This is a genomic window from Mycobacterium sp., assembly GCF_032159765.1.
Taxonomy (GTDB): domain Bacteria; phylum Actinomycetota; class Actinomycetes; order Mycobacteriales; family Mycobacteriaceae; genus Mycobacterium.
Genome location: NZ_JAVHWM010000152.1, coordinates 1 through 86,000, shown reverse-complemented (window position 1 = coordinate 86,000; position 86,000 = coordinate 1). Strand labels below are relative to the sequence as shown.

Annotated in this window: 77 protein-coding genes and 7 pseudogenes; 39 read left to right on the top strand and 45 right to left on the bottom strand. The window is 65.6% G+C overall.

The window, feature by feature from the left end; all coding sequences use genetic code 11:
- The 10 genes from QOH60_RS18660 to QOH60_RS18615 form a co-directional block, all read right to left on the bottom strand.
- Positions 1-685: MCE family protein (locus tag QOH60_RS18660; protein WP_526423069.1), on the bottom strand; the 685-nt coding region annotated here is incomplete at its 3' end.
- 3 nt (positions 686-688) lie between these two features.
- Positions 689-1,852 (bottom strand): virulence factor Mce family protein, encoded by a 1,164-nt coding sequence (locus tag QOH60_RS18655; RefSeq protein ID WP_526423067.1) that lies wholly within the window; start codon positions 1,850-1,852, stop codon positions 689-691.
- Positions 1,852-3,579 (bottom strand): virulence factor Mce family protein, encoded by a 1,728-nt coding sequence (locus QOH60_RS18650; protein ID WP_526423065.1) that lies wholly within the window; start codon positions 3,577-3,579, stop codon positions 1,852-1,854. The genes QOH60_RS18655 and QOH60_RS18650 overlap by 1 nt, the downstream gene beginning before the upstream one ends.
- A gap of 3 nt (positions 3,580-3,582) precedes the next feature.
- Entirely contained in the window at positions 3,583-5,139 is a 1,557-nt protein-coding gene (locus tag QOH60_RS18645; RefSeq protein ID WP_526423063.1) for a virulence factor Mce family protein, read from the bottom strand.
- Complete coding sequence (locus tag QOH60_RS18640; protein ID WP_526423061.1) at positions 5,136-6,167, bottom strand: virulence factor Mce family protein; 1,032 nt, start codon at positions 6,165-6,167, stop codon at positions 5,136-5,138. The genes QOH60_RS18645 and QOH60_RS18640 overlap by 4 nt, the downstream gene beginning before the upstream one ends.
- Positions 6,164-7,378 carry an MCE family protein gene (locus tag QOH60_RS18635; RefSeq protein WP_526423059.1) on the bottom strand — a complete coding sequence of 405 codons (1,215 nt, stop codon included), beginning with the start codon at positions 7,376-7,378 and terminating at the stop codon, positions 6,164-6,166. The genes QOH60_RS18640 and QOH60_RS18635 overlap by 4 nt, the downstream gene beginning before the upstream one ends.
- A 4-nt stretch (positions 7,379-7,382) precedes the next feature.
- Positions 7,383-8,252 (bottom strand): MlaE family ABC transporter permease, encoded by an 870-nt coding sequence (locus tag QOH60_RS18630; RefSeq protein ID WP_526423057.1) that lies wholly within the window; start codon positions 8,250-8,252, stop codon positions 7,383-7,385.
- Positions 8,249-9,043 (bottom strand): MlaE family ABC transporter permease, encoded by a 795-nt coding sequence (locus QOH60_RS18625; protein WP_526423055.1) that lies wholly within the window; start codon positions 9,041-9,043, stop codon positions 8,249-8,251. The genes QOH60_RS18630 and QOH60_RS18625 overlap by 4 nt, the downstream gene beginning before the upstream one ends.
- Before the next feature lie 211 nt (positions 9,044-9,254).
- A complete protein-coding gene (gene fadD5, locus QOH60_RS18620) occupies positions 9,255-10,904 on the bottom strand; it encodes a fatty-acid--CoA ligase FadD5 (RefSeq protein WP_526423053.1) in 1,650 nt (549 codons plus the stop codon).
- The gene (locus tag QOH60_RS18615) at positions 10,901-11,338 is read right to left on the bottom strand and encodes an SRPBCC family protein (protein WP_526423051.1); all 438 of its coding nucleotides are present in this window, start codon (positions 11,336-11,338) and stop codon (positions 10,901-10,903) included. The genes fadD5 and QOH60_RS18615 overlap by 4 nt, the downstream gene beginning before the upstream one ends.
- A gap of 42 nt (positions 11,339-11,380) precedes the next feature.
- Here QOH60_RS18615 and QOH60_RS18610 point away from each other — a divergent pair, with 42 nt between their 5' ends.
- Positions 11,381-12,469: a methyltransferase gene (locus QOH60_RS18610; RefSeq protein ID WP_526423049.1), complete on the top strand. Its 1,089-nt coding sequence runs from the start codon at positions 11,381-11,383 to the stop codon at positions 12,467-12,469.
- Positions 12,470-12,472: 3 nt separating this feature from the next.
- Here the strand turns inward: QOH60_RS18610 and QOH60_RS18605 are convergent, their stop codons facing one another.
- Complete coding sequence (locus tag QOH60_RS18605; protein WP_526423047.1) at positions 12,473-13,138, bottom strand: TetR/AcrR family transcriptional regulator; 666 nt, start codon at positions 13,136-13,138, stop codon at positions 12,473-12,475.
- Between the two features lie 148 nt (positions 13,139-13,286).
- Here QOH60_RS18605 and QOH60_RS18600 point away from each other — a divergent pair, with 148 nt between their 5' ends.
- Positions 13,287-13,415 (top strand): hypothetical protein, encoded by a 129-nt coding sequence (locus QOH60_RS18600; RefSeq protein WP_526423045.1) that lies wholly within the window; start codon positions 13,287-13,289, stop codon positions 13,413-13,415.
- 2 nt (positions 13,416-13,417) lie between these two features.
- Here QOH60_RS18600 and QOH60_RS18595 read toward each other — a convergent pair whose 3' ends face one another.
- Positions 13,418-14,194, bottom strand: coding sequence for an SDR family oxidoreductase (locus tag QOH60_RS18595; protein WP_526423043.1), 777 nt, complete (start codon positions 14,192-14,194; stop codon positions 13,418-13,420).
- 47 nt (positions 14,195-14,241) lie between these two features.
- On the opposite strand from QOH60_RS18595, the gene QOH60_RS18590 reads away from it, so the two are divergent.
- Positions 14,242-15,015 carry an HAD-IIA family hydrolase gene (locus QOH60_RS18590; protein ID WP_526423041.1) on the top strand — a complete coding sequence of 258 codons (774 nt, stop codon included), beginning with the start codon at positions 14,242-14,244 and terminating at the stop codon, positions 15,013-15,015.
- Positions 15,016-15,118: 103 nt separating this feature from the next.
- On the top strand, positions 15,119-15,688 hold the full coding sequence (locus tag QOH60_RS18585) for a hypothetical protein (RefSeq protein ID WP_526423039.1): 570 nt from the start codon (positions 15,119-15,121) through the stop codon (positions 15,686-15,688).
- A gap of 6 nt (positions 15,689-15,694) precedes the next feature.
- Here the strand turns inward: QOH60_RS18585 and QOH60_RS18580 are convergent, their stop codons facing one another.
- Genes QOH60_RS18580 through QOH60_RS18570 form a run of 3 tightly spaced genes read right to left on the bottom strand, consistent with a single transcriptional unit; the run spans position 15,695 to position 18,594 of the window.
- Positions 15,695-17,122: an NAD(P)(+) transhydrogenase (Re/Si-specific) subunit beta gene (locus QOH60_RS18580; protein ID WP_526423037.1), complete on the bottom strand. Its 1,428-nt coding sequence runs from the start codon at positions 17,120-17,122 to the stop codon at positions 15,695-15,697.
- Positions 17,119-17,475 carry a proton-translocating transhydrogenase family protein gene (locus tag QOH60_RS18575; protein WP_526423035.1) on the bottom strand — a complete coding sequence of 119 codons (357 nt, stop codon included), beginning with the start codon at positions 17,473-17,475 and terminating at the stop codon, positions 17,119-17,121. Before QOH60_RS18575 ends, QOH60_RS18580 begins: the two co-directional genes overlap by 4 nt.
- Positions 17,476-18,594, bottom strand: a complete 1,119-nt coding sequence (locus QOH60_RS18570; protein WP_526423033.1) for a Re/Si-specific NAD(P)(+) transhydrogenase subunit alpha — start codon at positions 18,592-18,594, stop codon at positions 17,476-17,478.
- Positions 18,595-18,639: 45 nt separating this feature from the next.
- Here QOH60_RS18570 and QOH60_RS18565 point away from each other — a divergent pair, with 45 nt between their 5' ends.
- The 3 genes from QOH60_RS18565 to QOH60_RS18555 are packed head-to-tail and all read left to right on the top strand — an operon-like array spanning position 18,640 to position 21,855.
- The gene (locus tag QOH60_RS18565) at positions 18,640-19,833 is read left to right on the top strand and encodes an acyl-CoA dehydrogenase family protein (protein WP_526423031.1); all 1,194 of its coding nucleotides are present in this window, start codon (positions 18,640-18,642) and stop codon (positions 19,831-19,833) included.
- Positions 19,834-19,855: 22 nt separating this feature from the next.
- A complete protein-coding gene (locus tag QOH60_RS18560; RefSeq protein WP_526423083.1) occupies positions 19,856-21,070 on the top strand; it encodes an acyl-CoA dehydrogenase family protein in 1,215 nt (404 codons plus the stop codon).
- Positions 21,070-21,855, top strand: coding sequence for a tyrosine-protein phosphatase (locus tag QOH60_RS18555; protein ID WP_526423029.1), 786 nt, complete (start codon positions 21,070-21,072; stop codon positions 21,853-21,855). Before QOH60_RS18560 ends, QOH60_RS18555 begins: the two co-directional genes overlap by 1 nt.
- Positions 21,856-21,865: 10 nt before the next feature.
- Here QOH60_RS18555 and QOH60_RS18550 read toward each other — a convergent pair whose 3' ends face one another.
- The 8 genes and pseudogenes from QOH60_RS18550 to QOH60_RS18515 all read right to left on the bottom strand — a co-directional run bounded on the left by QOH60_RS18550 (position 21,866) and on the right by QOH60_RS18515 (position 29,596).
- Positions 21,866-22,348, bottom strand: a complete 483-nt coding sequence (locus QOH60_RS18550; protein WP_526423027.1) for a DUF456 family protein — start codon at positions 22,346-22,348, stop codon at positions 21,866-21,868.
- Between the two features lie 21 nt (positions 22,349-22,369).
- A complete protein-coding gene (locus QOH60_RS18545) occupies positions 22,370-23,503 on the bottom strand; it encodes a hypothetical protein (RefSeq protein WP_526423025.1) in 1,134 nt (377 codons plus the stop codon).
- Between the two features lie 78 nt (positions 23,504-23,581).
- Positions 23,582-24,551, bottom strand: a pseudogene (locus QOH60_RS18540) (NADPH:quinone oxidoreductase family protein).
- Positions 24,552-24,596: 45 nt separating this feature from the next.
- Positions 24,597-25,460, bottom strand: coding sequence for an SDR family oxidoreductase (locus tag QOH60_RS18535; protein WP_526423023.1), 864 nt, complete (start codon positions 25,458-25,460; stop codon positions 24,597-24,599).
- 32 nt (positions 25,461-25,492) lie between these two features.
- A complete protein-coding gene (locus QOH60_RS18530; protein ID WP_526423021.1) occupies positions 25,493-26,902 on the bottom strand; it encodes an aldehyde dehydrogenase family protein in 1,410 nt (469 codons plus the stop codon).
- Positions 26,903-26,933: 31 nt separating this feature from the next.
- Positions 26,934-27,818, bottom strand: coding sequence for an SAM-dependent methyltransferase (locus tag QOH60_RS18525; RefSeq protein WP_526423081.1), 885 nt, complete (start codon positions 27,816-27,818; stop codon positions 26,934-26,936).
- 74 nt (positions 27,819-27,892) lie between these two features.
- Complete coding sequence (locus tag QOH60_RS18520) at positions 27,893-28,822, bottom strand: class I SAM-dependent methyltransferase (protein WP_526423019.1); 930 nt, start codon at positions 28,820-28,822, stop codon at positions 27,893-27,895.
- A gap of 141 nt (positions 28,823-28,963) precedes the next feature.
- Positions 28,964-29,596, bottom strand: coding sequence for a TetR/AcrR family transcriptional regulator (locus QOH60_RS18515; protein WP_526423017.1), 633 nt, complete (start codon positions 29,594-29,596; stop codon positions 28,964-28,966).
- A 145-nt stretch (positions 29,597-29,741) separates the two neighbouring features.
- On the opposite strand from QOH60_RS18515, the gene QOH60_RS18510 reads away from it, so the two are divergent.
- Both QOH60_RS18510 and QOH60_RS18505 read left to right on the top strand, forming a co-directional pair.
- The gene (locus tag QOH60_RS18510) at positions 29,742-30,308 is read left to right on the top strand and encodes a TetR/AcrR family transcriptional regulator (RefSeq protein WP_526423015.1); all 567 of its coding nucleotides are present in this window, start codon (positions 29,742-29,744) and stop codon (positions 30,306-30,308) included.
- 20 nt (positions 30,309-30,328) lie between these two features.
- Positions 30,329-32,479 (top strand): FUSC family protein, encoded by a 2,151-nt coding sequence (locus QOH60_RS18505; RefSeq protein WP_526423013.1) that lies wholly within the window; start codon positions 30,329-30,331, stop codon positions 32,477-32,479.
- On the opposite strand, the gene QOH60_RS18500 is transcribed toward QOH60_RS18505, so the two are convergent.
- The gene (locus tag QOH60_RS18500) at positions 32,469-33,443 is read right to left on the bottom strand and encodes a pirin family protein (RefSeq protein ID WP_526423011.1); all 975 of its coding nucleotides are present in this window, start codon (positions 33,441-33,443) and stop codon (positions 32,469-32,471) included. The genes QOH60_RS18505 and QOH60_RS18500 overlap by 11 nt on opposite strands.
- 35 nt (positions 33,444-33,478) lie before the next feature.
- On the bottom strand, positions 33,479-35,173 hold the full coding sequence (locus tag QOH60_RS18495) for a putative PEP-binding protein (protein WP_526423009.1): 1,695 nt from the start codon (positions 35,171-35,173) through the stop codon (positions 33,479-33,481).
- Positions 35,174-35,273: 100 nt separating this feature from the next.
- On the opposite strand from QOH60_RS18495, the gene QOH60_RS18490 reads away from it, so the two are divergent.
- From QOH60_RS18490 to QOH60_RS18475, 4 genes are read left to right on the top strand one after another with little or no spacing between them, the layout of a single operon-like run.
- Positions 35,274-36,041, top strand: coding sequence for a DeoR/GlpR family DNA-binding transcription regulator (locus QOH60_RS18490; protein ID WP_526423007.1), 768 nt, complete (start codon positions 35,274-35,276; stop codon positions 36,039-36,041).
- Positions 36,038-37,045, top strand: a complete 1,008-nt coding sequence (locus QOH60_RS18485) for a 1-phosphofructokinase family hexose kinase (protein WP_526423005.1) — start codon at positions 36,038-36,040, stop codon at positions 37,043-37,045. Before QOH60_RS18490 ends, QOH60_RS18485 begins: the two co-directional genes overlap by 4 nt.
- Complete coding sequence (locus tag QOH60_RS18480; RefSeq protein ID WP_526423003.1) at positions 37,042-39,051, top strand: PTS fructose transporter subunit IIABC; 2,010 nt, start codon at positions 37,042-37,044, stop codon at positions 39,049-39,051. The genes QOH60_RS18485 and QOH60_RS18480 overlap by 4 nt, the downstream gene beginning before the upstream one ends.
- A 36-nt stretch (positions 39,052-39,087) precedes the next feature.
- Complete coding sequence (locus QOH60_RS18475; protein WP_526423001.1) at positions 39,088-39,345, top strand: HPr family phosphocarrier protein; 258 nt, start codon at positions 39,088-39,090, stop codon at positions 39,343-39,345.
- 22 nt (positions 39,346-39,367) lie between these two features.
- Here the strand turns inward: QOH60_RS18475 and QOH60_RS18470 are convergent, their stop codons facing one another.
- On the bottom strand, positions 39,368-41,488 hold the full coding sequence (locus QOH60_RS18470) for a heavy metal translocating P-type ATPase (RefSeq protein WP_526422999.1): 2,121 nt from the start codon (positions 41,486-41,488) through the stop codon (positions 39,368-39,370).
- Positions 41,489-41,561: 73 nt separating this feature from the next.
- Between QOH60_RS18470 and QOH60_RS18465 the strand changes: the two genes are divergently transcribed.
- Positions 41,562-42,995: a chloride channel protein gene (locus QOH60_RS18465; protein WP_526422997.1), complete on the top strand. Its 1,434-nt coding sequence runs from the start codon at positions 41,562-41,564 to the stop codon at positions 42,993-42,995.
- Here QOH60_RS18465 and QOH60_RS18460 read toward each other — a convergent pair whose 3' ends face one another.
- Together QOH60_RS18460 and QOH60_RS18455 are read right to left on the bottom strand one after the other, a co-directional pair.
- The gene (locus tag QOH60_RS18460; protein WP_526422995.1) at positions 42,996-43,544 is read right to left on the bottom strand and encodes a Dps family protein; all 549 of its coding nucleotides are present in this window, start codon (positions 43,542-43,544) and stop codon (positions 42,996-42,998) included.
- A gap of 68 nt (positions 43,545-43,612) precedes the next feature.
- Positions 43,613-44,524, bottom strand: a complete 912-nt coding sequence (locus tag QOH60_RS18455; RefSeq protein WP_526423079.1) for a DNA-3-methyladenine glycosylase family protein — start codon at positions 44,522-44,524, stop codon at positions 43,613-43,615.
- Between the two features lie 110 nt (positions 44,525-44,634).
- Between QOH60_RS18455 and QOH60_RS18450 the strand changes: the two genes are divergently transcribed.
- The 8 genes from QOH60_RS18450 to QOH60_RS18415 are packed head-to-tail and all read left to right on the top strand — an operon-like array spanning position 44,635 to position 52,222.
- Positions 44,635-45,795, top strand: a complete 1,161-nt coding sequence (locus tag QOH60_RS18450) for a polyprenyl synthetase family protein (RefSeq protein WP_526422993.1) — start codon at positions 44,635-44,637, stop codon at positions 45,793-45,795.
- 28 nt (positions 45,796-45,823) lie between these two features.
- Positions 45,824-47,347, top strand: a complete 1,524-nt coding sequence (crtI, locus tag QOH60_RS18445) for a phytoene desaturase family protein (RefSeq protein WP_526423077.1) — start codon at positions 45,824-45,826, stop codon at positions 47,345-47,347.
- Positions 47,344-48,315 carry a phytoene/squalene synthase family protein gene (locus tag QOH60_RS18440; protein WP_526422991.1) on the top strand — a complete coding sequence of 324 codons (972 nt, stop codon included), beginning with the start codon at positions 47,344-47,346 and terminating at the stop codon, positions 48,313-48,315. Before crtI ends, QOH60_RS18440 begins: the two co-directional genes overlap by 4 nt.
- 1 nt (position 48,316) lies before the next feature.
- Positions 48,317-48,637, top strand: a complete 321-nt coding sequence (locus QOH60_RS18435) for a lycopene cyclase domain-containing protein (protein ID WP_526422989.1) — start codon at positions 48,317-48,319, stop codon at positions 48,635-48,637.
- A 25-nt stretch (positions 48,638-48,662) separates the two neighbouring features.
- A complete protein-coding gene (locus QOH60_RS18430) occupies positions 48,663-48,968 on the top strand; it encodes a lycopene cyclase domain-containing protein (protein WP_526422987.1) in 306 nt (101 codons plus the stop codon).
- A gap of 1 nt (position 48,969) precedes the next feature.
- On the top strand, positions 48,970-49,692 hold the full coding sequence (locus QOH60_RS18425) for a class I SAM-dependent methyltransferase (protein WP_526423075.1): 723 nt from the start codon (positions 48,970-48,972) through the stop codon (positions 49,690-49,692).
- Entirely contained in the window at positions 49,689-51,239 is a 1,551-nt protein-coding gene (locus QOH60_RS18420; protein ID WP_526422985.1) for an FAD-dependent oxidoreductase, read from the top strand. The genes QOH60_RS18425 and QOH60_RS18420 overlap by 4 nt, the downstream gene beginning before the upstream one ends.
- Positions 51,236-52,222: a DUF5914 domain-containing protein gene (locus QOH60_RS18415; RefSeq protein WP_526422983.1), complete on the top strand. Its 987-nt coding sequence runs from the start codon at positions 51,236-51,238 to the stop codon at positions 52,220-52,222. Before QOH60_RS18420 ends, QOH60_RS18415 begins: the two co-directional genes overlap by 4 nt.
- On the opposite strand, the gene QOH60_RS18410 is transcribed toward QOH60_RS18415, so the two are convergent.
- Complete coding sequence (locus tag QOH60_RS18410; RefSeq protein ID WP_526422981.1) at positions 52,209-52,580, bottom strand: DUF427 domain-containing protein; 372 nt, start codon at positions 52,578-52,580, stop codon at positions 52,209-52,211. The genes QOH60_RS18415 and QOH60_RS18410 overlap by 14 nt on opposite strands.
- Positions 52,581-52,640: 60 nt before the next feature.
- Here QOH60_RS18410 and QOH60_RS18405 point away from each other — a divergent pair.
- Together QOH60_RS18405 and QOH60_RS18400 are read left to right on the top strand one after the other, a co-directional pair.
- Positions 52,641-53,074, top strand: a pseudogene (locus QOH60_RS18405) (SRPBCC family protein).
- Positions 53,075-53,212: 138 nt separating this feature from the next.
- Positions 53,213-53,974, top strand: a complete 762-nt coding sequence (locus QOH60_RS18400) for a hypothetical protein (RefSeq protein WP_526422979.1) — start codon at positions 53,213-53,215, stop codon at positions 53,972-53,974.
- A 7-nt stretch (positions 53,975-53,981) separates the two neighbouring features.
- On the opposite strand, the pseudogene QOH60_RS18395 reads toward QOH60_RS18400, so the two are convergent.
- From QOH60_RS18395 to QOH60_RS18380, 4 genes and pseudogenes are all read right to left on the bottom strand, one after another.
- Positions 53,982-55,359 (bottom strand): annotated as a pseudogene (locus QOH60_RS18395) (NAD(P)/FAD-dependent oxidoreductase).
- Positions 55,349-56,030, bottom strand: a pseudogene (locus QOH60_RS18390) (class I SAM-dependent methyltransferase). The pseudogenes QOH60_RS18395 and QOH60_RS18390 overlap by 11 nt, the downstream one beginning before the upstream one ends.
- A 70-nt stretch (positions 56,031-56,100) precedes the next feature.
- On the bottom strand, positions 56,101-57,120 hold the full coding sequence (locus QOH60_RS18385) for an NAD-dependent epimerase/dehydratase family protein (RefSeq protein ID WP_526422977.1): 1,020 nt from the start codon (positions 57,118-57,120) through the stop codon (positions 56,101-56,103).
- Entirely contained in the window at positions 57,117-57,608 is a 492-nt protein-coding gene (locus tag QOH60_RS18380) for a nuclear transport factor 2 family protein (RefSeq protein ID WP_526422975.1), read from the bottom strand. The genes QOH60_RS18385 and QOH60_RS18380 overlap by 4 nt, the downstream gene beginning before the upstream one ends.
- 58 nt (positions 57,609-57,666) lie before the next feature.
- Between QOH60_RS18380 and QOH60_RS18375 the strand changes: the two genes are divergently transcribed.
- From QOH60_RS18375 to msrA, 3 genes are all read left to right on the top strand, one after another.
- Entirely contained in the window at positions 57,667-61,266 is a 3,600-nt protein-coding gene (locus QOH60_RS18375; RefSeq protein ID WP_526422973.1) for a tetratricopeptide repeat protein, read from the top strand.
- A 68-nt stretch (positions 61,267-61,334) separates the two neighbouring features.
- Positions 61,335-61,799, top strand: coding sequence for a peptide-methionine (R)-S-oxide reductase MsrB (gene msrB, locus QOH60_RS18370; protein ID WP_526422971.1), 465 nt, complete (start codon positions 61,335-61,337; stop codon positions 61,797-61,799).
- 41 nt (positions 61,800-61,840) lie between these two features.
- Positions 61,841-62,305 carry a peptide-methionine (S)-S-oxide reductase MsrA gene (gene msrA, locus QOH60_RS18365; RefSeq protein ID WP_526423073.1) on the top strand — a complete coding sequence of 155 codons (465 nt, stop codon included), beginning with the start codon at positions 61,841-61,843 and terminating at the stop codon, positions 62,303-62,305.
- On the opposite strand, the gene QOH60_RS18360 is transcribed toward msrA, so the two are convergent.
- Complete coding sequence (locus tag QOH60_RS18360) at positions 62,306-63,634, bottom strand: cytochrome P450 (RefSeq protein WP_526422969.1); 1,329 nt, start codon at positions 63,632-63,634, stop codon at positions 62,306-62,308.
- Positions 63,635-63,736: 102 nt separating this feature from the next.
- Between QOH60_RS18360 and QOH60_RS18355 the strand changes: the two genes are divergently transcribed.
- Positions 63,737-64,354 (top strand): TetR/AcrR family transcriptional regulator, encoded by a 618-nt coding sequence (locus QOH60_RS18355; protein WP_526422967.1) that lies wholly within the window; start codon positions 63,737-63,739, stop codon positions 64,352-64,354.
- A gap of 5 nt (positions 64,355-64,359) precedes the next feature.
- Here QOH60_RS18355 and QOH60_RS18350 read toward each other — a convergent pair whose 3' ends face one another.
- Together QOH60_RS18350 and QOH60_RS18345 are read right to left on the bottom strand one after the other, a co-directional pair.
- Positions 64,360-65,013, bottom strand: a complete 654-nt coding sequence (locus QOH60_RS18350) for a TetR/AcrR family transcriptional regulator (RefSeq protein WP_526422965.1) — start codon at positions 65,011-65,013, stop codon at positions 64,360-64,362.
- Positions 65,010-65,189, bottom strand: coding sequence for a hypothetical protein (locus QOH60_RS18345; RefSeq protein ID WP_526422963.1), 180 nt, complete (start codon positions 65,187-65,189; stop codon positions 65,010-65,012). The genes QOH60_RS18350 and QOH60_RS18345 overlap by 4 nt, the downstream gene beginning before the upstream one ends.
- 206 nt (positions 65,190-65,395) lie before the next feature.
- On the opposite strand from QOH60_RS18345, the gene QOH60_RS18340 reads away from it, so the two are divergent.
- Entirely contained in the window at positions 65,396-66,208 is an 813-nt protein-coding gene (locus QOH60_RS18340) for a DUF1206 domain-containing protein (RefSeq protein WP_526422961.1), read from the top strand.
- A gap of 29 nt (positions 66,209-66,237) precedes the next feature.
- On the top strand, positions 66,238-68,388 hold the full coding sequence (gene glgX, locus QOH60_RS18335; protein ID WP_526422959.1) for a glycogen debranching protein GlgX: 2,151 nt from the start codon (positions 66,238-66,240) through the stop codon (positions 68,386-68,388).
- 233 nt (positions 68,389-68,621) lie between these two features.
- Here glgX and QOH60_RS18330 read toward each other — a convergent pair.
- Positions 68,622-69,776, bottom strand: a pseudogene (locus QOH60_RS18330) (HNH endonuclease signature motif containing protein); the annotation flags it as partial.
- Positions 69,777-69,965: 189 nt separating this feature from the next.
- Here QOH60_RS18330 and QOH60_RS18325 point away from each other — a divergent pair.
- Complete coding sequence (locus QOH60_RS18325; protein ID WP_526422957.1) at positions 69,966-70,514, top strand: nicotinamidase; 549 nt, start codon at positions 69,966-69,968, stop codon at positions 70,512-70,514.
- Positions 70,511-71,137, top strand: coding sequence for a hypothetical protein (locus QOH60_RS18320; RefSeq protein ID WP_526422955.1), 627 nt, complete (start codon positions 70,511-70,513; stop codon positions 71,135-71,137). The genes QOH60_RS18325 and QOH60_RS18320 overlap by 4 nt, the downstream gene beginning before the upstream one ends.
- Here QOH60_RS18320 and QOH60_RS18315 read toward each other — a convergent pair.
- Both QOH60_RS18315 and QOH60_RS18310 read right to left on the bottom strand, forming a co-directional pair.
- On the bottom strand, positions 71,134-71,466 hold the full coding sequence (locus QOH60_RS18315) for a hypothetical protein (protein WP_526422953.1): 333 nt from the start codon (positions 71,464-71,466) through the stop codon (positions 71,134-71,136). The genes QOH60_RS18320 and QOH60_RS18315 overlap by 4 nt on opposite strands.
- Before the next feature lie 45 nt (positions 71,467-71,511).
- A complete protein-coding gene (locus tag QOH60_RS18310; RefSeq protein WP_526422951.1) occupies positions 71,512-72,900 on the bottom strand; it encodes an amidase in 1,389 nt (462 codons plus the stop codon).
- 229 nt (positions 72,901-73,129) lie between these two features.
- On the opposite strand from QOH60_RS18310, the gene QOH60_RS18305 reads away from it, so the two are divergent.
- Entirely contained in the window at positions 73,130-74,089 is a 960-nt protein-coding gene (locus QOH60_RS18305) for an alpha/beta hydrolase (RefSeq protein ID WP_526422949.1), read from the top strand.
- Positions 74,090-74,148: 59 nt separating this feature from the next.
- Here QOH60_RS18305 and QOH60_RS18300 read toward each other — a convergent pair whose 3' ends face one another.
- Positions 74,149-75,117 carry an NADPH:quinone oxidoreductase family protein gene (locus tag QOH60_RS18300; RefSeq protein WP_526422947.1) on the bottom strand — a complete coding sequence of 323 codons (969 nt, stop codon included), beginning with the start codon at positions 75,115-75,117 and terminating at the stop codon, positions 74,149-74,151.
- A gap of 103 nt (positions 75,118-75,220) precedes the next feature.
- Here QOH60_RS18300 and QOH60_RS18295 point away from each other — a divergent pair, with 103 nt between their 5' ends.
- Genes QOH60_RS18295 through QOH60_RS18285 form a run of 3 tightly spaced genes read left to right on the top strand, consistent with a single transcriptional unit; the run spans position 75,221 to position 77,885 of the window.
- The gene (locus QOH60_RS18295) at positions 75,221-76,381 is read left to right on the top strand and encodes an acyl-CoA dehydrogenase family protein (protein WP_526422945.1); all 1,161 of its coding nucleotides are present in this window, start codon (positions 75,221-75,223) and stop codon (positions 76,379-76,381) included.
- 8 nt (positions 76,382-76,389) lie between these two features.
- Positions 76,390-77,466: an acyl-CoA dehydrogenase family protein gene (locus QOH60_RS18290; protein WP_526422943.1), complete on the top strand. Its 1,077-nt coding sequence runs from the start codon at positions 76,390-76,392 to the stop codon at positions 77,464-77,466.
- Positions 77,463-77,885, top strand: coding sequence for a PPOX class F420-dependent oxidoreductase (locus QOH60_RS18285; RefSeq protein WP_526422941.1), 423 nt, complete (start codon positions 77,463-77,465; stop codon positions 77,883-77,885). The genes QOH60_RS18290 and QOH60_RS18285 overlap by 4 nt, the downstream gene beginning before the upstream one ends.
- Before the next feature lie 4 nt (positions 77,886-77,889).
- On the opposite strand, the gene QOH60_RS18280 is transcribed toward QOH60_RS18285, so the two are convergent.
- Both QOH60_RS18280 and treS read right to left on the bottom strand, forming a co-directional pair.
- On the bottom strand, positions 77,890-79,209 hold the full coding sequence (locus QOH60_RS18280; RefSeq protein WP_526422939.1) for a maltokinase N-terminal cap-like domain-containing protein: 1,320 nt from the start codon (positions 79,207-79,209) through the stop codon (positions 77,890-77,892).
- Positions 79,210-79,237: 28 nt separating this feature from the next.
- The gene (treS, locus tag QOH60_RS18275; protein WP_526422937.1) at positions 79,238-81,070 is read right to left on the bottom strand and encodes a maltose alpha-D-glucosyltransferase; all 1,833 of its coding nucleotides are present in this window, start codon (positions 81,068-81,070) and stop codon (positions 79,238-79,240) included.
- A gap of 231 nt (positions 81,071-81,301) precedes the next feature.
- On the opposite strand from treS, the gene QOH60_RS18270 reads away from it, so the two are divergent.
- Positions 81,302-81,691 carry a hypothetical protein gene (locus tag QOH60_RS18270; RefSeq protein ID WP_526423071.1) on the top strand — a complete coding sequence of 130 codons (390 nt, stop codon included), beginning with the start codon at positions 81,302-81,304 and terminating at the stop codon, positions 81,689-81,691.
- Positions 81,691-83,486: pseudogene (locus tag QOH60_RS18265) on the top strand (acyl-CoA dehydrogenase C-terminal domain-containing protein). The gene QOH60_RS18270 and the pseudogene QOH60_RS18265 overlap by 1 nt, the downstream one beginning before the upstream one ends.
- Here QOH60_RS18265 and QOH60_RS18260 read toward each other — a convergent pair.
- Together QOH60_RS18260 and QOH60_RS18255 are read right to left on the bottom strand one after the other, a co-directional pair.
- Positions 83,483-83,917: a type II toxin-antitoxin system Rv0910 family toxin gene (locus tag QOH60_RS18260; protein WP_526422935.1), complete on the bottom strand. Its 435-nt coding sequence runs from the start codon at positions 83,915-83,917 to the stop codon at positions 83,483-83,485. The pseudogene QOH60_RS18265 and the gene QOH60_RS18260 overlap by 4 nt on opposite strands.
- Before the next feature lie 29 nt (positions 83,918-83,946).
- On the bottom strand, positions 83,947-84,309 hold the full coding sequence (locus QOH60_RS18255; RefSeq protein ID WP_526422933.1) for a DUF732 domain-containing protein: 363 nt from the start codon (positions 84,307-84,309) through the stop codon (positions 83,947-83,949).
- 110 nt (positions 84,310-84,419) lie between these two features.
- Here QOH60_RS18255 and QOH60_RS18250 point away from each other — a divergent pair, with 110 nt between their 5' ends.
- Positions 84,420-85,667, top strand: coding sequence for a DUF732 domain-containing protein (locus QOH60_RS18250; protein WP_526422931.1), 1,248 nt, complete (start codon positions 84,420-84,422; stop codon positions 85,665-85,667).
- Here QOH60_RS18250 and QOH60_RS18245 read toward each other — a convergent pair.
- Positions 85,602-86,000, bottom strand: a pseudogene (locus tag QOH60_RS18245) (hypothetical protein); the annotation flags it as partial. The gene QOH60_RS18250 and the pseudogene QOH60_RS18245 overlap by 66 nt on opposite strands.

The window sequence follows — 86,000 nt, the reverse complement described above, 5'->3', positions numbered from 1 at the left end:
CGGCGGCCTGGGTGCCGATCGAATTCAGGTTCGCCGACCACTGTTCGATGGCGCTGCGGGAGTTGGCCTGGGAATCCAGGATCGGCGTCGAGTTTGCGATGATGTCGTTGATCTGCGGCAGGTTGTCCCGAAAGTCGCTGGCGATGGCGGAAGTCGAATCCACCAACCGCTGCAGCGCCGGACCCAGCCCGCCGACGGCCGCCGACGCCTCGGTCAACAGCTTGTCGATCTTCTCCTTGGGCAATACCGTCAGCCCCTTGTTGGCCGCATCCAGCGCCGGGCCGACCTCTTCGGGCACCGAGCCCTTCTTAATCACCCCGCCGTCGGCGAAATACTGCCTGCCGTCACCGGCGACCAGATCCACATACTGCTCACCGATCGCCGACACCGAATGCACATTGGCCATCGCATCCAACGGAATGTGGTACCGCTTGTCGATGCTCATCGTCGCCTTGGCGCCGTTGGGGGTCGGCTCCACCGCGGTGACCTTGCCGATCTGAATACCCCGGTAGGTCACATTCGCCGTCTTGTACAACCCACCCGAAGCCGGCAGATCCGCATACAACGTGTACTGCCCGACCCCGGCCAACTGCGGCAATCGCAGGTAGTACCACCCTAAGATCAACAGCGCAGCCACCGTGAGAACCATGAAGATGGCGAGCTGAATCCTGATGAACCGCGTCATGCGTCACCCACCCCGTTCCACCAACGGCCCGTTCGGCGCGTCGTGGGGGTTCGGCGTAAACCGCACGTCAGGAATCATCGTGGCGGGATCGCGGCCCCACGACTGTTCGAGCGCACGCAACATGCCCGACAGCCCGGTACCTGACAACTCCCCGTTGTCGATCGCACTGAGGGTGAGATCGGCAAGGACCGACACGTTGATGTAGTCGCCGCGGACCACTTTCGGAACATTCTCGATATTGAAGGGTGCGGTCAGCATCAGCTTCAACGCACCGATCAGATACGGAGAGGCCTTGGCGAGTTCGCCCAGCGGCCGTTGCAGCAGTTGGAAGTTCGTGTGCAGGTTCTCGTTCGCCGGCGACAGCGCGTTGTCCGCTGCGGAACCGAGCCGGCCCACCGCCTGCACCGCGTCCACGAACAGATCGCGCGTATCAGCGAAATGCTTTGCCAGCGGTGGCAATTCGACCAACAACCGATCGAGCGTGTCGTTGTGCGCAGCCACGACAGCGAGCAGGCGGTTCGACGAGTCGATGGCATGGGTGATGTCGTTGCTCTGCTTGGCCAGCTCGCCGGTGAACGTGTCCAGCTTGCCGAGGAAATCGCGAATCTCGCCTGCGCGGCCCGTCACGATGTTGTTGATCTCGTTCTGGATCGTCTCGAGGTTCGAAATCCCGCCGCCCCGCAGGATCATGGAGATCGCGGCCAGCACGCGTTCAGTGGTGGGGAACGCCGACGAGTTCTTCAACGAAATGGTGTCGCCGTTGTGCAGTTCGCCCACCGGCTTGTCCGGCGACGCCAGCTCGACATGCTGTGAGCCGAGGAGGCTGGTCTGACCGATCCGTGCGGTGGCGTTTTGCGGCAGCTTCACTTTGGAGTCGATCTCGAGCGTGAGCCTCGCGACCCAATCCTTCGCCAGGTCGATTGCCGTCACCGTGCCGACCTCGACGTCGGCCACCCGGACCCGGCTGTTGACGTTGAGGGCCAACGTGTCGGGCATCTCGACGTAAATGGTGTTGTGCGGGCCGGTGGTGCCTTTTTGGAAAGGGATCGGCACGTTCGCGATGCCGCGCCACCCGCCGCACGAACTCAGCATCAACGCGGTGGCCGCCAGCGCGACGCCGCGCATACCCGCTTTTGGTAGCCGTTTCCTCAGCTGCAGCAGTTTCATCAGCCCCCGCCCTCTGCTGGATAGCCACCGGCCGGCGGTGGGCCGGCCACTGGCGCCGGAGCGACCATCGGGCCCGGAACCACACCCGGAGCGGGCGGTGGCGGCGCGGGTGCCCCCGGGTACCACGGTGGCGGCAACGGAGTGTTCTCGCTGTACGCGTCCGGCGGGCCCGGCAGGTTACCGCCAGGCGGAACACCGAACGCCGGCGGCGCCGGAGGCGCGACGATGTCCGGTCCGCCCATGAGTTCGGCCAGCGACTCAGGCGTCAGCATGTTCGCGGTGAACGGCTGAACGTCGACGCCCTGCATACCCGGCGCGACCACCCAGCCCTGCTCGTGGTTGCCGTGCGACCACAACGTGTCGCGCGACCAGATACCTGGCACGGTGGTGTCCTTGTATCCCGGCGGCGGCCGCAGCCGGTCCTCGGAGTAGGCGACCATCTTCGGCAGTGTCTCGGCGGTGTACGCGGAGTTCACCCCGAACGGCAGGTAGTTGAATTTGATCGCGTCAAGCACCGGAGCCAGGTATTGCGCGCACAACTCGGCAGACTCCTGATATCCGAGCCTGCTGCCGGCCTGGATCGCGCTGCAGATGAACTGCATGGGGTTCGCGAAGTTGGCAAGAACCGGCTGGCCGACGATGCCGCCCGAGATCGGGGACGAGATGTTGACGATGTTCGCCGCGAGGTTCGGGAAGACGTGCAGGCCGGTCTCCAGACCGTCGCGTGGCTCCGGTTGCAGAATCGCGGTCGTCGTGTCGGAGAGGTTGTCGATGTCGTGGGTGAGGACGTCGGCGTTCTTGTCCAAGAACTGGCGGGTGGTGGTGAGCAGCTGGTTGAGGTCGCGCACCGCGTTGCTGACTTCGGAACTGGTGTTGTTGAACTTCTGGGTGAAGCTCGCAAGGTTGTCGTTCAACGAGACGAACTGCTGATCGCTCTTGTAGAGCGCATTGACGAAAAGCGCCAGGCTGCGCACCACGCCGAAGAAGTCCGGGCGCCCCTTGTTCAGTGTGGTCAGCGCCTCGGACAGGCTGTTGAGCGTCTTGTTGATCTGCTCACCCTTGCCTGCGAGTCCGCTCGCGGCCGCATCGATGATGCGAGGGAATGGACCGTTCTCCGGCTTGCCGTCAGGACCGATTTTGACGTCGCCCTTTTCGTCGAGCTGGGGCCCAAGTCCCTTCAGGATGCGGTAGATCGAGTTGCGCAGCTGGTCCCACTCGACCGGCACCTGGATGCGATTGGAAGTGCAGACGACACCGCCTTCGCTCGCATCTGCGCCCGGAGCGGGGACCGGATCGCAGGGGATCGTCGCGCCGTCCTTCATCACCGCGCCGCTGCCCTTCGACCAGTCCCAGTTCTCGTTTTTCGGAGGGGACAGCTGAATCGTGCGCGACGCGACCAGGCTCGGGTTGAGAACGGAGGCGATGGCGTCCGCTGGGACTTTGTAGCTGTTGTCGTAGTGGAAGGTCACCTTCATCTGGTCGCCCTGGGGCTCAATGGAGTCGATCTTGCCGACCTCCACGCCCATGATCTGCACCTTGTCGCCCGGGTAGAGAGCCAGCACCTCCGGGAAGTACGCGACGACCTTGTTGGTGGTGAGCTTCTTGTAGGCCTGCCAGCCGAAGTATCCAGCGACGATGGCGGCCACGACGACGAGGATGGCCACGACCACCGCAGCGCCGGAAATGTTCCCGCGCTTGAGATTTCGGATGTTGAAGACCTGAGACATGGGTCAGTGTCCTCCAACGTCCGCGGGCAAAGGCATTCCTGGAGGCGGGGCGTCGGGCACCTGGGGACCGGGTCCCGGTGGTGGCGGTGGCCCCGGAAGGTCAGCAGGCGGGACGCCGTACGGCGGGAACGGATTCGACGGGCCTTGGATGGGTTCCGTCCGCGCACCCGGCGGCGCGGGCGGCAACGGAACCGGGACGCCCTGGAGATCGGGCGGGGTTTGGCCAGGCACGCCGGCACTCGTGATACCCGGCGTGTACCAGGGACCGTTCGGGTTGGGCTGCGACGGCACGACGCCTGGCGCCGTGTTGGGGCCCGCGTAGGGCCCGTACGGCCCCACGTTTTGGTCGAGGTGCGAGCACGGCAGCGGGTTGGCCGCGGTGGGGATCGTGTCGGCGGCAGGGGTGTAGCTGCACGGGGTCCCCGCCGGGACCGCTGGACCGGGGAATTCCGGTGTTCCTTCCAACACGGCCGGGGAGGGCGGTGGGGCGCCGTTGGGGAAGCGGGCGCCATTGGGGTCCGGCCAGCGGAACGCCGGAAGGCCCGCGCCGCGCCAGAAGTTCTCGGGGTCGATGCCGCGCTTCTTGAACGCGGCGTCCACGAACGGTTGGAGGATCTGGTAGGGCAGCAGGTTGACCAGCATCACCTTGAAGTACGGACCGGACGCGATGGCCTCGCCAAGCGAAGCGGTGAACTTGCTCAACGTGGTCAGCGAGTCGGCCAGGTCCAGTTTGCGGTCGCGCAGGATGTCACTGATGGTGCGCAACTGCTCGAGCACGTGATTGAGATTCGGGTTCTCGTCGATGAAGCCCTTCACCTGCTCGGAGAACGCCGACACCCGTTCCAGCAGATAAGTAATCGCCTGCCCGCGCTCGTTCACCGCAGCCAGCAAGGTCTTTGAATTCACCAGCAGAGAATTGATCTGCTCGCCGCGGTTGCCCAGCACGCCGGCGATCTTGTTGGCATTGGCCAGGAGTTGGTTGATCTGGTCGTCGCGCTTTCCGATCGTGTCGGAGAACCTCTCGACCCCTTTGAGCGCCCTGTCCAAATTCGGGTACGTCTGGTCGATGGTGTCCGCCAGCGTGTTCAGCGATTTCTTGACGTCGTCGATGTTCCACCCGGAAGCGGCCTTCGTGACGTCGAAGAATGCGTCGTAGATCTGGTACGGCGTGGTGGTCTGGCCCAACGGGAGAACAGCGTTGGCCTTCAGCGGTTTTGAGCCGCGCGGCTCGATCTCGAGGTTCTTGCGGCCGAGGATCGTGTCGGTGCGGATGTACACGCGGCTGTCGGTGCCCACCTGCATGCCCGGCATCTCCAGGCCGACGACGATGTGGTCGCCCTCGATCGCCGTCGAGCGCACCGTGCCGACATCTACACCTGCCACCCGGACGTGGTCGCCGGGATGAATGCCGGCCGTGTCCTTGAACCGCGCGTAGTAGGTGGGCGACGCGAAAATCATTGGTATCTCCGCGAAGCTCTGCCCCACGCCGATAACCAGTATCAGGACGACAATGCCCATCAGCCCGTTGCGAACGCGGTTGCTGCCCTCGAGTGTCCTCATTGCGGCGTGCACCTGCCCGTGGGCTGTGTGGTGACCCGGACAGTACGAACCGGGCCGCCGGGCTGCAAGCCGGGCAGCTTCACCGAGATGTCACAGGCGTAGAAGTTGAAGAAGTCACCGTAGACGCCGCCCGCGCGTCCGATGATCTTCAACGACGTTGGCAGCCTCACCAGGATGTCGTTGAGCTGATCCTTCTGGTCGATCAGTGGCGCTTGAATGGTCTCCAGGTGCCCGAGAGTGTCGTGCAGCAACGGCCGGTTCTCGGACAGGATATCGGCGATCGTGCCTGCGGCATTGCTGATCTCGGCGGTCGAGTCGGCGATCGGATCGGCGCGGTTCTTCAGTCCGGTGACCAGCTTCTCGAAGTTGACCAGCGTGTCGTCGAGCTGCTGCTGGTGTTTAACCGTGGTGTCAAGCACGGTGTTGAGGTTCTTGATCACCTCACCGATCGCCTGGTCGCGCTCGGCCAGGGCAGAGGTGAAATCCGCTGTCTGGTTGAGGATCGAACTGATCGTGCCGCCCTGGCCCTGGAAGATGGTGATGATCGCCTGCGCGATGTTGTTCACCTTGGCCGGGTCCAGCGCCTTGAACAACGGCTTGAAGCTGCCCACGAGCGCGTCGAGGTCCAGCGCTGGCTGTGTGCGCTCGAGAGGGATCGTGCCGCCTGCCGGGATCTGGTTGTTGCTCGGCCCCTTCTTTAGTTCGAGGTAGCGGTCACCGATCAAGTTCAGGTAGCGGATCGACGCGGTCGTGCCATCGTAGAGCGGCAGCGACTTCTCCACGTCGAAGTCCACGCGGACGCGCTGGCCGTTGTCGATGACCGCGACCTTGGAGACCTTCCCGATCTCGACGCCCGACGCGCGAACGAACTGGCCGGAGCGCAGGCCGCTCGCATTACTGAATATCGCCGAGTATCCCGTCGTACGGTCGAACCGAATCTGACCGAACACCACGATGATGATCGCGGTGAACAGCAGGAGCACGAACGAGAAGGCTCCCAGCTTGATAGCGGTACCGGTGATTTTCATGGGTTGATCGTGTTCTCCCCGATCTGGCGGCCCCACACATACTCGATCGCCAGCGGCTGGCCGAGCTCGAAGTGGTTGTACGGCGCGAGCGACGCACCGGTGTCCATGACCAAATACGGTGCGGGCCACAGATCACGCGTGACCTCCTGCCAGCACCCCGGTTTGCCCTCGGGTCCCCCGCGCGCATTCACACGGGGCAGGTTGTCCGGGTACACGTACGGGTTGCTCGCGCCGACGACTTCGGAGTGCGTGCGCAGCGAATACCCGTTGCCGCCAAGTGAATCGGCGATCCTCGGGGCGACATCGTGGAAGTTGCGGATCGTGCAGAGGAGTTCGGGACTGTATTCGTTCAGCAGCTGTGAGGTGGGGACGAGGTCCTCGGCGCCGCGGGTCAGGTACGGGCCGCCGCGCTCGAACACGTCGGCGCCGGTGTTTCCGAACCCGACCGCAGCCATCAGCGCGGCGTCGATGTTGGACTGCTCGTCGTTGAGCGTGTGGGCGGTGGTGACGAGGTTGTCGAGGAACTGCCACAGATCTTCTGACGAGTCGGCATAGACATCGGCCAGCTGGGCCAGCTTCTGCACGTCTTCGCGGATCTGCGGCATCTTCGGGTTGATGTCGTCGAGGATCTCGTTGCCATGGACGATCGACCGGCCGAACCGCTCGCCCAGCCCGTCGAGCGCCTGCGCGGTAGCGGTCAGCGTCTGGTTGAGCTTGACCGGGTCCACCTTCTCCGAGATCTGCACCACGGTCTCGAAGAGCGTGTTGAACTCGGTGGTCACCTTCGCTTTGGTTTGGATGGTTTTCTGGGGGGTGATCCGCTGAGTGTCAGGGTGTTCTGGCGAGGTGAGCGCGACATACTTGTTGCCGAACACCGTCGTGGCTTTGATCGCCCCATCCACGTTGTACGGGATCAGATTGAGGTACTTGTTTTCCACGTCGAGTGACAGCTCGGCCTCGGGCTTGTCTCCGTCAGTTTTCTCGTTGATCGCGGTGACGCGACCGATCTCGACGCCGTTGTAGGTCACCTTGCCGCCCGTGTTCATCGACAAGCCGGACCGGTCGGCCTTCATCGTCAACTTCGTCGTCTCGAGGAACGAACCGCGGAACAGCAGGTACACGAGAACCAGAATGGCGACGAAGAGAAGCGACAGCACTATGCCCGCCACTTTGTAAGGCGGGGTGCGGGAGCTGTTCAGCGGGGCGGACATCGCGTTACACCGTCAGGTTGAAGTTCGGGTCGACGCCGTAAAGCGCCAACGCGACGAGCAGGACCACCATTGCCACCGCTACGAGGGACGCACGCATGGCCTTGCCGACCGCCTCTCCTACGCCCACCGGACCTCCGCTTGCGTAGTAGCCGTAATAGCAATGGTTGAGCATCACGATCACCGAGATGATGATCGCATCGACGAACGACCACATCACGTCTTCCGGCCGCAGGAACGTCCGGAAGTAGTGGTCGTAGGTGCCGGTCGACTGACCGTAGATCAGCGTGGTGGTGAGCTCTCCGGAGAGGAACGACAAGATCATCGCCATCGCGTACAGCGGGATGATCACCACGAAGCCCGCCATGATCCGCGTCGATACGAGATACGAGATCGACTTGATGCCCATCACCTCGAGCGCGTCGATCTCCTCGGCGATCCGCATGGCGCCGAGTTCAGCTGTCGCGCCTGCGCCCACGACCGCGGCAAGCGCGACACCCGACACCAGCGGCGCGGCGGACCGCACGTTGATCATGGCCGCGAAGAACCCGGTGAACGCCTCGACACCGATATTGCCCAACGACGCAAAACCCTGGATCGCGACCAGCGACGACCCGGACAGGCTGACGAAGCCGACGATCGCGGCCGTGCCGCCGATCACCGCCATCGCACCTGTGCCCATACCGATCTCGGCGATCAGCCGCAGCGTCTCCTTGCGGTAATAACGCAGCGCATGCCCGATCTGGCCCACCGCGACCACGACGAACCATGCGACCTGGCCGATGCCGTCGATCAACCGCCCGGGGTAACCGGCGACTCTGGACGTGCGGTCGTATGCCCGCGGGAAGCGCGAGCGAAGGACGGCGGAACTCGTCATCGCCCCGTACCAAACTTGACGCCGATCGTGGTGAGCACCACGTTGACCGCGAATAGGGCAATGACACACAGCACCAACGTCTCGTTCACCGCGGTGCCCACGCCCTTCGCGCCACCCGAGACCGTCAGCCCGCGGTAACAGCCGACCAGCCCGGCGATCAAGCCGAAGATAGTGGCCTTGACGACCGAGATCAGCACCTCGGGTAGCCCGGTGATCAGTGTGAGCGTGGACAGATAAGCGCCTGCGGACACGTTCTGCAGACCCACGCCGAAGAGGAATCCGCCGACCAGGCCGATGGTGATCACCGCGCCGTTGAGTAGCAGGGCAACGAACGTCGAGGCGACGACGCGCGGCACCACGAGCCGGTGGATCGGATCGATGCCGAGCACCTCGAGCGCGTCGATCTCCTCACGGATGGTGCGCGCCCCCAGGTCGGCGCAGATGGCCGTCGAGCCGGCGCCAGCGACAACCAGCACGGTGACGAGCGGGCCGAGCTGGGTGACGGCGCCGATCGCCGCACCGGCGCCGGACACATCCGACGCACCGAACTCGGCAAGAAGAATATTGAGCAGGAAGATCAACAGCACGGTCAGCGGTGCCGACACCGCGAGCGTGGGTAAGAAGGACACCCGAAACAAAAACCAGCTCTGAACGATGAACTCGCGCCACTGGAAGGGCCTCAGCAACGCTTTGCCGGTGAGTACGCACATCCGCGTGAAGCCGCCGACGGCCTCCAACGCTGGCCGGGTGGTATCCCGCACGTAGCCGGCGAACCCGGTCGACGACGTCATCGGACCGCCCGCGCGTCGTTGCCGCGATCACCGCGGCGCAACGGCAGAAGGTGTCGCACGCCCCCTCCTACTCCCAGCTCCGACCACGTGACGCCCGTCTCATTACTGCCAAGTAAGTAAGTCGGACCACAGGACTGTACCCGATAGGGCACGCGGCCGTACACCGCATCTGCGTGATTGGACCCTGTTCGGTTGGCAAACACGTAACCTCCTATCCACCATCAGACGCGACTGCTGAAGTCGTTGCTGCAGAATCAGATTCGCCCGAGCGCACCGAACCAGGTGTCCCGAACCGCGCCCTCAACTCGGTTTTGAGGACTTTGCCAGCAGGGTTGCGCGGCAGCGCATCGACGATCTCCAGCCCTTTCGGGTGCTTGTAGCGGGCCAGCCGCTCGTTGAGAAACGAATGAAGATCGGCCAAGGCGAGACCATCGCCAGCAACGGCCGCGACGGCAACCGGAACTTCGCCCCATCGGTCATCCGGGCGGGCGATGACGGCTACCTCGACGATTGCCGGATGCGCTGCCAGGACGTTTTCGACCTCGGCGCAATAGATGTTCTCCCCACCGGAGATGATCATGTCCTTCTTTCGGTCGACGACCCAGATGTAACCCTCGTCGTCCTGCCTGACTAGATCGCCCGAATGGAACCAGCCCCCGCTGAACGCCTCGGCGGTGGCTTCCGGGTTGTTCCAATATCCGGCCATCAGCGTCGGGGCACGGTAGACGATCTCGCCGACCTGTCCCACGCTGACGTCGTTCATGTCGTCGTCGACGATCCGCGCGGCGACCGTGGGAATGACCTTGCCGACGGAGCCGAGTTTGCGAATTGCGTCCTCGCCCAACAACATACATGTGACAGGCGACATCTCGGTCTGCCCGAATGCCGCCAGGATCTGGGTCCCCGGAAAGGTGTTCGCCATCTGGCGCAGGAGCGTATCCGAGGCAGGCGCGGCACCCCACGTCAACACGCGCAAGCCGAGTTCGCGCGGCTTGCTCTGCTGGGCCGCGCAGACGGCCTGCCATTGGGCAGGGACCAGGAAGAGCCCCGTGACCTTCTCCGCCTCCACGACGTCCAGCAGCTCACCGGGGTCGAACGCGCCCAGCGGATAGATGACCGTCGGCAGCCCGAGCAGCAGCCCGACGATCATTCCGCCGATCCCGGCGATGTGGAACAGCGGAACGCCGATGAATCCCACGTCGCGGTTGATGTCGGCACCGCTGGTGAACAGCAACGTGGTCGCCTGGCCATGGAGGTTGGCGTGAGTGAGGACCGCACCCTTCGGCCTTCCGGTGGTGCCGGAGGTGTACATGATCAGCGCCGGCGAATCGTCGGGAATGTCCACGGGCGCTGCCGTCGCGTCCTCGGCAACGAGCTCGTCGTATCCGAGCACCTCGTCAGACCCAGCGGTGTCGGCGCCCGGGCCGGCCACGATCACCGTGCTCAGCGTCGGGTCTAGCCCCCGCACCGCTGTCGCGAGCTGCGCGAGCACCGACTCGGTGATCACCACCCTCGCCTCGCAGTTGCCGACCAGATACGCGATCTCGGGTGCGGTCATCCGGAAATTGACCGGCACCGCGATGGCACCGAGCTTGTTGATGGCCAGAAACGATTCGACGAATTCCGTACGGTTCAGCATCAGGATCAGCACCCGGTCGCCGAAGGCGACTCCGCGGCGGCTCAGCGCGCCGGCCAGTGCGCTGACCCTGCGGTGCAACTGCGTCCACGTTGTGGTCTGCCCCGAGTGGCGCAGCGCCACCCCGCCGGGCTGCATCATCGCGTGCCGCGCCAACTGGTTCGCCCAGTTCTGGCGCCGGGCGAGGTACGGCTGGTCGGTGTTCATGTCGTGGCCCGAGGTCATGCGCCGAGCTGCTCGGCGCGGCGCTTCAGGTTGTCGGCCAGGTAGTCAAGCGCGCTGTTGACGACCTTTTTCACCATCATCTTCGGGACAGCCATCTTGGTCTCGACGTCGAGGTCCACCGTCAACAGCGACGTCGCGCCCATTCCCACCACCGAAAAGTTCTGCTGCTGTTTGGAAAACAGATCGCCCTGCTGCAGGACTGTGTAGATCTCCGCTCCACTCGGGTAATACACCGCGCAGATATATGTGCCGTCCATGCCCTGCACCGAAATGTCCACCCGCACCTGACTCGGCCTGCCGTCGTCGTAGCGCGCCAGAACCCAACAGCCCCTCACCTCGTCGTTCCATTGGGGATACGCCTCGAAGTCGGCGACGATGGACATGATCGTCTCGGGTCTCGCGGCGACCTCTACGGTCTTGCTGACGATCGGCATGGGCAGAGCATACGAAAACGATGAGAAAGGAAGTGTCTCGCTATGGCTTCGGAAAAGGTGCCACCCGTTCGCCTAGCACAGGCGGTGGAACGTGTGCGACATCACCTCTTTCGACTCCGCCAGAGGATGGCTCCGCCACCGGCCGTGATGATGGAGATGGTCGTCGGTGCGTGGGTCGCGCAGGCTGTCACAGTGGCGGCGGAGCTGGGCGTCGCCGACGCGCTGGCGCGTGGGCCGTTGTCGGCCGCTGACCTTGCCGCGCGCGTGAACGCAGACCAGGACGCGCTCGTCCGATTGCTGAGGGCACTGATCGGCGTCGGGGTGTTCCGACGTCGTCGCGACGGGCGCTACGAGCTGACGCCGCTCGCGGACACGCTCCGGACCGACGCTCCGGTGTCGCTGAACGGTTGGACACGATGGGTCGGAGCACCTCAACACCGGGAACATTGGAGCCACATCGCGGGCGCGTTCCGGACCGGGAAAGCCGTGATACCGCAGATGCGCGGCAAGCCCGCGTTCGACTGGCTCGCCGGTGATCCCGAACTCTCGGAGATCTTCAACCAGGCGATGACAGGCGTGTCGGAGTTGTCGATCGCCCCGGTGGTCGCTGCCTACGACTTCAGTCCGTACTCAACGATTATCGATGTCGGCGGTGGCCACGGTCGGCTGCTGGCGGCGATCCTCGAGGCGACGCCGGGCGCGACGGGCGTGCTGTTCGACCTGCCGCAAGTGGTGGCCGGCGCTCCCGAGCTACTGGCCAAACACGGTGTGGCGCAACGTGTGCGAATCGTCGAGGGCTCGTTCTTCGAATCCGTGCCCGACGGCGGCGACGCGTACCTGATGAAAAGCGTGATCCACGACTGGGCCGACGACGAGGCGGTCCAGATTCTGCGAAATGTCCGCGCAGCCGCCGACCCCGGCGCGCGTCTGCTGCTGGTCGAGACGGTCATTCCCGGCCACAGCCGCGACTTTGCCGGCAACTGGCTCGACCTGGAAATGCTTGTCGCTGTTGGTGCCCGGGAACGGACCGCCGAGGAATACCGTCGGCTCTACGACAAGGCCGGGTTCCGGCTGGACAGGATCGTCCCGACAGTGTCGCCGTTCAGCATCGTCGAGGGCACGGCGGTATAGGGGTCACGAAGACGACGTCGGCGCCCCCAGCGGGGGATCCTCCCGCGCTTCGGGATCGCGGATCAGCCCGCGGAGCAATGCCGTGCTGAACTCGATGGCGATCTCCTCCGCGGAGCGCCGTCCAGTCGGCCGCAGCCAGCGGTACGCGCCTAGGGTCATGCCGATGTAGCCCAGTGCCAGGACGTGCGAGTCGCATTCGTAGAACTCACCGCTGCCGATCCCGCGGTCGATCACATCCCGCACATGCTCGTAGACCGTCGTCTCGGCGCGGCGAATGTATGCGACCTGCTCCTCGGTGAACCACTCGGTGATGTACGGGCTCTCCTGGAAGTACACGGCGGCGCCGTCGATGTTGTTGGCGATGTTCTCCAGCAGCCGCTTGGTGAAGTGGAAGATCGCCTCGCTCGCCGACCACGACGGCTCGTCATGCACCGCCGCAACCGTGCGGTCGGCCGCCTCACGATAGATGTCGAACAGGATCAACGACTTGCTGGCGTAATAGTGGTACACCGTCGCCTTATTGAGCCCGACCACGTCGGCGACGTCGTTGATCCGGGTGCCGTGATAGCCGCGCGCCGCGAAGAGCCTGGTTGCGACCGCCAGCAGTTCCTCGCGCCGGGACAGCTCGATTGTTCCGCCGTTGGGTTCTGAGCTGCTAGATGGGCGCATGGCGAGTCACTATATTTCGCGCCTCTGCACTTCACCCAATCAACCGGTTGATAGTTCGGCAGCCGCCGAGCCCTCCGCTCTCCCAGGCGATGGGGTTAGACTCCCGGCAGGCGACAGTCGAGGGCCAAACAGTCGAGGAGGTGCCGACGTGGATCCGAATCCGGACTACGACATCAGCGACGAAGCAGAATACTTCTTCAACTACATCGCATTCGGGTTGCGGGGCATCGTTGGTCCCGGTGGCGGGTATCCACCGCCCGCTTATCCGCCGGTATAGACCTAACGCAGCGCGCTGACTCCGCCGTCCACGGGGATGACGGCGCCGGTGATGAATGTGCTTGCCCGGCTTGCCAAGAACACCGCAATCCCGGCCATGTCATCGGGACGGCCGATGCGGCCCAGCGGCATCACCGATCCCACCGCGTCCGCTCCCGGTCTCAGTAACTCCTTCGTCATCCGGGATTCAAACAGCCCGGGCGCGATCGCGTTGACGAGAATGTCGGGGGCGAGCTCGCCCGCCAGGTGCCGCGTCAGCATGTGAACGGCCGCCTTGCTGGCGCTGTAGCTGAAGTTGTCTCTACCCCGCTCGGGCGGCTTGATGCCGTCGATGCTGCCGGTGTTGATCACCCGCGCCGGGTCCTCGCGCGTCGATCCCGCCTTCAGCATCGGCACCAGCGCGCGCGTCAACATGAAGACGCCCTTGACGTTGACGGCGAAGATCCGATCGAACCCCGCCTCCGGGAATTCGTCGAATGACGCACCCCACGCCACACCGGCGTTGTTGAACAGTGCGTTGATCGCGTGCTCACGCTCGGCGAGCGTGGACGCCAGCTGTTGGACGCCGTCCGCGGTGCCCAGATCCGCGGGGATCGCCGCCACCGGCCCGAACGCCGACAACTCGTCCACAACGGCTGCCAGCTCATCCTCTTTGCGGGCACACAGATACACCTTGGCGCCGGCCTGCGCGAGACCCCGCGCCATCATCACGCCGATGCCCCGGCCGCCGCCTGTGACGACGGCGACCTTGCCGTCGAGGGAAAACATGTCGTCGCTCATGACCACCAGTCTGGGGCCGCCGGCTTTTCCATTGACAGACTGGTCCCATGCGCGGAGAAGCGAAGTGCTGGCTCACCGACATGGACGGCGTTCTCGTTCGCGAGGAACACGCGTTGCCCGGCGCTGCGGAATTCCTCAAGCGGCTTGTCGAACGCAAGCGCCGGTTCCTGGTGCTGACCAACAACTCGATCTTCACGCCACGGGACCTGGCCGCGCGGCTCGCGCGTTCGGGCTTGGAGGTTCCCGAGGCGGCGATCTGGACGTCCGCGCTGGCGACCGCGACGTTCCTCGATGGTCAGAAGGAGGGGGGCTCGGCGTACGTGATCGGCGAGGCGGGCTTGACGACCGCGCTGCACGCGGTGGGCTACACCCTCACCGACGTCGAGCCCGATTTCGTCGTGCTCGGCGAAACCCGCACCTACTCGTTCGAGGCGATCACCAAGGCGATCCGGCTGATCCTGGCAGGCGCGCGGTTCATCGCGACCAATCCCGACGTCACTGGCCCGTCGGCCGAAGGCCCTTTGCCCGCAACGGGTTCCGTCGCCGCGCTGATTACCAAGGCCACCGGGCGCGAGCCGTATTTCGTCGGCAAGCCGAACCCGATGATGTTCCGCAGCGCGCTGAACCGCATCGAGGCGCATTCAGAGAACACCATGATGGTCGGCGACCGGATGGACACCGACGTCGTCGCCGGCATCGAAGCCGGCCTGGACACGATCCTGGTTCTCACCGGATCGACGTCGCGCGAGGACGTGCAGCGCTACCCGTTTCGGCCTGGCAGGATCCTGCCGTCGATCGCCGACGCGATCGAGCTGGTGTGATCCCGAATCTTTCAATTTCGCGCATCTCGGCTAATTACGGCCTGAAGACCGGCACTATGTACGCGTCGACGGTCTTTCCGCCTAGCTGAAGGAGAAAATCGTCATGACTGAACCCGGTCCGCAGTCGTCCGAACCCGGCGGCACCAATCGCCCCACGCCGCCACCCCCGCCACCAGCGGCCTCGAATCCGGGAGCGTCCCATGCGTGGACGCCGCCGCCTGCCGGGCAAGTGAACCCCCCGGCGTACGGCGGCGGCCAAGCGTACGCGGGCGGCCCGGCGACGCGGCCGGGTCAGATCACCGCAGTCGCCGTCATCGCGTTCGTCATGGGTGCATTTCAGTTGTATGCAGCCTTCAGTAACTTCACCGTGGCCACATCGATCGGCCTGTACTTGGGGTTTGCACCGGGTGTGCTCTACGTCCTGGCTTTCGTGAACCTGATCCTCGCCGGCCTACTCATCTGGGGCGGGCTCACCACGTTGCAGGGCAGGACCAACAAGATCCTGTTCTGGACCGCGGTTGCTGTCCTGGTCTGCGGCGTGATCTTCAACATCATGGTGCGGAACTACGGGTTGCTGTTCCTGCCGATCATCCTGCCCGGAATCATCCTCGGCCTGTTGTGGCAGCAGCCGAATAAGGACTGGTTCGTCGCACAGGGCGGTACGACCGTCTGACCCGGGCTACAGAGCTTTGAGCTCCTCGGTGACTTCGCTGACCGACTTCTTCGCGTCGCCGAACAGCATCGTGGTGCCTTCGCCGTAGAACAGCGGGTTGTCGATGCCGGCGAAACCGGAGTTCATTGATCGCTTCAGCACGATCACCGACCTCGCCTTGTCGACGTTGAGGATCGGCATGCCGTAGATCGGTGAACTCGCGTCGTTGCGCGCCGCGGGGTTGGTCACGTCGTTGGCGCCGATGACGATCGCGACGTCGGTGCGCGCGAACTCGTCGTTGATGTCGTCCATTTCCTTCATCGCGTCATATTCGACGTCGGCTTCCGCGAGCAGCACGTTCATGTGCCCGGGCATCCGTCCGGCGACGGGATGGATCGCATACTTCACCGGCACGCCCTTGTCCTCGAGCATTGCGGCCATGTCCTTGACCGCGTGCTGCGCCTGTGCGACGGCCAGTCCATAGCCGGGGACGACGATCACCTGGTTCGCGTACGCCATCTGGATCGCCGCATCGGCGGCCGAGGTCGACTTGACTGTGCGCTCCACTCCGTCGTCACCCGATGCCGCGACTCCACCGCCACCGAATCCGCCGGCCACGATCGCGGGGATTGACCGGTTCATCGCCTTGGCCATCAGGTTGGTCAGGATCGAGCCGGATGCGCCGACGATCATGCCCGCCACGATCATCGCGGTGTTGTTCAGCGCCAAACCTGCTGCGGCAGCTGACAATCCGGTCAGCGCGTTCAGTAGCGAGATCACCACCGGCATGTCGGCGCCGCCGATCGGCAGCACCACCATCAAGCCCAGCACGCCGGCCGCGACGAGTAGCCCGATCATCCACCACAGTGACGCCCCGCCACTGCCGGGATGCGCGTCGAGCCCGATGACGACGGCGGCTGCAATCGCAGCCAGCAGCAGCAGGATGTTCAGCGCCTGCTGCGCCTTGCCGCCAAGGCCGATGGGACGGCCCGGCAAGATCTCCTGGAGCTTGCCGAATGCGATGATCGAGCCCCAGAACGAGATCGACCCGATGATCGCGGCGAACACGGATGCCACCACGATGTGCGCGGTCGGTTTCTCACCGTGGGTGAAGGCTGAAAAGCCGGACGTCTCCATGAATTCCGCTAGCGCGATCAAAGCCACGGTGCCACCGCCCACGCCGTTGAACAGCGCAACCAGTTGCGGCATCGCCGTCATCTTCGTCAGCCGCGCGGGCGGCACGCCCAGCACGACGCCCAGTAGCAACGCGGCGATGATCCACGGCCAGTTCGTGGTGTGCCGGATCGCGATCAGAGTCGCGATCACCGCAACCGCCATGCCGGCGGCGGCGATCCAGTTGCCGCGCACCGCAGTCTTGGGCCCGGTGAGACCCATCAGGCCGTAGATGAACATCGAGAACGCGACGATGTAGAGCGCGGAGACGAGGTAGTTCATCGGCTCTGCCCGTTCGTCGCCGCGGCGTCAGCCGCGAGTTCAGCCGAAGCCTTTGCGTCCGCCTTTTTCTTGCCCTTGAACATCCCGAGCATGCGATCTGTGACGACGAACCCGCCAACGACGTTGAGCGTGCCGAACACGACCGCGACGAACAGGATGATCTGCAACGCCAGCGACGGGTGTTCGACCTCGCCGAACACCACGAGCGCGCCGACGAGCACGATGCCGTGAATGGCGTTGGTGCCCGACATCAGCGGCGTGTGCAAAGTGTTGGGAACCTTTGAGATGACAGAGAATCCGACAAACCCGGACAGCAACAGGATCGCCAGGTTCGCCAGGAGTTGGTCGTACATTTAGTTCTCTTTCCGTGTGACGCAAGCCCCAGCGACCACTTGGTCGTCGAAATCGGGGGCGAGCTTGCCGTCCTTGACGAGTAGCTCCAGCAATGCGGTGATGTTCTTCGAGTAGAGCTCGCTGGCGTGCTCGGGCATCGTGGCCGGCAGGTTGAGCGGCGACGCGATCGTCACGTCGTGCTTGACCACCGTGCGGCCGGGCTCGGTGAGCTCACAGTTGCCGCCGCTTTCGCCGGCGAGGTCAACAATCACGCTGCCCGGCGCCATCCCCTGCACGGCGTCAGCGGTCACCAGCCGCGGCGCTGCGCGGCCAGGCACCAGGGCGGTGGTGATGACGACGTCAAAGCCGGTGATGGCGTCCTCGAGTTTCTTCTGCTGATGCGCGCGTTCCTCGTCAGTCAGCTCGCGCGCGTAGCCCCCCTCGCCGGCGGCGTCGATTCCCAGGTCCAACCACTGCGCACCAACCGAGCGAACCTGCTCGGCGACCTCGGGACGCACGTCGTAGCCGGTGGTGCGGGCACCGAGCCGCTTGGCGGTCGCCAGCGCCTGCAGACCAGCCACCCCGACCCCGAGCACCAGCACGGTGGCCGGCTTCACCGTGCCAGCGGCGGTAGTCAGCATCGGGAAGAATCGCGTCGACTCGGTGGCCGCCACCAGCGCCGCCTTGTAGCCCGAGACGTTGGCCTGCGAGGACAGTGCGTCCATCGCCTGCGCCCGGGAGATCCGCGGGATCGACTCGAGCGCGAATCCGGTCACGCCGGCGTCGCGCAGCGCGGGCACCGGGCTGTCGGAGTCCAGCGGCGCCAGGAACCCGATCAACGTCTGCCCGTCGCGCAGCTTCTTGACCTCCTCGGGCGTCGGCGGCGCAACCTTCACCACGATGTCGGCGCTCCAGGCGTCGCCGATGGTCGCGCCCGCCTCCGTGTACAGGTGGTCGGGAAGCAACGCACCCTCGCCGGCCCCCGACTCCACCACGACAGCGAGCCCGCGCCCCGTCAGCCCGGCGGCAGCCTTCGGCACCAGCGCAACGCGGCGCTCGCCGTCCGACGATTCCCTGACCACCCCGATCGTCGGAGCCGCAGCGGCGGCGACATCAACTGTCGTCTGCTCTTCAGTCATCTTCTACTTCCCCCGAGGGACTGCCCCTGCGGTATGCATATCTGCATGCCTGTCGACCGCCTGCTGCCAACTGACGAGGCGGCTGACCTCATTTCTCTTGCTCGTGATATCGCCGACAAAGTCCTGACGCCGATCGTCGACGCCCATGAGAAAGCGGAATCATATCCCGAGGGCGTGTTCGGCCAACTCGGCGCTGCCGGACTGCTGAGCCTCCCCCAGCCCCTCGAGTGGGGTGGCGGCGGCCAGCCGTACGAGGTCTACCTGCAGGTTCTCGAGGAAATCTCCGCGCGCTGGGCGGCCGTGGCTGTCGCAGTCAGCGTGCACAGCCTGTCGTGCCATCCTCTGCTGACGTTCGGCTCGCAGGCACAGCAGCAGCGGTGGCTGCCCGGCATGCTCTCGGGCGAACAGATCGGGGCGTACAGCCTCTCGGAACCCCAGGCCGGGTCCGACGCCGCGGCGCTTCGGTGTGCGGCCGCGGCTACCGACGACGGCTCGTATGACATCAACGGGTCCAAGTCGTGGATCACGCATGGCGGACGGGCCGACTTCTACACGCTGTTCGCGCGCACCAGCGGAGGGCCGCGTCCCGGAGGGCAGGAGCGCAGCGACCGGGGAGGAAGTGGAAGCCTCTCCTGCTTCCTCGTGCCGGCCGACCTGGCGGGGCTGTCCTTCGGCAAGCCGGAGGAGAAGATGGGCCTGCACGCGGTGCCGACGACGTCGGCGTTCTACGACCACGCACGGATCGACGGTGACCGGCTGATCGGCGCCGAGGGCCAGGGCCTGCAGATCGCGTTCTCCGCGCTGGACTCGGGCCGATTGGGCATCGCGGCCGTGGCCGTCGGGTTGGCGCAGGCGGCGCTGGACGAGGCAGTGCGCTATGCGAACGAGCGAACGGCGTTCGGCCGCAAGATCATCGATCACCAAGGGTTGGGGTTCTTGCTGGCCGACATGGCCGCCGCAGTCACCGCCGCTCGGGCGACGTACCTCGACGCGGCCCGCCGCTGCGATGCCGGACGGCCCTATTCGATCCAGGCCAGCGTGGCGAAACTGACCGCGACCGATGCCGCGATGAAGGTGACGACGGACGCGGTGCAGGTGTTGGGCGGCGTCGGGTACACCCGCGATTATCGCGTGGAGCGCTACATGCGCGAGGCGAAGATCATGCAGATCTTCGAGGGCACCAACCAGATTCAGAGGCTGGTCATAGCGCGTTCTCTGGCGGTCACGCCGCAGAAGTAAGGTGACGGTCATGGACTTCGCGATGTCGGCCAAGGCTCAGGACTATCACAAACGGCTATCGGCTTTCATGACCGAGTTCGTGTTTCCCGCCGAGGTCGAATACGAGCGCTACCGCCACGAGAAGGGCCCCGACGACCACACGGTGCCGCCGATCATCGAGGAGCTCAAGACACTCGCGCGGGAACGCGGATTGTGGAACTTGTTCTTGCCCGGGGTATCCGGGCTCACCAACGCCGACTACGCCCCCCTGGCCGAACTGACCGGCTGGAGCATGGAGCTCGCCCCGGAAGCCACCAACTGCGCGGCGCCGGACACCGGCAACATGGAGACCCTGCACCTGTTCGCCACCGAGGCGCAGAGCAAGCAGTGGCTAGAGCCGTTGCTGGCCGGTGAGATCCGCAGCGCGTTCTCGATGACCGAGCCCGCGGTGGCCTCAAGCGACGCCCGCAACATCGAAACATCGATCGTCCGCGACGGCGGCGACTACGTGATCAACGGGCGCAAGTGGTGGACATCCGGCGCATCCGACCCGCGCTGCAAGGTGCTCATCGTGATGGGCCGCACCAACCCCGAGGCGGCGAGCCATCAGCAGCAGTCGATGGTGCTGGTACCGATCGACACCCCCGGCGTCACGATCGTGCGAGATCTTCCTGTGTTCGGCTGGCACGACCAGCACGGTCACGCCGAGGTCATCTACGACAACGTGCGGGTGCCCGCTACCAACCTTCTCGGTGAAGAGGGATCCGGCTTCGCTATTGCGCAGGCACGGCTCGGGCCTGGGCGCATCCATCACTGCATGCGGGCGCTGGGCGCGTCCGAGCGGGCGCTGGCGTTGATGGTCGACCGTGTGCAGAAACGGGTGGCATTCGGCCGTCCGCTCGCCGACCAGGGCGTGGTGCGAGAGTCGATTGCCAAGTCCCGCAACGAAATCGACCAAGCACGACTGCTGTGCGAGAAGGCAGCATGGACCATCGACCAGCACGGCAACAAAGCCGCCCATCTTCTGGTCAGCCAGATCAAGGCAGTCGCGCCGCAGGTGGCGTGCAACGTCATCGACCGCGCCATTCAGGTGCACGGCGGCGCGGGTGTCAGCGACGACTTTCCGTTGGCGAGACTGTATTCCTGGCATCGTGCGATGCGGCTTTTCGACGGACCCGACGAGGTGCACATGCGCACCGTCGCCCGCGCCGAAATCGGCGGCGAGAAGAGCGCTTTCGCCGCAGCGGTGACGCGATAGTGCCACCGCTGCCTGGCGCCTGGAATTTCCGGGACGTCGCCGTTGAGACCGGCATCCGGCCGGGATTGTTCTACCGGTCAGGGGAATTGAGCAATCTCGACGACGACGGCCGGGCCGAGCTCACCCGCTTGGAGATCACCGATGTGGCGGATCTGCGGTCCGGCCCAGAACTGCAGCGTCATGGTCCAGGCCTGGTGCCGGACGGCGTCGAAATCCACCATCTGCCGTTCGTGGAAACCATTGTGTCCAATGGCGATGCGCCGCACGAGCACGCGTGGCAGCAATTGATGACCGAGAAGCCAGAAGGTGAGTCGGTCGCCGACGCTGCCGCCCGCTTTATGTCCGAGGAATACGGTCGGTTCGCGCGTTCGCGACTGGCGCAGCGGGCCGTGCACCGGGTGGTGACTCTGCTGGGCACCGACCACCGGGTGCTCGCTCACTGCTTCGCTGGCAAGGACCGGACCGGCTTCACGATCGCCGTCGTTCTCGAGACCGCCGGGGTAGATCGTGACGCGATCATGCGCGATTACCTGGCCAGCAACACGGCAGTCCCGGAACTGCGGGCGGTCATCTTGGACAACATCCGCCACCGCGGAGGCGACTCTCCCGAGGTGGTCGAATCTGCGCAGTTACGACTCACTGACGAAGTGCTCGGTGTGCGCCCGCTCTACCTCGACATGGCAAGGCAAGCGATCGACGAGGAGTTCGGATCGCTGGACGAGTACTTGAGCGGCGCGGGCGTCACGGCCGCAGACATCGAGGCGCTGCGCGCGGCGCTGACGTAGCGCTGAGGGACTACCCCGCGAAGACACCGACAACCCAGATAACCGCTGCCACAAGGCCGCCCGCGAGCTCGACGCCGATTGACAACGCGACGCCCTTAACGGCGTGCACGGTCGACGCCCACGCGCGTCGCTGATCGCGGCATCGCAGGAATTCCGCGAGATACACGCCGCCGACGAAACCGATCACCAGACCGAACACGGGGATGACGAAGAACCCGACGACGCCGAGCACCGCGCCGATCACGAGGACCGACGTTGGTACCTCGGCACGGCGCATCCGTCGCACGGGCCACAGATACTTGATCGCGGTCGTCGCACCCACCACCACCGTGACGGCGGCCAGGGTCACCCACGACGTCGTGGTGCTCACGACGATGGCCCACACCAGGATCGCGCCGTATACCAACAGCAGTCCGGGTATCAGCGGCACCACGATGCCGGCCAGGCCGACCGCGATAGCGAACGCGACCAGCAGGAGGCCGACCGTGTTCACACAGACAAACCTACCGCTGTGCTACTTGGGATCGATCCGGTACAGCCGGTTGCCGGTCGTGTCGAGGAAGTGCAGATGTCCGCTTTCTGACATGGTCAGGCTCGTGACGTGGCCGGCGCCCAGTCCCGTGTCGAGCTGATTGACAACCTCGCCCTCGGGTGTGAACGCGTAGATGATCCCCGTGGCGTAATCCGCAACGTACAGATGGCCTTTGTAAAACTCGAGCCCCGACGGCTGCTTCAGCTGGCCGGGCGGAATCACTTCGGCGAGGTCTACGCCGTCGACACGGTAGAGCGGCACTTCGTCCCAGATGCCTTGAATCCGCGGCCCTTTTTGCGGCGGTGTCGTGTCGATCTTCACGACTCGGCCGTTGCCGGTGTCGGCCACGTAGAGGGTGTGTGTTGCGGCGTCGTGGCTCATCCCGCTCGGCACTCCGGGCGAGCGCTTCAGCTCACCATCGGCGTAGCGGTAGATGTTGCCGTCGTGGTGATTGTGACCGCCGAGGCCGTCGCCGTTGGGCGCGTCGGGGTGCCAGCCATTGAAGTTGTTGCGGTCGAGCGAGCCACGGTCGCCGTTGAAGGCCCACCACACGTGATCTGCGGTCCACGCGATGCCCATGCAATAGCCCGATTCGTGCAGCATGTCGAAGTGCGACATGTGCCCGCCGCTGAAACGAGAATCGGTGGTCCAGGCGGTGGGGCCCATCCACCGACTGCCGCCCTGGATGTCGTCGTGCGACTCCTGGCACGTCCCGACCACCTTCTCGTCGCCGTGGAATGACAACGAGGACGGCTGATGCAGGAAGTGTGGCGAATCGTCGACGTAACGCTTGACGGAGGGGGCCACGCCTTCGACGTCCTCGATGATCGTCCAGCTGCCGTGCTTTTGCACTCCCTCCTGATTCACGATCCACAGCCGTGGAGACTGCGGATCGAATTTGAGGTCGGTAGGCCGGTGCAGATCGTCGCCTTCCAGTTCCACGACGAGGTCGACCGAGCCTGCAGTCTGATTGCCGCGGCCCAGCTCGCCTGCAACAGGCGGGGGTGGCGGAGGCGACGGGCTGGCGGGTGTGTCGGGCCGGCCGCCGCCGGCGCACCCCGACGCGAACACAAGGGTCGACGCGAGAAGGCAGGCGCCCAGGGCTTTTCCGCGCATCAGGCCTCCTAGCACGGCTGTATCTGCGTGAGGATACGACCGCGCACGAGGCGCCGCGGCGCTTTGCACCGAAACCCGCTACGGCTCCAGGACAAGCTTTCCCAGCACGCCGCCGTCGGCCAGCAACTGCAGGGCCTCAGCGGCCTTCGACAGCGGGAATCTCACCGGCGCCGGAGGCCGCAAGCCCGCCTGTACCAACTGGCCGACGCCCCAGCCGTATAGCTGTTCGGCACCGGGATGGGTCAGGAAGTATTCGCCCCAGCCCACGCCAATCACCGCGACGTTGCGCATCAACAGCCGGTTCACTTTGACCGTCGGAATGCCGCCCGCAGCGAAACCGAGTACCAGCAACCGCCCTTCGGCGGCCATCGCCCGAATCGCGTCGTCGAAGGTGTCACCACCGACCGGGTCGACGACGACGTCGACGCCCGCGCCGTCGGTGGCCTCACGCACGGCCTGTAACCAACCGTCAGCCAACGGCACCACCACATCAGCACCCAAGGACGACACATAGTCGACGGCCTCGGGCCGGTGCACTGCCGCGATCACATTGGCGCCCAATGCCTTTGCGATCTGAACTGCGGCGGTGCCGACTCCGCCCGCCGACCCGAGCACCAGCACCCGTCTCCCCCGAACGCAGCGCACCGCGGCGCGCAAGCGCGAAGTACATCGTGTGGTAGTTGCGCAGCAGGGCGGCCGCTTGTGCGTCATCGAGCTCCGGCACCAACGGGAACACATTTTCCGGCGGCACCGCAAGGCGTTCCGCGTATCCGCCGTTCATCGTCGCTGCGGCGACGCGGTCGCCCCGTGAAATGCCCGACCCCTCCGGTGCCGACACCACCACGCCAGCCACCTCGGCGCCGGGAATGAACCCCTGCGGCGCCTTCATCTGATAATCGCCGCGGATCACCAGCAAATCGGGAAACAGCACCCCGGCGGCGCGCACGTCGATGACGACCCGGCCCTCAACCTCGTCGGGAATGTCGTCGACGTCACGGTAAACCAGCCCCGAAGGGCCACAAAGCCTCTCGGCGACAACAGCTTTCACTGGATCAATCCCCCGGTCGCTCCGCTCCTGCCCGCCGGAATAGCGCTAGCCCAGCGAGAACGTGGCGTGCTTGGCAGCGGTCAGATCGTCGATCTCGTTCCACTTCTCGGCGATGTCGTCGACCGACGGCACCGTGGGGAACGTGACGCCGTCGTTCTGGAACAGCGCCGCGCGCTGCACCTTGCCGCCACCGACGATGAAGATCGATCCGGTATCGGGCACCTCTTCAGTGCACAGGTAGGCCACCACGGGCGCCACGTACTCCGGCGTCAGCTTCTCGAACACCTCCGCAGGCAGGATGTCCTGCGTCATCCGGGTCGCGGCGATCGGCGCGAGAGCGTTGGCCTTGATGTTGTACTTGGCGCCCTCCTGCGCGAGCGTGTTGATCAGCCCGACGAGGCCCAGTTTGGCTGCGCTGTAATTGGCTTGCCCGAAATTGCCGAACAGCCCGCTCGTCGACGTCGCGACCACGACTCGCCCGTAGCTCTGCTCGCGGAAATGCGGCCACGCGGCGCGAATCACGTTGTAGCCCCCGTACAGATGCACTTTGAGCACCGCATCCCAGTTCTCGAACGGCATCTTGTGGAAGGTGCCGTCGCGCAGAATGCCCGCGTTGCTCACCACGCCATGGATGGCGCCGAACTCGTCGAGCGCGGTTTTCACGATGTTCTCGGCGGCGTCGGGCTCGGCGACGCTGTCGTAGTTGGCCACCGCGCGCCCGCCCGCTTCCTTGATCTCGGCCACCACCTGATCAGCCATTGAATGACCGGCCCCGGTGCCGTCACGCGCCCCGCCCAGATCGTTGACCACGACGCTGGCGCCTTCCTTCGCGAGCGTCAGCGCGTACTCGCGGCCGAGGCCGCCTCCCGCTCCGCTGACGACGATGACGCGATCCTGCACTCCTGGCATGAGTTTCCTTTCGTGATACGTATTTTCGTCAGTCAGAAAATCCGGCGCGCCATCTTCCACGCCCGTGCGGTGTACGGCGGGTAGAGCATCGCGGAGAGGTCCGGACGAGTCGGTTTGGTCAGCACCGACTTGCGGTGGCTGAACTCCTCGAACCCGAATTTGCCGTGGTAGGCGCCCATGCCGGACGCACCGACGCCGCCGAACGGCAGCCGCGCCGTCGTCACCTGGAAGGCCAGGTGATTGACCAGCATGCCGCCCGCAGGCACGTCCTTGATCACCCGCTCGCGGATGCTCTTGGCCTTCGTGAACAGGTAAACCGCCAACGGTTTCGGACGCGAGTTCACGAAACCGATTGCGTCGTCCAGGGTTTGGGCCGTCACCACCGGCAGGATCGGGCCGAAGATCTCGTTCTCCATCATCGGTTCGTCAGGATCGGGGTCGACGACGACGGTCGGCTGGATCCGCAGCTGCGACGCGTCCGAGTCGCCGCCGAGTGCGATGGTGCCCTTGGTGGCGGCGAGGTAGCCCGCAAGCCGGTCGAACTGACGCTGGTTGACGATCCGCTTCCCTGTCTCACCGGCGGACTGGGCGGTCAGCGCCTCGCCGATCTTTGTCACGAGCTCGTCGCGGATCTTCGCGTCGGCAATCACGTAATCCGGTGCGACACACGTCTGTCCGGAGTTCATCAGCTTGATCCATGCGATCCTCTTGGCCGCGACGTCGATGTCGGCGTCCTCGGCGACGATCACTGGGCTCTTGCCGCCTAACTCCAGCGTGACCGGCGTCAGGTGCGTCGCGGCGCCTTCGTAGACCTTGCGGCCGATCTCCGTGCCGCCCGTGAACATCACCCGGTCGAAGCCCTGCGCGATCAGGTCCTGGCTGACCGCGCCGTCGCCCTCGACCACGGCGATGGCATCGGAGTCCAGATACTTCGGCACCAGCTCGGCCATCAGCCGCGACGACGCTGACGCGATCTCGGATGGCTTGAGCACCACGGTGTTTCCCGCCGCGATCGCCCCGACAAGCGGACCCAGCGTCAGGTAGATCGGGTAGTTCCAGGCGCCGATGATCAACACGGTTCCGTAGGGCTCGTACTCGATCCACCCGCGGCCGGGCAGCTGCGGAACCTCGAGGCGGCGGTACTTGCGCCGCGCCCAGCGCTTGACATGTTTGGCCGCGTAGCGGGCCTCGGCCGCGGTACTCGCCGAGTCTGCGAGCCACGCCTCGAACGGCGAGCGATCGAGATCAGAGGCGAGTGCGTCGGCGATCGCCGATTCCTCCTCGACCATCATCTTTTCCAGCTTCAGCAGCTGATCCTTGCGCCAGTCGATACTGCGGGTGCGGCCGGTGGCGAAACTCTTCCGCAGCCGAGCGACTGTCTCGGGAATCGACGACGCCGACGTAGGTGTCTGCTGGGGTCGCGTAACGGATTCGGTGGTCATGCCCGGTCCTCCTTGACGGCTGACCGCGATCCTAACCAACCGGTTGGGGAGCCAACTCGGCGGTAACGAACGCGTTGATCATCGGCCGGGCCTCACCAGGCTCGTCCCGCGGTGGACGGCCGAGCCGGATGTGCTCATCGCGGGAGGCCACCGTCTCGGTCCGCCAACCGTGCGCAGCGAACCACTCGGCACACTCGGGCGGCTCGTCGTCGTGGTACCAGAGGTCGAGCACGTCGAACGAGGTGTCCTCGCCGCGGGACTCACGCTCGGCCCGCATCTGCTGCCAGCGCTCGTGAACCTCGGCGCGCGCGGCGGGATCGACGCCGAACACCTCCAACGCGATCCGGCTTCCCGGCGCGCTGAGTTCGGTGATCGCGGCGAACATCGCCTCCTGTGCGTCCCCCCGCAGGAATGGCAGCAACCCCTCGGCCAGCCACGCCGTCGGCGCCGTGGGGTCAAAGCCCGCGTCGCGCAACGCCGACGGCCAGTCATCGCGGAGGTCGACAGCGACCTCACGAAGCGTTGTCGAGGGGGACGCTCCCACGGCGGTCAGCGTCGCCGATTTGTAGTCGAGTACCGCTGGAAGGTCGATCTCGTATACGACGGTTCCGACCGGCCACACGAGGCGGTGCCCGCGTGAGTCCAGGCCCGAGGCCAGGATCACGTGCTGACGGATGCCTTCTGCCATCGCCGCGGCGAAGAAGTCGTCGAAAAAATGCGTGCGGACAGCCTGATAGTCGGTCATCTGCTGGAAGTCCATCGCACGCTCGTCGGACTCCTCGGCGCGCGCCCACATGGCGTCGAGGCGCGCACGCAGGTCGGCCAGCTCGGGCGTCGACACCAGCACTTCGGCGTACTCATCGCGTATTAGTGGATTCGGGCTCCGGGTTTCCGCGGCCCGCGCAAGAGCGACCATCACCGCAGTCGCGCCGACGCTCGTCGCGATATCCCAGCTGTCGTTCTCACTGCGAGGCACGGCAACAGTCTGCGCTACGGCCTCTTGACCGCCGTGACGAACGTCGAGAACGCGTCGCCGTCGTTCAACGGCAGCTCGATGTGACGACCCAGCCGGCGCTGCACGTCGTGCGACGCGTCGGCGACCGCCTGCCACCCGTGGGAGTTGAGCCACTCCGCAACGTCGGCGCGGTCGGGGTCCTCGTAGGTGAGCTCCGAGATGTCGATGGTCTGCGGGATGCCGACCTGCTCGGCGATCCGCTCGAAGCGTTCCCGCATCTCCTCACGCCGCTCGGGCGCGTGCTGCCCGGCGGTCTCGACCGAGATCCGGCTGCCGGGTGCGCTCAGCGAGGTGACCAGCTCGAACAGCCGATCCTGTGCGTCAGCGGGCAGGTACATCAGAAGTCCTTCGGCCAGCCAGGCGGTTGGCTGCGCGGGATCAAAGCCTGCCTCGCGCAGCGCGGACGGCCAGTCCTGCCGGAGGTCGATCGGGACCTCGTGACGCTCAGCCGAGGGCTGCGCGCCATGAGCGTCAAGCGTTGCTGCCTTGTACTCCAACACCTTTGGCTGATCGATCTCGAAGATCACCGTGCCGGCAGGCCAGTCGATCCGGTACGCCCGCGCGTCGAGGCCGGAGGCCAGGATCACGACCTGACGAACACCGGCCTTAGTTGCCTCGGCGAAGAACGCGTCGAAGAAATGCGTCCGCACGCCCTGGTAGGTCTGCATGTACTCGAACATCACGGCCGCTTCGGGATCGGCCTCGGCCAGCTTGGCCGGGATGGTGTCGTCGAGCATGTACTCCCAGATGCCGATACCGCCCACGCCCTCGACGAGGATGTGCGCGAACGGGTCGTTGATCAGCGGATCCGGTTTCGCCGTCTCGGCGGCGCGGGCGGCGGCCACCATCACGGCGGTACTGCCGACGCTGGTGGCTATGTCCCAGGTGTCGTTATCGGTTCGCATGGCTATCGCCTGTCTTCGAGGGGACGGAGCCAGTGGATATCTGCAGCTCAGTCAGTTCGTGAGCCAGTCTACACAAAAAGTTAGGCTAGCTATGCGCTACTGTGCCGCAGATCACCGGCGCGAGCCGAAGAGAAATCTTTGCTAGGGCTGCCATTCCCAGAGCTTGCCCACCAGCAGCCGCTTGAACTCGTCGGTGATGTTCTTCAGGTCGTCATGGCCGCCGACGAAGCCCGCATAGAACCCCACTCCCCACAGCATCGCGGTCAGCAACTCCACGAGCGGTTCGACGGGCGTGTTGGTGGTGAGCTCGCCGCGCTCAATCGCGCCGGAGATCGCCCAGGTGAGGAACTGACGCGTAGCGAGCAACGCGTCGTGTTCGTCCTGCCGCAGCTCGGGATGGCGTTGCGACTCCATCACTGAGGTGACGAGAAACGCCGCAGCCGACCGTTCGTCAAGGTCGGCACCGACAGCGGCATCGATGAAGGTATCCAGCTGGGCCAGCAACGTTTTGGCCTCGAACGCCTTTTGCACGCTCTGCGCAACGATCAATTCATTGGTTCGCTCGACAACTACCTGATAGAGCACCCGCTTGCTCTTGAAATAGTGGTTGATTGCGGGCCGCGTGAGATCGGCGCGAACGGCGATTTCCTGAAACGTGGCAGCGTCGTAGCCGAGTTCGCTGAAAACCTGGCGGGCTGCCCGCACAATGCGCTCACGCGTCTCGGCTGCCTTCGCTGCGGGCGGCCGACCTGGGCCTCGGGATGCCGTTGGCACTCGCGCATTGTGTCATACCTTCTTTTACATTTACCTCTAAATTGCCGTGCGATTTACACAGGGGCAATCGGAGCGCGGGTTCGTAGTTGGCCGCCAGCAATCGGTCATGGATTGGATTGCCCGTTTTTTGGTTAATCTGGCGGCTATGACGACCACGCTGTCTCCGGAGGCGTACTTTGCCACGGGCCTGGAGGTGCTCTCAGACCTCGGTTACGGCGGGTTGAAGCTCGCCGAGGTCTGTAACCGTCTGGGGGTCACCAGCGGATCGTTCTATCACTACTTCAGCAACTGGTCGACCTACACCTACGAGCTCGTCGACCACTGGAAGAACGCCAGCACGACGGAGCTGGTCGCGTACAGCCGGCAGGAGCCAGACCCCCGCACACGAATCGAACAGCTCTACCACAACGCTCTTGACCTGCCGCACGGGGCGGAGGCGGCGATCCGGACATGGAGCAGCCTCGATCCAGTGGTGCACGCGGTGCAGACCGACGTCGACCGCCAGCGCCACGACATCATCCGCGAGTCAGCGCTGGCGATCCTGCACCACGACCGGCAGGCCCAGGTGTTCGCCGACTGGTCGCTGTACATCTTGGTCGGGTACGAGCAATGCACGCTGCCGAAGGACAAACCGGCGCTGGAGTGGATTGCCGACCAGCTGCTCGAGGCACTGGACGCCGGCCGACTCTCCACGATCCCGCCACACGCATGATCCCGGACTAACATCCGCTCATGACGGCGCCGCGGACATTGACGCGGCGCGCGTTACACCGGCTGCAGGTCCGCGATCCCGAGCGTGACGGCCTGCGCCGGGCCGTGCGGGCGGCGATCGTGGTGCCGACCGCAGCGGCGGTGAGCTTCCAGACGGGGGCATCCCAAACGCCGTTGTTCGCGATCTTCGGCTCGTTCGCGTTAATGGTGCTTGCCGACTTCCCGGGAAACCGGTCGACCCGGGCCATAGCCTTTGCCGGGATCGGCATCAACGGCGCTGTGCTGATCGCATTGGGGACGTTGGTCGCGCCGATCCCGTGGCTGGCGGTGGCCATCATGTTCGTCGTGGGCGTGGTTGTGACGTTCACCGGGGTACTCAGCGAGACGTTCGCCGCCGGTCAGCGCGCGACGCTGCTGACGTTCGTGCTGCCGGCGTGTACTCCGCCGGGGCCGATCGGCGAACGGCTGGCCGGTTGGGGCATCGCGCTCGCTATTTGCATACCGGCATCGCTGTTCCTGCTGCCGCCGCGTCACCACGACGAGCTCCGCCGTCATGCCGCGCAGGTGTGCTCCGCCTTGGCCGATCGGCTCGAGGGCACAGCCTCCGGCGCCGAGGTGACGGCCGCGATGAACGCGCTTCGGGCGAATTTCCTCGGCGCCGCGTTCCGGCCGGTCGGGCTGTCGGCGGGCAGTCGGGCGCTGGTCCGTGTGGTCGACGACCTCGAATGGGTGACCGACCGCGTGAACGAAGACGCAGGCGACGTACTGGGCGACGTGAAGGAGCCGGCCGTACGCGTGCTGCGCGATTCCGCTCGTGTGCTGAGCATTTCGCGACCGGCTGACCGTGCGGCCAGTCGCGACGAGCTCGCCGTGGCGCTCGCCGAGTTGCGCTCGGTGGCACACCGACGCTTCCGTGACAACATCGTCGCCATCCTCGGTGAACCCGACGACGAAGCGGCCAAGGAAGTGGGCCGGGAGCTTCTGACGCGCCGCACGATCGCGGCGGTGATCGCCGCCACCGGTCGCGTGATCGCCGCGGCCGCAGCGGCCGACGCGCGTCCGGTGTGGGCACGCGCCCTCGGCCTCAAGCTGCCTGAGACTGGGGCCTCGGACTACATCCTCTCGGAAACCGCTGCGGCAGCGGCGATCACGTCGAGCTTTCTGGCGCTGCGGTCGGTGGCCCTGCGCAACAGCCTGCGCACCGGCTTCGGGCTCGCCCTCGCTGTGGCCGTCACGCATGTGTTTCCGGTGCAGAACGGGTTCTGGGTGGTGCTCGGCGCGATGTCGGTACTGCGCAGCAGCGCACTTACCACCGGTACGTCGACGCTGCGCGCTGTGGTCGGCACGACCATCGGCTTCGTGATCGGCGCGTTGCTGATCTCGTTCGTCGGCGTGGATCCGGCGGTGCTGTGGCCGCTGCTGCCCGTGCTCGTGTTCGCTTCGGCGTATGTGCAAGTGGTCGCATCATTCACCGCCGCACAGGCCGCGTTCACCATGATGGTCCTCGTCATCTTCAACCTCATCGTCCCGACGGGATGGCGCGTCGGGCTGATACGTATCGAGGACGTCGTCGTCGGCGCTCTCGTGGGTCTGGTGGTGTCGCTGCTGCTGTGGCCCCGAGGGGCGACCGCGGCGGTGAACATCCAGATCGACGCGGCGCGCGAGCTGTTCTCGCGGTATCTGCGCGCCGCGGTGCTGCGCGTCACCCGCGGGGCTTCGGAGGCAGTCGACGACGAGGTCACCGCGCTCGGTCATTCCTCGTTGGGGGCGTGGCGAAAACTCGATGACGCAGTGCGCCAATACCTTTCCGAGAGCGGGGGTGCGACGGACTCTCGTGCGCCCGTGGTGCGCGCCTCGAACCGGGTGACACGGCTGAGGACAGCTGCCGACCTTGTTGCCGACATACCCTGGCCTCCGCCGCTGAGCGCCTACCCACGTGCGAAGAAGATCCTCGAAGCACACACCGAGGCCGTATGTACCCGGCTGGCGGGTCACGACATGCGGATGTGGCACCCGGTCAGCGATGAGCTGGTTCCCGCGCTGCGAGCGGAAGCCACAGACTGTACACAAGCAGTAGCCGCCGCTTTGCCACTGGTCACAGTCGGGTCGATCCTGGGAGAACTGGAGCTGCTCTATCCCCGCCCGCTGGCCGCTGAACGGGTCAGTTCGTAATCCGGTGCGGCATCAGCGCGTTCGCAGGAATGCGGCCAAACCGGCCGGACTCGTAGTCTTCGAGCGCGTGGATGATTTCGGACTTCGAGTTCATCACAAATGGACCGTAGGCAACCACCGGTTCGCGAATCGGCCTGCCGCCCAACACCAGTACCTCCATCGCGGGCCGATTGCTGTCCTGAGAGGCGGCGGCAGCGACGCTGATCCTGTCGCCCTTGCCGAGCACAGCCAACTGCCCCTGGTGAATCGGATGCGCGTCCGGTCCAACGGTCCCGGACCCCGAGAGCACGTAGACCAACGCGTTGAACTGCGGGTCCCACGGCAGGCTCAGCCTGGCGCCCGGTTCGATCGTGCTGTGCGCCAAGGTGATTGGAGTATACGTTGCCCCGGGACCACCAACGTTGCCGATCTGGCCTGCGATGATGCGGACCAACGCCCCTCCATCCTGCGAGGAGACCAGGCGAACCTGAGACGCCTCGATCGCCTGGTACTTGGGCGCCGAGAACTTCTCCGACCGTGGCAGGTTGACCCATAGCTGGATGCCGTGGAAGACACCGCCGCTCTCGACGAGCTCGGCAGGGGGCGTCTCGATGTGCAGGATCCCCGAGCCTGCGGTCATCCACTGCGTGGCACCGTCGGTGATCAGGCCACCGCCTCCATGCGAATCCTGATGGGCGAAACGCCCGTCGATCATGTAGGTGACGGTTTCAAAGCCCCGATGCGGGTGCCACGACGTGCCCCTGGGTTCTCCCGGCTCGTATTCGACCTCACCCATTTGGTCCATATGGATGAACGGGTCGAGCAGCGCCGCGGGGACGCCGGCGAATGCGCGGACGACGGGAAACCCCTCGCCCTCGTGCCCGCGGGGTCCGGTCGTCAGGGACCGCACCGGGCGCTGTGTGTCGGTGGGTAAAGGTGCCGCGATACGCGGCAATGTCAAGGTGTCTGCTGTTACTGCTGGCATGCCGATTATAACCGGACCGCAGTCCGATTATTCCCTCAGAGGATCGCCAACGCCGCCGCTCTGGCCGCCACCGGGCTCGAGGACGCCAGCACGGCTTCGGCCGCGTCCCGGCACTGCTGCATGGTGACCGACGCGAGTTTCGCCCCGACTCCGGGCACTGCCGCCGCCGCGGCTGACAAGGACGTCACACCGAACCCGACGAGCACACACGCGAGCACCGGATCGGCCGCGGCCTCACCGCACACCCCGACCGGCTTCGCGGCCCGCTCGCCGGCGCGCGCGGTCGCGGCCACCAGCGCGAGCACCGCGGGCTGCCAGGGGTCGGTCAGCGTCGCAAGCTCCGCCGACATCCGGTCGGCGGCCATCGTGTACTGCGCGAGGTCGTTGGTGCCAATCGACAGGAAGTCGACGTGCTCGAGGATCTTGTCTGCCAGCAGGGCCGCGGCGGGCACCTCGATCATCACACCCGGAGTCAGTCCGTGCACTCGTGCCAGGCCCGCGAATTCCTTTGCCTCGTCGGGCGTCGCGATCATCGGCGCCATCACCCACGGCGACGTCCCGGCGGCCACCCCGGCGGCAGCGATCGCTTCCACCTGACGCTCCAACAAGCCGGGGTTCGCGTCGCCTACCCGGAAACCGCGGACCCCGAGAGCCGGGTTGGCCTCGTCGGGATGGCGGACGAACTTCAGCGGCTTGTCCGAGCCGGCGTCGAGCGTGCGGATTACCACCTTCATCCCGGAAAACGCCTGCAGGACTTCGGCATAGATCTGGGTCTGCTCATCCACCGACGGTTCGGCGTCGCGGTTGAGGAAACACAGCTCGGTGCGGAACAAGCCGACACCTTCGGCTGGCGTCTGTCGTGCCGCGCGAGCCGCTGCGCCGTCCTGGACGTTGGCCAAAATCGCGACGGCATGCCCGTCGGCCGTCGCGCCGGGCCCTGACCACCCGCTCACGAGCTCGGCGTCGCGCTTCGCCCTGTCGACCGCCGCGAGGGCGGTGGATTCATCCGGCGACACAGTGACGGTGCCCAGCGTGCCGTCGACGAGCACCATGGCGCCGGACGCGATGTCGTCCAGCCCCCCGACAGCCACGACGCACGGAATTCCGAGCTGGCGCGCGATGATCGCGGTGTGGCTGGTCGGCCCGCCGAACGTGGTGGCAAGGGCGACCACGAGTGCGGGGTCGAGGCCCGCGGTGTCTGCGGGTGCCAGGTCCTCGGCACATAGCACCGACGGCCGTTCGGGCTGGGGAACCCCGGGCTCTGGCAGGCCGCAGAGTTCCGCCACGACGCGATCGCGGATGTCCTTCAAGTCGGTCACCCGCTCTGCCATCAGGCCGCCGATCTGGGTGAAGAGATCGATGAACTGCGCTACGGCCAGCACCGTCGCGCGGGTTGCCGGGGAGCCTTCCGCGATCCGCTTTTCGGCAGCGGCGAGCCAGGCCCGGTCCTGGGCAAGGCCCGCCGTCGCCGCGAGTACCTCCGAGGCCGCGCCGGTGGCATGTTGTGCGCGCTTGCGCAGCCGCTCGGCCACCGCCGACGCGGCCGCCTTGAACCGTGCGGCCTCTGCCGGGCGCTGCGACTCGTCGACGCCGGGTAGCGCGTCGACGCCGTCGAACAGGGGCGGCCTGCCGGGACGGATCACCGGTGCGTACGCGACGCCGGCGACGACGGGCACCCCCCGCAGGACGGTGACGGGCAGCTGTGACGCAGGGGCAGATGAGGCGGTCATGTGAACCAGGTTACGAATACATGATTGACAAGTCAACACAAACAAGCGTAAAACAACAGATATCCATATTTATCGGACACAAAACCACAGGGAGTGTGGCGTGTACGCGGAAGAACGGCAGCAGGCGATCGCCTCCCTGGTCATCAGCAGGGGCCGCGCCGCGGTGACCGATCTGGCCCAGACGTACGACGTGACCACAGAGACGGTGCGCCGTGATCTCGCCGCCCTGGAGCGGGCAGGGATCGTTCGCCGGGTCCACGGCGGAGCCGTGCCCGTCCGTGCGCTGCACGTCGTCGAACCCGGCGTCCTCGAACGCGAGACCACCCACACCGATCACAAGGACGCCATCGCCCGCGCGGCCCTCGGGTTCCTACCGATAACCGGCGGCAGCGTGTTGTTCGACGCCGGCACCACCACCGGCCGTGTCGCGGCGCTGCTTCCCACGGACCGGGATCTGGTCGTCGTCACCAACTCGGTGCCCATCGCCGCGCGGCTGGCGCCCATGCCGTCGGTATCGCTTCAACTGCTGGGCGGGCGCGTCCGTGGCCTGACCCAGGCCGCGGTCGGTGAGTCCGCGCTGCGACTTCTCGACACGCTGCGCGTGGACGTCGCGTTCATTGGCACCAACGCGATCAGCGTCGGACACGGCCTGTCGACACCCGACAGCGAAGAGGCCGCGGTCAAGCGCGCGATGGTGCACGCCGCCAACTATGTCGTGGTGGTGGCCGACTCGTCGAAGGTGGGCCGTGAGGACCTCATCAGCTTCGCCCCGATCGAGCGCGTCGACGTGCTGATCACCGACTCCGAAGTCACCGCGGCCGGCCGTGCCGAGCTCACCGAGCGGGGAGTCGAGGTCGTCGTCGCATGATCGTCACGGTCACCCCGAACCCGAGCATCGATCGCACGGTCACCCTCGACGGACCGCTGATCCGCGGTGGAGTGCATCGGGTTTCGTCGGTCACCATCGAGCCCGGCGGCAAGGGCGTCAACGTCGCGCGGGCGCTGAACCTGGCCGGTCTCGACGCACTCGCGGTGCTTCCGTCGCCTGTGGAGGATCCGCTGTTGACCGCTCTGGATTGTCGCGGTGTCGCCTATCGCGCTGTCGCAGGTCCGGGTGCACCGGTCCGAACCAACGTCGCGGTCACCGAAATCGACGGCACCACCACCAAACTCAATGAACCCGGGACGCGGCTGAACACGGCTGCCGTTGACGCGCTGACACGTGCGGTCCTTGACTCGGCGGCAACAGCATCATGGGTCGTCTTGTCCGGGTCGCTTCCGCCGGGCGTGCCCGACGATTGGTATGCGCAGGTTGTCGCGTTGTTGGCGCCCCTGCGGTGCCGCGTAGCGGTCGACACGTCCGACAAGCCACTGGAAGCTCTATCGGGCGTACTGGACCGCGCGGCGCCGCATCTGATGAAGCCCAACGCCGAGGAGCTCGCCAGCATCACCGGTCTCACCGCAGTCGATCTGGAATCTGCGATGGCACAAGGTAATCCGGAGCCCGTGGTTGCCGCGGCCACCCAACTCGTCGCTCGCGGGGCGCGCAACGTGCTCGCCACACTCGGTGCTGCGGGCGCCGTGCTCGTCGGCGAGGGCGGGAGCTGGCTCGCCATTCCGCCGCCGATCGTCCCGCGAAGCACGGTCGGCGCCGGCGACTCATCGCTCGCCGGCTACCTACGCGCCGACGTGCTGGGTGCCGAACCGCCCGAAAAGCTGCGGGCGGCAGTCGCTTACGGCAGTGCGGCCGCGGCACTGCCCGGCTCCGCGCTCCCCTCACCGGAGCAAGTCGACAGCGGCGCCGTCGTCGTGCGCGCTCTCTCCGGGCAACCCGAGCCCTATCAACACCCCGACACGAAGGTATCCCCATGACCGATTCATCGATCATCAGCGCCGACCTCGTCCTGCTCGACGTCGACGCCGGCACCGACAAGGACTCGGTCATCGGCCGACTCGCCGGCCAGCTCGCGGAGTCCGGTCGCGCGACCGACAGCGACGGTCTGGTCACCGCGATCATGGCACGCGAGGCGCAATCGGCCACCGGGCTGCCCGGCGGAATTGCTATCCCGCACTGCCGATCCCCTCACGTGAGCACCGCTTCGATCGCGTTCGCCAGGCTGTCGCCCAAGGTCGATTTCGGCGCACCCGACGGGCCAGCCGATCTGGTGTTCATGATCGCCGCACCGGAATCCGGTGGCGCAGAGCACATGAAGCTGCTGTCCAGCCTCGCCCGGGCGCTCGTGCGCCCGGAGTTCGTCGAGTCGTTGCGCGCCGCAAAGACCGCGCAGGACGTGGTCGCCCTTGTGGAGGGCGTCGTCAACCCCGCACCGGCATCTCCTGTCGCCGCACCGGAACCTGCCGCCCAGAAGGCCAAGTCCCTCGTGGCGATCACCGCCTGCCCCACCGGAATCGCGCACACGTACATGGCTGCCGATGCGCTAGCGGCGGCCGCCAAACGGGCAGGAGTCGCCCTCACCGTGGAGACGCAGGGCTCGTCGGGCAGCACGCCGTTGCCGGCGCAGACCATCAGCGAGGCCAACGCGGTCATCTTCGCCACCGATGTCGGTGTCAAAGACCGGCAACGCTTTTCGGGCAAGCCGGTGATCGCTTCTGGCGTCAAGCGTGCGATCAACGAGCCCGACAAGATGATCGCCGAAGCCGTCGCGGCCGCCGATAATCCGAACGCACCCCGCGTCGAGGGCGACACCAGCGCAGCCGCACCGAGTTCCGCGCCGGCCGGTGGCGTGGGCTGGGGCACCCGGATCCGGCAGATCCTGCTGACCGGTGTGAGCTACATGATCCCGTTCGTCGCCGCGGGAGGTCTGCTGATCGCGCTCGGTTTTCTGTTCGGCGGATACGAGATCGCGAACACGCCGGCCGGTGCGACCGACCCACTCGGCTTCATCGTCGCGAAGACCAACTCACTGACCAATCTTCCCGACGGTGGTCTGCTCACCTATCTCGGCGCAATCCTGTTCACCCTGGGCAAGCTCTCGTTCAGTTTCCTGGTACCGGTACTCGCCGGCTACATCGCGTTTGCGATCGCCGACCGGCCCGGCCTCGCCCCCGGATTCACAGCGGGAGCCGTCGCGGTCTTCGTCAACGCCGGGTTCATCGGCGGCATCGTCGGCGGTTTGATCGGCGGTTTCGTCGCGCTGTGGATCAGTGGATTCACAACGCCTCGGTGGTTCCGCGGCCTGATGCCCGTGGTGGTGATCCCGTTGTTCGCGACGCTGATCGTCGGCCTGGTGATGTTCCTTCTGCTCGGCCGTCCGCTGGCCTGGGTGACCACCAGCCTCCAGCATTGGCTGAGCGGCATGTCGGGATCGTCGGTGATCGTCCTTGGCATCATCCTGGGCCTGATGATGTGCTTCGACCTCGGAGGCCCGGTGAACAAGGCCGCTTACGCCTTCGCCACCGTGGGACTCAACGTGGCCGACCCGGCGTCACTGCGGATCATGGCAGCCGTGATGGCTGCGGGGATGGTGCCGCCGCTGGCGATGGCGCTGGCAGCCACCGTCCGGCCAGCACTGTTCACCGAGCCTGAACGCGAAAATAGCCGCGCTGCTTGGCTTCTCGGGTTGACCTTCATTTCGGAGGGCGCCATCCCGTTCGCGGCGGCCGACCCGCTGCGGGTGATCCCCTCCATGATGGCCGGCGGCGCAGTGACCGGTGCACTGATCATGGCATTCGACGTGACGTCAAAGGCTCCGCACGGTGGCATCTTCGTGTTCTTCGCCATCGGAAACCTTGCATGGTTCATCGTCGCGCTGGCGGCCGGCACCGTCGTCGGGGCGATCGCCGTTATCACCGCCAAGCAGTTCATCGGCACCAAACCCGCACAGCCGGCGCCCGAACCTGCGCTCGCGGCCGCCTGATTCTCGTCAAAACCAGTATCAGCTAAGGAGATTCACATGCACACCAAGACGGTCATCGTCGGGTCCGCCATCGGGCTGCACGCGCGTCCTGCCGCGATCATCGCCGAGGCAGTCGTCACGGCGGGTGTCCCGGTGACACTGTCGCTCGACGGCGGCGAGCCGGTCGACGCGGGTTCGGCACTGATGATCATGACGCTCGGCGCCGGCAACGGCGCGCAGGTGACGGTGGCGTCCGAGGACGCGGGCGCGATGACGACCGTCGCCGAGCTCGTCCAGCAGGACCTCGACGCTTAGGACTTGTGCTGCGAGACAGAACCTACGGTCGTGATTTCGCGAGATCAGCAACCGAGGTTTCTGTTTCGCCGCTATGGGAGGCCGAATCCCCGAGCACAGCACGCACACTGCTCTCCGGCCGCAGGTCCAGCCGGCGCAACAGTTGAGCATTGACCGCGACCACGACCGTCGACAGCGACATCAGCAGCGCGCCCACCGACATCGGCAACACGAACCCGACGGGTGCGAGCACACCTGCGGCAAGCGGCACCGAGATGAGGTTGTATCCAGCCGCCCACCAAAGGTTTTGCTTCATCTTGCGGTACGTCGCCTTCGACAGCTGGATCACCGAGAGCACCGACCGCGGGTCGGAGCTGGCGAGGATCACGCCTGCGGACGCGATCGCCACATCGGTGCCCGCGCCGATCGCGATCCCCACGTCGGCCTGTGCGAGCGCCGGCGCGTCGTTGACGCCGTCACCCACCATCGCGACTTTGAGCCCCTCAGACTGCAATTCGGCAACCTTGGCCGACTTGTCCTGCGGCCTCACTGACGCGAACACCCGGTCGATGCCGAGGTCCGCGGCCACCGACTCCGCAACGGCGGGCGCGTCGCCGGTGATCATCACCACACGTATGCCGAGCTTGTGCAGCGCATCGACGGCCTGCCGTGACTCCGGCCTGACCTCGTCGGCAAGCTTAAGTGCACCGATCACCGCACCGTCGGCAACGACATGAAGCACAATCGCACCTTCGTCGCGCCACGCCGCGGACTCGGGAAGCTCGATCAGCCCGGCATCCTCCAGCATCCGTGGACCGCCGACCCGGATCGTCCGGCCCTCTACGGTCGCGGTCACGCCCACCGCCGGCGATGACGAGAAGTCGCTCGAACGCGGAATCTGAAGTCCCCGCTCCTGGGCGGTGCTGACGATCGCCCGCGCCAACGGGTGCTCGCTGTCGGACTCCGCGGCCGCCGCCAGCTTGAGCAGATCCGCGTCATCACCCTGCGCGGAAACAACTTCGGCAACCGTCGGCTCACCCTTGGTCAGGGTGCCGGTCTTGTCGAACAGCACCGCATTGACGGTGCGCATGCTCTCCAGCGCCAGCCGGTCCTTCACCAGCACGCCCCCGCGCGCCGCGCGTTCGGTGGCGATCGACACCACCAGAGGTATAGCCAGGCCCAGCGCGTGCGGGCAGGCGATCACCAGGACGGTGATGGTGCGGATCACCGCCTCGTCGGGATGGCCGAGTATGCCCCACACGATCGCGGTGATGATCGCCGAGCCCAGCGCGAACCAGAACAGCCAGCCCGCCGCGGTGTCCGCGAGCCGCTGCGCCCGCGACGACGAGTTCTGCGCCTCGGTGACGAGTCGCTGAATGCCCGCGAGCGCGGTGTCGTCGCCGACAGCGGTGACGCGGACGCGAATGGCAGAGTCGGTGGCGACGGTGCCTGCGACGACCTTGTCGCCGGGGACCCTCGTCACCGGGCGCGACTCGCCCGTCACCATCGACTCGTTGATCGCGGCTGTGCCATCGACGATTTCGCCGTCGGCGGGGACGCTTCCGCCGGGCCGGACGAGAACGATGTCGCCGACCTGCAACTGCGAAGGCGGCACCTTGACCACCTGATCCCCATCGACACGTTCGGCCTCATCGGGCAACAGCGCGGCAAGAGAATCCAGCGCCGAACTGGTCTGCGCGAGCGAGCGCATCTCGATCCAGTGGCCGAGCAGCATGATCACGATCAGCAGCGCCAGCTCCCACCAGAAGTCGAGTTCGTGGCCCAGCACGCCGAGGCTTGACCCCCACGACGACACGAACGCCACTGAGATCGCCAGCCCGATCAGCAGCATCATTCCTGGTGCGCGCGAACGGATTTCACTGACCGCACCGGTCAGAAACGGACGACCGCCCCAGACGAACATCACCGTGCCGAGCAGCGGCGACACCCAGCCGATGCCGGGAATGTCCGGCAGCGTGTACCCGAGGATCATCGCGAACATCCCCGACGCGGCGACCGTCGGGATCGCCAGCACCAGCATGATCCAGAACAACCGTCGGTACTGCGCGACGTGATCGGCATGGCCGCCATGGCCGCCGCAGTGTCCGGCGTCATGCGCGTGATGCGAGGCGGCCGGCGTGTCGGTGATCGAGGGCTCGCTCATGCACTCACTATATACCCCTAGGGGGTATATACAATGTGGTGCTCATCTCAGACTGCCCGCTAGCATCCGGTGCATGCCGCCAACGTTGAGGTCGTCGGCGAGCAGAATCCGGCAGTGGGCCAGCGCGTCGATCAACCGCGCGGGTTACCTACGCAAGTGGCTGATCCTGGGCATCGCGATCGGCATCATCGCCGGGCTCGGCGCCGTCGTGTTCTACCTCGCATTGGATTACGCGGGCCGATTCCTGCTCGGCTATCTCGCGGATTACCAGGTTCCGCAGCCGGCCGGCGACGGCGGCGGCTCCGGCTCGGGCAGCCATTACTCGAGGCCCTGGGCCATCCCGCTCGTCGCGTTCGGCGGGGCTTTGGTGTCGGCGATCTTGGTCGCGATGTTCGCGCCGGAGGCTGAAGGGCACGGCACCGACAGTGCGATCGAGGCAGTGCACACCGACCCGCGCGCGATCCGTGTTCGCGCGATCATCGTCAAGACGATCTCGAGCGCGCTGACCATCGGCTCGGGCGGATCAGCGGGACGGGAAGGGCCGGCCGCGCAGATTTCGGCGGGATTCGGCTCGCTGCTCACCCGTCAGCTGAACCTGTCCGACGACGACGGCCGCATCGCGGTGTCGCTGGGTATCGGATCCGGCATCGGTGCGATCTTCGGGGCGCCGCTGGGCGGCGCGGTGCTGGCGGCGTCGATCGTGTACCGGGAGGACTTCGACTACCGCGCGCTGATCCCGGGATTCGTCACCTCGGCGACCGCGTACGCCGTCTTCGGGTCGATCATCAACTTCGACCCGATGTTCGGCTCCGTCGCAACAGATTTCGATTTTCACCAGCCCTTGCAGCTGATCTGGTTCGCATTGATCGGCGTCATCGCCGCCGGGGTGGGTCTGCTGTACGCGAAGACGTTCTACGGCACGGTCGCTGTGACGAAGAAGCTGCCCGGCGGGCTGCGGACGGGAGGAGCAATTCTGGGTCCGGTACTCAAGCCCGCGCTCGGTGGCCTGGCCGTCGGACTGCTCGCACTGGCGCTGCCGCAGATCCTATCCAGCGGTTACGGGTGGGCGCAGCTGGCATCGGCGCGAGACACCCTGATGGGCATCCCGCTCTGGGTGGTGTTGTTGCTGCCGTTGGCCAAGATCGTCGCCACGTCGCTGTCCATCGGCACCGGCGGATCCGGCGGCATCTTCGGACCCGGCATTGTGATCGGCGCGTTCACCGGCGCCGCGATCTGGCGGCTCGGCGAATTGATCGACGCGCCCGGGCTTCCGGACAATCCCGGCGTGTTCGTCGTCGTCGCGATGATGGCGTGTTTCGGCAGCGTCGCGCACGCGCCGTTGGCCGTCATGATCATGGTCGCCGAGATGACGAACTCGTTCTCGGTCATCCCGTGCGCCATGGTCACCGTCGGTATCGCCTATCTGCTGGTGTCGCGCACCGACGTGTCGATCTACCGTGCGCAGCGCCTCAACCGTGAGACCGCCGGCGAGGCCCCCGCTGCGTGATTACGCCTTGCTCTTGGCCTTCTGCGCGGCGCTCTTCTCCGTCTTCGCTCCCTTGTTGGACAGCGCTCCACCCGCACTCTCCAGATGCGCACGGACGAACCACTGGAACTTCTCGAGCTCGCCTGCGTGATCGATCAGAATGTCCTGGGTGACTGGGTCGAGATCCTCGAGTCGATCGATGCCTTTGCGGGTGTCTTCGATCACCCCGGTGTAGACGAGGTCCAGTGCGCCGAGGTGCGCCTGTACAACATCGCGGTCAACGGAGTAGTCGTCCCACGTGCGGTCGGCGATGATCGCGCCCGGCGTCCCTTTGGGCGAAAAGCCCAATGTCGCAACACGTTCAGCCACTTCGTCGGCGTATCCGCGAACAAGCTCGACCTGCGGGTCGATCATTTCGTGAACACCGATGAAGTTGGGCCCCACCACATTCCAGTGAACGTGCTTGAGCGTGAGATGGAGATCGTTATACCGACTGAGCTGCTTCTGCAGTAGTTCGGCGACCTCCGTGCCTTCTTTGTCCGTCATGCCCGGGACCGTGAAATCGCCCATCGACCTGCTCCTCTTTGCGTGTATTTTCTGGAATCGATCCAGGCATACCCGCGGGGCAACCGGTCTAATCAGATCGACGCGAGATCACGCACAGCCTGGCGCGCCCCGAACCGCGGATTGCGCGCAAGCCCGCTGACCTCGAGTAACCGCACCGCGCGGTACCGGTGCGGGCGCACCGGCTCGAGCAGTTCGACCATCTGCGCGTCGTCAATCGGATGGCCCAGCAGCGTCCAGCCGATCACGTTGGCCAGGTGGTAGTCGCCGATCGACAACGCGTCGGCATCCCCGAGCGCGCGTTGCGTGGTTTCGGCTGCCGTCCACACTCCGACGCCCGGCAGCGACGTCAGCGCCTCCCGAGCTGAAGCCGCCTGCCGCCGCACGAGCCGCTCGAGGGACGACGCCCGCTGCGCGCAACCGACGATCGTGCGGGCACGGCCCGGATCGACGTTGGCGCGGTGGAACTCCCACGACGGAATGCGTCGCCACACGTCAGCCGCCGGCGGCACCCGCATCCTCGGCGGAGCGGGTCCCGGTGCGGGCGCGCCGAACTTCGTCACCAGCACCCGCCAGGACCTAAACGACTCTGCCCCGGACACCCGCTGCTCGAGCACCGCAGGCACCAGCGCCTCCAGCACCCGGCCGGTCGAGCCCAGCCGCAGGTGCGGGACCTTTCGCAGCGCCGCCGCGATCGTCGGCTCCTGCGGGGCGAAACCCTTCGCATCGTCGTCGGCTCCGAGAAGCGCAGGCAACGAGTCCGCAAACTCCGCCGCGCCGTTGCCCCACACCTCGCAGTCGACGGTTTGCGGCGCCGATTTCGTGATCCTGGCGCTCACCGGGCCACTGGACATCATGCTGGTCCGCCAGATCGCGCCGTCCTGGGTGAGGAGAAAGCACGGATCACCACTGCCGCGCCGCAGTGGGGCCAGCGTCGCGAGGACATTCGCCGGACCGGAGAACGTGATGTTGAGTTCGATCGTGATGACCCAATGTATCCGCCCGCTAGGCGAGCGGGATTCAGTGTGCTCGGATGTAATGACAACCAACGGCCGCTCGGCCCCGAATACGAAATGACTGCCGATTGTCCGCAAACATGAAGGGGTACCAGGAGGCGATGGGTTTCAGACGTCCGAGCGCGCGCCGAGTAGAGCTCCTCGACGCGCCAGGTGGCGGCGGACCTTTGCCGCCGGTGCCGCAGGCATTCGACCTGTGGCGGGCGGGCGTGCGACGGGGTGTGTCGACACAGATCCGTGACTTCGTCGAGTCGAACTGCGCCGCCGACCTGGATGAAACCGGCGTCGACATCGCGTACGAGGTGCTGTCTCAGTTCGTCAGCGGCGGCAAGTATTTGAGGTCCACGTTCGCCTACCTCGGCTGGCTGTGCGGAGCATCAGCAAACGACGCTGCGCTGCGGGCGGCGGCAAGCTTCGAGTTGCTGCACGCATTCGCGCTGCTGCAGGACGACGTGATGGACGGTTCGGGATTGCGGCGCGGCCGTCCGGCGGCGCACATCCAATTCCGTGACTGGCACGCCGAGCGAGGGCTGTCAGGGTGCGCACATCGGTTCGGGGAGTCGGCGGCCGTCCTGCTCGGCGACCTCTGTCTCGTATGGTCAGCGCAGATGTTTCGGCAAAGCGGGGTGCCGCAGTCGGGCTTGCTGCGCGCATGGCCACACTACGAGGCGATGCGCACCGAGCTGGCAGTCGGCCAGTTCGCGGACCTGGTGAACGATGCACGCGGGCTGCCCAGCCTTGAGGCGGTTCTGGACGTGGCGCGCCGCAAATCGGGCAACTACACAGTTCGCCGCCCACTCGAGATCGGCGCAGTCCTCGCCGGATGCGCCAACCACGCTCTGGCGCAGCTCGGGAGCTACGGCTCGGCGGTCGGTGAGGCGTTCCAGCTGCGCGACGACCTCCTCGGTGTGTTCGGCTCGGCCGCGGTGACGGGAAAGCCGAGCGGCGGTGACCTCTCCGAACACAAGGCCACCAGCGTCGTCGTCGCGGCACACCAGATGGCAGACACCACCACCAAGAGCGAGCTCACCGAGCTGATGAGTTGCGAGCACATCGACGACGCGGCCATTGCACGCTGGCGGACGTTGATCGTGGCCACGGGCGCCGTCCAACTGATCGAGGACATGATCACCAATCGGGTCGGGTGTGCGCGTCAGCACGTCCATGAGGCGGGTGTGGATCACTCGGTGCGGGAAGCCTTGGACAGCATGGCCTTGGTATGCACGATGCGGACCGCATGATCGCCGGAAGTTCAGGAGCGCAAAGGTGATTCGCACTGTCGGAAGGCACGCCGATCACATCGTGGTCGTCGGCGCAGGCTTGGCGGGGCTGGCCGCTGCGTTGCACCTTGCGGGCCGCGGACGGCGGGTCACCGTCGTGGAGCGCGGGGCGGTTCCCGGCGGCCGCGTCGGTCGCGCGGATCTTCGCGGCTACCGCCTTGACACGGGTCCGACAGTCCTCACGATGCCCGACATCATCGATGACACATTCGCGGCTGTCGGCGAGGAGCGCGCCAGTCGACTCGACCTCGTTCCCATCGACCCCGCCTACCGCGCCTCGTTCGCCGACGGCAGCGGCCTGGACGTGTTCAGCGATCCCGGCCGGATGGCTGCCGCGGTCGAAAGCTTCGCCGGACCTGACCAGGCTGCGGGTTATCTACGGCTGCGGGACTGGCTGACTCGGCTCTATCGCACCGAGTTCGACGGGTTCATCGCCGCGAACTTCGATTCGCCGCTGTCGCTCCTGACGCCGCAGCTCGCCCAGCTGGCCTTTCTTGGCGGTTTTCGTCGCTGGGAGCGAGTGGTCGACCGGTACATCACGGACGATCGGCTGCGGCGCGTTTTCACCTTCCAGTCCCTGTACGCGGGCGTCCCACCACAGCGCGCCCTTGCCGTGTATGCGGTGATCGCCTACATGGATACCGTTGCGGGAGTTTACTTTCCGCGCGGGGGGATGCGAGCCTTGCCTGACGCTCTCGCCGCCGCAGCCACCGACGCCGGAGTGCAGTTCGAGTATTCGTCGACTGTCGTCGCGCTGGACAGGTCCGCCGACGCGGTGACGGCCGTGCGCACCGAGAGCGGAAACCGTATCCCCTGCGACGCAGTGGTTTTGACCACTGAGCTGCCTGAGACGTATCGGCTACTTTCCCGTACGCCACGACGACTCCTGCGTGTCCGGCCGGCACCATCTGCGGTGGTGGCTCATGTGGGGTGCCGAGTCGTGAAACCCGTTGGGGCTCATCACACCATCCTCTTCGGCAGGGAATGGCAGCGGACCTTCGACGACATCATCCGCGCCGGGCGGCCGATGGCCGACCCGTCGCTGTTGGTGACCCGTCCCACGGCCACCGACCCCACTCTTGCACCCGCGGGTCGCGACCTCCTCTACATACTCGCGCCCGCGCCCAATCTCCTTCGCGGGAACATCGACTGGGATGCCACCGCCGACGCCTACGCAGGCCAGATGCTTGACGTCGTGTCGGCCAGGCTCGGCGACCTCGGCGAGGATCTCGAGTTGCTGAACGTCGTCACACCGGCGGACTGGTCGCGGCAAGGCATGGTGGCGGGCAGTCCCTTCGCACTGGCCCACACGTTCGCCCAGACCGGACCGTTCCGCCCCGCGAACATGGTGCGCGGCATCGCAAATGCTGTGCTCGCCGGTTCGTCCACCGTTCCAGGGGTGGGGGTCCCCACGGCCCTGCTGTCGGGCCGGTTGGCGGCCGATCGGATCACGGGCCCGCTCGGCCGTAGCCCCGTGCGCCACGTTGCAGGTGCCGGAGGCAAGCAAGCATGATCCGATCCGAACTCGATGCCGCCGGCGTCTCGCAGCCTCGGTTGCGCGACGCGTACCGCACGTGCCGGGAACTCAACGCCCAGCATGGCCGGACGTTCTTTCTCGCCACGCGGCTCCTCAAGCCCGCACAGCGCCCCGCGGTGCACGCGCTCTACGGGTTCGCCCGGCTGGCCGACGACATCCTCGACGACCTCGACTCGCCCCTGGATGTGAGTGAGAAAACCGCTCGTCTGCAACATCTTTCCGACCGGTTCTTCGACGACCGCGGCGGCGCGGACGCGCAGACCGAGATGGTTCTGAACGCGGTCCGGCACACCGCGGCGCTCTACGGGATAGACCGCGAACTGTTCGCGGATTTCCTGGCGTCGATGCGGATGGACCTGACGATCACTGACTATCCGGACCGGGCGGCGCTGAACCGCTACGTACGCGGCTCCGCGGAGGTCATCGGGCTCGAACTGCTGCCCGTGTTGGGCACTGTCGGCTCCCGGGAGGAGGCGGCGCCGTACGCCGCCGCTCTGGGAAAGGCGTTCCAGCTGACCAACTTTCTGCGGGATGTCGACGAAGACCTTGTCCGCCAACGGGTGTACCTGCCTGCCGACGAACTCGCCGCATTCGACGTCGACCGTGAGCTGTTGGTGTGGTGCCACGAGCACCGCCAGACCGATCCGCGGGTACGCGACGCGCTGGCGGCGCAGCACCACATCACCCGCGGCATTTACCGATTCGCTTCCGAAGGGATCCCGATGCTGGCCCCGTGGTCACGCCCGTGCGTGGCCACCGCGCTCACGCTGTACTCGGAGATCCTCGACCGCATCGAGGCGAGTGACTTCGCAGTGTTCAACCATCGGGCGCGGGTGGGCAACGCACGCCGGCTGCAGGTCGCGGGCGTCGCCCTGTTCAGGGCCTGGCGCGCGCGCCGCGGGAAGGCGTCACCGCCGGCGGAACCGACGATCGGCGCTGCCTGACATGGATCGATTGCAGTATCTGATCGTGCTCGGCGCCTGCCTCGTCATTACGGCGCCGCTGGAGTTCTTCGGCGAGGGCGTCTACCGCCAGCCGTGGCGCACCGCCCGTGCCGTGTTGCCGGTCACGCTGGTCTTCCTGATCTGGGACGCGATCGCGATCGCCGCTGACGTCTGGAGCTACAACCCGCGCTACATCAGCGGAATCCACATCGGGTTCGGCATTCCTCTCGAGGAGTTGGCGTTCTTCATCGTCATTCCGTTGTGCGGCTTGCTTACTCTCAACGCCGTGACCGCAATGCTGAGCAGGCAAAGGCGCCGATGAGCGCTCGCGCGAAGAGAAAAAGACGATGATCGGGTACACGCTGCCTGCCGTGCTCGCCGTGATCGTCGTCGTGGTGCTCGAACTCGCCGTGTGGCATACCGGGCTGTTTCGCCGTCCGGCCTATTGGCTTTCGATGGCGATCGTGTTCGGCTTTCAGATCCCGGTCGATGGCTGGCTGACGAAGCTCTCCTCGCCGATCGTTATTTACGACGACGCGCAGACGAGCGGCTTGCGCTTTCCGTTCGACATACCGGTGGAGGATTTCCTGTTCGGGTTCGCCCTGGTCACGGCCGTCCTGCTGCTCTGGGAGCGCCAGCATGAGCGTGGGTGACATGCACATGGGAAACAGCGGCCTGCCACGAGGCACCGTTCCGGCCGCGTTCGACGTCGGTGCAAGCGCCTACGACCGGATGGTCGGCGCAAACCCCGGCTATCACGATCATCTGCGAATGTCCACGCGCCGCATGCGATTACCCGACGGCGGCCGCGGGATGCGGCTTCTTGACGCAGGTTGCGGCACGGGTGCGTCGACCGCCGCACTGCTCGCCGCCGCCCCCGAAGCCGAGATCGTGGGCGTGGACGCGTCAGCCGGAATGCTGCAAGAAGCGACCAACAAGAGTTGGCCGTCGTCGGTGCGGTTCGTCCACGGCCGCATCGAGGACCTCGCCGACCTGGGTGTCGAGGGACCGTTCGACGGCATCCTGGCCGCCTACCTCGTGCGCAATCTGCCCGATCCGGACGCGCAGTTGAAGCGATTCCTCGACCTGCTGCGCCCAGGCGGCACGCTGGCACTGCACGAGTACTCGGTGGCGGACTCGCGCGCGGCGAGCTCGCTGTGGACCGCGGTGTGCTGGGGGATCATCATCCCGTCGGGCTGGCTGCACACCCGCGACACGACGCTCTATCGGCACCTGTGGCGCAGTGTCCTCACCTTCGACGGCGCCGCGCGGTTCCGTCAGCGGCTCACGGACGCGGGTTTTGTTGCGGTGCATAGCGAAACCATGCCCGGGTGGCAACGCAACATCGTCCATACATTCCTGGCTTCTCGGTCATGAGCACCAACGGCCACCGCGATCCGCGCCGCGTCACGCACCCGGCCAACCGGGGGCTGCCGGATGCGGGCCTGCTGCCGAGAGCGCCGCACGCAGTGGTGATCGGCGCCGGGATCGCCGGCCTTGCCGCCGCGACCGGCTTGGCGGAGCGGGGCGTGCACGTCGACGTGATCGAACGCGAGGACTATCTCGGCGGCAGGGTGGGCGGATGGTCCGAACGGCTCCCAGACGGCAGCACCGTCGCCATGAATCGCGGCTTCCACGCATTCTTCCGGCAGTACTACAACTTGCGAGAGCTTCTGCGCCGCACAGACTCCAGCCTCGCGCGTCTCACCCCGGTCGAGGACTATCCGCTGGTGGACGCCGCAGGCCGGACGGACACGTTCCGCGGACTCCCCCGTACGCCGCCCTGGAACGCCGTCATGTTCGCATTACGCAGCCCGACCTTCCGGCTGCGCGATCTTGCGGGGCTGAAAGCCCGAGCCGCCGCGCCACTCGCGGCAGTGTCAGTGCCGGAGATCTACCATCGGCTCGACGACGTCGACGCCGAGACGTTCCTGCGTGACATCAACTTCCCTGATGCGGCAAGGCATCTGGCGTTCGAAGTGTTCTCCCGCAGTTTCTTCGCCGAGCCCGCGCGCCTGTCGGCGGCCGAGCTGGCCGCGATGTTCCACATCTACTTTCTCGGCTCGAGCGAAGGCCTCGTATTCGATGTCGCATCATCCAATTTCAACGTGGCCTTGTGGGAGCCGTTGCGCGAGTATCTGATTGGCCACGGTGTCCAGTTTCACACCGGCGTCTCGGTGACCGAGCTCCACGCGAGCGAGGACACCTTCCGCGTCGACACGGACAACCGCGCCGGCATCGACGCCGACGCCGTGGTGCTCGCGACCGACGTCGCCAGTCTTCAGCGCATCGTCGACGCGTCGCCCACGCTCAGCGATCCGCAATGGCGTGCTGCGGTTGGCGAACTGCGGAGCGCACCGCCGTTCGTCGTGCAACGGCTGTGGCTGAACCGTCCGGTCAACCCGGAACGTCCGGCGTTCCTCGGCACCGGTGGACTCGAACCGCTCGACAACATCAGCGTGCTCGACCGCTACGAACGTGAGGCCGCCGACTGGGCCCGCCAGCGCGGCGGCTCCGTATTGGAGTTGCACTCCTACGCCGTGCGCGATCCGTCGGACGGCCTACGCGGAGATCTCCTCGCACGGCTTCACCAGCTCTACCCCGAAACCCGTGATGCAAGAATCGTTTCCGAGAAGACCCTGCGTCGTGACGACTGCCCTCGTTTCGCTCCGGGCGACTTCGCTCGCCGGCCGGGTGTTGTCACCCCCCATCCCCGCCTGATGCTGGCAGGCGACGGCATTCGTATCGACCTGCCGGTGGCGCTGATGGAACGCGCCGCCACCACCGGGTGGTCGGCCGCCAATCGCCTGCTCGACAGCTGGGGGGTGGCTGGCCACGCGCTGTACACCGTCCCCACCGCGGGCCGCAACGCGTTGCTGCGCCGCCTCGCGACGCCTCGACTCATGAAAGCACCGCACGGATGAAACTACCGAAAAGCCTCCCGTTCCAAGTACTTCCACGACAACGGTGGGCCCAGCAGCAGCCCACCTACCGCGCCGCCGAACCCGCGGTCATCGAGGCCGCGTTGGCGCGTTCGCAGCAGAGACCGTCAGGGAACTGGTATGTGTTCGCCGCCAGCCGTGACGTCCGCGCGAACCGCCCACTCGGGGTGACGGTCGCGGGAATCGAGATCGTCGCCTGGCGCGACCAGGCCGACGGCGTGCATGTCGGACCCGGCACGTGCCCCCATCTGGGCGCGGACCTCGCCAATGGAACCATCGATTGTGGCGCTCTGATGTGCCCGTGGCATGGGCTGCGCCTGGACGGCAGCCGCGAATTCGGTTGGAAGCCAATGCGGTGCCATGACGACGGCGTTCTGGTGTGGGTGCGTCTGGACCGAGTCGGCGGCGAGAAGCCGCTCGATGAGCCGGTGATTCCGCCGCGTCCTCAGGGTTTCCAGCTCGACGCGGTCACCCGGCTAGACGGCACATGCGAGCCGGAGGATGTGATCGCCAACCGGCTCGACCCGTGGCACGGAGCCTGGTTTCATCCGTACTCGTTCACAGCACTCGAGGTCCTCAGCGCGCCCGCGACCGATGCCGACGATGACGCCGACCGGTTTCTTGTTGCGGTCACCTTCAAGGTTGGCCGCCTGGGTGTCCCGGTGATCGCCGAATTCACCAGCCCAGAGCGGCGAACGGTCGTGATGAGGATCGTCGACGGCGAGGGCACGGGCAGCGTCGTCGAGACACACGCCACCCCGCTCGGCCCGGGACCCGACGGTCGTCCCCGCACTGCGGTGATCGAAGCGGTTGTCGCCCACTCGGACCGTTCGGGTTTCGCGCATACGCAGCGCGTCAGGTCACTGATCAGACCGCTCATGCGCTCTGCGGCCACCCGGCTCTGGCGCGACGACCTTGCGTACGCCGAGCGGCGTTACCAGGTCAGAACGGCTAACCGACGGTGATCTCTGCCTTGTCCGGATAGAAGGCGACATGCCCGGCGATCACCGAAACCGCCTCGTACGGCTCTTCATAGGTCCAGATCGCGTCGTCGACCGTACCGCCCGCGGTCACCACGCTGTAATAGCTCGCGTCGCCTTTGTACGGGCAGTAGGTCGCGGTGTCGGTGCGCCGCAGCAGCTCGTTATTGACGTCGGCGATCGGAATGTAGTGCACAGGGGCATAAGTCGATTCCTGGAGCGTCTGCGCATGGTCGGTCTCCGCGACCACATCGCCGTTGACACGCACAGTCACGTGTTTGCCTGTGGGCGTGATGGAGATCGGATGGCTGTCGGTCGGCTGGAGTCTGGGACGTGTGCTCATACTCCGAACAACGTCGCTCGTAGCGGCCTTCTTCCGAAGGCTTCCCTCTAATATCCCCCTGTGTCCCAACCTGACCAGCCCGCGGCGGGCGCAGACGTCACGATTCAAGCCGCACCCGATGCTGTCTACGCACTGATCACCGACCTGCCGACCCTCGCCTCACTTGGCGAGGAGGTCCATGCGATGCGCTGGCAGCGAGGAACCGGTGCGCAGCCCGTTAATGGACCACCACGTGCAAGGTGACCGAGGCCGTTACCGCCTCGGCTTTCGCCTTCGACGTGAACTATCTCGGCCTGCCGATTGCCCGCTGGCGCTACGACATTGAAGCCCTGGACGGAGGGGGCTGCCGCGTCACCGAACAGACCTGGGACCGTCGTCCCAGGTAGTTTCGCCCGGCCGGTGGAATCGCGACGGGCATCAAGGACCGTGACGGTGCGAACGCCGCACACATTAAGGCGACATTGCAGCGGCTGAAGGAACGCGCCGAGCAATAACGAAACTCGCAAACATGTCTGCCGGATGCACATCACTTGCGGGGTCGGATAGGGCACAATGTCCTACGCGTACAGCGCGAGAGTGCCGCCGAGTGCAGCTATGCTCTGCGGGAAGACATGACGACGGAAGGCGTCTCGATGTCAAATCAAGGTGGCTACAACCCGCCGGGCGGTTACAACCCACAAGGCGGCGGTTACGGCGGTCAGGGCGGCGGTTACGGCGGTCCGCCGGGTTCTGGCGGCCCTCCCGGTGGCTCGGGGGGCTTCAATATGCAGCGGATCATGCCGGGCGGAATGATCGCAATGGTCGGCGGTGTGCTGTACCTGGTCTGCAGCTTCTTCCCGTGGGTGTCGATCAACACGTGCGGCGGGTACGACACGTCGTCGCTCGGGATCTCATGCCCGACCATCTCGGTGAGCGGGTTCCACGGCGGCAACATTTTCATCATTTTCTTGTTCCTTGCCGTCTCGGTGGCGTTCCTGCTCAAGGCACTCAGCGTGATCCCGGCCAACGTGCCGATTGAGCTCATCGCTCTGGGCATAGTGGTGATCGCCGACATCATCTTGATCATCAACTTCATCAACGCCGCCGAGGTCCTCAGCCTCGTCGCGTGGGGCGCGTGGGCTTCGCTTGCGGTGGCGGCAGTCATCACCGTTGGTGCGGTTCTCGAGTTCATCAAGGCTGGCGGGTTCAAGTCCATCCAGCGTGGAGGCGGTGGCGGGGGTGGCCCGCAGACCGGGTACGGCCCGCCGCCGCAGTCCGGGTATGGCCCGCCCCCGCAGCAGGGCGGTTACCCGCCGCAGGGTGGCCAGCCGCCACCCCCGCCCCGTGGGCCGCAGGGTGGTGGTTACCCGCCGCAGGGTGGCGGATATCCGCCGCCGCAAAACAAGCCCTGGTGATCAGCCGCTAAGGGCGACGAGCAATCCGGTTGGCAAGCCGGGCGAACGGTGATGTCGCCGTCGCCCGGCTTTGCTCTTCGTGCCAGTCGGCGAGCCGGTAGGCAAGGTAAACCGCCTGCACGCCCAGCCAACGCAGCGGCTCGGGTTCCCAATCGCGGCAACGGTGATTCACCCACGGCAGCTCCACAAGCGGACTATCGCGCCCGAGCACCAGATCAGCGAGCGTGCGACCGGCGAGGTTCGCCGCCGTCACGCCGTGTCCTGCGTAGCCACCGGCCCACGCCAGGCCGGTCGCAGCGTCGAACCCGACGGCTGCGTTCCAGTCGCGTGGCACACCAAGCACACCGCACCACCCATGCGTGATCCCGACCCCGGCTGCCTGAGGGAACACGCTGCGCAAGGTCCGACAGCCGGCGCACCGTCCGCATGCCGACCACACCGTCTCGGTCGATTCGCGAGCCGTAGCGGTACGGTGCCGCGCGACCGCCGATCGCGATGCGATCGTCAGCCGTGCGCTGTGCGTAGAAGAAGTCGTGTGCCTCGTCGCCAACGGTTTCGCGCCCCTGCCAACCGATCTCGGCCCACACGTCTGTGGCCATCGGCTCGGTGACGATCATCGAGCTGTTCATCGGCAGGTACCGCCGGCGAAGACGCGCGAGCGTCGGGGTGAAGCCCTCGGTGGCGCGCACGACGATGGGCGCGTCGACGCGTCCCGATCGCGTCTCTGCTCGGCCCGCGCGAATTTCCGTGACGGGGACCCCCTCGTAGATCGTCACGCCGAGCCGCTCGACCACGTCGGCCAATCCACGAACCAGCATGGCGGGTTGAATCCGTGCGCAGTCCGGTGTGAACGCGGCCGAGACAAGGCCGGCGACGCGGATACGCCGCGCGGCTTCGTCGGCCGTCAGCATGTCGACATCTGCGCCCCATCGCCTGTCCTCCGCGACGTCGCTGAGGAGCCTCGCTTGCTGGGCAGACGTCCGGGCCACCCGCAGTGAGCCGCCCTTGACGATTTCGGCGTCGATCCCCTCCGCCTCCGCGACGCCGATCACCTCATCGACGGACTCGATCAGTGCGCGCTGCCACGCCACGACGCCAGCGCGCCCATGCGCCTGAGCGATTCGGCCGCGGTCACCGGGAACCAAAGCCGACAGCCAGCCACCGTTACGACCGGACGCCCCGAAACCCGCAAACCCCGCCTCCAGCATGATGATTCGCAGTGACGGATCGGCACGCTTGAGGTAGTAGGCAGCCCACAACCCGGTGAACCCGGCACCCACGATGCACACATCGGCATCGCGGTCTCCCGGCAACCGGGGCCGGGGATCGGGCGGCGTTGCGTACCAGTGCGACACCTGCCCGGTGCGCACCGGGTCAGAAGGCATACCGGTGATACTGCGCCAAATTCCTCAGCGCGGGCACCAACGACATGACCCGCGCCGCCACCCGATACGCCGTCAACTCCCCAGTGCAGCCGGGCTCCGGCCCGGCGCGCCACGGCGTTGGTGATCTGCGTGCGGATGCCAAATCGGTTGAAGACGTCGAATTGCAGCTCCCCGCACGGGAAAAGCTCGACGATCCGCCGCAACAGTGCCAACCCCGACGCCTCGGTCAGATACATCGTCAGGCCTTCGGCGATCATCAGCACCGGACGGTATGTGGTCACAGTCGTCAGCCAGTCGAGCTCGGTCAACGACGCGGGAATCAACCGGTACGACGCAGTGGACGGGTAGAACCGCTCCCGCAGCGCGATGACGTCACCGAAGTCGACGTCGTACCACTCGACGCCCGGGCCGGGATGCACCCGCAGCGCCCTGGCGTCCAGGCCGCAGCCGAGGTGAAGGACCGTCGCCTCGTCGTGCACGGCAAGAAACTGCCGCACCCACCGGTCGAAGTGCGCTGTACGGATCGTCGCCGACGGCGAATTCCTCGGGTTCATCCCGGTCTTCGCCCAGTCGTAGTCGAGCTGCGCCACCAACTCCTTGGCGTGGATGTCCCCAAGGATCGGGCTCGGCAGGTCGGCGTCGAGCGCCCTCGCGTAGAGCGTCGCAAGCATGGTTTGCGGTGCGCCCGTGAGGTCGACGCGATCTTCTTGCTATCCATCGCCCACGACGCTATCGGCCGGATTAATCCGACTGTGCCGCTTTGGATTTCTTCATCGCCGCGCGCATCTGGACCCAAAATCGCGCCGCCGCCCGGATCGAATCCTCCACGGGCTCGGGTTTCCAGCCCAGCTCGCGAACGGCCTTGCCGTGGTCGAGCTCTGCCTCCGCACGCATCAGCTTCAGCGATCGGAGTGTGAGCAGCTCCTGGGTGCCTCGCAGCCTCGCTTTGAGGCTGCCCATCGCGGCCATCCCGTAGAGCAGGGGCAGCGAGATGGACTTGCTCGGCACGGGCGTGCCTGCCTCTTCCGCGGCGATGCGGATGATCTGCGGGTTGGTCATCATCTTCTCGGAGACGATGTAGCGCTCGCCGTTGCGGCCATGTTCGGCGGCGAGAAGCATTGCGCGCGCGGCGTCGTCGACGCCGACGACCTCTAGCTGAATGTCCTTCATGGTGAACGGCACCTTGCCGAACGCCGCGCCCGCCACCATCGCGCCATGCGGGGTCATGTTCCAGTCACCGGTGCCGTACGTGGTTGAGACGCACATCGCCACGGCCGGTACGTCATACTCGTCGGCGTATCGCAGCACCAATTCCTCTGCCTGCAAACGGGATAGCGCGTACGGCCCCAGGGACCGGTGCCAGTGCAGGGAGTCTTCCTCGGTGGCGCAGTGGCCCTTTCGCCGACCGATCGTCACGTAGCTGCTGGTGAACACAAACCGCTTGAGAGGCATCGTCCGGGCGACCTCGAGAACGTTGCGAGTGCCCTCGACGTTGGTACGGAACAGGGGGGCAGGGTCACGCAGCCAGGCGCGGGTGTCAACGACGCAGTAGTACACGACGTCGCAACCGGTCATCGCTTCGCACAGCACCTCGGTGTTGAACACGTCGCCGTAAAAGCGTTGCACCGCAAGGTCATCGATGCCGATCGTCTTGGCGCCGTCGCGCACCATCGCGCGTACGTCGGCTCCGCTTTCCACGAGCTGGCGGGTGACGCGGCTGCCGAGGAATCCGTTCGCGCCGATCACCAGAGCCACGCTCATCCGAACTGCTCCATCCAGCGCGCGGCTTCGTCGGGCAGGGTGCCGAGTTCAGTGGCCTTGCGGCACCATTTCATCGTCGCCTTGACGAACCGCAGCGGGTTGTAGATGTCTTCCTGACGACACCACAGCCCGTCGCCGGCGTAGGTGATGATCGAGATGTTGGTGGCGCTGATGATCGTGCCGTCACCGGGGTCGCGCATCGGGTTGTCCAGCTCGAGGATGACCCGCCCGGTCGGCTCGTCGATCACCGACCACAGCGTCGGGAACGACGTCATGTAGCTGCCGGGGAACTCCGTCATCGTCTTCCAGATCCAGGCGCGCACCTCATCGCGGCCACGCATCGTGCCGGCGGCGTGCTCCACGTAAGTGACGTCCGGCGTGTATTGCTGCAGCCAGGGATCCCAGTCGCGGGTCTCGGCCGCACGGCCGACGGTCTTCTCGAACTCCTCGAACGCCGACGTCAGCTCGTCGCGGCCGAATGCAGTCATGAGTCAAAACTAGAACACGTTCTACCGGTTGTTGTCGAGAGTCGTGCAGAATGCGTCAGTGGGGTGGGACCTGTTCATCTCGTACGCGCGCGCCGACAACACCGATGGCTGGGTGACAGCGCTGCGCGACGCCATCTACGAGGACTTCCGGACCTTCTCCGCCGAACAGTTTCGCATCTTCCTCGACACCGACGAGATCCGCAGCCGTCAGGACTGGGATTTGCGGCTATCGGAGGGCTTGCGCACGGCGCGCGTCCTCTTGGTGTGCCTTTCGCCGAACTACCTGCGCAGCAAGTACTGCCGGTGGGAATGGGAGGAGTTCGCTCGGATACAGGCCCGACGGATCGGCGGCGGTGACGCGGTAACAGGGGTCTACTTCGTCGAACTCGGCGGTGACGAGGGATACGCCGAGGAGGTCGCCGCGTGGCGTCAAGACATCTTGCGTATCCAAATCGAGCAGCTGCAGCCGTGGTTTCCCGCCGGAGTCGCGGCGTTGCAGAACGCCGAGGTCCGCCGACGCCTTCAAGCCTTGGGGCAGGGCGTCTACGAGCAGCTGCAGCAGGCGCGGCTTGCCCAGCAATCGCCCGGCAACCTTCGCCGGTTCAACCACAGCTTTGTCGGCCGTATCGGTGAGTTGCGAGAACTGCGGCACCAGTTGGCCGGCGGAGCAGTCGGCGTGGTCACCGCCGTGCATGGCATCGGTGGAATGGGTAAGACCGAGCTTGCCGTCACTTATGCGCGGAGCTTCGCCCACGAATATCAAGGCGGCACTTGGCAAGTCGACGCCGACGGACACTCCGACCTACTGGACGCGGTATCCACGCTGGCATTGTCGCCAGAACTCGGCATGACCGTGACCGAGGCCGACCTCAAGGACCGGCAGCTGCTGGGCCGACGAGTCCTCGCTCGTCTCGCCGAGATCACCGCCGACGCTCGCCGCAGCGACCCTGACACCGCCGCGTGTCTTCTGTTGTTGGACAACGTCTCCGATCACGCGTTGCTGTCGACCTCGCAGCTCTCGGTTCTCCCTGAGGAGCCATGGCTGCACGTCATCGCCACCACACGCCTCGGTGTATCCGATGTGAACACCGCCGGAGCGCGGGGGTCGGTCGCGATGATCGAAATCGGCCGCCTGCCTGACGACGACGCACTGGCGTTGATCCGCGAACACCAACCGGCTCGTGACGAGGACCGTCTGTACCACGACTTCGTCGACGACGATCAGGAGGACGCCGCGCGACAGATCGTGAAATTGCTCGATGGGTACACGCTCGCGATCGAACAGGTCGCGGTGTACCTCGGTACCGAAGGCGCTGCAACACCGCGAGAACTCTTGGACAGCTTGCGCGTCCACGGCGCGTTGCTGCTCGACCAGATCGGCGAGACCTCCCGAACGTCAGACGAGATCCAACACCAGGACAAGCTCACCGGCATCATCGTCGACCGCACGCTGGATCGCCTCTCTTCTCGGGCCCGGGCAGCGCTGGCTTACGCGAGCCTGCTCCCTCCCGACACAATCCCGTGGGCGTGGTTGGAAAGTCTCACCGACCTCGAATACCGGTCGTTCGAACACGGCGCACGAATACCCGATCCGCCATCCGTTCCGGTTCTGCCTGGCCTGCACCACGACAGCGACGATTGGGGGACCGCCCGACGACTGCTGGAAGGCCGGCGGCTGCTCACAGCGGCCGACAAGAGGTCGATGGCACGGTTGCACCGGGTCATCGGTGATCACTTGCGTAGTCAGCTCGTCACAGATGAAGTCAAGCACCGGCTCGGCCGCCATCTGATCAGACTTTCGGAGGATATTCGGAGGGCCGCTGCGCCCGACGTCAGCGACGTCGCAGTGACAGTGAGTTCGATCACGGCTCGCCTGCTGGACGATGACGACTCCGTTGCCACGGCGGGGCTGTGGCTCGTTGGCGCGGCTCAGCAAAGGCTCGATCTGCCGACGACTTACGCCCTGGCGTCCGCCGCCAACACCAGCATCGAACGCCTGGCCGCCGCCGACCCCACCCACGACGGCCGCCAGCGTGAACTGTCGGCCAGCCTCAACAAGGTCGCCGAAATGCTGGCCAACCAGGGCGACACCAGCACCGCACTGACCCACTACACCCGCGCCCTAGACATCCGCGAGCGCCTCGCCAGCGCAGACCCCACGAACTCCGGCCGCCATAGCGACCTGTCCTACAGCCTCAACAACGTCGCCCGCATGCTGGCCAACCAGGGCGACACCAACACCGCACTGACCCACTACCCCCGCGCCCTGGACATCACTGAGCGCCTCGCCGGCGCGGACCCCACCCACACCGGCCGCCAAAGCGACCTGTCGGTTGCCCTGAACAACGTCGCCCGCACGCTGGCCGATCAGGGCGACACCAGCACCGCACTGACCCACTACACCCGCTCCTTGGACATCGCCGAGCGCCTGGCTAATGCCGACCCCACCCACACCGTTCGCCAAAGCGACCTGTCCTACAGCCTCAACAACGTCGCCCGCATGCTGGCCAGACAGGGCGACACCAGCACTGCACTGACGCACTACACCCGCTCCCTGGGCATCGCCGAGCGCCTCGCCGCCGCCGACCCCACCCACACCGGCCGGCAAAACGACCTGTCAATCGGCCTCGACAACGTCGCCGACATGCTGGCCAAACAGGGCAACACCAGCACCGCCCTGACCCACTACACCCGCTCGCTGCACATCGCCGAACGCCTCGCCGCCGCCGACCCCACCCACACCGGCCGCCAAAGCGACCTGTCGATCACTCTCAACAATGTCGCCCGCATGCTGGCCGTCCAGGGTGACACCAGCACCGCACTGACCCACTACACCCGCTCACTGGACATCGCCGAGCGCCTCGCCGCCGCCGACCCCACCCATGCCGGCCGCCAAAGCGACCTGTCGTTCAGCCTCAACAATGTCGCCCGCATGCGGGCCAACCAGGGCGAGACCAGCACCGCACTCACCGACTACACCCGTTCCCTGCACATCCGCGAGCGCCTGGCCGCCGCCGATCCCGCCGACGCCGAACGCCAACGCGATCTGTCGTACAACCTCGAAAGGGTCGCCGACATGCTGGCCAAACAGGGCGACACCGACACCGCACTGACCCACTACACCCGCTCCCTGGAGATCGCCGAGCGCCTGGCCGCGGCCGGCCCCACGAACAAAGAACGCCAACGCAGCCTGTCGATCAGCCTTGAAAAGGTCGCCGACATGCTCGCCAAACAGGGCGACACCGACACCGCACTGACCCACTACACCCGCACCCTGGAGATCGCCGAGCGCCTCGCCGCCGTCGACCCCACCCACAAAGAACGCCAACGCGACCTGTCGATCAGCCTGGACAACGTCGCGCGCATGCTGGCCAAACATGGCGACGCCAGCACCGCACTGACCCACCACACCCGCGCCCTGGAGATCGCCGAGCGCCTCGCCGCCGCCGACCCCACCAACAAAGAACGCCAACGAGATGTCTGGGTCAGGGCATACCTGTTGGCAATGACGCTCGAATCGATAAGCGATCCGACCGCGTTCGAGTACTGGCAGAAGGCGCATCGGGTGATGACGGCGATGGACGCCGCCGGCACGCTCGCCACTGCCGCCGATCGCATGAACTTCGACGTCGTGAAGCGCAAGCTCGGGCTTCAATAGCGCGATCGCCAACGAGGAACTATCCGCACGCTGCCGTGTGTTGAATGATTGCCACCAGAGGAGGGCCAATGTCTAAGGAGTACATCAAGAATCCCGCGGCGATCGACGCACTGACGCCAGAGCAGTACACAGTCACCCAGAAGAGCGGCACTGAGCGGCCGTTCACCGGCGAGTACTGGGACAACCACGAGCCCGGTTTGTACGTCGATGTCGTGTCGGGCGAGCCGCTGTTCGCGTCTCCCGACAAGTTCGACAGCGGCACCGGCTGGCCGAGCTTCACCAAGCCGGTCGACACCGACAACGTCGTCGAGAAGCGCGACCGCTCGCATTTCATGGTCCGCACCGAGGTGCGCTCCGCGCACGGCGACAGCCACCTGGGCCACGTCTTCAACGACGGGCCCAGAGAGGCCGGCGGAATGCGTTACTGCATCAACTCGGCATCGCTGCGCTTCATCCATCGCGACGACCTGGAGAAGGAGGGGTACGGCGAGTACCTCCGTCTCTTCGACAACACCAAGGAGGCCCACGCGTGAGCACCAAGAAAGCGATCCTGGCCGGCGGATGCTTTTGGGGTATGCAGGATTTGATCCGCAAGCAGCCCGGCGTCATCAGCACGCGCGTCGGCTACACCGGCGGACAGAACGCCAACGCCACCTACCGCAATCACCCCGGCCACGCCGAGGCGATCGAGATCACCTACGACCCCGAGAAGACGGACTACCGCGCGCTGTTGGAGTTCTTCTTCCAGATCCATGACCCCACCACGAAGAACCGCCAAGGCAACGACGTGGGCACCAGCTACCGCTCGGCCATCTTCTACACCGATGACGAGCAGAAGCAGGTGGCTCTCGACACCATCGCCGACGTCGAAGCGTCGGGACTATGGCCAGGCAAGGTCGTCACCGAGGTGACGCCTGCCAGCGACTTCTGGGAGGCCGAGCCGGAGCACCAGGACTACCTGGAGCGCTACCCGAGCGGGTATACCTGCCACTTCCCTCGGGCCGGCTGGAAGCTGCCGAAGCGGGCAACCACACCGTAATCAGCGGCGCTGCAGAACGACGCGCCCACCGCGCTTCGGTGCGTAGGCGACCCCGCGGGAGTGCAGCTTCTCGCCTGGATCGCTCACCGAGTCGAGCGTGAAGTGCCGCAGCACCGTACGCAAGACCACGTCCATCTCGGTGTTCGCGAATGTCGCGCCCACGCAGCGGCGAGTGCCGCCGCCGTACGGAACCCACGCGAACGTCGGCGGTCGCTCGCCGACGTAGCGGTAAGGGTCAAAGCGGTCCGGTTCGGGGAACATCTCGGGGTTTTCGTGCAGTTGCCGGATGCTGACCATGATTTCGTAGCCATGCGGGATCCGGTATTCACCCAGATCGAAGAACGGTGCCGCGACGTGGCGGCCGACAAAGTCGATCACGGTGCGGGCCCGCTGAACCTCGAGGATCGTCGCCTGACGCAACTCGTTGTCGTCGCCGTCGGCCTCGGCCACCAACGCGGCGGCGATCTCGGGGTGGCGGCGTAGCCGCTCGAACGTCCATGCCAGCGTCGAAGCCGTCGTCTCGTGTCCGGCGGACAGCAGCGCCACCAGCTCGTCGGCGATGTGTTCATGCGGCATCGGCGATCCGTCGTCGTATCGGCTGCGCAGCATCAGCGACAGGATGTCGGTGCGCTCGTCGAAATCCGGATCCGCCTGCGCCCGCGCGATCAGCTTCGCCACGATCTCGTCGAACTCCCGACGGGCCGCCCCAAGCCTGCGCCACGGGCCGATCCCGGCGAGCGCGCGAGGCGGCGTTGGCAGGCGAGCCAGCTGCGAACCGAGCGTCACCCACGCGGGCATGATCTCCCGCAGCCGGTCGAGCTCAGCGCCATCCGCTCCGAAGACGGCCCTGAGGATCACGTTCAGGGTCAGACGCATCATCGGCTCGAGAGTCGCAAACTCTTCTCCGACAAGCCAATTGGCGGCCTCACGCAGTGTCTCCTGCTCGATGAGCTGCTCGTAGTTCTTGATGCTCTTGCCGTGGAACGGCGGCGTCAAGAGCTTGCGGCGGTGACGGTGCTCGGCGCGGTCGAGAGCGAAGACGCAACCCGGACCCATGATCCGGCTGAGGTTCGGCTTGATGTTGAGCAGGTCGTCGGTACTGGCTGTGAACACTTGGCGCACCAACGCCGGATCGGCGACCACCACGGTGCGGCCGAAGATCGGGATGTTGATCGCGAACACTGGTCCGTACCGGCGAGCGGCACGGTTGACCACTGCGGCCCGGTCCGCCACGAAGGCCATGCCCTGGACCACTTTCGGAAGCCGAACAACCGGCGGCAGCTTGGCTGGCACGGTCCCGGGTGCTACGTCGACGGTCGTGTGAGACATCGCACTCTCCCTACCTGTGGTACGACGCGGTACCACACCTTAGTGCTGTACGGTACCGGTAAGTACCACGGTGCCGCAAGAGCTACGGGAAAAGGAGGCGCGATGACGGTCGCTGACGTTGCCACCACTGACGTGGACGCCGACCATCCCTTCCGACGCCGGCTGCTCGGCGGACTTTCAGCGTCGATCGCCGAGCGGGGATACCGCGAAACGACGATCGCGGACATCGTCAGGCATGCCCGGACCTCCAAGCGCACGTTCTACCAGGAATTCAGCGGCAAGGAAGAATGCTTCATTGAGCTGCTGCACACCTCCAACCAAGAGATGATTGCGCACATCATGGCGGCGGTTGACCCAGAAGCATTCTGGCACAAGCAGATTCAGCAGGCCATCGGCGCATACGTCGAAGTGCTCGAGGCGCGGCCAGCTGTGATGTTGAGTTGGATACGTGAGCTGCCCGCGCTCGGTCCGATGGTCCGCTCCGTACAGCGCCACGGTATCGAGCAGTTCATCGAGATGATGGTCACCATCAGCAGCAATCCCGGCTTTCAGCGCGACAACATCGCTCCCGCGTCGCGTCAAATGGCGTTGATCCTGGTCGGCGGGTTGCGGGAGCTCGCGGCGCTGACGGTCGAGGACAACAGGGATGTTCGCGAAATCGTCGATACCGCCGTAGCCGCGTCGATTGCGCTTGTGGCAGCGGGCGGTCAGGTTTCCTGAATGACTCAGATCTCCTGAGGCACTGGGGGTTTCCCGTACTGTCTGACGAATTTCTTTCCGTTGACCAGGAACTCGATGTTCTCCGCGACATCGCGCAGAGGTTGCGAACTGCGTAGCGAGCGGCAGAGGATCACAGCGCCCTCGGTCGCCGCCAACATCGTGGTGGCCAGCGCCCTGGCCTCCTGGTCGTCGAAACCATCGGCGCCGAACGACCGGGTCAGCGCAGCCTGCCAGTGGTCGAAGATCCGTGCGGCGTCATCGGAGAGCCGCGGATCGCCGTCGCAGGTGCTGATCGCGGCCGCCGCCACCGGGCAGCCTGCCGCGAAATCGCTTTCCTGCAGCACGTCTTCCCAAAGTTCGACGAATTCATGTAGCAGTGCCATCGGCCCCTGGGCGGCAGCCTCGTCGATCGCAGCGGTCATCGAGTCGCCTGCGAAACCGAGTGCCTCCAAAAGGATCTGGTTCCGGCCGCCGGGGAAGTGGTGGTAGACGGATCCGCGCGGCGCTCCGCTGCGGCTGAGAACCTCGTCGATGGTCACGCCCGCCGCGCCGCGCTCACGCAGCACCTCGGCTGCACTCAACAACATTCGCCGCTTGGTCGTGCCCCGCTTGCGCCGCTGGCGCAGGGCTGTGGCGGTGGCCGTGACGCGGGACTTCATGCCGCCGGACGGTCGGCGGCGTGACGGGGACGCAGGTGTCCCGTTGACCAGCCGGCGTTCTTGACATTGCGGCCGAAGGCACGGAAGGGGCGCTGCCATGCCTGAATCACCGCCGCTCGGCTGGGCGCGTATCCCGTGACGTGTAGTCCCGCGATGTTGAGTTCGATGATCGTCATGGCGTTACCTCTTTCGCGGAACCGTTACAGATCCCGCACTCACGACTATGCTCGCTTGCATAATTAACGTCAAATCGTCGTGATCGTTTCGTGATATTGACAGAGTCAGCCATCGTCTGGCGCGACAACTATGAGGTGGGCCATATTTCCGCATAGCCGGTGGCCAGAGTGTTGACGTCAAGGTAAGTGGGTATAGCAGCGCCACCATGACGACGAATCGCGCTGAAGACGCCATCAATCGCGCGACCGACAGCGACACCTTTCAGTACGCCGCGCGCGCCGGCTACGTCGTCAGCGGCGTGCTCCACATCCTGATCGGCTACATCGTGTTGCTCATCGCGCTCGGTACCGGCGGCACCGCCGACCAGTCGGGAGCGCTGGCAGCCCTCGCGGACAGTCCCGGCGGCGCGGCCCTGCTGTGGGCGGCCGCAGCCGGCTTGGCGGCCCTCGGCCTGTGGCGACTCGCAGAAGCCGCTGTGGGACAGCATCCGTCGGAGCGCAACTCGCAGGACGGTTCGGGTGTCGGCGACCGCCTCAACGCAGGTGTTCTAGCCGTGCTGTATTTCGCGATCGCGTACTCGGCGATTCGGTTCGCGATCGGCAGCGGGGAAGGCAGCGCACAGCGCAACACCGGGATCAGCGCGAAACTCATGCAGAACGACTGGGGCAGGTTCGCGCTCGTGGCCGTCGGAATCGTGGTGGCCGTTGTCGGCGGCTACCACGTATACAAGGGCGTGACGCGGAAGTTCTTCGACGATCTGACCGTCAACAGTGGCCGGTTCGTGACGATCGTCGGAATCACGGGCTTCGTCGCGAAGGGACTGGTGCTGGCGGGCACAGGCATCCTCGTGATCGTTGCCACAATCACGTCGGATCCCGCCAAAGCCAGCGGGATCGACGGCGCCGTGAAGACCTTCGGGGCGGGCCCGTTCGGCAAGGCACTGCTGATTGTGGCAGCGTTGGGCTTCGGCTCGTTCGGGGTGTACAGCTTGGTTCGGAGCCGATATTGCCGTCTGTGAGTCGACGAGGAAGACGAGGAAGACGCACCGTGACGCAGGCTCCGCCGGAAACACGGCGGTTGGAACAGTGGCCGGGAAAGGCGTATCCGCTCGGGGCTACATATGACGGGTCGGGCACGAATTTCGCGATCTTCAGCGAGGTCGCTGAGCGGGTCGAGTTGTGCCTGTTCGACGACAACGGCGACGAGACGCGGGTGCCACTGATCGAGGTCGACGGCTTCGTCTGGCACGGTTTTCTGCCTGAGGTTCAGTCTGGACAACGCTATGGCTACCGGGTGCACGGACCGTACGACCCGGCTCAAGGGCATCGATGCAATCCCAACAAGTTGGTGCTCGATCCGTACTCGAAGGCCATCGACGGCTCTTTCGACTGGGGACAGCCGCTGTTCGGGTACAACTTCGGCGATCCGGACAGCCGCAACGACGAGGACTCGGCGACACACATGCCGAAGTCGGTGGTGATCAACCCCTTCTTCGACTGGGGCGTCGACCGTCCGCCCGGCCGTGAATACGCCGACTCGGTGATCTACGAGGCTCACGTGAAGGGCCTGACGCAGACGCATCCCGACATCCCGGAGCGGCTGCGTGGCACCTACGCCGCCATTGCACATCCCGCGATTCTCGAGCACCTGAAGAAGCTCGGTATCACGGCGATCGAACTCATGCCCATACACCACTTCGCCAACGACTCCACGCTGATCGACAAGGGGTTGTCAAACTACTGGGGCTACAACACGATCGGCTTCCTTGCGCCCGACGCCAAGTACAGCTCCGCGACCAACCCCGGTGGTCAGGTTCAAGAGTTCAAGACGATGGTGCGGGCGTTGCACGAGGCGGGCATCGAGGTGATTCTCGACGTCGTCTACAACCACACCGCCGAGGGCAACCACATGGGACCGACGCTGTCCATGCGCGGGATCGACAACGCGGCCTACTACCACCTCGTCGACGACGACAAGCGCTACTACATGGACTACACCGGCACCGGCAACAGCTTCAACGTCCGTCATCCGCATTCCTTGCAGCTGATCATGGATTCGCTTCGGTACTGGGTGACGGAGATGCACGTCGACGGCTTCAGGTTCGACCTCGCCGCGGCCCTCGCCCGCGAATTCTACGAAGTCGACCGGCTGGCAACGTTTTTCGAACTCGTGCAGCAGGATCCGGTGGTCAGCCAGGTCAAGTTGATCGCCGAGCCGTGGGACGTCGGGCCGGGCGGTTATCAGGTGGGCAACTTCCCGCCGCAGTGGACGGAGTGGAACGGCAAGTTCAGGGACACGGTCCGCGACTACTGGCGCGGTGAGCCCGCCACGCTCGACGAGTTCGCGTCCCGGCTGACCGGGTCGGCGGACCTGTACGAACACACCGGGCGGCGCCCGGTCGCGTCGATCAACTTCGTGACGGCCCATGATGGCTTCACGCTTCGAGATGTGGTGTCGTACAACGAGAAACACAACGAGGCCAACGGCGAGGACAATCGCGACGGCGAAAGCAACAACCGGTCGTGGAACTGCGGGGCGGAGGGCCCGACGGAAGATCCCGCCGTCAACGAACTGCGCGCGAAGCAGGAGCGCAATTTCCTTACGACATTGCTGCTCTCGCAGGGTGTCCCGATGATCAGCCACGGCGACGAGCTCGGCCGCACACAGGGTGGAAACAACAACGGCTACTGCCAGGACAACGAAATCACCTGGGTCCATTGGGATCAGACGGATACCGATTTGTTGGAGTTCACCCGGATGATCGCCGGCCTGCGCACGGCACATCCGGTGTTCCGCAGGCGGCGGTTCTTCAATGGACTCCCCGTACGTCAACGGGGTAAAGAAGGAGTACCCGACATCTCGTGGTTCCGCCCTGATGGTTCCGAGATGAACGACGACGACTGGGAGGCCGGGTTCGGAAGGTCCATCGCCGTGTATCTCAACGGGTTGGGTCTTCCCGAACTCGACGCCCGCGGACACCGCGTCACCGACGATTCTTTCGTCCTTTGCTTCAACGCGCATGACGACGACCTCGAATTCACCTTGCCGTCAGCGGAATACGGCAAGTCGTGGTTACCGGTGGTCGACACCGCCAAGTCGATGACGCCCGACGGCGACGACCCGAAGCCCATCGCCGCCGCAGGCAAAGTCCGCGTCGAGTCGCGGGCAACGGTGGTATTGCAGGCCGTATCGGAATAACGACCTAGGCGCACTCTGGCTCCCCCTCTCCGTCGTCGTCTTCCCCGGTGTTTTGGTGCATGTTTTGTGGGTGCCAGTAGGTGTTGGTGCGGGGTTGGCCGTGGTCTTGGACGGGGGGGTGGGATCCATTCGGTGGTGCCATCTTTGCGCTTCCGGGTGGTCCAGCCGTCCTGATCGGCCAGGCGATTGTCAGGGCCGCATGCCAGCGTGAGGTTGTCGATGTCGGTGGGTCCGCCTTTTGCCCAGTCGTTGATGTGGTGGACCTGGCTCCAGGCGGCGGGCACGGTGCAGCCCGGGCGGGTGCATCCGCGCTCGGTGGCCGTCAGCACCAGGCGTTGGGCCGCGGTGGCCAGCCGGGTGGTGCGGCCTTTGTAGAGCTGGCAGCGTTTCGCCTTATCGAACAGCAGCAGAAAGTGGTAGGCGTGCGCGCTGAGCCGGATCACGTCGGTGATCGGCAGCCGGGTGCCGGTGGCGGTGTGCGCGATGCCGGACTTCTTGTGTAAGTCTTCAAGGGTGGCGGTGGCGATGATGGTGACCGGCAGCCCCTGATGGGATCCCAAATCGCCCGACATCAAGGTCGAGCGCACCATCGTGTTCAGGGCGTCGTGGCGGCGTTGGGCCGCCGAGCGGGCATCACCGGTCACCGTGGCGTCGTCGGGCTGCCCGTCGATGACGGGTTGTTCGTCGGCGGGATCGCACATCCCCGGGGCGGCCCATGTCGCGAACACCGCATCGATCCCGGCGCGCATCTCGGGGGTGAGGTGTCCCGAGATGCGGCTCGTCCCGTCGGGGCCCTGCGGCCCGATCGTCACCCCGCGCCGATGAGCCCGATCGACGTCAGAGAAGTTGCCGTCGGGGTTGAGCATCAGCACCACGTCCTCGGCGAACCGCGTGAGCTCGTCGGGCCGGGACCCGGCGGCGACCGCCGCGAGCTGCCGCTCGGTTTCTGCGCGGGTGGGTTCGTCGATCCAGTACGGCAGCCGACCCAGGCATCCGCGGATGATGCGCACCTGCTCAGGACTGATCTCCCCGGCGGCCTGCCCGGCCGCGGTGGCCTCCAACCGCGCCGGCAACGGCTCACCGGTCAGCGTCTGCCGCGGCCCCAGATCTCTGGCCTCCTCGATCAAACGCCCCGCTTCGGCGCGGCTGATCCGCAACAGGTCGGCCAACACATTGCGCAGTGACCCACCCAACTCGGCCACCGTCGCATGTTCGGCCAGTTCGTTGATCGACTCATGGCACAGCGGCGGCAGGCAGCGCGCCAATGTGTGCACGCCAGCCAGCCAGGCCTGGTGCTGGGCGGTGGTGCGCGACTCGACGGGCACGTCGGCCTGGGCGGCCAACTCATTCCAGACAGCCGCCGCCTGCTGCAACGCGGTCGAACTCATACCACAAAGCTAGCGACACCCACCGACAACAATCCCGACACCACAACCCGCACAACCCAATTCACTCCGACTTATCCACAGATCCGAATCCATCCACAGATGCGCGCCAACCCCTTGACAACCAAAGCGACCGGGTTAACAGTCCCCGAACGCTCCCTTCCGAGAGTGACGCGGCGTTACGGTAACCGCATGAAGGCGCTCATCATCGTCGACGTTCAGAATGACTTCTGCGAAGGCGGCTCGCTCGCGGTCGCCGGAGGCGCTGAAGTCGCGCGGGCGATCACCGACCACCTCAAAAGCACCGGGTACGACCATGTCGTGGCCACCAAGGACTTTCACGTCGATCCGGGCACCCATTTCTCCGACGACCCGGACTTCCAGAACACATGGCCCCGCCACTGCGTCGCCGGCACATCCGGTGCGGACTTCCACCCGGACCTCGAAACATCCTCCATCGAAGCGGTTTTCACCAAGGGCGAGTACTCGGCGGCGTACAGCGGGTTCGAAGGCGCATGCAAAGTCGGAATACCGCTCACCGACTGGCTGCGAGAACGCGGAGTCGACGAAGTAGTCGTGGTCGGAATCGCCACCGATTACTGTGTGCTCGCGACCGCGCTGGACGCGGCTCGCGCCGAGTTCACGACGACGGTGATCGAAGATTTCATTGCCGGAGTGGCGCAAGAGACGTCGGAGAAAGCCCTCGACGATCTCCGTGCGAAAGGAGTGGCGGTCGCGTGACACGTCGTGTGCCCCAGGTGGCAGGTGTCGTCTTCGCCCTACTGTTCGCCGTCGCGCTGCTGATGGTGCCTCCAATTCCCGGTGGCGACAAACCAGGCGACGACGTCGTCGCGCATATCACCGAGCATGCCGCCGCACTTCGCGTCCAGGCGCTGCTCGTCACTCTCGGGTCACTCGCTCTCGTTACTGTTCTCGGCTACGCCCGTACCCGACTCGACGGCGCCCACGGGTACATCTTCACGATCGGTTCGGCGGTGATCATCACCGAGACAGCCATCGAGATGTGGTTCACCGCGGGGCTCGCGCTCCACGCTGCCCATCTGAATCCCGACACGGCGCGCACATTCGCGGACATCGCGGCGATGTGGGGACCTGTCCTGACGGCGGCCGACGTGATGGTGGCGACCCCGGTTGCACTCGCCGCGCGCGATCATCAATTTCCACGATGGATCGGCGTGCTCGCTGCACTGTTCGCGCTGGAGCAACTCATCGAGACCATTACGGTCATCGGCGCCCCCGGATTCATCGAGCCCGGCGGCGTCATGAATCTCTACGTGGGAGGCCCGCTGTTCGTGGTGTTCTTCCTCGCGCTCGGGCTCGTCGGGGGAAAGCAGCCCGACTAGTTGACGTCGAAGAACGAGTCGCCGTCCTCCGGAGTGCCGTCGATCTGACCGCGGTCGACGCGTGAGTCCTGGACGATCACCCCGTCGACGACGTCGGCTTCCTTCACGCCGTACTCTGACGACGACACCCCGTCTGGGGTGTAGGCCGCATCGGAAAGCGGTGTGTCGACTGACGTGTCGGGTTCCTCGTCAGCGAGCCGCTCGTCCAGAGATTCGTCTTCGCGCGGGTCGAGCCACTGGTCCGGCGGGTCCACTACCTCATCGCCGTCGTCGTTGCGAATCTCGTCGGAGTCCAGCTGCTCTTCTGGGGTGAGCATTTCATCCGGCATAACAAGCGATTTTCCCCTATGCCCGATGGATAAACACGACCGCCCTCAGCTCACCGGCGGCTTGCGCCCCGCCCATGGCCGCACGGACTCAATCTGAGCGCTCAACGCAAGCAACGTCGCCTCGTCATCAGGCCGGCCCACAAGCTGAATCGACAACGGGACGCCATCGTCGTCAAGCGCCCACGGCACCACGGCCGCCGGTTGCCCCGTGACGTTGAACATCTCCTGAAACGGAACGCGCTGCCCGACGAGCAGCAGCGTCACGACGGCACCCCGGTGCTGGTATGCACCGATACGCGACGGGCCCGTGGTCGCGCCAGGGGTGACCAGGACGTCGACGTCGTCGAAGATCGACAGCACGCGCGCCCGGATGCCGTCCTCGGCGGCTCGGGCGGCGGCAATCTGCCGATCGGAGAACAGGCCGCCGATCCTCGCGAGCCTGCGGGTACGCGCCTCCAGCCTCTCCGGATGGGGCATCGCCGCCGCGTCGTCGTGGACACCACGCCAGTAACGCGGGAGCAGATTCGTGGGAGCCACTTTCGCCGGATAGTCGGGATCGCGGTCGACGACGTCGTGTCCCAAGTCGCGCAGCAAGGAGCCCGCGTCGTGAACGGCGCGGCGTTGAGCCTTGCCGATCCGAGCGACGAGCGGCGGAGGAACCTTGGTGCTCAACGCGATTCGGAGCCGAGCTGGTGCGCGCGCCGCGGCCGAAACGAACCCGCCGGCGGGTATCGGCGGGTTGCTCGTCACGTCGAGAAACAGCGCGGCGTCTGCGACGGTGCGCGTGATGGGGCCGTTGACGGACAGCCCGTGCCATGCGTTGTCGTGCGGAGCCAACGGCACCCGGTCGCGTTGCGGCTTGATCCCGAACAACCCGCACCAGGTCGACGGGATCCGGATCGAGCCCGCCCCGTCGGAGCCCAGCGCCATCGCGGCAAGTCCTGCCGCGACCGCCGCCGCGGACCCACCGCTGCTGCCGCCCGGTGTGCGGTCGACGTCCCACGGGTTTCGCGTCGCCCCGAACGTGAGCGTCTCGGTGAACGGCCAGATGCACAATTCCGGCACCGCGGTCTTCCCGAGGATGATGGCGCCCGCCGCGCGCAGCCGGCGCACCACCTCGGCGTCATCCTGCTTGACGGCGCCGTGCGCGCTGGTGCCCATCGTCGTGAACTCGCCGGCGACGTCGACATCGTCTTTGATCGCGATCGGGACACCGAGCAGCGGCAGCCGCTCCCCCGTATCCAGTCGCGTCTGCGCGGCGACGGCCTCGGCGCGCGCCGAATCGGCAAGCACCACGCGGTACGCGCGAAGCAACGGATCGAGGCGCGCGATCCGCTCGAGGTAGATCTCCACGAGCGCGGGTGCCGTGATGCTTCCGCGTGCAAGCAGCCGCGCCTGCTCGACCGCACCGCAGAAGGCGATGTCTGTGCTCATGTTCAGCATTGTGCACCCAAAAGTACCGTCTTACTTGGGATTACAAAGATTTGATAACGGCCCATCCGCGGAGCCGAGTCCTCGCCGAACTGCAATCGTTAGCCAACTGCGACATCAAGATCGTGTGTAGAACGCCGGCACAAGGCAATTCAGATGATTCACTACGTCGCGGACATGTAGACGTCGATCGCATGTGGTGCGGCATACGAAAGATGGGATGGATAAGAACATGAGGTTGGTTGACAAAGTGCGCCGGTTGGCGGTCGTCGCGGTCGCGGCGGCGATGTTGCCGGGGCTTATTGGCCTGGTCGGCGGCGTGCCGAGGGCAAGCGCATTCTCTAGACCTGGTCTGCCAGTGGAATATCTCCAGGTGCCGTCGCCTTCGATGGGCCGCGACATCAAGGTTCAGTTCCAGGGCGGCGGTCCACACGCGGTCTACCTGCTGGACGGCCTTCGCGCCCGAGATGACTACAACGGCTGGGACATCGAGACGAACGCGTTCGAGATGTACTACCAGTCCGGCCTTTCCGTCGTCATGCCCGTCGGCGGCATGTCGAGCTTCTACACCGACTGGTACCAGCCGGCGGTGGGCAACGGCGGCACGTGGACCTACAAGTGGGAGACGTTCCTGACTCAGGAGCTGCCGAATTACCTTGCCGCCAACAAGGATGTGTCACCGAATGGCAATGCCGCGGTCGGGTTGTCGATGTCCGGCGGGTCCGCGTTGATCCTCGCCGCGTACTACCCGGAGAAGTTCATCTACGCGGGCGTCTTGTCGGCGTTCCTGAACCCGTCCGAGGGCTGGTGGCCGACGCTGATCGGAATGGCGATGAACGATTCCGGCGGCTTCAACGCCACGGCGATGTGGGGACCGTCGAGCGATCCCGCGTGGCAGCGCAACGACCCGATGGTGCAGATTCCGCGACTCGTCGCGAACAACACCAGGATCTGGTTGTACTGCGGCAACGGCACGCCGAGCGAGCTCGGCGGGTCGGACCTGCCCGCGAAGTTCCTCGAGGGCTTCACGTTGCGCACCAACGTCACCTTCCGCGATACCTACCAGGCGGCGGGCGGCAAGAACGGTGTGTTCAACTTCCCCGACAACGGCACGCACTCGTGGGCCTACTGGGCAGCGCAGCTGCAGGCCATGAAGCCCGACATGCAGCGGGTCCTGGGAGCCACTAGCTGATCCACTAGCGCACCGCGGCCCCGGTACATCGACGTGCCGGGGCCGTTGTGTTGTCCTGACTACCTAACCCGCACAACCACTTTCCCCTTCGCCGTGCGGTTCTCCAATGACGCCACCGCGGCGCCGGCCTCGTCCAGCGAGTACACCTCAGGCTCTGGTGCGGCCAGTCCTCCCGAGGAGAGCAGCTCCTCGAGCCCCGCCCACTGCTCTTGCAGCGCGCCGGGATGCGAAAGCGTCCATGCCCCCCAGCCCACGCCGACGACGTCAATATTGTTGAGCAGCAACCGATTAACCTTCACCGTGGGGATGTCGCCGCCGGTGAAACCGATCACCAGCAGGCGCCCGGCGGGAGCAAGGGAGCGCAGCGAATCGGTGAAGCGGTCGCCGCCGACGGGATCCACGACGATGTCGACGCCCACACCGTCCGTCAGCGTCTTCACCGCGTCCTTGAAACCGTCCGCCAGGACCACATCGGTGGCGCCGGAGGCAGTGGCCACCTGGGCCTTCTCCTCGGTGCTGACGACCGCGATCGTGCGAGACGCGCCGAGTACGGGCGCGATCCGCAACGTCGACGTGCCGATCCCGCCCGCGGCGCCGTGCACCAACACCGTCTCGCCGTCGGCGATCCTGCCGCGCACCTTCAGGGCGAAGTACACCGTGAGGTCGTTGAAGAGCAGCCCGGCGCCGGCCTCGAAGCTCACGTGGTCGGGGAGCTTGAACACGCGCTCGGGATCGAGGACCGCAACCTCGGCCATGCCGCCGCTGATCATCGTCAGCCCGACGACGCGGTCACCCGCACTGACATGGCTGCCCTTCGGCGCGCTTCGGACCACGCCGGCGACCTCGCCGCCAGGCACGAACGGCGGCTCGAGTTTGTACTGGTAGAGACCTCGGCTGAGCAGCGCATCCGGGAATGCGACGCCCGCGGCGTGGACGTCGACGACGACGCCGTCACCGCTAGGTTCGTCGACCTCCGCCGTCTCGATCGCGTCGGGACCGTCAAGCCGGGTTACCTGTGCTGCCCGCATGCCACCTCCGTCGTCGTTCATTTCTCTTCGGGCAAGCCCTCATCGCCAGCCGGTGGCGAGAAAGCCTACTGTTTCAAGAATCACGCGAGAAGTGGAGGCACCGATGCAACTAGCGTTGACGGACGACGAAGCCAAGTTCCGCGACGAGCTTCGCGAGTTCTATTCGACCGAGATCCCCGCCCACATCCGTGAACAGGTGCGCGCCGGTCTCGAGGTGGGACGTGACGAGATCGCCACCAGCCACAAGATCCTGAACGAGAACGGGCTCGCTGTACCGAACTGGCCCGTCGAATGGGGCGGCAAAGACTGGACGCCGACTCAGCACGAGATCTGGCTCGACGAAATGCAGCTCGCCTGCGTACCGGAGCCGCTGACATTCAACGCGAAGATGGTCGGCCCGGTGATTGCCGAATTCGGTTCACAGGAGCTCAAGGAGCGTTTCCTGCCGCCCACCGCGAATCTCGATATCTGGTGGTGCCAAGGATTCTCCGAGCCAGAAGCGGGCTCCGATCTGGCGTCGCTGCGAACGACGGCGCAGCGCGACGGCGACACCTACGTAGTCAACGGCCAGAAAACGTGGACGACACTTGGCCAGTACGCCGACTGGATCTTCTGCCTGGTCCGCACCGATCCGCAGGCGCCCAAACGGCAGGCCGGCATTTCGTTTCTGCTGATCGACCTCGATACCCCCGGTGTCACGATGCGCCCGATCAAGCTGATCGACGGCGGCGTCGAGGTGAACGAGGTGTTCTTCGAGGAGGTTCGCGTTCCCGCCGACCAGCTGGTCGGCGAAGAGAACAAGGGATGGACCTATGCGAAGTTCCTCCTGGGCAATGAACGCACAGGCATCGCCGGCGTGGGACGTACCAAAGTGCGCCTGGCTCAAGTCAAACGGCACGCCTCCGAACGCGGCCTGCTCGACGACCCGCTGTTCGCCGCGCGGGTGGCCGAGGTCGAAAACGAGCTGCTGGCACTGGAACTCACGCAGATGCGCGTCGTCTCGGGGTCGGCGGGCGGCCAGCCGAATCCGGTCTCCTCGGTGCTGAAACTGCGGGGCAGTCAGCTACAACAGCTGACGACTGAGCTGCTCGTCGAAGTCGCCGGCCCGGACGCACGGCCCGTCGGGGCGGGCGACGACATCATGTCTCCGGAGTGGGCGCAGCGCGCCGCACCGCTGTACTTGAACTATCGCAAGACGTCGATCTACGGCGGCAGCAACGAAGTTCAACGCAACATCATCGCATCGACGATTCTCGGATTGTAAGGCCTACCATGGATTTTCAACCCACTGACGAACAAGCCCTGCTCCGCGACACCACGCGCACCCTGCTGTCGCGAAGCTACGACCAGGAGCGGCGCAACGAGGTCGCCGACAGTGAACTCGGCTTCAGCCGTGATGTATGGAACCAGCTGGCCGAGATCGGAATACTCGGCCTCGGCTTCGACGAGGACTCGGGCGGTCCGCTCGAAATAGCTGCGGTGATGACGGAGATCGGCAGGCACCTGGCGCCGGAGCCCGTCATCGCCGCGGCACTGGCACCCGGCAGTCTGATCGCGGAGTTGGGAACCGACGAACAGCGCCAGATCCTCGACGATGTCGCCGCTGGCCAGACATTGCTTGCCGCCGCCTACGTCGGCGCGACAACCGCAGCGCAGCAAGGTGATTCGTGGACGCTGACTGGGCGGATGAACCCAGTGCTGGCAGGCGACTGTGCCGACACGCTCGTCGTCAGCTCTGAGTTGCCCGACGGCGGGACGGGACTGTTCCTCGTCGACGCGACGGCCACAAAGCGGCATCCCTATCGCACGTTCGACGGTCGCCGCGGCGCCCAAATCGATTTCAGCGAGACGCCGGCGCAACCGCTCGGCGATGCGACGGACAAATCTCTTCAGATCAGCCACGCGATGATTCGCAGTCAGTCGGCGCTGTGTGCCGAGGCGGTCGGCGCGATGGAGGAGGCGCTGCGGCTCACCACCGAATACCTCAAGTCGCGCACGCAGTTCGGCGTCACGCTGAACAAATTCCAGACGCTGACCCAACGCGCAGCCGACATGTACGTGTCACTGGAGATGGCCCGGAGCATGAGCCTCTACGCCGCGATGTCGATCGCGGACGGGCACCTGGATCCGCTGATGGCCTCGCGGGCAAAGCTTCAGGTCGGCCGCTCCGGGCGCCACATCGGCCAGGAGGCGATCCAGCTTCACGGCGGTATCGGCATGACGGCCGAGTATCCGGTCGGCCACTACACCGCGCGGCTGGCCGCCATCGAGCAGACGCTGGGCACGTCCAACGACCATCTGCATGTGCTGATGAAGCAGCTCGGCGACTACGAGGTGGTCACGCTGTGACTGACGAGTTGACCGATGAGGTCATCGCGTTTCTCTCGGCGGGAACCCGCACAGCGAAGCTGGCCTACGTAGCCAAGGACGGACGACCTCTGGTGGCGCCGGTGTGGTTCATCGTCGACGACGGCGCCCTGGTGTTCAACACCGGTCGCGATACTGCCAAAGGCCGTGCCCTACAACGTGATCCCCGAGTTGGGATATGTGTCGACGACGACCGCCCGCCGTTCTCGTTCGTTCAGGTGCAGGGCACGGCCAGTCTCTCGGAAGACGCAGCCGAACTGCTCGACACCGCCACGCGTATCGGCGGACGCTACATGGGAGCCGACCGCGCCGAGGAATTCGGGCAGCGCAACGGCGTGCCGGGTGAGCTGGTGGTGCGGGTGACGCCCACCAAGGTCATCGCGGCGTTCGACATCGCGTGATAGATCAGCCGACGAGTCGGGTGATCGAGCGCATCGGGATCGCCAACCACCCTGGGCGGTAGCGCTTTTCGTACATCGCCTCGTACACTGCCTTGTCCAACTCGTAGGCGCCGAGCACATCGGCCGAGTCCCTCGGATCCGCTTGCGCCACAGCCGCGTACCCGTCGCAGAACGCCGACTGATTGCGCTCCACCCATTCTCGTGCGCGGGCCGCGAGCTGCTTGCCGTACTCGTCCGGTTCGACGTCGACAAGCCGATGATAGGCGGCGTACTCGTAGGACCGAAGCATCCCGGCAACGTCGCGCAACGGCGAATCGGGCCTGCGTCGTTCTTCGAGCGGCTGGCCCGGCTCGCCCTCGAAGTCGATCAACAGCCAGGTCTCGGGTGTACGCAGAACCTGGCCGAGATGCAGGTCGCCGTGCACGCGCTGCACGGTTACGGTTTCTCCGTCCAGCTTGCCGAACCGCTCTTCGATCGCGGCGACGTGCGTGGCCAGTTCCGGCACCGCGGCGGCCGCGGCGGCAAGCCGGGCGAGCGCCGTTTCGACCGGAAACTCCACTGTCGATGTACCCAGAGCGTCCGCGAGCGTCGCGTGCACCGATGCCACCGCCTCGCCGAGTCGGCTGGACTCGCTGGCGAAATCACCGCCGACCTCGTACGCGTACAGGTCGCCCTCGGCGAACAGGTCGCGTGTGCTCGTGGTCGCCATGTCCCAGCCTTCAGCGGAGTTGGCGGCGAATTCGGTCACCATGGCCAGCGGCCACTGCTCACCACCGAGCGACATCTCCGCGGATCCCAGCAGCGCGGCGACATGCGGGTTACCCGCGCGACCGAGCACCCGGTTCAGCTCGACGTCGGGGTTGATTCCAGGGGCGATCCGCCGAAAGACCTTGAGAATGGCCTCCTGCTCGAAGATCACGCTGGTGTTGCTCTGTTCGGAATCGAAAACCCGGGGTGCCGCATCCGTCGGCAAGACGCCATCGGGTTCCTTACTGAACGTCACGTCACCGCGCACCGCCGACGAGTCGATCAGCGACAGAAGAAACCGGGCGGCCTCCGGGTCGTAGAGCGCGTCATACCCGGTGCGGTCGCCGGATGCGCCGATCGTCGCGACGGTGCCGTACTCGTCCGGCGGAGGGACGTCCCACCGCACGATCACCTGGTAGCGCTCCGTCGATCCGTCGGTGTAGTGGACGTCGACCAGCGTCAGGTCGATTTCATCGCTCAGCGGGACGACCCGGACCGGCTCTGCCCGTTCGAGCTCACGAGTGCGGCCGGCATACCAACGCTGACGCGGGAGCCACTCCGCGAATGGCAGGCTCACAGTTTTCTCTCCTCTTCGCGCAAGCGGCTCATCGATCTCTTTCCTCTTCGCGCAAGCGGCTCATCGACGAAGACCCCGGGCGCTCCTCCGACCCACGCAGCTGGAACCAGTAGAACCCGTGGCCCGGCAGCGTCAACAGATAGGGCAGGTGGCCGATCGGCGGGAACTCCACCTGGCCAGTCAACTCCACTGGCGTCAAGCCGTTCCAGTGCTGGAGGTACAACTCGATCGGCTGGGGAAAACGGGACAGGTTGTTGACGCAGAGCACCACGTCGTCGCCGTCGTCGCTTCGGGCCTCGCGCAGGTAAGCCAGCACCGACGGATTCGATCCGCCCAATTCCTTGAACGCGCCGGTCGCGAACGCGTGGTGGCGGCGGCGGATGCCGAGCATAGTGCGGGTCCAGTTCAACAGCGACGTCGAACTATCGAGCTGAGCCTCGACATTCACCGATTGATACCCGTAGATCGGATCCTGGTTCGGCGGCAGGTACAGCCGTCCCGGGTTGGCCGTGGAGAACCCGGCATTGCGGTCGGGTGTCCACTGCATCGGGGTGCGCACGCCGTCGCGGTCGCCGAGCCAGATGATGTCGCCCATGCCGATCTCGTCGCCGTAGTAGATGACCGGCGAGCCCGGCAGCGACAGCAACAGCGCGGTGAACAGCTCGATCTGGTTGCGGTCGTTGTCCAGCAGGGGAGCAAGCCGACGGCGGATCCCGACATTCGCCTTCATCCGCGGATCCTTCGCGTACTCGGAGTACATGTAGTCGCGCTCTTCGTCGGTGACCATCTCCAGCGTCAGCTCGTCGTGGTTGCGCAGGAAGATCCCCCATTGCGCGGTGTCGGGAATCGGCGGCGTCTGCGCCAGGATCTCCGAGATCGGGATGCGGGACTCCCGGCGCACCGCCATGAAGATTCGCGGCATGAGCGGGAAGTGGAAAGCCATGTGGCATTCGTCGCCGCCCGTGCCCGCGTCGCCGAAGTACTCCACGACGTCAGCGGGCCACTGGTTTGCCTCGGCCAGCAGCACCCGGCCCGGATATTCGTCGTCGACCACCTTGCGGCAGCGCTTCAGGAACGCGTGCGTTTCCGGCAGGTTCTCGCAGTTGGTGCCCTCGCGCTCGAACAGATACGGCACCGCGTCGAGCCGGAATCCGTCGATGCCCAGATCGAGCCAGAACCTCAGCACGTCGATCATCGCTTCCTGCACCGCAGGGTTGTCGTAGTTCAGGTCGGGCTGATGCGAGAAGAACCGGTGCCAATAGAACTGACGCCGTACGGGATCGAACTCCCAGTTCGACTCCTCGGTGTCGACGAAGATGATCCGGGCATCGGCGTAGCGGTCGCTGGTGTCGCTCCACACGTAGAAGTCGCCGTACGGGCCGTCCGGATCGCGGCGGGACTCCTGAAACCACGGGTGCGAATCCGACGTGTGGTTCATCACCAGATCGGTGATCACCCGGATCCCCCGACGGTGCGCGGCGTCAAGCAGTGTGACGAAGTCGTCGACGGTGCCGAAGTCCGACAGCACCTTGTGGAAGTCCCGGATGTCGTAGCCGCCGTCGCGTAGCGGCGAGTCGTAGAACGGCGGCAGCCACAGGCAGTCAACACCCAGCCAGTGCAGGTAGTCGAGCTTTTCGGTCAGGCCCCGCAGGTCCCCTGAACCGTCAGCGCTGGCGTCGTAGAACGCCCTGACCAGTACCTCGTAGAACACCGCACTCTTGAACCACATCCGGTCCGCAGGAAGGGACCTGGCGTGCCCGAAATCGTCGGCGGTGGGATGTTCGACGAGTCCGGCTTCGATGTGACTGCCTTCGGCGGGATCGTGCTGGGCCTCGTCAACGTGGCTGTGATCCTCAATCATCCCCATCAGAGTGACAGCTACCCGACTACGCGGAAACCGAACCGTGCAGCGAAGCTCTTCTGGGCGCATATTGCAGACACATGTTGAAAGGGCCTGTGGAAAAGCGTTACGTTTTCGCTGGCCTCCTCGAACTTCGAAACCTCACGAAGGGTTGTCCCCATGCCTGACCCCACACCCCCCAACGACGGCGAATCGCCAATCATCGTCAGCATGACCGACGCGGCGATGCACATGTATTCGCATGCGATCGAAACCTTGCCTGATCCAGGGGACCACGAATTCCCCGGACGCGCAGCGGTGATTCTGGCCGGCCTACGCAAGCTCGAATCGTCGCTGCGCGACGCCGCGCGCCGCAGCCGGACCACGCCGGCCGTGATCGTCGCGCTGAGTGCAGTGCGCAGCCGCTACGACGACTTGATGGCGACTGCGGCCAACGGGCCGGGCGCCACGCTTGGCCAGCGGCTCTACCTCGCGCGCGGGCGGGCGAAGCTGACGACCAAAGAGGCCGGAAACGGGATCGGCCTGCGCGCCGACCTCATCGAGGCGATCGAAGCCGAGGAGACGCCGACCGAGGACGAGGCTGCGCGCATCAAGGAGTTGATCGCCGCACTCGGCGGCTGATGAAATCCCACCTGCTGTCGCGACGAGATCTCGATTTCCTGCTCTTCGAGTGGCTGCGGGTCGACGAGCTGATAAAGCGGGAACGTTACGCGGAGCACTCCGGGCAGACTTTTGCCGACGTTCTCGACCTGTGCGAGCAAGTGGCCACCCGGTACTTCGCGCCGCACAACAAGAAGGGCGACGCCAACGAGCCGACCTTCGACGGGACGACCGTCACGGTCATCCCCGAGGTCAAGGAGGCGCTCGACGCGTTCGCCCGTGCGGGGCTCGTCGCGATGGAGATGGACTCGGCGGTGGGGGGTGCCCAGCTGCCTGCGGTGGTGGCCGCAGCGGGGTTGGCGTGGTTCTATGCGGCTAACGTCAGCACCGCCGGGTATGTGATGCTGACGCTGGCCAACGCGAACCTGCTTGCCAAGCACGGGACCGCCGCCCAAATCGATCAGTTCGTCAAACCGATGCTCTCCGGGCGGTTTTCGGGAACGATGTGCCTGTCCGAACCGCAAGCGGGTTCGTCGCTGGCCGACATCGTGACCCGGGCAGAACCGCGGGCCGACGGTACGTACCGGGTGTTCGGCTCCAAGATGTGGATCTCTGGCGGTGATCACGAACTCACCGACACCATCGTGCACCTCGTGTTGGCAAAGATCCCCGGCGGACCGCCTGGCACCAAAGGGATTTCGCTGTTCGTCGTGCCCAAGCACCTGGTCTCACCGGACGGGGCGGTAGGGCAACGCAACGACGTGGTGCTTGCCGGCCTCAACCACAAGATGGGCTACCGCGGGATCACCAACACCGTGCTGAACTTCGGGGAGGGCGGCTTCACTCCCGCCGGTGAGCCCGGCGCCGTCGGCTACCTCGTCGGCGAAGAGCACCGAGGCTTGTCGTACATGTTCGACATGATGAACGAGGCCCGGCTAGGCGTCGGGCTGGGCGCGATCGCACTGGGCTACACCGGATATTTGAAGTCGCTTGACTATGCCCGCAACCGGCCGCAGGGCCGGCGGTTGACGACGAAAGACCCCCAATCCCCACCCGTCCCGATCATCGCCCACCCCGATGTCAAGCGAATGTTGTTGGCCCAGAAGGCATATGTCGAGGGCGCACTCGCGCTTGCACTCTACTGCGCGCGTCTCAGCGATATCGAAAAAGACCCCGAATCCGACGATGAGCGCGACAGGTGCTCATTGCTGCTCGACTTCCTGACGCCGATCGCCAAGAGCTGGCCCTCGCAATGGTGTTTGGAAGCCAACAGTCTCGCGATCCAGGTGCACGGCGGATACGGCTACACCCGCGAATACGACGTCGAGCAGCACTACAGGGACAACAGACTCAACCCGATCCACGAGGGTACGCACGGGATTCAGAGCCTGGATCTGTTGGGACGCAAGGTTGTCCAGCGCAATGGCGCCAGCCTTGCGGCACTGATCGACGCTGTCGGTAGCTGCGTGGCAGAAGCCATCGCCCTGGGCAGTGAATCGGCCGAACTCGCACGACGACTCGACGCCGGCTGGCAGCGGTTGGCCGCGGTGACGTCGTCGATGTTCTCGTCGGGTGACATCGAGACGGCGATGGCGAACAGCGTTGCCTACATGGAAGCGACCGGGCATCTGGTGATCGCCTGGATGTGGCTGGAGCAGTGGTGCGCCGCCATCGCCAGACCGGCGACCTCTATGACGGCAAGCGTCAGGCCGCACGTTATTTCTTCCGCTACGAATTGCCCAGGGCGCAGCCCCAATTGGACCTGCTGGAAAGCATGGACCGCACCACGATCGAGATGCGCGACAGCTGGTTCTAGGCGGCCTGCAGCTGGGCCAGCTTGGAAACCGACTTGTTGACGTCTGCCTTGAGCACTTTGGCGACGAGATTGCCTACGGGACTGTTCAACAGACCACCGGCCAGTTTCGCGACAAGGTGATACCTGGAGCCCGCTCCGTCCTCGTCGATAGTCAGGGTCAGCGTTATTCGTACGCCGCCGCGGCCGCTGCCTTTCATCGCGAGACGTTTCGGCGGTTCGTACTCGGTGACTTCCCAGTTGATTACGTTGCGGAAGCCCTTCACTTTCACGCACGACGCCACTCGGGTGCCTTTTTCGATCTGCTTCGGCACGGGGCTACGCCAGCCGCCGAAGATGGTGAGCCACTCGTCGAAGCGGTCCAGATCCGAGGCGAGCGCCCATGCGTCGTCGGGCCGTAGAGCCGACTTCACCGATACGTCAACGGTTGCCATGTGTGTGCCTTACCCACCGCGCCGCACGATCAACCCGAGAAGGCGCCACTGTGTGACGGACAATACGTCGTGATGCTCGCGCCAACGAAGTAGCCCGAGTTTTTCACCGGGATCCCGCTGGTGGTGGTGATCTCTCGGGCAACGTCCACGCCGGTGGCCCCGTCGTCGAGAAGGGTGCACACCTCACTGGCGATGCGGATCGCGGATTGCGGTGACGGATACGTGATTCCTTGCCGATCCAGGGCAGCGAGGAAAGCCTGATCCTCGGCAGGCGACGCGAACGCGGATGCCGGAGCGATCAGTGCGGCAGCGCCACACCCCACCGAAAGAAGTGCGCGGACGAACACCGCCGACACCCCAGAGCGCGCGTTGCATTCAGTTGCAGAAGTCACCGTTTACACCCGTCAGCCGCCGAGATCCATGACAGCCACCTCGAGACTACGCCCAACCGCGACGGTTAAGCTCGTCCTAACGGGTGCCCGGCGATGAGGAGATCGACACGATGAAAGTGTTCGTTTGCTATTCGCGGCACGACAGCACCGCCGTCAACTCGTTGGCGAATGAACTCAAAAGTGCTGCGCAGGAAGTCTGGTACGACATCGATTTGCGCGGCGGCACGACGTGGTGGCAGACCGTTCTCGACCAGATCCGCTTGTGCACGGTGTTCGTCTTCGCGGTCTCGGACAAGTCAATGGCGTCCAAACCGTGCCAGGCCGAGTTGCGGTACGCCCAGGACCTCAGAATCCCGGTGCTGTTCTTGATCATCGGCGAAACCGAGTCCAGCGTCCTTCCGGTGTTCTCCGCGGATGCCATCGATTACCGGGATTCCTCGAGGGGCGCCGCGCTCGCGCTGATGTCGGCCTTGCACAAGCTCGCGGCCGAACGCGGCCCTCTTCCCGATCCGTTGCCCGAGCCTCCCCCGATTCCGTACGAGTTCCTGCTGCGGATCGGCGGAATCGTCCGCAGCTCCAACGAGATCTCCCACGACGAGCAGCGAGATTTGCTGCTCGATCTGGAAGGCGGCCTCGCCGATGACGAAGACGAAACCGTGCGCGCCGATGTCCGCAAACTGCTGCAGGCGTTGAGGGCCCGAAGCGACGTCACCTATACGACGGCCAGCAGGATCGACGAGCTCATCCGCAAGCATGCCCTCAGCACCGGTGCCTCTGGCCCCATCCCCACTGCCCCGCCGCCACCCGCTTATACGCGGCCGCCTCCTCAGATGCAGCCGCCGCCGTTGCCGCCGCCCGCTTACGTGCAGCCGCAACCGACTGCCCCGCTCGGCGGGCCCAGCAACATCGCTCCGCTCACCGGCCCGACGAACTGGTCACCCCCGCCACCTGGACCGCTGCCGCCCGGACCCGGCCGGTCGTCGGGCAATTCGAAGCTCATCTTCGCCGGCATCGCCGCTGCCGTGCTCGTCGCGGTCGTGGTGGTCATCGCGATTGTGGCCTGGCCGAAGTCGGATAGCGACTCGGCGAACAAATCCACCACGTCAAGCTCCTCGAGCACTGCCGACAGCGCATTCCTCAGCGCGATCAAGGGCAAAGGAGGGATGACCTTCCCTTCCGACGAGTACGCGATCCAGACGGCAAAGCAGGTGTGCCAACTGCTCGACGAAGGGCAAAAGCCTGAGGATGTCGCCACGGAGATCAGCAAGAACAGCGGTATCCCGCTTGATAAGTCAGGCTTCTTCGTCGGGGCCAGCATTGGCGCCTATTGTCCGAAGCACCTTGACCAGGTGAAGTGATCGATCGGGTCGCACCGACGAGCGCTGCGGGAGCAGTGACCTGCTGGCGAGAAAATCCTGGTAGTAGGGCAGCGACTCTTCGCTCGTCACAGCCGACAAGAGGATCTCGCACGTCTGGCTCAGCCGCTGCCTCTCGTCGCCGTGTGCGGACGCGGTCCACGTCAGCGAGCCCAGCATCGTGCAGAAGATCAACTCGGCGACGATGTTTGGTTCGATGTCCCTGCGAAGATCGCCCTCGCAACTCGCCAGTTCGGCCTGCCCGGCGATCGCGTCGATCCAGTCGTCGTGGACACGTGAGGCGACCGTGTTGCTGTCGCCGAGCGTCTGGATCAG

Excerpts from the sequence above, each read along its gene's own strand:
- QOH60_RS18655 (WP_526423067.1), bottom strand. The coding sequence starts at position 1,852 with ATGAAACTGCTGCAGCTGAGGAAACGGCTACCAAAAGCGGGTATGCGC.
- QOH60_RS18650 (WP_526423065.1), bottom strand. The coding sequence starts at position 3,579 with ATGTCTCAGGTCTTCAACATCCGAAATCTCAAGCGCGGGAACATTTCC.
- QOH60_RS18645 (WP_526423063.1), bottom strand. The coding sequence starts at position 5,139 with ATGAGGACACTCGAGGGCAGCAACCGCGTTCGCAACGGGCTGATGGGC.
- QOH60_RS18640 (WP_526423061.1), bottom strand. The coding sequence starts at position 6,167 with ATGAAAATCACCGGTACCGCTATCAAGCTGGGAGCCTTCTCGTTCGTG.
- QOH60_RS18635 (WP_526423059.1), bottom strand. The coding sequence starts at position 7,378 with ATGTCCGCCCCGCTGAACAGCTCCCGCACCCCGCCTTACAAAGTGGCG.
- QOH60_RS18630 (WP_526423057.1), bottom strand. The coding sequence starts at position 8,252 with ATGACGAGTTCCGCCGTCCTTCGCTCGCGCTTCCCGCGGGCATACGAC.
- QOH60_RS18625 (WP_526423055.1), bottom strand. The coding sequence starts at position 9,043 with ATGACGTCGTCGACCGGGTTCGCCGGCTACGTGCGGGATACCACCCGG.
- fadD5 (WP_526423053.1), bottom strand. The coding sequence starts at position 10,904 with ATGACCTCGGGCCACGACATGAACACCGACCAGCCGTACCTCGCCCGG.
- QOH60_RS18615 (WP_526423051.1), bottom strand. The coding sequence starts at position 11,338 with ATGCCGATCGTCAGCAAGACCGTAGAGGTCGCCGCGAGACCCGAGACG.
- QOH60_RS18610 (WP_526423049.1), top strand. The coding sequence starts at position 11,381 with ATGGCTTCGGAAAAGGTGCCACCCGTTCGCCTAGCACAGGCGGTGGAA.
- QOH60_RS18605 (WP_526423047.1), bottom strand. The coding sequence starts at position 13,138 with ATGCGCCCATCTAGCAGCTCAGAACCCAACGGCGGAACAATCGAGCTG.
- QOH60_RS18595 (WP_526423043.1), bottom strand. The coding sequence starts at position 14,194 with ATGAGCGACGACATGTTTTCCCTCGACGGCAAGGTCGCCGTCGTCACA.
- QOH60_RS18590 (WP_526423041.1), top strand. The coding sequence starts at position 14,242 with ATGCGCGGAGAAGCGAAGTGCTGGCTCACCGACATGGACGGCGTTCTC.
- QOH60_RS18585 (WP_526423039.1), top strand. The coding sequence starts at position 15,119 with ATGACTGAACCCGGTCCGCAGTCGTCCGAACCCGGCGGCACCAATCGC.
- QOH60_RS18580 (WP_526423037.1), bottom strand. The coding sequence starts at position 17,122 with ATGAACTACCTCGTCTCCGCGCTCTACATCGTCGCGTTCTCGATGTTC.
- QOH60_RS18575 (WP_526423035.1), bottom strand. The coding sequence starts at position 17,475 with ATGTACGACCAACTCCTGGCGAACCTGGCGATCCTGTTGCTGTCCGGG.
- QOH60_RS18570 (WP_526423033.1), bottom strand. The coding sequence starts at position 18,594 with ATGACTGAAGAGCAGACGACAGTTGATGTCGCCGCCGCTGCGGCTCCG.
- QOH60_RS18565 (WP_526423031.1), top strand. The coding sequence starts at position 18,640 with ATGCCTGTCGACCGCCTGCTGCCAACTGACGAGGCGGCTGACCTCATT.
- QOH60_RS18560 (WP_526423083.1), top strand. The coding sequence starts at position 19,856 with ATGTCGGCCAAGGCTCAGGACTATCACAAACGGCTATCGGCTTTCATG.
- QOH60_RS18545 (WP_526423025.1), bottom strand. The coding sequence starts at position 23,503 with ATGCGCGGAAAAGCCCTGGGCGCCTGCCTTCTCGCGTCGACCCTTGTG.
- QOH60_RS18535 (WP_526423023.1), bottom strand. The coding sequence starts at position 25,460 with ATGCCAGGAGTGCAGGATCGCGTCATCGTCGTCAGCGGAGCGGGAGGC.
- QOH60_RS18530 (WP_526423021.1), bottom strand. The coding sequence starts at position 26,902 with ATGACCACCGAATCCGTTACGCGACCCCAGCAGACACCTACGTCGGCG.
- QOH60_RS18525 (WP_526423081.1), bottom strand. The coding sequence starts at position 27,818 with ATGGTCGCTCTTGCGCGGGCCGCGGAAACCCGGAGCCCGAATCCACTA.
- QOH60_RS18520 (WP_526423019.1), bottom strand. The coding sequence starts at position 28,822 with ATGCGAACCGATAACGACACCTGGGACATAGCCACCAGCGTCGGCAGT.
- QOH60_RS18510 (WP_526423015.1), top strand. The coding sequence starts at position 29,742 with ATGACGACCACGCTGTCTCCGGAGGCGTACTTTGCCACGGGCCTGGAG.
- QOH60_RS18505 (WP_526423013.1), top strand. The coding sequence starts at position 30,329 with ATGACGGCGCCGCGGACATTGACGCGGCGCGCGTTACACCGGCTGCAG.
- QOH60_RS18500 (WP_526423011.1), bottom strand. The coding sequence starts at position 33,443 with ATGCCAGCAGTAACAGCAGACACCTTGACATTGCCGCGTATCGCGGCA.
- QOH60_RS18495 (WP_526423009.1), bottom strand. The coding sequence starts at position 35,173 with ATGACCGCCTCATCTGCCCCTGCGTCACAGCTGCCCGTCACCGTCCTG.
- QOH60_RS18485 (WP_526423005.1), top strand. The coding sequence starts at position 36,038 with ATGATCGTCACGGTCACCCCGAACCCGAGCATCGATCGCACGGTCACC.
- QOH60_RS18480 (WP_526423003.1), top strand. The coding sequence starts at position 37,042 with ATGACCGATTCATCGATCATCAGCGCCGACCTCGTCCTGCTCGACGTC.
- QOH60_RS18475 (WP_526423001.1), top strand. The coding sequence starts at position 39,088 with ATGCACACCAAGACGGTCATCGTCGGGTCCGCCATCGGGCTGCACGCG.
- QOH60_RS18470 (WP_526422999.1), bottom strand. The coding sequence starts at position 41,488 with ATGAGCGAGCCCTCGATCACCGACACGCCGGCCGCCTCGCATCACGCG.
- QOH60_RS18465 (WP_526422997.1), top strand. The coding sequence starts at position 41,562 with ATGCCGCCAACGTTGAGGTCGTCGGCGAGCAGAATCCGGCAGTGGGCC.
- QOH60_RS18460 (WP_526422995.1), bottom strand. The coding sequence starts at position 43,544 with ATGGGCGATTTCACGGTCCCGGGCATGACGGACAAAGAAGGCACGGAG.
- QOH60_RS18450 (WP_526422993.1), top strand. The coding sequence starts at position 44,635 with ATGAAGGGGTACCAGGAGGCGATGGGTTTCAGACGTCCGAGCGCGCGC.
- QOH60_RS18440 (WP_526422991.1), top strand. The coding sequence starts at position 47,344 with ATGATCCGATCCGAACTCGATGCCGCCGGCGTCTCGCAGCCTCGGTTG.
- QOH60_RS18435 (WP_526422989.1), top strand. The coding sequence starts at position 48,317 with ATGGATCGATTGCAGTATCTGATCGTGCTCGGCGCCTGCCTCGTCATT.
- QOH60_RS18430 (WP_526422987.1), top strand. The coding sequence starts at position 48,663 with ATGATCGGGTACACGCTGCCTGCCGTGCTCGCCGTGATCGTCGTCGTG.
- QOH60_RS18425 (WP_526423075.1), top strand. The coding sequence starts at position 48,970 with ATGCACATGGGAAACAGCGGCCTGCCACGAGGCACCGTTCCGGCCGCG.
- QOH60_RS18420 (WP_526422985.1), top strand. The coding sequence starts at position 49,689 with ATGAGCACCAACGGCCACCGCGATCCGCGCCGCGTCACGCACCCGGCC.
- QOH60_RS18415 (WP_526422983.1), top strand. The coding sequence starts at position 51,236 with ATGAAACTACCGAAAAGCCTCCCGTTCCAAGTACTTCCACGACAACGG.
- QOH60_RS18410 (WP_526422981.1), bottom strand. The coding sequence starts at position 52,580 with ATGAGCACACGTCCCAGACTCCAGCCGACCGACAGCCATCCGATCTCC.
- QOH60_RS18400 (WP_526422979.1), top strand. The coding sequence starts at position 53,213 with ATGTCAAATCAAGGTGGCTACAACCCGCCGGGCGGTTACAACCCACAA.
- QOH60_RS18385 (WP_526422977.1), bottom strand. The coding sequence starts at position 57,120 with ATGAGCGTGGCTCTGGTGATCGGCGCGAACGGATTCCTCGGCAGCCGC.
- QOH60_RS18380 (WP_526422975.1), bottom strand. The coding sequence starts at position 57,608 with ATGACTGCATTCGGCCGCGACGAGCTGACGTCGGCGTTCGAGGAGTTC.
- msrB (WP_526422971.1), top strand. The coding sequence starts at position 61,335 with ATGTCTAAGGAGTACATCAAGAATCCCGCGGCGATCGACGCACTGACG.
- msrA (WP_526423073.1), top strand. The coding sequence starts at position 61,841 with ATGCAGGATTTGATCCGCAAGCAGCCCGGCGTCATCAGCACGCGCGTC.
- QOH60_RS18360 (WP_526422969.1), bottom strand. The coding sequence starts at position 63,634 with ATGTCTCACACGACCGTCGACGTAGCACCCGGGACCGTGCCAGCCAAG.
- QOH60_RS18355 (WP_526422967.1), top strand. The coding sequence starts at position 63,737 with ATGACGGTCGCTGACGTTGCCACCACTGACGTGGACGCCGACCATCCC.
- QOH60_RS18350 (WP_526422965.1), bottom strand. The coding sequence starts at position 65,013 with ATGAAGTCCCGCGTCACGGCCACCGCCACAGCCCTGCGCCAGCGGCGC.
- QOH60_RS18345 (WP_526422963.1), bottom strand. The coding sequence starts at position 65,189 with ATGACGATCATCGAACTCAACATCGCGGGACTACACGTCACGGGATAC.
- QOH60_RS18340 (WP_526422961.1), top strand. The coding sequence starts at position 65,396 with ATGACGACGAATCGCGCTGAAGACGCCATCAATCGCGCGACCGACAGC.
- QOH60_RS18325 (WP_526422957.1), top strand. The coding sequence starts at position 69,966 with ATGAAGGCGCTCATCATCGTCGACGTTCAGAATGACTTCTGCGAAGGC.
- QOH60_RS18315 (WP_526422953.1), bottom strand. The coding sequence starts at position 71,466 with ATGCCGGATGAAATGCTCACCCCAGAAGAGCAGCTGGACTCCGACGAG.
- QOH60_RS18310 (WP_526422951.1), bottom strand. The coding sequence starts at position 72,900 with ATGAGCACAGACATCGCCTTCTGCGGTGCGGTCGAGCAGGCGCGGCTG.
- QOH60_RS18305 (WP_526422949.1), top strand. The coding sequence starts at position 73,130 with ATGAGGTTGGTTGACAAAGTGCGCCGGTTGGCGGTCGTCGCGGTCGCG.
- QOH60_RS18300 (WP_526422947.1), bottom strand. The coding sequence starts at position 75,117 with ATGCGGGCAGCACAGGTAACCCGGCTTGACGGTCCCGACGCGATCGAG.
- QOH60_RS18295 (WP_526422945.1), top strand. The coding sequence starts at position 75,221 with ATGCAACTAGCGTTGACGGACGACGAAGCCAAGTTCCGCGACGAGCTT.
- QOH60_RS18290 (WP_526422943.1), top strand. The coding sequence starts at position 76,390 with ATGGATTTTCAACCCACTGACGAACAAGCCCTGCTCCGCGACACCACG.
- treS (WP_526422937.1), bottom strand. The coding sequence starts at position 81,070 with ATGATTGAGGATCACAGCCACGTTGACGAGGCCCAGCACGATCCCGCC.
- QOH60_RS18270 (WP_526423071.1), top strand. The coding sequence starts at position 81,302 with ATGTATTCGCATGCGATCGAAACCTTGCCTGATCCAGGGGACCACGAA.
- QOH60_RS18260 (WP_526422935.1), bottom strand. The coding sequence starts at position 83,917 with ATGGCAACCGTTGACGTATCGGTGAAGTCGGCTCTACGGCCCGACGAC.
- QOH60_RS18250 (WP_526422931.1), top strand. The coding sequence starts at position 84,420 with ATGAAAGTGTTCGTTTGCTATTCGCGGCACGACAGCACCGCCGTCAAC.